Source organism: Salmonella sp. 32020114201800008SM, assembly GCF_017572025.1.
GTDB lineage: Bacteria > Pseudomonadota > Gammaproteobacteria > Enterobacterales > Enterobacteriaceae > Salmonella > Salmonella enterica.
Window position 1 is genome coordinate 1 of record NZ_JAGEQM010000011.1, and the last position, 89,717, is coordinate 89,717.

The window sequence follows — 89,717 nt, forward strand, 5'->3', positions numbered from 1 at the left end:
ATTAAGCAGTAAACTGATGTAAAAATCAGTGGTTGTAAAAGAATTCGGTGGAGCGGTAGTTCAGTTGGTTAGAATACCTGCCTGTCACGCAGGGGGTCGCGGGTTCGAGTCCCGTCCGTTCCGCCACCCTAATTAGGGGCGTAGTTCAATTGGTAGAGCACCGGTCTCCAAAACCGGGTGTTGGGAGTTCGAGTCTCTCCGCCCCTGCCAGAAATAATCCTTAGCATCTGCTAAGGATTTTTTTTTGCCTAAAATTACCTGATTATCTGATCAGGTAATCGTAAGTTCCCTTCTTTTTCTTTTCATCATTTTCATTGTTCATCCAGCACATCCGTTTTTAACAGATCGCAGATCAGCGAGTATTTATCGCTGTTTTGCAGCCAAATAGCGTATAGTGGCCGTGAAAGCGTTGCGCTGTCGGCAACGGTATGTAATCCGCCCTTTTCATTTGCCCAGTTTACAGGAAGCCAGCTACAGCCATTTAATGCGCTAAGCTGCTGTCGGGCGAGTTCGGCTGAGCTGGTTGTTAATACCGGCACTTCATCTGCTGCGATCAGCCCTGTTTCATGCTGTTGGAAGTCTGGTCCCCACTCCAGCCGCAGATAATTGAGTTCTGATTTCTTACGGGCAGGGCTGCTGCAATATAACGCCAAAGTGAAGTGCCCTAACAGCTGACTGCTGAACTCATCCATTTTGGGCGCTTCGGTAGTAATGAGGAGATCAAGCTGGCGTTCATGAAGTTGCTTCACAAGCGATTGCCGTTGAGCGATTCTGGCTTCGAACTGCAGGCCGCTTTGCGGCTCCTGTAGTTGGTACAGTCGCCCCAGCCAGGCGTTAAGCATACACTCCCATAAAGACGCGCTGGCGCCGATGGAAAACTCGTTATGGCGTGAGGTATGCGCCACCTCTTTACGTGCCGCCTGCCACGTATTCATCAGCGTTTCCGCATACGGTAAAAGTTTTTCGCCAGCCGTGGTTAAACGGATATTGTTTCTGTGCCGCGTAAAAAGGTTTACGCCCAGTTGATTCTCCAGTTGCCTGATACGAAAGCTCACCGCGGATTGCGTCAGGTAAAGTGCTTCTGCGGCCCGCCCGAAATGGCGTGTCCGGCTAACTTCCAGGAAAGTTTTTAACAATTCCGTATCCACTGTGCTCTCCACAAAATTATTTGTCGTTATGATTTAAATGTTTTGTTTTACACTCTGTCAAGCGTAACTAATACTCCGCGCCATAAATAGCTCAGACAAAGAATTAGGAGCGTGCAGGATGGCGGAAAGCTTTACGACGACTAATCGATATTTTGACAATAAACATTATCCACGTGGATTCTCTCGTCACGGTGATTTCACGATTAAAGAGGCACAACTGCTTGAGCGTCATGGTCATGCCTTTAATGATCTGGATCTTGGCAAGCGTGAGCCTGTGACTGAAGAAGAGAAGCTGTTTGTAGCGGTATGTCGCGGTGAACGCGAGCCGGTAACGGATGCAGAACGCGTCTGGTCCAAGTATATGACGCGTATCAAGCGTCCAAAACGCTTCCACACCTTGTCTGGCGGCAAGCCGCAAGTTGAAGGCGCAGAAGACTACACCGAAGCTGATGATTAATAAAAAGGGCGTAATGCCCTTTTTTTACGCCAACAGCTTTTGCAAATGAATTAACAACCTGTCTATCGCCCGATAGCTTACCGCCTCCTGCAAATGCTGACGCGAGATCTGGTCAGCCAGTTCTATGTCGGCAATGGTTCTGGCAACTTTTAGTAAACGCTGCCAGGCGCGAATGGATAATCCAAGATGCACCAGCGTGTCTTCAAGCCAGCGGGCGTCATCGTGATGCAAAACACAATATTTTTGGATTTCGCGACCCTCCAGACGCGCGTTTAACTTCTTCTGGCGTCGGTACTGCCGTTCATGGGCGGCGATGACCCGCTTTTTTACCGTAGCGCTGCTCTCACCCTTTGAGGCGTGTTGGCTAAGAATCCCGGGCGGTGGAAGCGGTATCTCAAGCGAAAGGTCAAAACGATCAAGAAACGGGCCTGACAACCGATTAAGGTAACGTAGTGTCTGTTCTGGCGTGCAGCGATTATGGTTTCCCTGATAATGTCCGGTCGGGCTGGGATTCATTGCGGCGATTAACTGGAACCTGGCAGGGTACGTTATTTTCGCTCTGGTACGGGATAAATGAATTTGACCGGATTCTATAGGTTCACGTAGCGCATCCAGTGTGCGTCGTTCAAATTCAGGCAATTCATCAAGGAACAAAATTCCGTTGTGCGCCAGCGATATCTCTCCCGGGGCGGGTATTGCGCCGCCGCCGACCATAGCAGTAAGTGAGGCGCTATGATGAGGTGAGCGAAAGGGGCGTTGCTGCCATCGTTTTTGTACCGTATCGGCATTAACCAGACTGAGGATCGCGGCGCTTTCCAACGCCTCCTCATTGCTTAATGGTGGAAGAATCCCGCTCAGTCGACTGGCCAGCATGGTTTTACCCGTACCCGGCGGGCCGATCAATAGCAGATTATGTCCCCCTGCCGCTGTAATCTCCAGGCCGCGTTTACCCTGCTCCTGACCGATCACATCGCGAAGATCGGCAGTTGCGGTAGGCGATGCCATATCCTGAGCTAAAGGTCTTTCCAGGGCGTGTTTCCCTTCCAGAAAGGCGCAGACGGTTTGTAGATGATCGGCGATAAAACATCCTTCTTTGCTGATAAGCCCAACCTCCGCCGCGTTCTCTGTTGCGACGATAATATTTCTGCCGGCCCTGATGGCTTCCGTTGCACTTGATATTGCGCCAGGAACGCCGCGTAATGCGCCTGTAAGCGCTAACTCACCCACCAGCTCATATGCCTCAAGATTCGACGCTGTAAGCTGCTCAGACGCGGCCAGAAGCGCAACAGCAATAGGCAGGTCATACCTTCCACCCTCTTTCGGTAGATCGGCTGGAGCAAGGTTAATGGTTATTTTTTTAGCCGGAAATTCATATCCGCTATTAATAATCGCACTACGTACCCGGTCACGCGCCTCTTTTACCGTGGTTTCCGGTAGGCCAACCATGGTTAATCCCGGTAATCCATTACTGATATGCACCTCTATAGTGATAGGCGGCGCATTGACGCCAAGTGCGGCGCGGGTATGAACAATCGCCAGTGACATAATCCCTCCTGTTACGTGGATTATGCGGAATAGAAGAGAAAATCGAATTACTGACTTTTTGTTTTTTAGCGACTGCTTCCTGAATTTTGGCGTCATTTTCAGGTAAGAAACATCAAACTGGAAGAACGCTCGCAGAAGCGAAAAGAAGGAAAACAGGGTGTAAAGCGCGCCAAAAGGGGGAGGAAAACGTGAAAATTTTTCAGTTGCTAATTTTTCTTATAAAAAACAAAGCCCTTTTAGGCATTCACCTGCATTATCTGAAACGTGGTTAAAAAAATATCTTGTGCTATTGGCAAAACCTATGGTAACTCTTTAGGTATTCCTTCGAACAAGATGCAAGAATAGACAAAAATGACAGCCCTTCTACGAGTGATTAGCCTGGTCGTGATTAGCGTGGTGGTGATTATTATCCCACCGTGCGGGGCTGCACTTGGACGAGGAAAGGCTTAGAAATCAAGCCTTAACGAACTAAGACCCCCGCACCGAAAGGTCCGGGGGTTTTTTTTGGCCTGAAAAACTTAAGCGAGGAGCAGAGCGTGAATAACAGCATAAAATTCTGTTTCTCAAGATTTACGACGGGGATGTAACTATGAACGGGGCACAGTGGGTGGTACATGCTTTGCGAGCGCAGGGGGTGAAAACCGTATTTGGTTATCCTGGCGGCGCAATTATGCCGGTTTACGACGCGTTGTATGACGGTGGTGTGGAGCATTTGTTGTGCCGACACGAGCAGGGTGCCGCAATGGCGGCAATCGGTTATGCCCGTTCTACCGGCAAAACCGGTGTTTGTATCGCCACTTCCGGCCCTGGCGCCACTAACCTGATCACTGGCCTGGCGGATGCGTTGTTAGATTCGGTCCCCGTCGTCGCGATCACGGGTCAGGTTTCCGCCCCGTTCATCGGCACCGATGCGTTCCAGGAGGTGGATGTGTTAGGGCTGTCGCTGGCCTGCACCAAACACAGCTTCCTGGTGCAGTCGCTGGCAGAGTTGCCGCGCATCATGGCGGAGGCTTTTGAAGTCGCCAACGCTGGCCGTCCCGGACCCGTTCTGGTGGATATCCCGAAAGATATCCAGTTGGCCAGCGGTGAGCTGGAACCCTGGTTTACTACCGTTGATAACGAAGCGACTTTCCCGCAGGCTGATGTGGAACAAGCGCGCCAGATGCTGGAACAGGCGAAAAAACCCATGCTGTACGTCGGCGGTGGAGTTGGTATGGCGAAGGCGGTTCCGGCGCTGCGTAAATTTATCGCGGTAACGCAAATGCCAGTTACCTGCACGCTGAAAGGGCTGGGCGCTGTTGAAGCTGATTATCCGTACTATCTGGGCATGCTAGGAATGCACGGTACTAAAGCGGCTAATTTCGCGGTGCAAGAGTGTGATTTATTGATCGCAGTGGGTGCGCGTTTTGATGACCGGGTGACCGGTAAGCTGAATACGTTTGCGCCGAATGCCAGCGTGATCCATATGGATATAGACCCGGCGGAAATGAACAAACTGCGTCAGGCACACGTCGCGTTGCAGGGCGATTTAAATTCGCTGTTGTCGGCATTACAGCAACCGCTGAAGATCGACGCATGGCGTCAGTCCTGTGCAGAGCTGCGCGCAGAACACGCCTGGCGCTATGATCATCCTGGCGAGACTATCTATGCGCCGTTGTTGTTGAAGCAATTGTCGGAACGCAAACCCGCAGACAGTGTGGTGACTACGGATGTGGGGCAGCATCAGATGTGGTCAGCCCAGCATATGACTTACACCCGCCCGGAAAATTTCATCACTTCCAGCGGTCTGGGGACGATGGGATTCGGCTTACCGGCGGCCGTTGGCGCGCAGGTAGCGCGACCGAATGATACCGTTATCTGTATCTCCGGTGACGGTTCCTTCATGATGAATGTTCAGGAGTTGGGCACCGTAAAACGCAAGCAGTTACCGTTGAAGATAGTCTTACTCGACAACCAGCGGTTAGGGATGGTTCGACAATGGCAGCAACTGTTTTTCCAGGAGCGATATAGCGAAACCACCCTGACCGATAACCCCGATTTCCTCATGCTGGCCAGCGCCTTCGGCATTCCAGGCCAGCACATTACTCGTAAAGACCAGGTTGAAGCGGCACTCGACACGATGTTGGCAAGCGAAGGGCCGTACCTGCTTCACGTCTCAATCGACGAACTTGAAAATGTCTGGCCGTTGGTGCCGCCTGGCGCCAGTAACTCTGAAATGCTGGAGAAATTATCATGATGCAACATCAGGTCAATGTATCGGCACGCTTTAATCCAGAAACCTTAGAACGTGTTTTACGCGTGGTGCGCCATCGTGGTTTTCAGGTGTGCTCCATGAATATGGAAGCCGCGACCGATGCGCAGAATATAAATATTGAATTGACCGTTGCCAGTCCCCGGTCGGTCGACTTACTGTTTAGTCAGTTAAGTAAACTGGTAGATGTTGCGCATGTCGCAATCTGCCAGAGCGCTGCCACATCACAACAAATCCGCGCCTGAGCGCAAAAGGAAGAAAAATGACGACGAAAAAAGCTGATTACATTTGGTTCAATGGCGAGATGGTGCGCTGGGAAGACGCGAAGGTTCACGTAATGTCTCACGCGCTGCACTACGGTACGTCGGTATTTGAAGGGATTCGGTGCTACGACTCTCACAAAGGCCCGGTAGTGTTTCGTCATCGTGAACATATGCAGCGCCTGCGCGACTCAGCAAAAATTTATCGTTTTCCGGTTTCCCAGAGTATTGATGAGCTGATGGAAGCCTGCCGCGAAGTGATCCGCAAAAACAACCTGACCAGCGCCTATATCCGTCCGTTGGTATTTGTCGGCGATGTCGGTATGGGCGTTAACCCGCCCCCGGGATACACCACTGACGTCATCATCGCCGCGTTCCCGTGGGGGGCATACCTGGGCGCCGAAGCGCTGGATCAGGGGATCGATGCGATGGTTTCTTCCTGGAATCGCGCTGCGCCGAACACCATTCCAACCGCTGCGAAAGCGGGCGGTAACTACCTCTCCTCACTGCTGGTGGGTAGCGAAGCGCGCCGCCACGGCTATCAGGAAGGCATCGCCCTGGATGTAAACGGCTATATCTCCGAAGGCGCAGGTGAAAACCTGTTTGAGGTAAAAGATGGCGTGCTGTTTACTCCGCCGTTTACCTCTTCCGCGCTGCCAGGCATTACTCGCGACGCGATTATCAAACTGGCGAAAGAGCTGGGTATTGAAGTGCGTGAGCAGGTGCTGTCCCGTGAATCGCTGTATCTGGCCGACGAAGTGTTTATGTCCGGAACCGCGGCAGAAATTACTCCGGTACGCAGCGTTGATGGTATCCAGGTAGGTGAAGGCCGTTGCGGCCCTGTTACCAAGCGTATTCAACAAGCCTTCTTTGGTCTCTTCACTGGAGAAACCGAGGATAAATGGGGCTGGTTGGATCCGGTAAATTCATAATAAATAAAATTAATATTTTCCCAAAATAATTTGCGTCACAGGAAGGCGGCAACGCAGCGAATCCCCAGAAGCTTACTGTAGTAAGTGACTGGGGTGAGTGAGGCAGCCAACGCACCTGTGGCGTGAAGTATGAAGGGAAAAGATGGGGAGTAAATAAAGCATGCCTAAGTACCGTTCCGCCACCACCACCCATGGTCGTAATATGGCGGGTGCCCGCGCGCTGTGGCGCGCCACCGGAATGACCGACAGTGATTTTGGCAAACCGATTATCGCCGTGGTGAACTCATTCACTCAGTTTGTGCCGGGTCACGTTCATCTGCGCGATCTCGGTAAGCTGGTCGCCGAACAGATTGAAGCTTCCGGCGGGGTGGCGAAAGAGTTCAACACTATTGCCGTGGATGACGGGATTGCCATGGGGCACGGGGGTATGCTCTATTCACTGCCGTCGCGCGAGCTGATCGCCGACTCCGTGGAGTACATGGTGAACGCTCACTGCGCTGACGCGATGGTGTGTATCTCCAACTGCGACAAAATCACCCCAGGGATGCTCATGGCCTCGCTGCGCCTGAATATTCCGGTGATCTTTGTCTCCGGCGGCCCGATGGAAGCCGGGAAAACCAAGCTTTCAGACAAAATTATCAAGCTGGATCTGGTTGATGCCATGATTCAGGGAGCGGACCCGAAAGTCTCTGACGATCAAAGTAACCAGGTTGAACGCTCCGCCTGTCCAACCTGCGGCTCCTGCTCCGGCATGTTTACCGCTAACTCCATGAATTGCCTGACCGAAGCACTGGGCCTGTCGCAGCCGGGCAACGGTTCGCTGCTGGCGACCCATGCTGACCGGAAGCAGTTGTTCCTCAATGCCGGTAAGCGGATTGTTGAACTGACTAAACGCTATTACGAGCAGGATGACGAAAGTGCACTGCCGCGTAACATCGCCAGCAAAGCCGCGTTTGAAAACGCCATGACGCTGGATATTGCGATGGGCGGTTCGACCAATACCGTTCTGCATCTGCTGGCGGCGGCGCAGGAAGCGGAAATCGACTTCACCATGAGTGATATCGACAAGCTGTCCCGCAAGGTGCCGCAGCTGTGTAAAGTGGCGCCAAGTACCCAGAAATACCATATGGAAGACGTTCACCGTGCCGGCGGTGTGCTGGGTATTTTAGGCGAGCTGGATCGCGCCGGGCTGCTGAACCGCAACGTGAAAAACGTATTAGGCCTGACGCTGCCGCAAACGCTGGAACAGTACGACATCACGGTTACGCAGGACGAAGCGGTTAAAAAAATGTTCCGTGCTGGCCCTGCCGGTATCCGTACTACCCAGGCGTTCTCTCAGGATTGTCGCTGGGATTCGCTGGATGACGACCGCGCAGCGGGTTGCATCCGCTCGCTGGAATATGCCTATAGCAAAGACGGCGGTCTGGCGGTGCTGTATGGCAACTTCGCCGAAAACGGCTGCATTGTGAAAACCGCAGGCGTGGATGACAGCATCCTTAAATTTACCGGCCCGGCTAAAGTGTATGAAAGCCAGGACGACGCGGTAGAGGCGATTCTCGGCGGCAAAGTAGTGGAAGGCGATGTAGTTGTGATCCGCTACGAAGGGCCGAAAGGCGGGCCGGGAATGCAGGAAATGCTCTATCCGACCAGTTTCCTGAAGTCGATGGGGCTGGGCAAAGCCTGCGCGCTCATCACCGATGGGCGTTTCTCCGGCGGTACTTCGGGTCTTTCCATCGGCCACGTCTCGCCGGAAGCGGCCAGCGGCGGCACTATTGCGCTGATTGAAGATGGCGACACTATTGCGATTGATATCCCGAACCGCAGCATTCAGTTGCAGTTGAGCGAGGCTGAAATCGCCGCACGCCGCGAGGCGCAGGAAGCTCGTGGCGACAAAGCCTGGACGCCTAAAAATCGTCAGCGTCAGGTTTCGTTTGCCCTGCGTGCCTACGCCAGCCTGGCGACCAGCGCCGATAAAGGCGCGGTGCGCGATAAATCGAAACTGGGAGGTTGATGATGGCGGAATCTCAACCACTGTCAGTCGCGCCGGAAGGGGCGGAGTATCTGCGCGCGGTGCTACGCGCGCCAGTATACGAAGCGGCGCAGGTGACGCCGCTGCAAAAAATGGAAAAGCTCTCGTCACGTCTGGATAACGTTATTCTCGTCAAACGCGAAGACCGGCAGCCGGTACATAGCTTTAAGCTGCGCGGCGCTTACGCGATGATGGCCGGATTGACCGAAGAACAAAAAGCCCACGGCGTGATTACCGCGTCGGCGGGCAATCATGCGCAGGGCGTGGCGTTCTCCTCCGCGCGGCTTGGCGTGAAGTCGCTGATCGTCATGCCAAAAGCAACGGCGGATATTAAAGTCGATGCGGTACGCGGTTTTGGCGGCGAAGTGCTGTTGCACGGCGCTAATTTTGATGAAGCGAAAGCGAAAGCTATTGAGCTGGCGCAGCAGCAGGGTTTTACCTGGGTGCCGCCGTTTGATCACCCAATGGTGATCGCCGGGCAGGGCACGCTGGCGCTGGAACTGCTTCAGCAGGATTCGCATCTCGATCGTGTCTTTGTGCCGGTTGGCGGCGGCGGCCTGGCGGCGGGCGTAGCGGTACTGATCAAACAATTGATGCCGCAAATCAAAGTGATTGCCGTCGAAGCGGAGGATTCCGCCTGCCTGAAAGCGGCGTTGGAAGCCGGTCATCCAGTGGATCTCCCGCGCGTTGGGTTATTTGCTGAAGGCGTGGCGGTAAAACGCATCGGCGACGAAACCTTCCGCCTGTGCCAGGAATATCTCGACGACATTATTACAGTCGATAGCGACGCTATCTGCGCGGCGATGAAAGATCTGTTTGAAGATGTGCGTGCGGTGGCGGAACCGTCCGGCGCGCTGGCGCTGGCGGGGATGAAAAAATATATCGCCCAGCACAATATTCGCGGCGAACGGCTGGCGCACGTCCTTTCCGGCGCCAACGTCAACTTCCACGGCTTGCGCTATGTGTCTGAACGCTGCGAGTTGGGGGAACAGCGCGAAGCGCTACTGGCGGTGACCATTCCGGAAGAAAAGGGGAGCTTCCTCAAATTCTGTCAGTTGCTTGGCGGGCGTATGGTCACCGAATTTAACTACCGTTTTGCCGACGCGAAAAATGCCTGTATTTTTGTCGGCGTACGCGTCAGTCAGGGGCTGGAGGAGCGAAAAGAGATTATCACCCAACTGTGCGACGGCGGTTATAGCGTAGTGGATCTCTCCGACGATGAAATGGCGAAGCTGCATGTGCGCTATATGGTCGGCGGGCGTCCATCCCATCCGCTACAGGAACGCCTCTACAGCTTTGAATTTCCGGAGTCGCCCGGCGCGTTGCTCAAATTCCTGCATACGCTTGGCACGCACTGGAATATTTCGCTATTCCATTACCGCAGCCACGGTACCGATTATGGCCGCGTGCTGGCGGCGTTCGAGTTAGGCGATCATGAGCCGGATTTCGAAACCCGGCTGCATGAGCTGGGCTATGAATGCCATGATGAGAGCAATAACCCGGCGTTCCGGTTCTTTCTGGCGGGTTAATTCAGCGTTTAGTTTTTCGGGCCCACAAAGTAAAGTGGGCCTGATATCCAGATATTATCTTCCCTCAGTTATTGGGCTTTTCTGCCAGCCCGGAGCATCCACTCATTTCATTTTGCGAGACGTTTTCCAGAAGGCGCCCAATCTGCTTGTGGTGAAACTCGGCTCACCATATCGTTAGCACCGCCATCACTTGCACCTGCTAAAAACAATGTATAAAATTTTATACACAAGGATGTTATGTTACTCACCCGAGCTCTCTCCAATGAAAAAGAAATTCGATGAGTGGGATCTTCTCTGGAGGATCTCCTGGCTTTTCCCATAACGGTACGTAAAGCAGTCGGTTATCAGCTTCACAAAATTCAGTATGGAATTGAACCCGATGACTGGAAACCGTTTTCAGAAATTGGGGCTGGGGTAAATGAAATTCGTATTCGTGACAACAATGGTATCTATCGCGTTATGTATGTCGCTAAGTTTGAAGAAGCACTCTACGTTTTGCATAGTTTCCAAAAACAGACGCAACAAACCAGTCAGCATGATAAAAACATCGCCAGAACGCGTTATAACCGGGTGGTGCAACAACGGAGAAACAGCTTGTGATTGCCAAAACTGATAGTGATATTCGCCATGTGACGCCATCTGGCGGTAATGTTTTTGCTGATTTGGGGTTTCATAAGCAGGACGCAGAAAAGTTTTACGCTGATTCCCTGAATGAAATCGAAAACACGTTAGCCATTAAACAACAGCTAATGGAAGAAATTACCCTCTGGATTACGCAAAACCAGATGAAGCAAGCCGAGGTTGCTACAGTTTTGCATATATCCCGACCGCGCGTTTCGGATGTCGTCAACAAGAAATGCAGCAAATTCACCATTGATGCTCTGGTGAATATGCTTAGCCGTATTGGGAAGCCTGTTCGGGTAATGGTAGGGCCGTAAAACTAATTCGGTAAAATCTTCCAGAACGCATCAATTAGCGGCTCATGCAGCCGCTTTTTTTGCGCGCAGACGCCGAGTTCAAACGGCGTTTTTTCATCGCTGCGTTCTAAAATCATCACCCGGTTGCGCACTGGCTCCGGGCTGTTTTCCAGCACCACTTCCGGCAGCAGCGCCACGCCGCAGCCCAGCGCCACCATTGAGACCATCGCTTCGTGACCGCCGACGGTGGCGTAAATCTGCGGATTGCTGATTTTATGCCGGCGGAACCATAGCTCAATGCGACGGCGTACCGGCCCCTGGTCGGCCATGATAAACGGCACCGTCGACCAGTCTGGCTTGTCGACCGAAACCTGATTACGCACCGGGCAGGGCAGCGCCGGGGCGATCAGCACCACCGCCAGATTTTCCAGCATCGAAAACGCCACTGCGCCGGGCAGCGTTTCTGGTTTGCCGGCGATTGCCAGATCGGCCTCGCCGGTGACTACTTTTTCCATCGCATCGGCGGCGTCGCCGGTGGTGAGCTTAATTTCCACCGAGGGATGCTCGGCGCGAAAACGGTCGAGGATTGGCGGCAGGTGGCTGTATGCCGCGGTCACTGAACAGAAGATATGGAGTTCGCCGGAAAGGGACGGCCCCTGCTGATCGAGGGTATGGCGCAACTGCTGATATTGCAAAAGCGTCTGTTGGGCAAACACTCGCAGCTCTTCACCCGCTTCGGTCAGCGTGACCGTGCGGTTATCGCGCACAAACAGCGGCTGGCCGAGATCTTCTTCCAGCCGCTGAATCTGCCGGGAAAGCGTGGAGGGGCTGACGTGCATCGCTCGCGCGCTGCGGCCAAAGTGGCGGCTTTCCGCCAGATGCAGGAAGGTTTTTAGATCGCGTAAATCCACAGACAGACCTCCGGTTTTTGACGTTGCATAAACCGCAACATAACGTTGTGAATATATCAATTTCCGCAATAAATTTCCTGTTGTAATGTGGGTTCATTCGCACAGATAGCAATCTGTAAACCGAACAATAAGCGCGACAACACAACATCACGGAGTACACCATCATGGCTAACTACTTTAATACACTGAATCTGCGCCAGCAGCTGGCACAGCTGGGTAAATGCCGCTTTATGGGCCGCGACGAATTCGCCGACGGCGCGAGCTACCTGCAGGGTAAAAAAGTGGTCATCGTCGGCTGCGGCGCTCAGGGTCTGAACCAGGGCCTGAACATGCGTGACTCCGGTCTGGACATTGCCTACGCCCTGCGTAAAGAAGCCATTACTGAGAAGCGTGCTTCCTGGCGTAAAGCGACCGAAAACGGCTTCAAAGTGGGTACCTACGAAGAGCTGATTCCGCAGGCTGACCTGGTGGTTAACCTGACGCCGGACAAACAGCACTCCGACGTGGTGCGCTCCGTACAGCCGCTGATGAAAGACGGCGCGGCGCTGGGCTACTCCCACGGCTTCAATATCGTGGAAGTGGGCGAGCAGATCCGTAAAGACATCACCGTGGTGATGGTGGCGCCGAAGTGTCCGGGCACCGAAGTGCGCGAAGAGTACAAACGTGGTTTCGGCGTGCCGACGCTGATCGCGGTACACCCGGAAAACGACCCGAAAGGCGAAGGTATGGCGATTGCTAAAGCCTGGGCGGCGGCCACCGGTGGTCACCGTGCGGGCGTACTGGAATCTTCTTTCGTGGCAGAAGTGAAATCTGACCTGATGGGCGAGCAGACCATCCTGTGCGGTATGCTGCAGGCCGGTTCTCTGCTGTGCTTCGACAAGCTGGTGGCAGAAGGCACCGACCCGGCATACGCCGAAAAACTGATTCAGTTTGGCTGGGAAACCATCACCGAAGCGCTGAAGCAGGGCGGCATCACCCTGATGATGGACCGTCTGTCTAACCCGGCGAAACTGCGTGCTTACGCGCTGTCCGAACAGCTGAAAGAGATCATGGCGCCGTTGTTCCAGAAACACATGGATGACATCATCTCCGGCGAATTCTCTTCCGGCATGATGGCTGACTGGGCCAACGACGATAAGAAACTGCTGACCTGGCGTGAAGAGACCGGTAAAACCGCGTTCGAAACCGCGCCGCAGTTTGAGGGTAAAATCGGCGAGCAGGAGTACTTCGATAAAGGCGTGCTGATGATTGCGATGGTGAAAGCGGGCGTTGAGCTGGCGTTCGAAACCATGGTCGATTCCGGCATCATCGAAGAATCCGCTTACTACGAATCACTGCACGAACTGCCGCTGATCGCCAACACCATCGCCCGTAAGCGTCTGTATGAAATGAACGTGGTTATCTCTGATACCGCAGAATACGGTAACTACCTGTTCTCTTACGCTTGCGTACCGCTGCTGAAACCGTTTATGGCGGAATTGCAACCGGGCGATCTGGGTAGTGCTATCCCGGAAGGCGCGGTAGACAACGCACAGCTTCGCGACGTGAACGACGCGATTCGTGGTCATGCGATTGAGCAGGTAGGTAAGAAACTGCGCGGCTATATGACGGATATGAAGCGTATTGCGGTAGCGGGTTGATATACCTTGTCGGGGGGCGCTAGCGCTTACCCGACCTACAAAATCAAGCAGACGATGTAGGCCGGGTAAGGCGTAGCCGCCACCCGGCTTTTTATTTGCGATACAATACCTTAATGATGTGATAACCGAACTGGGTGTGCAATGGGCCGGTTGGCTCCAGTACCGGGCAGGAAAAGACTACTTTATCGAATGCCGGAACCATCTGGCCCTGACGAAATTCGCCTAAATGACCGCCTTTTTTACCGGATGGGCAGATAGAATGCTTCTTCGCCAGCTTCTCAAAATCGCCGCCGTTTTTAATTTGCTCCAGAAGATCCAATGCCAGTTTCTCTTCTTTTACAAGGATATGCAGTGCTGCTGCCATTTTTGCCATTATTGTGTTCTCACGTCGCAAAGATTGGCCGTCACTTTATCACTCCTTAGGCCGTCAGACATATACTCTTCGCCATTACAGGACAGATGTCCCGCCTGATTTAATGAACCGGGAGATAAGCGGCATTTTTAGCAGGCGTATTTCGGATGTGCGGGACGGCGGTCCTGTCCTTTCTGACAAGGGGCGAGATACCATGAACATAATGAAAAACGCAGAATTTCCAGACGACTGGCTTTTAGGGCTACGCCAGGTCGTACGCGACCCAGTGCTCTATGAATTACTCAAATACTGCCCGTTGGAAATCATGCAGTACAGGGCGTTTATGCGATGTCGCTTGAGTATGTTCTGCTGACGGCGATCGCGCTAATGGGTTCTTTCATTTGGATCAAGAGCGCACAGCGTAATGGCTATACGCCGCTTGCCGCCAGAGCCTGCTGATTGACCTTTTCCTGGCTGCCTGAAAAGGCAGCCAGGTCTTCTCTGGGCCTCGCTTTCTGCTACAATCCCTCCCCCGTTCGAAGATTGAGCACTATTCCCATGCGTTTAAATCCCGGCCAACAACACGCTGTCGAATTCGTCACCGGACCCTGCCTGGTGCTGGCAGGAGCGGGTTCTGGTAAAACTCGCGTAATTACCAATAAAATCGCCCACCTGATCCGCGGATGCGGCTATCAGGCCCGGCATATTGCGGCGGTGACGTTTACCAACAAGGCAGCGCGCGAAATGAAAGAACGCGTCGGGCAGACGCTCGGCCGTAAGGAAGCGCGCGGTTTGATGATCTCCACCTTTCATACGCTAGGGCTGGATATTATTAAGCGCGAGTACGCTGCGCTGGGGATGAAATCGAACTTTTCATTGTTTGACGATACCGACCAGGTCGCCTTGCTCAAAGAGCTGACCGAAGGCCTGATCGAAGACGACAAGGTTCTGTTGCAACAGCTGATCTCCACGATCTCCAACTGGAAAAACGATCTCAAAACGCCTGCGCAGGCAGCGGCGGGGGCGAAAGGCGAACGCGATCGTATTTTTGCCCACTGCTACGGGCTTTACGACGCCCATATGAAGGCATGTAACGTTCTCGATTTTGATGATTTGATTTTGCTGCCGACGCTGCTGTTGCAACGCAATGACGAGGTGCGCGAGCGCTGGCAGAATAAAATTCGTTATCTGCTGGTGGATGAATATCAGGATACTAACACCAGCCAGTATGAGTTGGTTAAGCTGCTGGTCGGGCAACGCGCGCGCTTTACGGTCGTGGGCGATGACGATCAGTCTATCTACTCCTGGCGCGGGGCGCGTCCGCAAAACCTGGTGTTACTGAGCCAGGATTTTCCGGCGCTGCAGGTGATTAAGCTGGAGCAAAACTATCGTTCTTCGGGCCGCATCCTGAAAGCGGCAAATATTCTCATCGCCAACAATCCGCACGTCTTTGAAAAGCGCCTCTTTTCCGAGCTCGGTTACGGCGCGGAACTCAAAGTGTTAAGCGCAAACAATGAAGAGCATGAAGCTGAGCGCGTTATCGGCGAACTGATTGCCCATCACTTTGTGAACAAGACCCAGTACAAGGATTACGCCATTCTGTATCGCGGGAATCATCAGTCGCGGGTATTTGAAAAATTCCTCATGCAGAACCGCATTCCGTACAAAATTTCCGGCGGCACCTCATTTTTCTCCCGTCCGGAGATTAAAGACCTGCTGGCCTACCTGCGGGTGTTGACCAACCCGGATGATGACAGCGCTTTCCTGCGCATCGTGAATACGCCAAAACGCGAAATCGGTCCGGCTACTCTGCAAAAGCTGGGTGAATGGGCAATGACGCGTAATAAAAGCCTGTTTACCGCCAGCTTTGATATGGGGCTTAGCCAAAAGCTGACCGGACGTGGTTACGATTCATTGACGCGTTTTACCCACTGGCTGGGGGAAATCCAGCGTCTGGCCGAACGCGAGCCTGTCGCCGCCGTGCGCGATCTCATCCACGGTATTGACTATGAATCCTGGTTGTACGAAACCTCGCCGAGCCCCAAAGCGGCGGAAATGCGTATGAAAAACGTTAACCAGCTCTTTAGCTGGATGACTGAGATGCTGGAAGGCAACGAACTCGATGAGCCGATGACGCTGACCCAGGTGGTTACACGCTTTACGCTGCGCGATATGATGGAGCGCGGCGAGAGCGAAGAAGAGCTGGATCAGGTACAGTTGATGACGCTTCATGCATCGAAAGGACTGGAATTCCCGTATGTCTATATGGTGGGAATGGAAGAAGGATTTTTGCCGCATCAAAGCAGCATTGACGAAGATAATATTGAGGAAGAGCGTCGGCTGGCCTATGTCGGGATCACTCGCGCGCAAAAAGAGCTCACCTTTACATTATGTAAAGAGCGCCGTCAGTATGGGGAACTGGTGCGCCCGGAACCCAGCCGCTTCCTGTTAGAACTCCCGCAGGATGATTTAATCTGGGAGCAGGAGCGCAAAGTGGTAAGCGCTGAGGAGCGAATGCAAAAAGGGCAAAGTCACCTGGCTAATCTGAAAGCCATGATGGCGGCAAAGCGAGCGAAATCGTAGGCCGGATAAGCGAAGCGTCATCCGGCAATCAGACTACGGTTAGCGAACGTCCAGCGGCCAGTGTACATAGCTTTGCCACTGGCTTTCCTGATCAATCAACTCTTTACCCAGCGGGTGATGCGCCAGCCAGTCGCCAGGCAAGGTTAACGTCAGATTTTCATTTAGCGCCTGTAGCGTAATTTCTGGTACCAGATCGTCACGACGGCGACCGGCAAAAAGAATCGCCAGTCGCAGCAAACGGCATAGCTGTTCCGCAACACGGGGCGGTACCGCGTTTTGCTGATGAAGCGAAGAGAGATCGACCGGATTGGTCTGATTCAGTAAGAGGGTGGCGAGCAACTTTTTCTGCGCGGGCGTATAGCCAGGCAGATCCAAATGGCGTACTAAATAGGCGGCATGATAGGGCGCCTGTTTAAAATCAACGCTCAGACCGATCTCATGCAACTGGCAAGCGCTAAGCAACAGTTCACGACTGATAGGTTCAATATGCCAGGCATTTTCTACCTGTTTGAGGAAGTTATCTGCCAGCTTCGCCACACGATTTGCCTGATCGGTATCGACGATAAACCGACGCTGAATGTTTCGCAGCGTGCGGCTGCGGATATCCTGATCTACCGCCAGATGCAACATCCCATACACCAGCCCTTCGCGTAACGCGCCGCCTGCCAGCGTCATGCTCTGGATGTTCAGCTCGGTAAATATCGCGATTAGAATAGCCAGCCCGCTTGGGAAAACCAGCGCGCGCTCCAGCGTCAGGCCTTCGATTTCCAGCTCTTCCAGACGCCCGCACTGTATCGCGCGTTGTTTTAGCTGCTGCAGTTTGGCGAGCGTAATGCGCTCGTCCATCCCCTGCGCCATCATGATTTCCTGCAATGCCTGTACGGTGCCGGAGGCACCCACGCAGACCTTCCAGCCATGAAAACGCAGTTCATCGGCGACCGGACGCAGTACATCGCGCGCGGCCTTCTCCGCATCATCAAAGTTTTCTTGCGCCAGATTACGATCGCTAAAATAGCGTTCAAGCCACGTTACGCAGCCCATCGACAGGCTAAATAGCGACGTGGTTTGCGCGCCAGTGCCGGTAACCAGTTCAGTGCTGGCGCCGCCGATATCCACCACCAGTCGCTGATCTGCGCCGCCGGTGGTATGAGCGACCCCCTGATAAATCAGCCGCGCCTCTTCTTCGCCGCTGATAACCTGCACCGGACAACCAAGGATAGTCTGCGCTTTCGCGATAAATTCACCCGCATTGACGGCGAGACGCAATGTTGCGGTGGCAACCACGCGGATTTGCGGCTGCGGAATATCCTGCAAACGTTCAGCAAACAGGCGCAGACATTGCCAGCCGCGTTCCATCGCTTCGGCTGAAAGGTGGTTGTCGTTGTTCAGACCCGCGGCCAGACGCACCTTGCGTTTTATTCGGGTCAGCGTCTGGATGCTTCCCGCCGCCTCGCGCACGACCAGCATATGAAAACTATTGGAACCGAGATCAATGGCGGCATACAACGAGGTGGAATTCATACACTTCATCCTTCAACCTGTATCCGTGTTGGCTGCGTACACTCCCCTGAATCATTTACTAAAGTACGCTCATCGGGATTTGTTTTCTTGCCGCCTTGATACAGGCTAAATGATTTTGTGTATGGCATAACTTTTCTTAACCTGAACGACGACGATTACGCGGAGCGCCAGCGCGGCGCGGACCATTGCCAGGACGCGCACGCGTCAGGCGCAACGGCTTGGGCAGATCGTTCATGAGCGCTTCCGGATTGTATTTGCTGACCGGAATCGAGTGGCCGATATAGCTCTCAATGGCGGGCAGATTCAGCGCATACTCTTCGCAAGCCAGGCTGATAGAATGTCCGCTGGCGCCAGCGCGACCGGTACGACCGATACGGTGAACATAGTCTTCACAATCGTCTGGCAGATCGTAGTTAAAGACGTGCGTTACGGCGGGTATATGCAACCCGCGCGCCGCGACATCGGTCGCCACAAGAATATCCAGATCGCCGCGGGTGAACTCATCCAGAATCCGCAGGCGCTTTTTCTGCGCGACGTCGCCGGTCAGCAGACCAACACGATGGCCATCTGCCGCCAGATGTCCCCAGATATCTTCGCAACGATGCTTGGTGTTGGCGAAAATAATGGCGCGATCCGGCCACTCTTCTTCGATCAGCGTTTGCAGTAAACGCATTTTCTCTTCATTAGAGGGGTAGAAAAGCTCTTCTTTAATGCGGTGGCCGGTCTTTTGCTCCGGTTCCACTTCAACATATTCGGCGTTGTTCATCTGTTCAAACGCCAGCTCGCGAACCCGATAAGACAGGGTGGCGGAGAACAACATGTTCAGACGCTGCGCAGCCGGCGGCATACGACGGAACAGCCAGCGGATATCTTTAATAAAGCCCAAATCGTACATGCGATCGGCTTCATCGAGTACGACGACCTGAATGGCGCCGAGGTTAATGTGGTTTTGTTTGGCGTAGTCGATCAGTCGGCCCGTCGTACCAATAAGAATATCAACGCCGCTTTCCAGCACTTTAAGCTGCTTGTCGTAACCATCGCCGCCGTAAGCCAGGCCTAATTTTAAGCCTGTCGCTTGCGCCAACGGCTCCGCGTCTGCGTGAATTTGTACGGCTAATTCACGCGTCGGCGCCATGATCAGCGCGCGCGGCTGGTTCACCTTGCGATCGTCGATCGCGGGATGAGAAAGTAAATAATGAAACGTTGACGTCAGAAACGCCATCGTTTTCCCGGTACCGGTTTGCGCCTGCCCTGCAACGTCACGACCCGCCAGCGTTAGCGGAAGGGCCAGTGCCTGAATGGGCGTACAATTATAAAACCCTTTTTTTTCAAGGGCTTCAACCACCTGTGGGTGCAGGGCGAAGTCGGAAAACTTCTGTTCTGTTAAATGTGTTTTGCTCATAGTGTGGTAGAATATCAGCTTACTATTGCTTTACGAAAGCGTATCCGGTGAAATAAAGTCAACCTTTGTTGGCGAAGTTAACATCAGCACCTCGTTGGTTAATGCTACACCAACACGCCAGGCTTATTCCTGTGGAGTTATATATGAGCGATAAAATTATTCACCTGACTGACGACAGTTTTGACACGGATGTACTCAAAGCGGACGGGGCTATCCTCGTTGATTTCTGGGCAGAGTGGTGCGGGCCGTGTAAAATGATCGCTCCGATTCTGGATGAAATCGCTGACGAATATCAGGGCAAATTGACCGTTGCCAAACTGAACATTGACCAGAACCCAGGTACTGCGCCTAAATATGGCATCCGCGGTATTCCGACTCTGCTGCTGTTTAAAAACGGCGAAGTGGCGGCAACCAAAGTAGGCGCACTGTCTAAAGGTCAGTTGAAAGAGTTTCTCGACGCCAATCTGGCGTAATACCTTTTATACGTCGAATGACAAAGGTGCTGTATGGTCAGGCGTCTGTCATTCGACGAATGATTAAGGTATCAGGCAGTTTCGTGGCGTCTGTTGTCCTTACGTTATTCTTAAATTGTCAGGATCTCTGGACGCCCGGTCTGAGTCGTGCTAAGTTAGTATTGACTTCGAATTAAACATACCTTATTAAGTTTGAATCTGGTTTTATCCGTCACTTCCCGTTTTTTCTCGCACGAGAAGTGGAAAGATTCCTGGCTCTTCGCTCATTCCGTCTTGTCGTTTCAGTTCTGCGTACTTTCCTGTGACCAGACAGCGAACAGACATGAGTTGATAGCCGTAAACAGGCATGGATGACCCTGCCATACCATTCACAACATTAAGTTCGAGATTTACCCCAAGTTTAAGAACTCACACCATTATGAATCTTACCGAATTAAAGAATACGCCGGTTTCTGAGCTGATCACTCTCGGCGAAAGTATGGGGCTGGAAAACCTGGCCCGTATGCGCAAGCAGGACATTATTTTTGCCATCCTGAAGCAGCACGCAAAGAGTGGCGAAGATATCTTTGGCGACGGTGTGCTGGAGATATTGCAGGATGGATTTGGTTTCCTCCGTTCTGCAGACAGCTCCTACCTCGCCGGTCCTGATGATATCTACGTTTCCCCCAGCCAAATCCGCCGTTTCAACCTCCGCACTGGTGATACCATTTCTGGTAAGATTCGCCCGCCGAAAGAAGGTGAGCGCTATTTTGCGCTGTTGAAAGTTAACGAAGTTAACTACGACAAACCGGAAAACGCCCGTAACAAAATCCTCTTTGAGAACTTAACCCCGCTGCACGCAAACTCTCGTCTGCGTATGGAGCGTGGTAACGGTTCTACCGAAGACTTAACGGCGCGCGTTCTGGATCTGGCTTCGCCGATCGGTCGCGGCCAGCGCGGTCTGATTGTCGCGCCGCCGAAAGCGGGTAAAACCATGCTGCTGCAGAACATCGCGCAGAGCATCGCGTATAACCACCCGGACTGCGTGCTGATGGTGCTGCTGATTGACGAACGTCCGGAAGAAGTAACCGAGATGCAGCGTCTGGTGAAAGGCGAAGTGGTTGCTTCTACCTTTGACGAACCGGCATCCCGCCACGTTCAGGTTGCCGAAATGGTTATCGAGAAGGCGAAACGTCTGGTTGAACACAAGAAAGACGTTATCATCCTGCTCGACTCCATCACCCGTCTGGCGCGTGCCTACAACACCGTGGTGCCGGCTTCCGGTAAAGTATTGACCGGTGGTGTGGACGCTAACGCCCTGCATCGGCCGAAGCGTTTCTTCGGCGCGGCGCGTAACGTGGAAGAGGGCGGTAGCCTGACTATCATCGCGACGGCGCTAATCGATACCGGTTCCAAGATGGACGAAGTTATCTACGAAGAGTTTAAAGGCACCGGTAACATGGAGCTGCATCTCTCGCGTAAGATTGCTGAAAAACGTGTCTTCCCGGCTATCGACTACAACCGTTCCGGTACCCGTAAAGAAGAGCTGCTCACCACTCAGGAAGAGCTGCAGAAAATGTGGATCCTGCGTAAAATCATCCATCCGATGGGTGAAATTGACGCGATGGAATTCCTCATTAACAAACTGGCGATGACCAAAACTAATGACGACTTTTTCGAGATGATGAAGCGCTCATAACCTGGTCTTTACCTGAAAACGCCACGTTTTTACGTGGCGTTTTTGTTTTATATCTGTAATCTTAACGACACATTTACAAAATGATGATAAACCGGGTCAGGGCTTCGCCCTCTATTCGTTATCGGTATCGTGTGGTTGATATTTAAACAATTCTGCCTGATTCAGAGCAGGGTTTCCCTTCTGAATAAAGGTCTTCATGGTTATACTTCTGGTACTAATTTTATCTGAGAGCACGCATTGTGAATTTACTGACCGTGAGTACTGATCTCATCAGTATTTTTTTATTCACGACACTGTTCCTGTTTTTTGCGCGTAAGGTCGCAAAAAAAATCGGTTTAGTGGATAAACCCAACTTTCGTAAACGCCACCAGGGGCTGATACCGTTGGTTGGAGGGATTTCGGTTTACGCAGGGATTTGCTTCACATTCGGAATTGTTGACCACTATATTCCTCATGCGTCGCTTTATCTTTCTTGTGCGGGCGTACTGGTTCTTATCGGTGCGCTGGACGACCGTTTTGATATCAGCGTAAAGATCCGTGCGACCATACAGGCCGCGATCGGTATCATTATGATGGTATTCGGTAAGCTCTATCTTAGCAGCCTCGGCTATATCTTTGGCTCCTGGGAGATGGTGCTCGGTCCCTTCGGCTATTTCCTTACTCTGTTTGCCGTATGGGCGGCGATCAACGCTTTCAATATGGTGGACGGTATTGACGGCCTGTTGGGCGGGCTATCCAGCGTCTCATTCGCGGCGATGGGGCTGATTTTATGGTTTGACGGTCAAACCAGCCTGGCAATATGGTGCTTCGCCATGATTGCCGCGATTCTGCCTTACATTATGCTTAATCTCGGTATTTTGGGGCGGCGTTATAAAGTCTTTATGGGCGATGCCGGTAGTACTCTGATTGGTTTTACCGTTATCTGGATCTTACTGGAAACGACGCAGGGGAAAACTCACCCTATCAGTCCGGTTACCGCGCTATGGATTATCGCTATCCCGCTGATGGATATGGTGGCGATTATGTATCGCCGTCTGCGTAAAGGAATGAGTCCCTTTTCCCCTGATCGTCAGCACATTCACCATCTTATCATGCGCGCCGGATTTACCTCTCGTCAGGCGTTTGTACTGATTACGCTTGCCGCCGCCATTCTGGCGGGAGTCGGCGTAGCGGCAGAATATTCTCATTTTGTTCCTGAATGGGTTATGTTGGTGCTCTTTTTGCTAGCATTCTTCCTCTATGGCTACTGCATTAAGCGGGCCTGGAAGGTGGCGAGATTTATTAAGCGTGTGAAGCGTCGCCTGCGCAGGCACCGTAAGAACCGGCCAAACTTAACCAAGTAAATGAGGATACGATGACACAACCATTACCGGGGGCACGCGCGGTGAGCGCTGAAAATGAACTGGATATTCGCGGGTTGTTTCGTACTTTATGGGCTGGCAAATTCTGGATTATCGGCATTGGCCTGCTATTTGCCCTTATCGCGTTAGCCTATACCTTTTTTGCTCGTCAGGAGTGGAGTGCGACGGCGATCACCGATCGCCCAACCGTAAATATGTTGGGCGGTTATTACTCCCAGCAGCAGTTTCTGCGCAACCTGGATATTAAGACCGATCCCTCTTCTTCCGATAAGCCCTCGGTGATGGATGAAGCGTATAAAGAGTTCATCATGCAACTTGCCTCCTGGGATACGCGTCGCGATTTCTGGTTACAGACGGACTATTACAAGCAGCGAATGGTCGGGAATAGCAAAGCTGATGCGGCAATGCTTGATGAACTGATCAATAACATACAGTTTACGCCCGGCGATTTTACACGCGCCATCAACGACAATGTGAAGCTGATTGCTGAAACTGCGCCGGACGCCAATAATCTGCTGCGTCAGTATGTCGCATTCGCCAGCCAGCGGGCGGCGAGCCATCTGAATGATGAATTAAAAGGTGCCTGGGCTGCGCGTACCGTGCAGATGAAAGCCCAGGTCAAACGGCAGGAAGAGGTTGCGAAAGCGATCTATTCACGTCGTGTAAACAGTATTGAGCAGGCGCTCAAAATTGCGGAACAACATAATATTTCTCGTAGCGCGACGGATGTCCCGGCAGATGAATTACCGGACTCAGAGCTTTTTTTACTCGGTCGCCCTATGTTGCAGGCGCGTCTTGAAAATCTGCAAGCGGTTGGCCCTGCGTTCGATTTGGACTACTTTCAAAATCGGGCAATGTTGAATACGCTTAATGTGGGGCCGACCCTGGACCCTCGTTTTCAGACCTATCGTTATTTGCGTACGCCGGAAGAACCGGTAAAACGTGATAGCCCACGCCGAGCCTTCCTGATGATTATGTGGGGTATCGTTGGGGCGCTAATCGGTGCGGGCGTTGCCTTAACCCGTCGCCGCACGATTTAGCAACACCTCTGCAGTAGGGGGCTGGGCCCCTACTGTCTATTCGAAGAGAATCGATGTGAAAGTACTGACTGTATTTGGTACACGACCGGAGGCCATTAAGATGGCGCCTCTGGTCCATGCGCTGGAAAAAGATCCTCATTTCGAGGCCAAAGTATGCGTTACTGCGCAGCATCGGGAGATGCTTGATCAGGTATTAACTCTTTTTTCTATTGTGCCTGATTTCGATCTCAACATTATGCAGCCGGGACAGGGGTTGACGGAAATTACCTGCCGAATTCTGGAGGGATTAAAGCCGATCCTGGCAGATTTTAAACCTGATGTGGTGCTGGTTCATGGAGATACCACCACTACGATTGCTACCAGCCTGGCGGCTTTCTATCAACGAATTCCGGTAGGGCACGTAGAAGCCGGGTTGCGAACCGGCGATCTCTATTCCCCCTGGCCGGAAGAGGCAAACCGCACGCTGACCGGACATCTGGCGATGTACCACTTTGCGCCGACGGAAAACTCGCGGCAGAATCTGTTGCGGGAGAACATTCCGGATGAGCGCATTTTTGTCACTGGCAATACCGTTATCGACGCGCTGATCTGGGTACGCGATCGCGTTCTGACGAGCGATACATTACAGGCTGAACTGGCCGAGCAGTATCCTTTCCTCAACGCGAATAAGAAGATGATTTTGGTGACCGGTCATCGGCGTGAAAGCTTTGGTCAGGGCTTTGAGCATATCTGCCAGGCGCTGGCGGAAATCGCCGCCGCGAACCAGAATGTGCAAATTGTCTATCCGGTGCATCTCAATCCCAACGTCAGCGAACCTGTCAACCGTATCCTCGGCCATGTTGAAAACGTGGTACTGATTGAGCCGCAGGACTACTTACCTTTTGTCTGGCTGATGAATCACGCCTGGCTCATTCTGACCGATTCCGGCGGTATTCAGGAAGAAGCGCCGTCATTAGGTAAGCCGGTATTGGTCATGCGTGAAACCACAGAGCGTCCGGAAGCCATTACCGCTGGTACGGTAAGACTGATCGGCACGGACTCCCGGCGCATTGTGGCGGAAGTTATGCGTCTGCTGCACGACGAAAATGAATATCAAACCATGAGCCGCGCCCATAATCCTTATGGTGACGGGCAATCATGCGCGCGCATTTTACAGGCGTTAAAAAGTTATCGGGTATCGTTATGAGTTTTACGACCATTTCTGTTATTGGGCTGGGGTATATCGGATTACCGACTGCGGCCGCTTTTGCTTCCCGCCAGAAGCAGGTTATCGGCGTGGATATCAACCAACATGCGGTAGACACCATAAATCGCGGTGAAATTCACATCGTGGAGCCGGCGTTGGGCAATGTGGTGAAGATGGCGGTGGAAGGCGGCTTTCTGCGTGCGACGACGACACCTGTTGAGGCCGATGCGTACCTGATTGCCGTGCCGACGCCATTCAAAGGCGATCACGACCCTGATATGGCCTATGTGGAAGCCGCGGCGAAATCCATTGCGCCGGTATTAAAAAAAGGGGCACTGGTGATTCTGGAATCAACATCGCCGGTCGGCGCAACGGAGCAAATGGCTGGCTGGCTGGCCGGGATGCGCCCGGATCTGACCTTTCCCCAGCAGGCGGGCGAGCAGGCCGACGTGAATATCGCCTATTGTCCGGAGCGTGTGCTGCCGGGTCAGGTGATGGTGGAACTCATTAAAAATGACCGCGTGATTGGCGGTATGACGCCAGTATGTTCGGCTCGCGCCAGCGCGCTGTACAAAATTTTCCTTGAGGGCGAATGCGTTGTCACCAACTCGCGCACCGCAGAGATGTGCAAGCTGACGGAAAATAGCTTCCGTGATGTGAATATCGCCTTTGCGAATGAATTGTCGCTGATTTGCGCCGAACAGGGGATTAACGTCTGGGAATTGATCCGCCTGGCGAACCGCCATCCGCGCGTCAATATTTTGCAGCCGGGCCCAGGCGTTGGCGGGCACTGCATTGCGGTCGATCCGTGGTTTATTGTGGCGCAAAATCCGCAGCAGGCGAGACTGATTCGCACCGCGCGTGAAGTGAATGACGGCAAACCGCACTGGGTGGTCGATCAGGTAAAAGCCGCGGTCGCAGATTGCCTGGCGGCCACCGATAAACGCGCCAGCGAAGTGAAAATCGCCTGTTTTGGGCTGGCCTTTAAGCCGAATATCGACGATCTGCGCGAAAGCCCGGCGATGGGGATCGCGCAAAGTATCGCCCGCTGGCACAGCGGCGAAACCCTGGTCGTCGAACCGAATATCCGTCAGTTGCCGAAAAAATTGGACGGACTTTGCACGCTGGCGAAACTGGACGCGGCGCTGGCCGCCGCCGATGTGCTGGTGATGCTGGTCGATCACGACGAATTTAAAGCGATTCCCGGCGATGCGGTTCATCAACGTTATGTGGTTGATACCAAAGGGGTCTGGCGCTGATGAAACGCATTCTGGTGACCGGCGGCGCAGGCTTTATCGGATCTGCGGTGGTGCGGCATATCATCCATGAAACGGCAGACGCGGTGGTGGTGGTGGATAAACTCACCTATGCGGGCAACCTGATGTCTCTGGCGTCGGTGGCGCAAAGCGACCGTTTCGCCTTTGAGAAGGTGGATATCTGCGATCGGGCATCACTGGAGCGAGTTTTCCAGCAGTATCAGCCCGATAGCGTGATGCACCTGGCGGCGGAAAGCCATGTAGACCGTTCCATCGACGGCCCGGCGGCGTTTATTGAAACGAATATCGTTGGTACTTACACCTTGCTGGAAGCCGCTCGCGCTTACTGGTCCGCGCTTGGCGCGGATGCTAAAGCGGCGTTCCGCTTCCACCATATCTCCACCGATGAAGTGTATGGCGATCTGCATACTGCAGACGATTTCTTCACCGAAACCACGCCATATGCGCCAAGCAGTCCTTATTCCGCCTCCAAAGCCAGCAGCGACCATCTGGTACGCGCCTGGTTACGTACCTACGGTCTGCCTACGCTTGTCACCAACTGCTCTAATAACTACGGGCCCTACCATTTCCCGGAAAAACTGATCCCGCTGATGATTCTGAACGCGCTGGCGGGTAAACCATTGCCGGTCTATGGCAACGGTCAGCAAATTCGCGACTGGCTGTATGTAGAGGATCATGCCCGTGCGTTGTATCACGTGGTGACGAACGGTGCGGTGGGCGAAACGTATAATATCGGCGGTCATAACGAACGTAAAAATCTGGATGTGGTCAGGACGATCTGCGCTCTGTTGGAGGAACTGGCCCCGCAAAAACCGCAGGGTGTGGCGAATTATCACGATCTGATTACCTTCGTCGACGATCGACCCGGCCATGACTTACGCTATGCCATCGACGCGTCGAAAATCGCCCGCGAGCTGGGCTGGACGCCGCAGGAAACCTTCGAAAGCGGGATGCGAAAAACCGTTCAGTGGTATCTCGCCAATGAGGCCTGGTGGAAACCCGTGCAGGATGGCAGTTATCAGGGCGAACGCTTAGGACTGAAACGCTAAACGACAGGTTCTTACTCCTGGAGGAGAAACGAATGAAAGGCATCATTCTGGCGGGAGGTTCCGGTACCCGGTTGCATCCCATTACGCGCGGCGTATCAAAGCAGCTTCTGCCCGTCTACGACAAACCGATGATTTACTATCCGTTATCGGTGCTAATGCTGGCGGGCATTCGTGAGATCTTGATCATCACCACGCCGGAGGATAAACGCGACTTTCAGCGTTTGTTGGGCGACGGCGCAGCATTCGGTATCGATTTACATTATGCCGAGCAGCCCAGCCCGGATGGGCTGGCGCAGGCCTTTATCATTGGCGAAACGTTCCTCAACGGTGAACCCTCATGCCTGGTATTGGGCGACAATATCTTTTTTGGTCAGGGCTTTAGCCCCAAACTCCGTCAGGTCGCGGCGCGTACCGAAGGTGCCACAGTATTTGGCTATCAGGTCATGGACCCGGAACGCTTTGGCGTCGTGGAGTTTGACGATGATTTTCGCGCGCTCTCGTTGGAAGAAAAGCCGAAACAGCCTAAATCTAACTGGGCGGTCACCGGCCTCTATTTCTATGACAGCAAGGTCGTCGAGTATGCGAAGCGCGTGAAACCGTCCGGGCGTGGCGAGCTGGAGATCACTTCTATCAACCAGATGTATCTGGAGGAAGGTAAGCTGACCGTTGAACTGCTGGGCCGCGGCTTCGCCTGGCTGGATACGGGCACCCACGACAGTCTGATTGAGGCGAGCACTTTTGTGCAGACGGTGGAAAAGCGCCAGGGCTTCAAAATTGCCTGTCTGGAGGAGATTGCCTGGCGCAACGGCTGGTTGGATGATGATGGTTTGAAACGCGCCGCCAGTCAGCTTGAAAAAACCGGCTATGGCCAATATTTACTGGAGTTGCTCCGTGCCCGTCCGCGCCAGTATTGAACCGTTACTCTGGGAAAATACGTTTTTTGGCGTGAATAGCGGCATTGTGCGTATCGATGCCTCAGCGCCCGAATTAACGCCAGAAGCGCTGCAGGCGTGGCAACGCGTGCAGGTAAAAGTGCCGGCTGAAAACATCGCCTGGCTGTCGGCGTTGCAATCGCTGGGATTCTCTTTGGTTGAAGGCGAGGTGGATTTTGCGTTGCCGGTAAAAGGGCATCGCGACCAGCATGGCGCGGAAATTGCACACCTTACGGACATTCCTGCTTTGCGTCAGTTGGCCGGAGAGGCGTTTACGCAGAGTCGTTTTCGCGCGCCGTGGTATGCGCCCGACGCCAGCGCCCGTTTTTACGCCCAGTGGATTGAGAATGCGGTACGCGGCACGTTTGATCACCAATGCCTGGTGCTTCGCACGGAGACAGGCGCTATCCGCGGTTACGTCTCGCTGCGGGAATTGAATGATACCGACGCGCGCATTGGCCTGTTGGCCGGACGCGGCGCGGGAGCGGAACTTATGCAGGCGGCGATCTGTTGGGCGCAGAGTCGCGGCAAAGCAACATTGCGGGTGGCGACCCAGTTGGGCAACACCGCCGCGCTTAAACGTTACATACAAAGCGGTGCCAACATCGAAAGCACTGCGTACTGGTTATACAGGTGACAACATGATTCCTTTTAATGCGCCACCGGTGGTGGGAACCGAACTCGAATACATGCAGTCTGCAATGAGCAGCGGCAAACTGTGCGGCGACGGCGGCTTTACGCGTCGTTGCCAGCAGTGGCTGGAGCAACATTTCGGCAGCGCGAAGGTGTTGCTAACGCCTTCCTGTACCGCATCGCTGGAGATGGCGGCTCTGTTGTTGGATATTCAGCCCGGCGATGAAGTGATCATGCCGAGCTTTACGTTTGTCTCCACTGCTAACGCTTTTGTCCTGCGCGGCGCGAAAATTGTGTTTGTCGATATTCGTCCGGATACGATGAATATTGACGAAACGCTGATTGAGGCGGCGATTACTGATAAAACCCGCGCTATCGTGCCGGTACACTACGCTGGCGTCGCTTGTGAAATGGACGTCATCATGGCGCTGGCGGATAAGTATAATCTGTTCGTTGTCGAGGATGCCGCCCAGGGTGTGATGTCCACGTACAAAGGGCGCGCATTAGGGACGATCGGTCACATCGGCTGTTTTAGCTTCCATGAAACCAAAAATTACACCGCTGGCGGCGAAGGCGGCGCGACGCTGATCAACGATCGTACGCTAATTGAACGCGCGGAGATCATCCGCGAAAAAGGCACCAACCGTAGCCAGTTCTTCCGTGGTCAGGTGGACAAATACACCTGGCGGGATATCGGCTCCAGTTATTTGATGTCCGATCTGCAGGCTGCCTATCTGTGGGCGCAACTGGAGGCCGCCGATCGTATCAATCAACAGCGTCTGTCGCTGTGGCAGACTTACTACGATGCGTTAACGCCGCTGGCGCGCGCCGGGCGTATCGAGCTGCCTTCTATTCCGGAAAACTGCGGGCATAATGCCCACATGTTTTACATCAAACTGCGGGATATCGCCGATCGCAGCGCGCTGATTAATTTCCTGAAAGAGGCGGAAATCATGGCGGTATTCCATTACATTCCGCTGCATGATTGTCCGGCGGGCGATAAATTCGGCGAGTTTATCGGGGACGATGTCTACACCACAAAAGAGAGCGAACGTTTGTTGCGTCTGCCGCTGTTTTATAACCTTGCGCCCGTCGATCAACGAACGGTGATTACTACCTTGCTAAATTATTTCTCCTGATATGTCGCTTGCTAAAGCCTCCCTGTGGACGGCGGTCAGTACGCTGGTAAAAATTGGCGCCGGACTGCTGGTGGTGAAACTACTGGCCGTCTCTTTTGGTCCGGCGGGCGTCGGACAAGCGGGTAACTTCCGCCAGATGATTACCGTGCTGGGCGTATTGGCTGGCGCCGGGATATTTAACGGCGTTACCAAACTTGTCGCACAACATCATGATAACCCGGCGCAGTTACGTACCGTGGTGGGAACCTCCTCCGCGATGGTATTGGGGTTCTCTACGCTGCTGGCGCTGGTCTTCTTGCTGGCGGCGGCGCCGATTAGCCAGGGATTGTTCGGTCATACGGACTATCAAGGGCTGGTGCGTCTGGTTGCGCTGGTACAAATGGGGATCGCCTGGGCGAACCTGCTGCTGGCGCTAATGAAGGGCTTTCGAGACGCGTCGGGTAATGCCTTATCGTTAATTGTCGGCAGCTTTTTGGGCGTCGCCGCCTGGTATCTCTGCTACCGTGTTGGCGGCTATGAAGGCGCTCTGCTTGGCCTGGCGCTGGTGCCGGCGCTGGTAGTAGTACCTGCCGGTATAATACTGATTAAGCGCGGCACCGTCCCGCTACGCTATCTCAAGCCCTCCTGGAACAACGGTCTGGCAGGGCAGCTCAGTAAATTTACCCTGATGGCGCTGATTACCTCCGTTACGATGCCGGTCGCCTATGTGATGATGCGAAACCAACTGGCCGCGCACTATAGCTGGAGCGATGTCGGGATCTGGCAGGGCGTAAGCAGTATTTCTGACGCCTATCTGCAATTTATCACCGCCTCCTTCAGTGTTTACCTGTTACCCACGCTCTCACGCCTGACGGAAAAACAGGACATTACGCGTGAAGTGGTAAAAGCGCTGAAATTTGTTTTACCGGCGGTTGCGGCGGCGAGTTTTACCGTCTGGCTACTGCGCGATTTTGCTATCTGGCTGCTTTTTTCCGCCAAATTCACCGCGATGCGCGATCTGTTCGCCTGGCAGTTAGTGGGCGACGTGCTGAAAGTCGGCGCCTATGTTTTCGGTTATCTGGTGATTGCCAAAGCGTCGTTGCGATTTTACATTCTGGCTGAAATTAGCCAGTTCATTCTGTTAACGGCGTTCGCTCACTGGCTGATTCCCGCTCACGGCGCGCTGGGTGCGGCACAGGCTTATATGGCCACCTATATTGTCTATTTTTCACTTTGTTGCGGCGTATTTTTACTCTGGCGTAGGCGAGCATGACTGTACTGATTCACGTCCTGGGATCGGATATCCCTCACCATAACCACACCGTGCTGCGGTTTTTCAATGATACGCTGGCCGCCACAAGCGAGCACGCGCGCGAATTTATGGTTGCCGGCGAGGATAACGGCTTCACGGAAAGCTGTCCGGCGCTCTCGCTTCGTTTTTATGGCAGTAAGAAAGCGCTGGCGCAGGCGGTCATCGCCAAAGCGAAAGCAAATCGTCGACAAAGATTCTTCTTTCACGGTCAGTTCAACACCAGCCTGTGGCTGGCGCTGTTAAGCGGCGGTATTAAGCCAGCTCAGTTTTACTGGCATATCTGGGGCGCGGATCTCTACGAAGTGTCCCACGGGCTGAAATTCCGCCTTTTCTATCCGCTTCGTCGTATCGCGCAGGGGCGAGTAGGGTGCGTATTCGCGACGCGCGGCGATCTCAGCTATTTTGCGCGTCAGCATCCGGACGTACGCGGCGAGTTGCTCTATTTCCCGACGCGCATGGATCCTTCCCTGAATGCTATGGCAAAAGAGCGCCAACGTGCGGGGAAATTGACCATTTTGGTAGGGAACTCCGGCGATCGCAGTAACCAACATATTGCGGCGTTACGGGCGGTGTATCAGCAGTTTGGCGACACGGTAAACGTGGTGGTGCCGATGGGCTATCCGGCCAATAACCAGGACTATATTGATGAGGTTCGTCAGGCCGGTCTGGCGCTATTTAGCGCCGAAAATTTACAAATTCTTAGCGAAAAAATGGAATTTGATGCCTATCTTGCGCTGTTGCGCCAGTGCGACCTCGGTTATTTTATTTTTGCCCGCCAACAGGGGATCGGGACGTTATGTCTGCTAATTCAGGCCGATATCCCGTGCGTACTGAATCGCGACAATCCTTTCTGGCAGGATATGGCGGAACAGCATCTGCCCGTCCTGTTTACCACGGACGATCTTAATGAGCAGGTCGTGCGCGAGGCGCAGCGTCAGCTCGCATCGGTAGATAAAAGCGGCATCACCTTCTTTAGCCCCAACTACCTGCAACCGTGGCATAATGCGTTGAGAATCGCCGCAGGAGAAGCCGAATGAGTTTAATGCAATTCAGCGGGCTGCTGGTGGTCTGGCTGCTCTCTACGCTGTTTATCGCCACGCTGACCTGGTTTGAATTCCGCCGCGTGCGTTTTAACTTCAACGTTTTCTTTTCGTTGCTGTTTTTGTTGACCTTCTTTTTTGGTTTTCCGCTAACCAGCGTGCTGGTATTTCGTTTCGACGTTGGCGTCGCGCCGCCGGAAATCTTATTGCAGGCTCTATTATCCGCCGCCTGTTTCTACGGCGTGTATTACGTGACCTATAAAACGCGTTTACGCAAACGCGTTGTGGATGTACCACGCAAGCCGCTATTTACCATGAACCGGGTGGAAACCCACCTTACCTGGGTGATCCTGATGGGCATCGCGCTGGTGAGCGTGGCGATTTTCTTTATGCATAACGGCTTTTTGCTGTTCCGGCTGCACTCCTACAGCCAGATATTTTCCAGCGAAGTCTCCGGCGTGGCGTTAAAACGGTTCTTCTATTTCTTCATTCCGGCGATGCTGGTGGTCTATTTCCTGCGCCAGGACAGCAAAGCGTGGCTGTTTTTTCTGGTGAGCACCGTCGCGTTTGGCCTGTTGACCTACATGATTGTCGGCGGCACGCGCGCCAACATCATTATTGCGTTTGCTATCTTCCTGTTTATCGGCATTATTCGGGGCTGGATCAGCCTGTGGATGCTGGCAGCGGCGGGCGTGCTGGGGATTGTCGGTATGTTCTGGCTGGCGCTCAAACGCTACGGATTAAATGTGAGCGGCGATGAGGCGTTCTATACGTTTCTTTATCTGACGCGCGATACCTTTTCGCCGTGGGAGAATCTGGCGCTGCTGTTGCAAAATTACCACAATATCGATTTTCAGGGGCTGGCCCCTATCGTGCGTGATTTCTACGTCTTTATTCCCACCTGGTTATGGCCGGGACGACCCAGTATCGTGCTGAATTCTGCGAATTACTTCACCTGGGAAGTCCTGAACAACCATTCTGGCCTGGCGATATCGCCAACGCTTATCGGATCGCTGGTGGTTATGGGCGGGGCGCTGTTTATTCCGCTCGGCGCGATCGTCGTCGGGCTGATTATCAAATGGTTCGACTGGCTGTATGAACTGGGTAACCGGGAGCCCAATCGCTATAAGGCGGCGATTCTGCACAGTTTCTGCTTTGGCGCCATCTTTAATATGATTGTGCTGGCGCGAGAAGGGCTGGATTCGTTTGTTTCGCGCGTGGTTTTCTTCCTGGTGGTTTTTGGCGCCAGCCTGCTGGTCGCTAAGCTTCTGTTCTGGTTATTTGATAGCGCCGGACTGATTCATAAACGTACAACTTCGCTCCCTCAGGCACAGGTGGAAGGAAAACTATGACCAATAATGCCGCTGCGCCCCTTTACTCGCTGCGTGGATTACCTCTGATTGGCTGGCGCGACATGTCACATGCGCTGAATTATCTGTTTGCCGATGGTCAACTGAAGCAAGGCACGTTGGTGGCGATCAACGCCGAAAAGCTGCTGACGGCGGAAGATAATCCGGAAGTCCGCGCGTTGATAGCAGCGGCGGAATTTAAATATGCCGATGGCATCAGCGTGGTGCGTTCAATACGTAAAAAATTTCCGCAGGCGCAGGTTTCTCGTGTGGCTGGCGCTGACCTTTGGGAAGCGTTAATGGCGCGCGCGGGGAAAGAAGGCACACCGGTATTTCTTGTCGGCGGCAAGCCTGAGGTGCTGGCGCAGACAGAAGCAAAACTGCGGACGCAGTGGAACGTCAATATTGTGGGTAGCCAGGATGGTTACTTTACGCCGGAGCAGCGTCAGGCGCTATTTGCGCGTATCCATGTCAGCGGCGCGAAAATTGTCACCGTCGCGATGGGATCGCCAAAACAGGAATTACTCATGCGCGATTGTCGGGAAGTGCATCCCCATGCGTTATATATGGGGGTGGGCGGGACCTATGATGTGTTTACCGGTCACGTCAAACGCGCCCCAAAAATATGGCAGAACCTGGGGCTGGAGTGGTTGTATCGTCTGCTTTCGCAACCGAAGCGTATTACCCGCCAGATGCGTCTGCTGCGCTACCTTCGCTGGCACTATACTGGCGATCTCTAATTCTCCCTTCTGATGACTTGAGCAGCGGATTGTGCTTATGGCGCTGCTCATTTACAACATAATCGATGATTTCTTACACAATAAATGCATTTTTTTAATGCTCCATTTGCCATTTGTCCAAATTTAAGAAAATATTCGCAACAATCGATGTACCCATAACAATAACCGGTACTACCGGAACCGTTGCAAACACGACATGAGGATTTATGGCAGAGAAAAAACCGGAGCTACAGCGTGGGCTGGAAGCTCGTCATATTGAATTGATTGCCCTCGGGGGCACCATCGGCGTCGGACTCTTTATGGGCGCCGCCAGTACGCTGAAATGGGCGGGCCCGTCAGTGCTGCTGGCGTATATCATCGCCGGATTGTTCGTCTTTTTCATCATGCGCTCGATGGGGGAGATGCTCTTTCTGGAACCTGTTACCGGCTCCTTTGCCGTGTACGCCCACCGGTATATGAGTCCTTTTTTTGGCTATCTTACCGCCTGGTCATACTGGTTTATGTGGATGGCGGTCGGGATCTCGGAAATTACCGCCATTGGGGTCTACGTCCAGTTCTGGTTTCCGGAGATGGCGCAGTGGATACCGGCGCTGATTGCCGTCGGACTGGTCGCGTTGGCGAATCTGGCTGCGGTGCGCCTGTATGGTGAAATCGAGTTCTGGTTTGCGATGATCAAAGTCACCACGATTATTGTGATGATCATCATCGGTCTGGGGGTGATTTTCTTCGGCTTTGGTAACGGAGGCCAGGCGATTGGCTTTGGTAATCTGACCGAGCATGGCGGCTTTTTTGCCGGCGGCTGGAAAGGCTTTCTGACCGCATTATGTATCGTGGTGGCCTCTTATCAGGGGGTTGAGTTGATCGGTATTACCGCCGGTGAAGCGAAGAATCCGCAGGTGACGTTGCGTAGCGCGGTGGGTAAAGTGCTGTGGCGTATCCTGATTTTTTATGTTGGCGCGATTTTCGTGATCGTCACCATTTTCCCGTGGAATGAGATTGGCAGCAACGGCAGTCCCTTTGTGCTCACCTTCGCGAAAATCGGCATCACCGCCGCGGCAGGCATTATCAACTTTGTCGTGCTGACGGCGGCGCTCTCCGGCTGTAACAGCGGAATGTATAGCTGTGGGCGTATGCTTTACGCGCTGGCGAAAAACCGTCAACTGCCGGCGGCAGTCGCGAAAGTCTCTCGCCACGGCGTGCCGGTCGCGGGCGTGGCGCTCTCTATTTTGATTTTGCTGGTAGGTTCTTGCCTGAACTACATCATCCCCAATCCGCAGCGCGTCTTTGTTTACGTTTATAGCGCCAGCGTACTGCCGGGGATGGTGCCGTGGTTTGTCATTCTGATTAGCCAACTGCGCTTTCGTCGGGCGCATAAAGAAGCGATTGCGGATCATCCTTTTCGTTCCATTATGTTTCCGTGGGCGAACTATTTGACGATGGCGTTTCTGGTTTGCGTTTTAATCGGCATGTACTTTAATGAAGATACGCGCATGTCGCTGTTTGTCGGCGTCATCTTCCTGCTGGCCGTCACGCTGGTCTACAAAGTTTTCGGCCTGAATCGTCACGGAACCGCCCACAAGGTGGGGGAATAAGCGCCAAAATGCGCAAAGCATAACCAAACGCGCATTTTATTTAAAAAGGCACTGGACAGCGGGGTGTGAAGTCCGTATTATCCACCCCCGCAACGGCGCTAAGCGCCCGTAGCTCAGCTGGATAGAGCGCTGCCCTCCGGAGGCAGAGGTCTCAGGTTCGAATCCTGTCGGGCGTACCATTTATTTAGGTGCTTGAGCTGCGGTGGTTTAATACCGCGTAAAAAGTTTCAGTGGTGGCTATAGCTCAGTTGGTAGAGCCCTGGATTGTGATTCCAGTTGTCGTGGGTTCGAATCCCATTAGCCACCCCATTAATATAGAGTTGTGAAACGCGAAGGTGGCGGAATTGGTAGACGCGCTAGCTTCAGGTGTTAGTGTCCTTACGGACGTGGGGGTTCAAGTCCCCCCCCTCGCACCACGACTCAATGAATTGAACTAAAAATTCAAAAAAGCAGTATATCGGCGAGTAGCGCAGCTTGGTAGCGCAACTGGTTTGGGACCAGTGGGTCGGAGGTTCGAATCCTCTCTCGCCGACCAATTTTGAACCCCGCTTCGGCGGGGTTTTTTGTTTTCTGTTCCTTTTCAACCCCTTATCCCGCACGTGTTGCCATTATGATTTGTTGGCGATATCCCAGGCTTCATTTGTCGCTATTCGGTGACGAGTAATCTATTGATTTATAATCACTTTGTAAAAAGCATCCTGTTCTGTCTCCACCGGGCGACACGCTAAAACCTCGCCAGCGGCGGGGGGATGACAATCGCGTGAATTCTCTACGTTTTTTTAATGCCTGCGCCTGTTTTTTAGCGGTGCAAAGATGGCACGTTATGTGCAATAATGTACGGGTAGATGCTCATTCCATCTCTTATGTTCGCCTTCTGGCCTCATAAACTCAGGAATGATGCAGAGCCGTTTACGGTGCTTATCGTCCACTGACAGATGTCGCTTACGCCTCATCAAACACCCTGGACACAACGTTGAGTGAAGCACCCCTTTATGTTGTCATACAGACCTGTTTTGACGCCTGCCCCTTAACCGGGCAGGCGTTTTTTTATGCATCCCGAATGATTTTGTGTAGGCGGTAGGCCCGGTAAGCGAAGCGCCACCGGGCAAGAGGGAATTACTGCGGGGGATTGTTCTGTAATGTCAGCATCAAGCCATCGCGCCGCATGGCGGCGGCCTCTTCCGGTTGATGCAGTCGATCAAGCGCATCGGCAAGCCAGGCATAATCATACGCGTCCGGGCGTTGTTTTAGCGCGGCGCGGAAAGCCAGGGTTGCCTCCTGCCATTCACCGTGTTTCATTAGCGACTGGCCGAGCGTGCTCCATAACAGCGGGCGATCGCCTACCGTCTTGATTTGCTGGCGCAGCACTTTCTCCAGTTGTTCCGGATTATTGGTTCTGAGGCGAGGAATGGGCAGCACCAGCCGATCGTCATACTGGCGTTTCAGACCGTCGATGATAATCTGCTGCGCCATATCATGATCGTCACACTCGATTAGATGCTCGGCCATCGCGACCTGCAGCGCCACCTGATGGCGGGTTTTACGGCTTTGGTTTTTCCACCAGGTGCGTAATCCTTCGCTGCCCTGCTCGGCACGCGCCTGATCCATGAGTCCTATCCACGCCTGTTGTTCGAGCATGGCGCGATGCGCTTCATCGCCGACGTGCGCTTTCGCCATGGATGGGATGATATCCAGTAAAGAACTCCATGCGCTGGTGCGAATATAGGCCTGCTCCGCCAGACGCAGAACTTCCGGGTGACGCGGCGTGACCTCCAGCAGTTTGTCCACGCCGTGACGCGCTGCGTGATTTTCATTGCGCGCCAGCTGTAAGCGCACGCGCGTGATCTCGACCGGGATGGTGTCGTTCCCCGCCAGCTCTGCCGCACGTTCAAGGTGCTGATTAGCGCGCGCTTCATCGCCGCGCTGCTGCGCCGCTTCTGCCGCCAGCAGATAATTTACCACCGGTTGTTCAGCATGGTCGGCATTTTTTGACATCAGCTTTTCAACCTGCTGATAGTCGCCCTCCGCCAGCTTCAGCAGCGCCTGTTCGGTCTGCTTGCGAGCGCGACGGCGTTTACGACCGGCAAACCAACCGCGGGTGTGCGCGCCGGTACGAAACAGACGGCGTAGTAACCACTCAATGGCGAATAGCACCACCATAGCGACGATGAGAATGATCGCCAGGCCGGTGACGCTGGTTTCAATGTTGTAGGTATCGGTCTGGATTAACACATAGCCCTGGTGACCGGCTATCATCGGGCCGACCACGATACCCGCGAGCAACAACACAAAGAGCAATAATACTTTTAGCATCATTATTCTCCTTGCGGCGCGGCTGCCGGAGCGTCTGTCTGCGTGGCAGGCGCTGCCGTAGAGACTGTCGGTTGCGCCAGCAGATTACGCACGCGGGTTTGCATCAGTTTTTCAAGGATCGCCTGGCTTCCCAGGGTTTCCGGCAGATCCATCGTGATATTTTGCTGGCTTAATTTATCGACCTCCTCCAGGAAGGCTTTTGTCGCGGCGTCGTCAGTATCGTAATAAGCGCGAACCCAGGTCGAAACGTTATCCAGCGCCTGACGGTATGTTTCTTCCTGATGGCGTGGCACGGCCTGCGCGGCGACTAACAGGCGGGAGCGAATATTTTCGCGTAAATAGACGTCCTGGTTGGGCGCCAACAGCGGTACGGCGGTATCATCGCGGCGGCGAATGGTAATAAAGCTGTCCATAAAGTTCTGCCAGCTTTTTTGCAGGTTAACGCGCCATTCGCTTAGCGAGCTGGACAGCTCGCTGCTGTCTGAATCCATCGGCGAACCATCGGTATCGTTATCCGCCAGACGCAGGTTATCGATTTGGTTAGAGAGCTGATTGAGCTTGAGAATAATGCCGTCGTAGTCGATCTGCGCAACGGATGACAGGCTGGCGATATCGTCAGTAATCGCGCGTCGTGCGGTAATCAGGCTGGGGTCGTTCATGTCCGCCAGACTGGCGTCAGCGCTTTTGAGCAGCGCAGCGGCGGTAGTGACGTCCTGATCGCTCCATAGCTTGCGTCCGGCGAGTTTCACCAGGAAATCAGCCTGCGCCAGCAGCCAGGTTTTAGCATCGCTGCCGGAAATGGTGGCGACTTTTTGTTGTACTTCATCAAGCTGTTTCGCCAGCGCCGCCTGTTGGCGATTTGCGTCATCTAACTGCGCCGCTTGTTTTTTGATAATCCCTTCCAGCTCCGCTTTTTGGCTCTCCTGCGCCTTTTGCAAGGCGGTTAGTTGCGTCGCCAGCGCATCGCTGGTTTCCGTTTGCGCGGTTGCTTGCTGTTTCCCCCAGCCATAAAGCCCAATACCTGCCGCCAGGGCAATCGCAATCGCCACCGCGCTTAATACCAGCGCGGCGCCGTTCTTACTTTTTTTCTCGGTATTAACTGGCTGTGGCGTGGTTTCCACGCTCTCCCTGGTCTCATCAACCACGGCGGAGGATTTTTCTTGTTCCGTCATTATGGCATCCCATTATGAGAGTTATTGTAATGCGCGCAACAGCGCATCGTTGTCGGCGTTATCAGCGACCTTAATATCTTGCCAGCCCAGTTCCCGGGCGAGGTGCGCCAGACGCTCACTGACGACCAATAGCCGACAGCGTAGTAACCAGTGCTCACGATACCACTGGGGAGTCAGCGACCAGAGCCGTTGCAACATCTCGCCGCTGGTAACAACAAGCGTTGTTACGCCGCGAGTATGCCAGCGCATCGCTTCTTCCGCGCCATCGTAATGTTTCGCACATCGTTGATAACATTCACAAAAACTGACTTCGGCTCCGCGCGCTGTCAGGGTTTCGCCCAGCAGTTCGCGGCCGCCATTGCCACGCAAAATCAGCGCGCGTTTGCCCGCAATATTTTGTAATTCAGGTAATTGTAGCAAGGCTTCGCTGATTTCCCGATCCAATGGATAACGAATATCGAACCCGCTAACGGTATGAAGGGCGAGCGCCGTGGTGCGGCCAATCGCGAAATAGCGCGGCGCCACAGGCCAGTTTCGACCATCCCGCTGGAGCTGGGCGTGAGCAAAGGCGACGGCGTGCTGTGAAAGGGCAAAAACTAGATCGTTTTCCGTCAGTGTCGCCAGGCGGTCGGCCAGGGTGGGTAGCTCCCGACCGGCGACAAATTCAATCAGTGGAAAACTCCAGGCCACCTGCCCCAGTGCGCGCAGACGGCTCACTAACGCTTCCCCTGCGGGAGAGGGGCGGGTGATCAGAATACTCATGCGGGCGTCTCGCCGTTATAAACTTCCGTCAGAATCGCGCGCGCGCCGTTTTCCAGCAGTTCCTCTGCAAGCGAGATGCCCATTTGCTCCGCCTGCTCGGGAGAACCACGACGTTCGCCGCGCACCATCACCGAACCGTCCGGTGCGCCAACCAGCGCGCGTAACCAAATTTCACCGTTGATGATTTCTGCATAGCTGCCAATTGGCACCTGACACCCGCCTTCCAGGCGGGTGTTCATAGCGCGTTCCGCCGTTACGCGCAGCGCGGTTTGCGAGTGATTCAACGGTGCGAGCAGCGCCTGTGTTCGCGCGTCGTCAAGACGACACTCAATCCCGACGGCGCCCTGGCCTACGGCAGGAAGCGAAACGTCGGGCGGCAAGGCTGTGCGAATGCGCGACTCCAGACCTAAGCGTTTCAGACCGGCCACGGCCAGGATAATGGCGTCATAGTCGCCGTTGTCCAGCTTGCCGAGACGTGTGCCGACGTTGCCGCGCAACGAACGGATAATGAGGTCCGGACGGCGTTCCGCCAGTTGACACTGGCGACGCAAACTGGACGTCCCGACGATACTACCCGCGGGCAGATCGTCCAGACTGTGATATTTATTCGAGACAAACGCGTCGCGCGGATCTTCGCGCTCGCAAATGGTCACCAGACCGAGACCGTCCGGGAAGGCCACCGGAACGTCTTTCATAGAGTGCACGGCGATATCAGCGCGCTTTTCCAGCAGCGCGATTTCAAGCTCTTTAACAAACAGTCCCTTACCGCCCACTTTCGCCAGGGGAGTATCGAGAATCACGTCGCCGCGTGTGACCATCGGCACCAGTTCTACCGTCAGTCCCGGATGGGTTGCCATCAGTGCGTCTTTGACATAATGTGCCTGCCAAAGCGCAAGGGGACTTTGGCGTGTGGCAATTCTTAAAACATTGTCTAACATGCTTGTTACCGTCATTATCAATCATTGACCATCCTAACATCCTTATAGAGAGTATGTTAGTTTTCCGGTCACCGTGAGTGAGAGGATAAGGCGCAGTGTCGTCAATGACAGTGAATAATGACGAGAAACCGCCAGCCCGTATTTAAGAATTTACACGCAGCGAACGGTGCTACACTTGTATGTAGCGCATCTTTCTTTACGGTCAATGAGCAAGGTGTTAAATTGATCACGTTTTAGACCATTTTTTCGTCGGTATTAGATAAAAATATGCAGGCGAGAAAGGGTAACGGTTATTTTTGACATACGGTTTATCCCGAATGGCGACGGTCAAGTACTGACCTGCACCATGACGGGTAGCAACATCAGGCGATACGTCTTGTACCTCTATATTGAGACTCTGAAACAGAGACTGGATGCCATAAATCAACTGCGTGTGGATCGCGCGCTTGCTGCCATGGGACCCGCTTTTCAGCAGGTTTACAGTCTTCTGCCGACATTATTGCACTATCACCATCCACTGATGCCGGGTTACCTTGATGGTAACGTTCCCAGCGGTATTTGCTTCTACACGCCTGATGAAACCCAACGCCACTATCTGAACGAACTTGAGCTGTACCGCGGTATGACGCCGCAGGACCCGCCGAAGGGCGAGCTGCCGATTACCGGTGTTTACACCATGGGCAGCACCTCCTCGGTCGGGCAGAGCTGCTCGTCCGACCTGGATATCTGGGTGTGCCATCAGTCCTGGCTCGACGGTGAAGAGCGTCAGTTGCTGCAACGTAAGTGTAGCCTGCTGGAAAGCTGGGCCGCCTCGCTTGGCGTTGAGGTGAGCTTCTTCCTGATCGACGAGAACCGTTTCCGCCATAACGAAAGCGGCAGTCTGGGCGGGGAAGACTGTGGTTCTACGCAGCATATCCTGTTGCTTGATGAGTTTTATCGTACCGCTGTGCGCCTGGCCGGGAAGCGTATCCTGTGGAGCATGGTGCCGTGCGACGAAGAAGAGCATTACGACGACTATGTCATGACGCTCTACGCGCAGGGCGTATTAACGCCAAACGAATGGCTGGATCTGGGGGGCTTAAGCTCGCTCTCCGCCGAAGAGTACTTTGGCGCCAGCCTGTGGCAGCTATACAAGAGCATTGACTCGCCGTACAAAGCGGTGCTGAAAACGCTGCTGTTGGAAGCCTATTCATGGGAATACCCCAACCCACGTCTGCTGGCGAAAGATATTAAACAACGTCTGCATGACGGTGAAATCGTATCGTTTGGACTCGATCCCTACTGCATGATGCTGGAACGGGTCACTGAATACCTGACGGCGATTGAAGATCCGACGCGGCTGGATTTAGTCCGCCGCTGCTTTTACCTGAAAGTGTGCGAGAAATTAAGTCGCGAGCGTGCCTGCGTAGGCTGGCGTCGGGAAGTATTAAGCCAGTTAGTCAGCGAGTGGGGATGGGACGACGCGCGTCTGACCATGCTCGATAATCGCGCAAACTGGAAAATCGATCAGGTGCGGGAAGCTCACAACGAATTGCTCGACGCCATGATGCAGAGCTATCGTAATCTGATTCGCTTTGCGCGGCGCAACAACCTCAGCGTGAGTGCCAGCCCGCAGGATATCGGCGTACTGACGCGTAAGCTGTACGCGGCTTTTGAAGCGTTGCCGGGTAAAGTCACGCTGGTGAACCCGCAGATATCGCCGGATCTGTCCGAGCCGAATTTAACCTTTATCCATGTGCCGCCGGGACGCGCCAACCGTTCAGGCTGGTATCTCTACAACCGCGCGCCGAACATGGATTCCATCATCAGCCATCAGCCGCTGGAATATAACCGTTATCTTAATAAGCTGGTCGCGTGGGCGTGGTTCAACGGCCTGCTGACGTCGCGAACGCATCTGTTTATTAAGGGCAACGGTATTGTCGACCTGCCTAAGTTACAGGAGATGGTCGCCGATGTTTCGCACCATTTCCCGCTGCGCTTGCCTGCTCCGACGCCGAAAGCGCTCTACAGCCCCTGTGAAATTCGCCATCTGGCGATTATCGTTAACCTCGAATATGACCCGACGGCGGCGTTTCGCAATAAAGTGGTCCATTTTGACTTCCGTAAGCTGGATGTTTTCAGCTTTGGCGAAGAGCAAAACTGTCTGATAGGCAGTATCGACTTGTTATATCGCAACTCGTGGAACGAAGTGCGTACTCTGCACTTTAACGGCGAGCAGGCGATGATCGAAGCGCTGAAAACGATTCTGGGGAAAATGCACCAGGATGCCGCGCCGCCGGATAGCGTGGAGGTGTTCTGTTACAGTCAGCATCTTCGCGGTCTGATTCGCACCCGCGTGCAGCAACTGGTCTCCGAATGTATCGAGCTACGTCTTTCCAGCACCCGTCAGGAGACCGGTCGCTTCAAGGCGCTGCGGGTTTCCGGGCAGACGTGGGGACTATTCTTCGAACGCTTGAATGTCTCGGTGCAGAAGCTGGAGAACGCTATCGAATTCTACGGCGCGATTTCGCATAACAAGCTGCACGGGCTGTCGGTACAGGTGGAAACCAACCAGGTGAAATTGCCGTCAGTGGTGGATGGCTTCGCCAGCGAAGGGATCATCCAGTTCTTCTTTGAAGAAACGGGCGATGAGAAAGGCTTTAATATTTATATTCTGGATGAAAGTAACCGGGCGGAAGTGTATCACCACTGCGAAGGTAGCAAGGAAGAACTGGTGCGCGACGTCAGTCGCTTCTATTCGTCATCGCACGATCGCTTCACGTATGGCTCCAGTTTTATCAACTTTAACCTGCCGCAGTTCTACCAGATAGTGAAAACCGATGGCCGCGCGCAGGTGATCCCATTCCGTACGCAGCCTATCAACACCGTGCCGCCAGCAAACCAGGATCATGACGCGCCGCTATTGCAGCAGTATTTTTCCTGAGGATTTTCGCCCGGTGGCGGCTACGCCTTACCGGGCCTACAGTAAGCCGGATAAGCAAAGCGCATCCGGCAAATAAATCAACGAAAACTCACCTTTTCACCCGCCTGCTGCGTCGCCGCCTGCTCCAGCAGATCCCAGAAGGTTTCGCCGCTGCGATCGCAAATCCACTCGTCGCCTTTCAGATCGAAATGATAGCCGCCCTGTTTGGTCGCCAGCCACACCTGGTGCAACGGCTCCTGACGGTTAATAATGATCTTACTGCCGTTCTCAAAGCTGAGGGTCAGCACGCCGCCGTTGATTTCGCAGTCGATATCGCTGTCGCCATCCCAGTCGTCCAGACGTTCTTCGATGGCTAACCACAGAGTGTCGGCAAGGCGATGAAATTCACTGTCGTTCATTGTTTTATCCCGCTATTGAGTGATATCGCCAGTATAAGGGGAAGCGTCAGCTTCTGGAACCGATACGAATTACCGTTGTGAGCGGTAAAGGATAAAACTCAGCGGTAGGTAAATGACGATAAATAGCGCACCGGTGATAAGTATGACGGACGCGTTAACCGGGAAATGGTTCAGAGCCGACAGCATTGCCACCATCAGTGCGACGCAGCCGCCGCAGAGGAGAAAATGCAACAGGATTAAGGGGGCGCGCGGCTTTGCTTTGATATCCAAAAGAGCGCTAAGCAGACCGAGTACCGCGCTTATCGTCAGAACCCCGGCAGCTTCAACACCGTTTATCGTGCCGTGCATAACGCTTTCAACAATGACGTAAATGCATGAACCGATCCCCACGCCCCGAAGGGCGTTTTTCAGATGTTTATTCAAACGCGCAAAACGGTTTAGCGGCGTCATTTTTGGCATTCCTGCGCCTGCGTTATGATGATGATATCTTTATTATTGGTGTACATGACGTTCCTATTCAGAGTATGCGTCTTATCCGGGCAGGGGGATGCTGTTCGGTAAAGCTGGCTGCCAATCCACGTATAAACTAGCGGTTGTCATACGCAAAACGCTCGGTGACTTTTAGCGGCCCATTGATGCTAAAGACATGAATACCCTGACCTTGCTGGCTATCACGCATAAAATAGCCATGCTCTTTTCCGGCGTTAATTTCCCGGTTCAGGAAGGGGGTTGCGCTATCCAGTTCCAGCCCTGAGTTGCCGGGTTAATCAATGAATTGGGTAATCGACGCAGGCGTTTGAAATTCACCTCCGGCAACGAAAGATTGTTCTCCTCTTCTGGCTGGAGATAAACCACGCCGCTGCCTTGCCGTTGATAAACATTGTGCGGAGATTCACTCAGCCGGCATCCCCAGGCGGGAGGCAGCAGAAGTGAAAGCGAAAAAAGGCAAAACAAATTACGATATTGCATAAGGTCATCCGGACGTGGTACGTAAACCTAAAGTGATTAGCAAAGCATGTTCCCTGATGTAAATGCGCAATAATCATGGCAACGCGCCGCTTTTCAGATTTTATAAAGAGCCCCTAAACGCTTGCTTTTACGCCTTCTCCTGCGATGATAGAAAATAGAAAGCATGAACTTACAGGCAATCCATAATGAAAAACGTGTTTAAGACACTCGCTGTACTTCTGACTCTGTTCAGCCTGACGGGCTGCGGTTTGAAAGGGCCGCTTTATTTCCCGCCAGCCGATAAAAATGCGCCGCCGCCGACGAAAAAAGTCGATTCGCAAACGCAGTCCACGATGCCCGATAAGAACGATCGCGCAACGGGAGATGGCCCGTCCCAGGTCAATTACTGAGGATAGTTTTCTGTCCCCGCGTGAACGGAGTGAATGATGCAATTCTCTAAAATGCATGGCCTTGGCAACGATTTTATGGTCGTCGACGCGGTAACGCAGAATGTCTTTTTTTCGCCGGAACTGATTCGTCGGCTATCCGACAGACACTTGGGCGTAGGGTTCGATCAGCTGCTGGTGGTTGAGCCGCCCTATGATCCTGAGTTGGACTTTCATTACCGCATCTTCAACGCCGACGGCAGTGAAGTCTCGCAGTGCGGCAATGGCGCGCGCTGTTTCGCGCGATTTGTTCGCCTGAAAGGGCTAACCAATAAACGCGACATTCGGGTCAGTACCGCGAATGGCCGGATGGTACTGAGCGTCACGGAAGATGAACTGGTACGCGTCAATATGGGCGAGCCAAACTTTGAACCCGCGCAGGTGCCTTTTCGCGCCAACAAAGCGGAAAAGACGTATATTATGCGAGCGGCGGAACAGACCATATTGTGCGGCGTGGTTTCAATGGGTAATCCGCACTGTGTCATTCAGGTTGATAACGTCGACACGGCGGCCGTTGAAACACTGGGGCCGGTTCTGGAAAGCCATGAGCGTTTTCCGGAACGCGCCAACATTGGTTTTATGCAGGTTGTAAGACGTGAGCATATCCGGCTGCGAGTCTATGAACGCGGCGCAGGGGAGACCCGCGCGTGCGGCAGCGGCGCGTGCGCTGCCGTTGCCGTGGGGATTCAGCAGGGGCTGCTGGCTGAAGAAGTACGCGTGGAATTACCGGGCGGTCGGCTGGATATCGCCTGGAAAGGTCCGGGTCATCCGTTATACATGACTGGTCCGGCGGCACATATCTACGACGGATTTATCCATTTATGAAGCAACCAGAGGAAGAACTACAGGAAACGCTCACGGAACTGGACGATCGAGCGGTCGTCGATTACCTGCGCCACCACCCTGAGTTTTTTATCCGTAACGCCCACGCCGTTGAAGCGATGCGTGTTCCACATCCCGTGCGGGGAACGGTTTCGCTCGTTGAGTGGCATATGGCCCGCGCGCGTAATCACATCAATGTGCTTGAAGAAAATATGACGCTGCTGATGGAACAGGCTCATGCCAATGAAAGCCTGTTTTATCGCTTGCTGCATCTGCAAAGCCGTCTGGTCGCCGCGGATAGTCTGGATGAGATGCTGGTGCGGTTTCACCGCTGGGCGCGCGATTTGGGGCTTGCCGGCGCGACGCTGCGTTTGTTCCCGGATCGGTGGCGTCTTGGCGCGCCATCGCGCTATACACATCTGGCTTTAAACCGTCAGGCCTTTGAGCCGCTGCGTATTCAACGGCTGGGACAGTCGCAGCATTATCTTGGCCCGCTAAACGGCCCGGAACTGCTGGTGGTCTTGCCGGAGGCGAAGGCTGTAGGCTCGGTAGCTATGTCGATGATGGGCAGCGATGGCGACCTCGGGGTGATTCTCTTCAGCAGCCGTGACCCGCACCACTATCAGCCGGGGCAGGGGACGCAGCTTTTACAGGAGATCGCGCTGATGCTGCCGGAACTGCTGGAACGCTGGATTAAACGCGTATGACGGATGTCGCGCTTTCTCTGGATGTCTCGCGGTTCCTGCGCTATTTAGGCGTGGAGCGCCAGCTTAGCCCCATTACCCTGCAGAACTACCAGCGTCAGCTTGATGCCATTATCGCTTTAGCCGGAGAAACCGGGCTGAAAAGCTGGCAACAATGTGACGCTGCGATTGTGCGCAGTTTTGCGGTGCGCAGTCGGCGTAAAGGGCTTGGCCCTGCCAGTCTGGCGCTACGTCTCTCGGCATTGCGAAGCTTTTTTGACTGGTTAGTCAGTCAGGGCGAATTGAAAGCTAACCCGGCGAAGGGCGTCTCCGCACCGAAAGCGCCGCGTCATCTGCCGAAAAATATTGATGTCGACGACGTTAACCGCCTGCTGGACATCGATCTTAACGATCCGCTCGCCGTACGTGATCGGGCGATGCTGGAGGTCATGTACGGCGCGGGGCTGCGTTTATCCGAACTGGTTGGCCTGGATATAAAGCACCTCGATCTTGATACCGGCGAAGTGTGGGTAATGGGTAAAGGCAGCAAAGAGCGACGCCTGCCGATTGGCCGTAACGCGGTGACGTGGATTGAGCACTGGCTGGATCTGCGCGGCCTGTTCGCCAGCGATGAAGAGGCGTTATTCCTGTCGAAGCTCGGCAAGCGTATCTCCGTGCGCAATGTCCAAAAACGGTTCGCCGAATGGGGCATAAAGCAGGGGCTAAACAGCCACGTGCATCCACATAAGCTGCGCCATTCGTTCGCGACCCATATGCTGGAATCGAGCGGCGATCTGCGCGGCGTGCAAGAGCTGCTGGGTCATGCCAACCTTTCCACCACCCAAATTTATACTCATCTTGATTTTCAACATCTTGCTTCAGTGTACGACGCGGCGCATCCGCGCGCTAAACGGGGGAAATAATGCGTTTTTACCGGCCTTTGGGGCGTATTGCCGCGCTCACCTTTGACCTGGATGATACCCTTTATGATAACCGTCCGGTGATTTTGCGTACTGAGCAGGAAGCGCTCGCTTTTATGCAAAATTATCACCCGTCGCTACGTTCGTTTCAAAACGTCGATTTACAGCGGATACGGCAGGCGGTGCGTGAAGCGGAGCCGGAAATCTATCATGACGTTACCCGCTGGCGCCATCGTGCGATAGAGCAGGCCATGCGGGATGCGGGATTATCGGCGCAGGAGGCCATTGCCGGCGCGAATGCGGCGATGATGCATTTTGCCAAATGGCGCAGCCAGATTGAGGTTCCGCAGGCTACCCATGAGACGTTACAGCAGCTTGCGAAAAAATGGCCGCTGGTGGCGATCACTAACGGCAACGCCCAGCCGGAACTGTTTGGCCTCGGCGATTACTTTAAGTTTGTACTGCGCGCCGGCCCGGATGGACGTTCCAAGCCGTTTAGCGACATGTATTTCCTGGCGGCGGAAAAACTGCATGTGCCGATCGGCGAGATCCTGCATGTCGGCGACGATCTGACTACCGATGTGGCTGGCGCTATTCGCTGTGGGATGCAGGCCTGCTGGATTAAACCTGAAAATGCCGACCTGATGCGGACGCAGGACAGCCGTTTACTGCCGCATATCGAAATTTCGCGGTTGGCATCTCTCACCTCGCTGATATAATCACCAGTAGTTCTGTATAAATTCCCAGTTATTCTGGCGGATGGCGCTATGCTTATCCGCCCTACGATAAGTAGCCCCGGTAAGCGAAGCGCCACCGGGCGTTTTTAGTTTTCATGTTTTTACGCGGCGGTGCCAATGGACGTTTCTTACCTGCTCGACAGCCTTAATGATAAACAGCGCGAAGCGGTGGCCGCGCCACGTAGCAACATGCTGGTGCTGGCGGGCGCGGGAAGCGGGAAAACCCGCGTGCTGGTGCACCGTATCGCCTGGTTACTGAGCGTAGAAAACAACTCGCCATACTCCATCATGGCGGTGACCTTTACCAACAAAGCGGCGGCGGAAATGCGCCATCGTATTGGCCAGTTGATGGGGACCAGCCAGGGCGGAATGTGGGTAGGGACGTTCCACGGTCTGGCGCACCGCCTGCTGCGCGCGCATCATATGGACGCTAATTTGCCGCAGGATTTCCAGATTCTCGACAGCGAAGATCAGATGCGTTTGCTTAAACGCCTGATTAAGGCGATGAATCTTGATGAGAAGCAGTGGCCGCCGCGTCAGGCGATGTGGTACATCAATAGCCAGAAAGACGAAGGGCTACGCCCGCACCATATCCAAAGCTATGGCAATCCGGTGGAACAGACCTGGCAGAAGGTGTATCAGGCCTATCAGGAAGCGTGCGATCGCGCTGGTCTGGTGGATTTTGCCGAGCTACTGCTGCGCGCTCATGAACTATGGCTGAACAAGCCGCACATCCTGCAACACTATCGCGAGCGGTTTACTAACATCCTGGTGGACGAATTCCAGGATACCAACAACATTCAGTACGCCTGGGTTCGTCTGCTGGCGGGCGACACCGGCAAGGTGATGATCGTTGGCGACGATGACCAGTCGATCTACGGCTGGCGCGGGGCCCAGGTAGAGAACATCCAGCGCTTCCTCAATGATTTCCCCGGCGCGCAGACCATTCGTCTGGAGCAGAATTACCGCTCGACCAGCAACATCCTTAGCGCGGCGAACGCTCTGATTGAGAATAACAATGGGCGTTTGGGTAAAAAGCTGTGGACTGACGGCGTTGATGGCGAACCGATATCGCTGTACTGCGCTTTCAACGAGCTGGATGAAGCGCGCTTTGTGGTTAATCGTATCAAAACCTGGCAGGACAACGGCGGCGCGCTTGCGCAATGCGCCATCCTTTATCGCAGCAACGCCCAGTCGCGCGTGCTGGAAGAAGCGTTATTACAGGCCAGTATGCCGTACCGCATTTACGGCGGTATGCGCTTCTTCGAACGCCAGGAGATCAAAGATGCGCTCTCTTATCTGCGTTTGATTGCCAATCGCAACGATGATGCCGCCTTTGAACGCGTGGTGAATACCCCGACGCGCGGCATCGGCGACCGCACGCTGGACGTGGTGCGCCAGACCTCGCGCGATCGCCAGCTAACATTGTGGCAGGCGTGCCGTGAGTTGTTACAGGAAAAAGCCCTGGCCGGGCGTGCGGCCAGCGCGCTGCAACGCTTTATGGAACTGATCGACGCCCTGGCGCAGGAAACCGCCGACATGCCGCTGCATGTGCAGACTGACCGGGTGATCAAAGATTCCGGCCTGCGCACCATGTATGAGCAAGAAAAAGGTGAGAAAGGCCAGACGCGCATCGAAAACTTAGAGGAACTGGTGACGGCGACGCGCCAGTTCAGCTACAACGAAGAAGACGAAGATTTAATGCCACTGCAGGCGTTTTTGTCTCATGCGGCGCTGGAAGCCGGGGAAGGTCAGGCCGATAGCTGGCAGGATGCGGTACAGCTGATGACCCTGCACTCGGCTAAAGGTCTGGAGTTCCCGCAGGTGTTTATCGTCGGGATGGAAGAGGGGATGTTCCCCAGCCAGATGTCGCTGGATGAGGGCGGGCGTTTGGAAGAGGAGCGTCGTCTGGCCTACGTCGGCGTTACCCGTGCCATGCAGAAACTGACGCTAACCTATGCCGAAACTCGCCGTCTGTATGGTAAAGAGGTTTATCATCGCCCGTCGCGTTTCATCGGCGAGTTGCCGGAGGAGTGCGTGGAAGAGGTCCGTCTGCGCGCCACCGTCAGTCGTCCGGTGAGCCATCAACGAATGGGAACGCCGCTGGCGGAAAACGACACAGGCTACAAACTCGGCCAACGCGTGCGCCATGCGAAGTTCGGCGAGGGAACTATTGTCAACCTGGAGGGCAGCGGCGAGCATAGCCGGTTGCAGGTGGCTTTTCAGGGGCAAGGGATCAAATGGCTGGTTGCCGCGTATGCGAAGCTGGAAACGGTTTGACCGGCTCTCATATTGCCGGATGGCGCGTCTTATCCGGCCTACGCGCTGGCTAACATTTTGATTTGTAGGCCGGATAAGGCGAAGCCGCCATCCGGCGATATATTGATGTTAATATTCTGAAATCATAGATAAATACTCTCACTCTGCTAACCTTTCTGCATAAGGGGAAATTATTGCTTTTTCGCGTTTCGTTGCGTGTTGACGGCAAATTTTTGCTGGCGTAACATGCGCCCACGATTACGCTAAGAGGACATTCGCCTTGGACACACCCAGTAGATACTGGCTCATTATCCTGTCATCCAGGATCAACTCCTAAGGCTATCCCTTTTTGCTGATAGCCTTAGCGGTTGTCAGCGACCTTTCATTTTTTCCCGTCGCGTTGAGTCAGGCTGTTTAATGGTCTGAAACCCAATTTGTTTCTGTGTGCCCATCTGAACTGTCCGATATTTTTACGCATTGGGAGTCCCGGTCATGCTGAGCGCATTTCAACTGGAAAAAAACCGACTGACCCGGCTGGAAGTCGAGGAGTCACAAAGCCTGATTGATGCCGTATGGGTCGATTTGGTCGAACCGGACGACGACGAGCGATTGCGCGTACAATCTGAGCTGGGCCAGAGTCTGGCGACGCGTCCTGAACTGGAAGATATCGAAGCATCCGCGCGCTTCTTTGAAGACGAAGACGGACTGCATATCCACTCCTTCTTCTTCTTCGAAGATGCGGAAGATCATGCCGGTAACTCTACGGTGGCATTCACTATTCGCGATGGCCGTCTGTTTACGCTGCGTGAACGCGAACTGCCCGCCTTCCGTTTGTATCGTATGCGCGCCCGCAGCCAGGCGATGGTCGATGGTAATGCTTACGAACTACTGCTCGATCTGTTCGAAACCAAAATTGAACAGTTGGCGGATGAAATCGAAAACATCTACAGCGATCTGGAAAAACTGAGCCGCGTCATTATGGAAGGGCATCAGGGCGATGAATACGACGAAGCGCTCTCCACGCTGGCGGAACTGGAAGATATCGGCTGGAAGGTACGCCTGTGTCTGATGGATACCCAGCGCGCGCTGAACTTCCTGGTGCGCAAGGCGCGCTTACCGGGCGGACAGCTGGAGCAGGCGCGTGAGATCCTGCGCGATATCGAATCTCTGCTACCGCACAATGAATCGCTGTTCCAGAAGGTGAACTTCCTGATGCAGGCGGCGATGGGGTTCATCAACATCGAGCAGAACCGTATTATCAAAATCTTCTCGGTGGTTTCCGTGGTGTTCCTGCCGCCGACGCTGGTCGCTTCCAGCTATGGGATGAACTTCGAGTTTATGCCGGAACTTAAGTGGAGCTTTGGTTATCCAGGCGCGATTATCTTTATGATTCTGGCGGGGCTTGCGCCGTATCTGTACTTTAAGCGTAAGAACTGGCTGTAAAATATACGGACTGGCGATTTAACCGCCAGTCCGTTGGAAGTTCTTCATCATGAGGAAAGTTCTTGTTTTGAAGAAGCGATGAAAGATAGCAGTAGTGTTGTGAGTATTACCCAGGCAATATTGAGTTGTATACCAATGTTATCGCAATCAGCCCCATTGAGTGCGACACTGACTGTACAGAAGACATTTACACCTATAGACAATGCGATGAAATAAAGTGCCCTGCAACCTGAATCTCTGATTCTCTTCGCACCAATATTAATATGGATATAGGTATTGGCAATAATAAATATTAAATTAAGATATTGGTTTTTAGGCATTATAGTAAATAATATTATCCACGATGATAATGTATAAATAACAAACTTTGCTCGCTTCAATGTATCCCTTGGGGAAGGGTGAAAAATATCTTTAATAATCCTAATCATATTATTTTTTCCATATTGATAACCAACTTCAGATCTCACATGTAAATATATTACACTGAATTTTCTAATGACAGCAATGGTAATTAATGTCATGATAATTACGCTGTACAGCAATCGATAATAATTAAATATATTATCTGGTAATTAACAATTTCAATGAATGGATTTCATAAAATGCAAAAGAAAAATTTCTGGCAAATTTATTTTGGTAAAGACCCTTTTTCTAAAGCCGAATTCATTAAAGCCTGGATTGGATGGTGGGTGATTGCTATTGTCCTGCTCGGTGTACTGTCGATTTGTACTTCATTAAATTTGAGGGGGATTGGAATAGCGTTGGGATTCGGCTTTTGCCAGATCCATGCCCGCTATTTAACGTTTGTTGGTTGGAATAAGTTTATTGGTGTGTTGGGCGTGTTTCCAGTAACAAATATTATATTATTTATTGTATTGCTATTTACTAAGAAGAAATAACATAAAATGGCAGCCAGATAATAGCTGCCATTTTATTATTTAATGCTTACGCCGTTGCGTATAAATCGCATCCATTACGAAAATCGCTAGCGCGACCCAGATAAACGCAAATGTCACCATCTTATCCGCGCCCGGCACTTCGCCATAAAACGTCACCGCCAGTAAAAACATCAGCGTTGGGCCGATATACTGGAAAAAGCCCAGTGTAGAGAGACGCAGACGCGTAGCCGCTCCGGTAAAGCACAGCAGCGGAATCGTAGTGACCACACCCGCCGCCATTAACAGCAAGTTCAACGATAGTGCGTTTTGCCCCATATGGCTGGTAGGGCTATCGGCGATGCCAAACAGATAAATCGCGGCGACCGGCAACAGCCATAGCGTTTCAACCAGCATACCCGTCTGCGCTTCAACGGCGATCTTCTTACGCACCAGGCCGTAAAACGCAAAACTAAACGCCAGCCCCAGCGCGATAATCGGCAGTGAACCAAACGTCCAGAGTTGCACCAGCACGCCGCACACCGCCAGAATCACCGCCAGCCACTGCATTCGACGGAAGCGTTCGCCAAGAAAAATCATCCCCAGCAAGATGTTAACCAGTGGATTAATGAAATAACCCAGGCTGGCCTCCAGCATATGGTGATTATTTACCGCCCAAATGAATAATAGCCAGTTACCGCCGACCAGTACGGCGGACAGGGCCAGCAGGAAAATCTTCTTTGGCGTTTTCAGTAAGCGCTTCACCTGTCGCCACTGCCGGCTGACGCTAAGCAGCGCCACCATAAAGAAAAATGACCAAATCACGCGGTGCGTCAGGATCTCATCTGCGGGAACGTAATAGATCAGCTTGAAATACGCGGGGGCGATCCCCCAAATAAAATAGGCGGCAAGAGCGAGTAATACGCCCTGCCGTGTTTGTTTTGCGTCCATCCGGAAAACTCGTATCTGAAGTGTAACAACAGTTTACCTGCTTTTATCCCACCATATAAGTAGCGGTGGCGCTGGCGATGTACAGCTGATCTTCATTGTGTAATTCCACGCGGGCGACGGCCACTTTATTCCCTGCGCGCAGCAGGCTACTGGTGGCCGTAAAGCGGTTGCCTCTGCCCGGACGCAGGTAATCGACGCGCAGGTCAATCGTTCCCATCCGCGATAGGCGCTGGCGTAGTTCATCTTCGCTGATGGTTTCGTGGCGAGTTAGCGTGCTGCCGACGCATACCAGTCCGGCGGCGACATCCAGCGCAGAGGCGATCACGCCGCCGTGTAAAATGCTTTGCGCCCAGTTGCCGACCATCATCGGCTGGTTGTTGAAGGCCAGTTGGGCGAACGCTTTTTCATAGCGTTCCAGCTCCAGCCCTAACGCCCGATTAAACGGCATGTGGTAGACAAACATTTCACCCACTAATTTCAGAGCTTGTTCAGCGGTAAGTACAGCGGACATAGATTCCTGACACCTCATTGGTTAATGAAATGTTGATATTATGCTTCTTAATTGTTGTTTTCTACTTTAAGAAGGGATAACTAACGGCTATGTGTGTAAATATGTAAAAATGGTTGGCAGAGAATGATTCAAGCTGAAAATACTTCGTCAGGAGAACGTCAAGAATGCGGGCGATTTTGAGAGGGTTGTTGCCAGCCACGCTACTGCCATTAGCGGCATATGCACAAGAAGCTACGATAAAAGAGGTTCATGATGCGCCTGCAGTACGGGGAAGTATCATCGCTAACATGCTACAGGAGCATGATAACCCTTTTACGCTTTACCCTTATGACACGAACTACTTGATCTACACGAACACCAGCGATCTGAACAAAGAGGCCATAAGTACCTACAACTGGTCTGAAAACGCACGTAAAGATGAAGTGAAATTTCAGTTGAGCCTGGCGTTTCCGCTGTGGCGCGGAATACTGGGGCCGAACTCGGTACTGGGCGCTTCCTATACGCAGAAATCCTGGTGGCAGCTTTCCAACAGTAAAGAGTCTTCACCGTTTCGCGAAACCAACTACGAACCGCAGCTTTTTCTTGGTTTTGCTACCGATTATCGCTTTGCCGGCTGGACGCTGCGCGACGTAGAGATGGGCTACAACCATGACTCTAACGGACGTTCGGACCCCACCTCGCGTAGCTGGAACCGTCTGTATACCCGTCTGATGGCCGAAAACGGTAACTGGCTGGTAGAGGTCAAACCGTGGTACGTGATTGGTAGTACCGACGATAATCCGGACATCACCAAATATATGGGTTATTACCAGCTTAAAATCGGTTATCACCTGGGCGAGGCGGTATTAAGCGCCAAAGGCCAGTACAACTGGAATACAGGCTACGGCGGCGCGGAAGTTGGATTAAGCTATCCGGTCACGAAACATGTCCGGCTTTATACCCAGGTGTACAGCGGCTATGGCGAATCGTTGATCGACTATAATTTTAATCAGACACGTGTCGGCGTCGGCGTGATGCTTAACGATATCTTCTGATCGGATTGTGTTTTAAACATTGCAGTTTCTCTCGCAGGCGCTGAAAATAGCGCCTGTTTTGATTTATGGTGAACGGGGTTAATGTGGCGCAGGCGGAAGTGTTGAATCTGGAATCAGGGGCCAAACAGGTTTTGCAGGAAACCTTTGGCTACCAACAGTTTCGCCCGGGCCAGGAAGCGATTATTGATACTGCGCTCTCCGGTCGCGACTGTCTGGTCGTCATGCCCACCGGCGGCGGCAAATCTCTGTGCTATCAAATCCCCGCGTTGTTGCTGGACGGATTGACCGTCGTCGTTTCGCCCCTGATCTCGTTGATGAAAGACCAGGTCGATCAGCTACTGGCGAACGGGGTGGCGGCGGCGTGCCTGAACTCCACTCAAAGCCGCGAGCAGCAGCTTGAGGTGATGGCGGGGTGCCGTACCGGACAGATTCGTCTGCTGTATATTGCGCCGGAACGCCTGATGCTGGACAACTTTCTTGATCATCTGGCGCACTGGAATCCGGTATTGCTGGCGGTGGATGAAGCGCACTGTATCTCGCAGTGGGGACATGATTTCCGTCCGGAATATGCGGCTCTCGGTCAGCTTCGCCAGCGTTTTCCCGCTTTGCCGTTTATGGCATTGACCGCCACCGCCGACGACACCACGCGCCAGGATATTATTCGTCTGCTTGGGCTTAACGATCCGTTAATCCAGATCAGTAGCTTTGACCGACCGAATATCCGCTACATGCTGATGGAGAAGTTTAAGCCGCTCGACCAGCTAATGCGCTATGTTCAGGAGCAACGCGGCAAATCGGGTATCATCTACTGTAACAGCCGGGCGAAAGTGGAAGATACCGCTGCGCGCTTGCAAAGTCGCGGCATTAGCGCGGCGGCCTATCATGCGGGGCTGGAAAACGCTATTCGCGCCGATGTGCAGGAAAAATTTCAGCGCGACGATCTGCAAATCGTGGTGGCGACCGTCGCTTTTGGAATGGGCATAAACAAACCTAACGTACGTTTCGTCGTGCATTTCGATATCCCGCGTAATATTGAATCCTACTATCAGGAAACGGGCCGCGCCGGGCGCGACGGACTGCCTGCGGAAGCCATGCTATTTTACGATCCGGCTGATATGGCCTGGCTACGCCGTTGTCTGGAAGAGAAACCAGCCGGACAGCTTCAGGATATTGAACGGCATAAACTGAATGCGATGGGCGCTTTTGCCGAAGCGCAAACCTGCCGTCGCCTGGTATTGCTTAATTACTTTGGCGAAGGCCGACAAGAACCGTGCGGCAACTGCGATATCTGTCTCGATCCGCCCAAACAATATGATGGCTTAAACGATGCCCAGATTGCGCTTTCTACCATTGGTCGGGTTAACCAGCGTTTTGGCATGGGCTACGTTGTCGAGGTGATCCGCGGCGCGAATAACCAACGCATCCGCGATTTCGGTCATGACAAACTCAAGGTTTATGGCATGGGACGCGAAAAGAGCCATGAGCACTGGGTGAGCGTGATTCGCCAGCTCATTCATCTGGGGCTGGTAATGCAAAATATTGCGCAGCACTCCGCATTACAGTTGACGGATGCCGCGCGTCCGGTACTCCGTGGGGACGTTCCGCTAAAGCTTGCGGTGCCGCGCATCGTCGCCCTCAAACCCCGCGTGATGCAGAAATCGTTCGGCGGTAATTACGATCGCAAATTGTTCGCTAAGTTGCGCAAGCTGCGTAAAGCTATCGCTGATGAAGAGAATATCCCGCCGTATGTGGTCTTTAACGACGCCACGTTGATAGAGATGGCGGAACAGATGCCAGTTTCCGCCAGCGAGATGTTAAGCGTTAACGGGGTTGGGATGCGCAAACTGGAGCGTTTCGGGAAAGAATTCATGGCGCTCATCCGCGCGCATGTCGATGGTGATGACGAAGAGTAGTCAGCCCGGCAAAAAAGTGCCAGGATGGTGACTCACTGAACTATTTCCCCGCGAGCCATTTTTATGATGATGCTATTTTTCACCGTGGCAATGGTGCACATCGTTGCGCTAATGAGCCCCGGCCCCGACTTTTTCTTCGTGTCTCAAACTGCTGTCAGCCGTTCGCGTAAAGAAGCGATGATGGGCGTACTGGGCATTACTTGCGGCGTGATGGTATGGGCGGGCGTGGCGCTGCTTGGCCTGCATCTCATCATCGAAAAAATGGCCTGGCTGCATACGATCATTATGGTAGGCGGCGGCCTGTACCTGTGCTGGATGGGCTATCAGATGCTGCGCGGCGCGCTGAAAAAACAGGATGCGGCGGCGTCTTCTCCGCACATTGAACTGGCGCAGAGCGGGCGCAGCTTTCTCAAAGGGCTGTTGACCAATCTGTCGAATCCGAAAGCGATTATCTATTTTGGTTCCGTTTTTTCACTGTTTGTCGGCGATAACGTCGGCGCTGCGGCGCGCTGGGGTATTTTCGCGTTAATCACCCTGGAAACGATGGCCTGGTTTACCGTAGTCGCCAGCCTGTTCGCGCTGCCGAAAATGCGCCGCGGCTATCAGCGTCTGGCGAAATGGATTGATGGCTTTGCCGGCGCGCTGTTTGCGGGCTTTGGTATTCACCTGATTATTTCGCGTTAATTTACCTCCGGGCCGGATAAACATCATCCGGCACGACTATCACGCGTGTCTTGCCGACGCCAGGAGCGCGCCTACCAGCATAAACAACGAACCAAACGCTTTATTCAGCGCCTTCATCTGCTTTGGTCCTTTAATCCAGGCGGCAATGCGCTGCGCCAGTGTGGCGTAACCGGTCATCACAATCATATCCACCACAATCGTGGTGACGCCGAGAATGAGGTACTGCGCCAGTTGCGGTTGCTGCGGCATGATGAATTGCGGAAACAGGGCGGCAAGAAAGACAATGCTTTTGGGATTGGTTAGATTGACAAAGACCGCGCGTTTGAACAGCCGACCCCGCGATTGCGTCTGGGCGAGAGTATGCAGATCGATAGCGCCTGCGGCGCGCCACTGCTGAATACCCAGCCAGATAAGATAAGCCGCGCCAGCCCATTTCAGGATTTCAAAAGCGATGAGCGAGCGCGAAAAGAGCGTACCCAGTCCGACGCCCACCAGTACGATATGTATCCCCAGCCCGGTCTGGAGCCCGGCGATAGAAGCCGCTGCGCCCCGATATCCATGGTTGATAGACGTCGTCATGGTATTGATGGCGCCTGAACCCGGAGAAAGACTCAACAGAGTTGAGGTCAGTAGATAGGCGAACCACCATTCAAAGGTCATGCGAAACTCCCTGGTTGTCTGTTTTTGTGCCACAATACGCTACTGCCGCTGTGTTGTGTCAGGCACGACGCAAAAAACGATTTTACCTGGTAAACGAGGCCGAAAACCCGATGTTTCAGCAGCAAAATGACTGGGAAACAAGAGAAAATGCGTTTGCCGCTTTTGCTATGGGGCCGCTGACCGATTTCTGGCGTCAGCGGGAAGAGGCGGAGTTTATCGGCGTGGGTAACATTCCGGTGCGCTTTGTCCGTTTTCGGAATGATTCTAACGATCGGACGATCGTCATTTGTCCTGGCCGCATTGAGAGTTATGTAAAATACGCTGAACTGGCGTATGACCTTTTTCATCTCGGTTTTGATATCTTCATCATCGACCACCGTGGTCAAGGGCGCTCCGGGCGGATGTTATCGGACCCGCATCGGGGTCACGTTGATCATTTTAACGATTATGTTGAGGACTTAGCGGCGTTCTGGCAGCAGGAAATTGAGCCGGGGCCGTGGCGTAAGCGTTATATCCTGGCGCACTCAATGGGGGGCGCGATAGCCACCCTGTTCCTGCAACGCCATCGTGTGCGGTGCGACGCTATTGCGCTCACCGCGCCGATGTTTGGTATTGTGATACGCTTGCCTTCCTTTATGGTGCGCCATATTCTCGACTGGGCCGAGGGGCACCAGCGTATCCGTGAAGATTACGCTATTGGTACCGGTCAGTGGCGGGCGTTGCCGTTTGGGATGAATGCGCTGACCCACAGCCGCCAGCGTTATCAGCGCAACTTACGATTTTATGCCGACGAGCCGCAGCTGCGCGTTGGCGGCCCCACCTGGCATTGGGTACGCGAAGGCATTCTGGCGGGTGAGCAGGTACTGGCTGGGGCGAGCGATGACACGACGCCTACGCTACTGATTCAGGCGGAAGAAGAGCGGGTAGTGGATAACCGCACCCACGATCGTTTTTGTGAAATTCGCGCCGCGGCGGGATACCCTTGTGAAGGGGGAAAACCGCTGGTTATCAAAGGCGCGTACCATGAGATCCTTTTTGAAAAGGACGCCATGCGCTCAGTCGCGCTTAACGCCATTGTTGAATTTTTCAACAAGCCTAATTTATCCAGCGGAAATCGCTTTGCTTAGAGGTTAAATTTTATTATGTATCAGGTTGTTGCGTCTGATTTAGATGGCACGCTGCTCTCCCCCGACCATACGTTGTCCCCTTATGCCAAAGAGACTCTGAAGCTGTTGACCGCACGCGGCATCCATTTTGTCTTTGCCACTGGTCGTCATCATGTCGATGTAGGGCAAATCCGCGATAATCTTGAAATCAAGTCTTACATGATCACCTCCAACGGCGCGCGAGTGCACGATACCGACGGGAATTTGGTTTTTACGCATAATCTGGACAGCGACATTGCCAGCGACCTGTTCGGCGTGGTGAATGCGAACCCGGACATCGTGACTAACGTTTATCGCGACGACGAATGGTTTATGAATCGTCATCGCCCCGATGAAATGCGTTTTTTCAAAGAGGCGGTATTTAACTACTCGTTGTTTGAGCCTGCGCTGCTGGAGCCGGAGGGCGTCAGCAAAGTGTTTTTCACCAGCGACACTCATGAAAAGTTGTTGCCGCTGGAGCAGGCGATTAACGCGCGCTGGGGCGATCGGGTAAACGTGAGCTTCTCTACGCTAACCTGTCTGGAAGTGATGGCGGGCGGAGTGTCGAAAGGTCATGCGCTGGAAGCGGTCGCTCAGGCGATGGGGTACAGTCTGAAAGAGTGTATCGCCTTTGGCGACGGAATGAACGACGCTGAAATGCTCACGATGGCGGGCAAAGGCTGCATCATGGGCAATGCGCACCAGCGTCTGAAAGACCTGTATCCCGAACTTGAGGTGATCGGCATCAACGCGGATAACGCCGTGCCGCATTACCTGCGCGATCTTTTCTTACGCTGATGTGATTGTTTGTTAGTTGACCAGTTGTCAACTTCACTCTCCGCTACAATGGGTGTTCCCTGTTCTAAGAGACATCCATTGTGGCGCTACTCATCATTACCACTATCCTGTGGGCTTTCTCCTTTAGTCTATTTGGCGAGTATCTTGCCGGGCATGTCGATAGCTATTTCGCGGTGCTGATACGCGTTGGGCTGGCGGCGCTCGTTTTTCTGCCGTTTTTGCGTACTCGCGGGCACAACCTAAAAACCATCAGCCTGTATATGCTGGTGGGGGCGATGCAGCTTGGCATCATGTATATGTTGAGCTTCCATGCTTACCTCTATCTGACCGTATCCGAACTGCTGCTGTTTACCGTTCTGACGCCGCTCTATATCACGCTGATTTACGATGTGATGAGTCAGCGTCGTTTGCGCTGGGGCTATGCATTTAGCGCGTTGCTGGCGGTGATTGGCGCCGGGATTATTCGCTACGATCGCGTGACCGACCATTTTTGGGTAGGTTTGCTCCTGGTGCAGCTTTCTAATATCAGTTTCGCTATCGGAATGGTGGGGTATAAACGTCTGATGGAGACCCGTCCCATGCCGCAGCACAACGCCTTTGCGTGGTTCTATCTGGGGGCGTTTTTGGTGGCGGCGGTGGCGTGGTCGCTGTTGGGGAACGCGCAAAAGCTGCCGGAAACCACGCTGCAATGGAGCATTCTGGTGTTTCTCGGCGTGGTGGCGTCAGGCATTGGCTACTTTATGTGGAACTATGGCGCTACCCAGGTAGACGCCGGGACGCTGGGTATCATGAATAACATGCATGTTCCCGCAGGACTGCTGGTTAATCTTGCCATCTGGCATCAGCAGCCCCACTGGCCAAGCTTTATTACAGGCGCGGCTGTGATCCTGGCTTCGCTGTGGGTGCATCGAAAATGGGTCGCTCCGCGCTCCGCACAAACGGCAGATGATCGCAGGCGTGATCCCGCGTCGAGCGAATAAACGCCTCGGTCACCGCCTGACGCTGGTCGCCGTCGCGCACGGCGGCATACAGGCGGCTCCACAGACCATCGCCCAGGGTTTTGGTCACCACCAGACCCTGGCGCTCAACGCTTTCCACCACCCAGTGCGGCAGGGCGGCAATACCCATTCTGGCCGCCACCATCTGAATCAGCAGTAGCGTATTATCCACGCTTTTCAGCAGCGGACTGATACCCGCCGGTTGCAGGAAATGTCGCCAGACATCCAGTCGGCTGCGCTGCACCGGGTAAATCAACAGCGTTTCGCTGGCTAAATCTTCCGGCGTAATCTGCGTTTTGCTGGCCAGCGGATGGTCGGGCGCCAGCACCAGTCGGACTTCAAAATCAAACATCGGCGAATAATGCAGCCCGCTGCGCGGCAAAATATCCGACGTCATCACCAAATCCAGCTCGCCTTGTTGCAAGGCCGGTTGCGGATCAAAAGTGACGCCGGATGTGAAATCCATTTCTACCTGCGGCCAGCTTGCACGGAAGTTTTCCAGCGCCGGGGTCAGCCACTGAATACAGCTATGACATTCAATAGCGATGCGCAGACGAGTTTGCTGCGGTTCGTTGCACGCTTGCAGCGCACGGCTGATTTGCGGCAGCACCTGGTTTGCCAGTTGCAGCAGAACTTCCCCCTGCGGCGTAAAGCGCAGCGGCTGGCTTTTACGCACGAACAGGCGGAAGCCAAGGCGTTGTTCCAGATCGCTGAACTGATGAGACAGAGCGGATTGGGTCTGGTGCAGCACCGCCGCCGCGGCAGCCAGCGATCCACTATTCCGCAATGCCTGGAGTGTTTTCAGATGTTTAATTTCGATCATGAAAGTCCTTCACTTCGCCATGAACAAATTGCGCTTGAGGAATATACAGTACCTTTACATTATGGATGTGTAAACATCCAGACGTCTAAAACTCGTCATATTTCGACTTGCAGATGCGTTGGCTTCCTTGCTTACCCCAGTCACTTACTTCAGTAAGCTCCTGTGGATGCGCTGTGTCGCCGCCTTCCTGCAAGCCGAACTATTTAGAGTTTTACTTTCAGATTCAATAAAATAAGAGAGGAAGTAAAATGACAATATTGACTCATACCCTCGGTTTTCCTCGCGTTGGCCTGCGTCGCGAGTTGAAAAAAGCGCAAGAGAGCTATTGGGCGGGGAACTCAACGCGTGAAGCGTTACTGGCGGTGGGCCGCGAACTGCGCGCGCGTCACTGGGAGCAGCAGAAACAAGCGGGTATTGACCTGTTACCGGTAGGCGACTTTGCCTGGTACGACCATGTTCTGACCACCAGCCTGCTGTTAGGCAATGTGCCGGCTCGTCATCAGAACAACGACGGTTCCGTGGACATCGACACTCTGTTCCGCATTGGCCGCGGTCGCGCGCCAACCGGCGAACCGGCGGCGGCAGCGGAAATGACCAAATGGTTTAATACTAACTATCACTACATAGTACCGGAGTTCAGCAAAGGCCAGCAGTTCAGACTCACCTGGACACAGTTGCTGGAGGAAGTGGACGAAGCGCTGGCGCTGGGGCATAAGATCAAACCCGTACTGCTGGGGCCTGTCACGTATCTGTGGCTGGGTAAAGTGAAAGGCGAGCCGTTTGACCGCCTGACGTTGCTGAAAGACATTTTGCCGGTGTATCAGCACGTACTGGCTGAACTGGCAAAACGTGGTATTGAGTGGGTCCAAATTGATGAGCCAGCGCTGGTGCTGGAACTGCCGCAGGCGTGGCTGGATGCCTTCAAACCGGCTTACGACGCGCTCGCCGGCCAGGTGAAGCTGTTGCTGACGACCTATTTTGAAGGCGTGACGCCAAACCTGGACACTATTATCGCGCTACCGGTACAGGGGCTACATGTTGACCTCATTCATGGCAAAGATGATGTAGCGGAACTGCATCAACGTCTGCCGGTCGACTGGCTGCTCTCCGCAGGCTTGATTAACGGGCGTAATGTCTGGCGCGCCGATTTGACCGAAAAATACGCGCAGATTAACGCCCTTGTGGGCAAACGCGCGCTGTGGGTAGCATCCTCCTGCTCTTTACTGCACAGCCCGATCGATCTCAGCGTCGAAACGCGTCTGGATACGGAAGTAAAAAGCTGGTTTGCCTTTGCGCTGCAAAAATGCGGTGAACTGGCGTTGCTGCGCGATGCGCTGAACAGCGGCGAAACGGCGGCGCTTGAGGAATGGAGCGCACCGATTCAGGCTCGTCGTCACTCCCGTCGCGTACATAATGCCGCGGTAGAAAAACGCCTGGCGGCGATCACCGCGCAGGACAGCCAGCGTGAGAATCCGTATGAGGTGCGCGCTGAAGCGCAACGTGCCCGCTTTAAACTTCCCGCCTGGCCGACGACGACTATCGGTTCGTTTCCGCAAACCACGGAGATTCGCGGTCTGCGTCTGGACTTCAAAAAGGGCAATCTCGACGCGAATAACTACCGCACTGGCATCGCCGAACATATCAAACAGGCTATCATCGAGCAGGAGCGTTTAGGGCTGGATGTGCTGGTACATGGCGAAGCCGAGCGAAACGACATGGTGGAATACTTCGGCGAGCATCTGGACGGCTTCGTCTTTACCCAGAATGGTTGGGTGCAAAGCTATGGCTCCCGCTGTGTGAAACCGCCGGTAGTGATTGGCGATATCAGCCGTCCGGCACCGATTACCGTGGAGTGGGCGAAATATGCCCAGTCGCTGACCGACAAGCCGGTAAAAGGGATGTTGACCGGCCCGGTGACTATTCTTTGCTGGTCATTCCCCCGCGAAGACGTGACCCGTGAAACGATTGCGAAACAGATTGCGCTGGCGCTGCGTGATGAAGTCGCGGATCTGGAGGCGGCGGGGATCGGGATTATTCAGATCGACGAACCGGCGCTGCGTGAAGGTTTACCATTGCGTCGCAGCGACTGGGACGCCTATCTGGAATGGGGTGTGGAAGCCTTCCGCATCAACGCGGCGGTGGCGAAGGATGAAACTCAGATCCACACCCACATGTGTTACTGCGAGTTCAACGACATTATGGATTCGATCGCCGCGCTGGACGCGGATGTGATCACCATTGAGACCTCCCGCTCGGATATGGAGTTGCTGGAGTCGTTCGAAGCGTTCGACTACCCGAACGAAATCGGGCCGGGCGTGTACGATATTCACTCGCCGAACGTGCCGAGCGTCGAGTGGATTGAAGCCCTGCTGAAGAAGGCGGCACAACGTATTCCGGCACAACGCCTGTGGGTGAATCCGGACTGCGGTCTGAAAACTCGCGGTTGGCCAGAAACCCGCGCGGCGTTAGCGAACATGGTCAAAGCGGCGCACAATCTGCGTCAGGCGAAATAACCCATCCTGGCCGCTGCGTTTATCCGGCAGCAATGCGGCGCTACCCTTTGACGGGTAGCGCCCGTGTCTGACCTGATTAACAGCGCCTCTTTCTTCTCATTTCCCTTTTTCTTATTTTCCGCGCTGTCCTTTTCAGGATCTGGCTATTTGGCGATCTTGATAATAAAAAGGTTCTCCGTATGAATGACAACCAGGCGGATAGCGTCCCTGGAAGCAGCTATTGCCTCGCAGATCGTTTTTCCTGTCATGATCGCCCAGCGCTCTCATAGCACAAAACGAGGTTTTCCATTCTGTTATGTTCCCTGGCGACGATAAACGTCGCATTGTCTCATGGCGCTGGTGAACCTTATTTTTTAACGGAGATGTCTGACATGGCGGTAGTAGGTTGTCACGTAATGGCCAAACCCGGCGGCGCGATCTGCAATATTGATTGCACATATTGCTTCTATCTTGAAAAAGAGGCGCTGTACCCGGAACGCAATAAAAACTGGCGGATGTCGGACGAGACGCTGGAACAATTTATACGCCAGCATATTGCCGCGCAGAGTGGCGACCGCATTGACTTTGCCTGGCAGGGCGGCGAACCGACCATGATGGGGCTACCGTTTTTCCGCCGGGTTGTCGCATTATGTGAAAAGTACGGCGATGGGCGAAAAATCACTCATGCGTTGCAGACGAACGGCATCCTGGTGAATGACGAGTGGGCGCGCTTTTTCGCTGAACAGCATTTTCTCATCGGTCTCTCTATCGACGGCCCGGCGTCGTTACACAACCACTATCGGCTTAATCGCGCTGGAAAAGGAACTCATGAACAGGTCGTCGCAGCAATGGCGCGGCTTAAAGCGCACCATGTCGACTTTAATACCTTAACCGTCGTGGGAAAACATAACGTCGGTCATGCAGCAGACGTCTACGAATTTCTTCTGGCGGCGGGATCGCGTTTTATTCAGTTTATCCCGCTGGTAGAGCGAATGAGCACCGATAACTCATCGGTACTTAATCTGGTGATGCCCGGCGAAAGCGCGGCGACGCTGGCGCCATGGACGGTACCGTCGTGGCAATATGGCGAATTTCTCAACCAGATCTTTGATATCTGGGTTCGTCGCGACGTAGACCGCGTCTATGTGCAGATGTTTGACGTGGCGTTAGCCGCCTGGACGGCGCAGCAGCCGGTACTGTGTGTACATTCCGAGACTTGTGGACATGCCTTCGCGTTGGAGTCGAACGGCGATCTCTACAACTGCGACCACTTTGTCTACCCGGAGCATCTGCTGGGAAATATCCACCAGCACAGCATCAAAACCTTAAATAATAGCGAGCGGGCTATTGCGTTTGGCGAGGCCAAGCGGGAGACCCTGACCGCCGATTGTCGTCGCTGTGACTACCGCTTTGCGTGTCATGGCGGCTGTCCGAAGCATCGCTTTGCCGTCTCGCCGTCCGGTCATCCTGCGCATAATTACTTGTGTGCGGGCTATAAGCATTTTTTCCAGCACGTTACGCCGTATATGAATGTCTGGCGGGAGCTGCTGGCGCAAGGCTATCCGATGGCATCGATCATGCGCTGGCTGGCGCAGGACGCGCGTAAAGACACAGGAGCCGTCAGTCGTAACCATCTCTGTCCCTGCGGCAGCGGCAAAAAATATAAAAAATGCTGTGGTAAAGCATAGCTAACGTGGCGATGACGCTTTGTTGAGCCTACACCGACTCCGGTCTCGTAGGCCCAACAAACATCGTAATGCGCTGTGGTTAGCCTTTTTTCCCGCCGTACTGCGCGAACCATTCCAGCATTCTTTGCCAGCCGTCTTTCGCCGAGGCTTCGTGGTAGCCCGGACGATAATCGGCATTAAACGCGTGCCCTGCATCGGGATAGACCACGATTTCCGCCTTCGCATTAGCGGCGCGTAGCGCCTGACGCATGGTTTCCACGCTCTCCTGTGGAATACTGGTATCCTGTCCGCCGTATAAACCCAGTACCGGCGCGTTAAGATCGGTGGCGATATCAACGGGATGCTTCGGCGAATTGAGTGACGTGTCGCCCACCAGCTTGCCGTACCATGCTACCGCCGCTTTTAACTGTGGGTTGTGCGCGGCGTATAGCCAGGTAATTCGGCCTCCCCAACAAAAACCGGTGATCATCAGCCGATGCGCATCCCCGCCGTTGCGCGAAGCCCAACTGGCGACGTGATCCAGGTCGGCAAGGACTTGCGAATCGGGTACTTTAGCCACCAGCCCGCTCAATAATGTGGGTATATCGGCGAAATCATTGGGGTCGCCTTCGCGGAAATAGAGCTCCGGCGCGATAGCGAGATAGCCTTCCAGCGCCAGTCGGCGGCAAATATCGCGAATGTGTTCATGTACGCCAAAAATTTCCTGTACCACAATGACCACAGGCAGCGCGCCGTCGCTCGCTTTTGGTCTGGCGTAATAGGCTGGCATATCGTCGCCCTGAGAGGGGATCGACGTTATCCCCGCGCTAATGGCCCCATCAGGCGTATGAATCATCGTAGGGGCAAGTGGGGAAGCTGCAGGTGCAAAGCCGGATGGATGTGTCGTTGTCATGGTATTCTCCGTACCCTTAAAAAATAGCGCAATCTTAACTATAGACAGTGTGTAACAAACCACATTGCCTTAAAGCGGCTATCTTTTGTGCAATGCCTGGCGATATTGATTATTTATTGTGATGCACATCACTTTTTAATGGTAAACGAGTGCAATTGTTTTACGTCATAGTGATGGCTGTCACGAAAATATCTTTATGCCTTAGGTAAAGTGTCTCTTTGCTTCTTCTGACAAACCCGATTCACAGAGGAGTTTTATATGTCCAAGTCTGATGTTTTTCATCTCGGCCTCACCAAAAACGATTTACAAGGGGCCCAGCTCGCCATCGTCCCTGGCGATCCTGAGCGTGTGGAAAAGATCGCCGCGCTGATGGATAAGCCGGTTAAGCTGGCATCTCACCGCGAATTCACCTCCTGGCGCGCTGAGCTGGATGGTAAAGCAGTTATCGTTTGCTCTACCGGTATCGGCGGCCCGTCTACCTCTATTGCCGTGGAAGAACTGGCGCAACTGGGTATTCGTACCTTCTTGCGTATCGGCACCACGGGGGCTATTCAGCCGCACATTAACGTCGGCGACGTTCTGGTAACGACCGCATCCGTACGTCTGGATGGGGCAAGCCTGCATTTTGCGCCGATGGAATTCCCGGCGGTTGCCGACTTTGCCTGCACCACCGCGCTGGTTGAAGCCGCGAAATCGATTGGCGCCACGACTCACGTTGGCGTAACCGCCTCTTCCGACACTTTCTATCCGGGTCAGGAACGTTACGACACCTATTCTGGCCGCGTTGTTCGTCGCTTCAAAGGCTCTATGGAAGAGTGGCAGGCGATGGGCGTGATGAACTACGAAATGGAATCCGCTACGCTGTTAACCATGTGCGCAAGCCAGGGTTTACGCGCAGGTATGGTGGCGGGCGTTATCGTTAACCGTACCCAACAAGAGATTCCGAATGCGGAAACGATGAAACAAACTGAAAGCCACGCGGTGAAAATCGTCGTGGAAGCGGCCCGTCGTCTGCTGTAATTCTCCTCTCTTTTGCAAAGGCCGACGCGTTCGGCCTTTTCTTTTTGCGTGGCGCCTCGCAGGAAATCCCTTTTAAACTGGACGTTTATACAGCACAATTCTATTTTGTGCAGGACAGTGTGGTTCCAGGAGAGGTGTTGTGGATATTACTCTTATGATAAGCGCCGTCGTGGCGCTGGCGGCTGGGGCGGTGATTGGCTGGCTGGCGACGAAAGCGCACGCCGATCAAATCCGCGCCGATCTTATCGAAGAACGGCGTGAGCTGGATATCGAACTTAGCGCGGCCCGGCAGCAATTAGCGCAAGAAGCGCACTGGCGCAGTGAATGCGAGTTACTTAATAACGAACTGCGTAGCCTGCACAGTATTAATACCTCTCTGGAAGCCGATCTGCGTGAAGTCACGACCCGTCTGGAAGCGACTCAGCAACACGCGGAAGACAAAATCCGTCAGATGATCAACAGCGAACAGCGTTTAAGCGAGCAGTTTGAAAATCTGGCGAACCGTATCTTTGAACACAGTAATCGTCGCGTAGACGAACAAAACCGACAAAGCCTGAATAGCCTGCTGACGCCGCTGCGTGAGCAACTGGACGGTTTTCGCCGCCAGGTTCAGGAGAGTTTTGGCAAAGAAGCGCAGGAGCGGCATACGCTGGCGCACGAAATTCGTAATTTGCAGCAGCTTAACGCGCAAATGGCGCAGGAAGCGATCAACCTGACGCGCGCCCTGAAAGGGGACAATAAGGCGCAAGGAAACTGGGGCGAAGTTGTGCTGGCGCGGGTGCTGGAGGCATCCGGACTGCGTGAAGGCTACGAATACGAAACCCAGGTCAGTATTGAGAACGATGCGCGCTCGCGGATGCAGCCGGATGTCATCGTCCGCTTGCCGCAGGGCAAAGATGTGGTCATCGACGCTAAAATGACGTTAGTCGCCTACGAGCGTTACTTTAACGCTGAAGATGACTATACGCGCGAGGCCGCTTTACAAGAGCACATCGCCTCGGTGCGCAATCATATTCGCTTACTGGGGCGTAAAGACTACCAGCAGCTTCCCGGCCTCCGCTCGCTGGACTATGTTCTGATGTTTATCCCCGTAGAACCCGCTTTCCTGCTGGCGTTAGATAAACAGCCCGAACTGATAACCGAGGCGCTGAAAAATAACATTATGCTGGTAAGCCCCACGACGCTGCTGGTGGCGTTACGGACAATCGCCAACCTGTGGCGCTATGAACACCAGAGCCGCAATGCGCAGCACATCGCAGACAGAGCCAGTAAGCTCTACGATAAAATGCGGTTGTTCGTTGATGATATGTCAGCGATCGGTCAGAGTCTGGATAAAGCGCAGGATAACTACCGCCAGGCGATGAAAAAACTTGCGTCGGGGCGTGGCAACGTTTTGGCGCAGGCGGAGGCCTTCCGGGGGCTAGGCGTGGAAATCAAACGCGAGATTAATCCGGATTTAGCGGAACAGGCCGTTACGCAAGATGAAGAATATCGTTTACGATCGATCCCTGAAGGGCGGCAGGATGAACATTATCCCAATGATGAACGGGTGAAGCAGCAGTTAAGTTAACCCATACGGAGTAGTTTAGTCCTGGCGCAGAGTAGGGCAAATTGGCCCAATCTGTTACACTTCTTGAACATTTTTATCGATAAGCAGGCACTGAGATGGTGGAAGATTCACAAGAAACGACGCACTTTGGCTTTCAGACCGTCGCTAAAGAGCAGAAAGCTGACATGGTGGCCCACGTTTTTCATTCTGTGGCGTCAAAGTACGATGTGATGAATGACTTAATGTCATTTGGCATTCATCGTTTGTGGAAGCGCTTCACCATTGATTGCAGTGGCGTGCGTCGTGGACAAACCGTTCTCGATTTAGCGGGCGGGACGGGCGATCTTACCGCGAAATTTTCACGTATGGTCGGGGAAACTGGCAAAGTTATCCTGGCGGATATTAATGATTCCATGCTCAAAATGGGGCGTGAGAAGCTGCGCAATATCGGCGTGATCGGCAACGTAGAGTATGTGCAGGCGAATGCCGAAGCTCTGCCTTTCCCTGATAATACGTTTGATTGCATTACCATTTCGTTTGGTTTGCGCAATGTAACGGAAAAAGAAAAAGCGCTGCGGTCAATGTTCCGTGTGTTGAAACCCGGCGGACGTTTACTGGTGCTTGAATTTTCCAAGCCTATCATTGAGCCGCTGAGTAAAGCGTATGACGCCTATTCTTTCCATATTTTACCGCGTATTGGCTCGATGGTCGCGAACGATGCGGATAGCTATCGGTATCTCGCGGAATCCATCCGTATGCATCCCGATCAGGATACCTTAAAAGCCATGATGCAGGACGCCGGATTTGAGAGCGTAGATTATTACAATCTGACGGCGGGCGTTGTGGCATTGCACCGTGGTTATAAATTCTAGGAGGGTGGAATGCCTTTTAAACCCTTAGTGACCGCAGGAATTGAAGGTCTCCTCAATACGTTTCTGTATCGTTCGCCAGCGCTGAAATCAGCCAGAACGCGCTTACAGGGAAAAGTACTGTGTGTGAAACTAAAGGGATTTTCGACGCCATTAGTCCTGGTATTCAGCGAACGCCAGGTTGATGTGCTGGGGGCATGGGAAGGCGAAGCGGACTGTACGGTAATCACTCAAGCTAGCGTTTTGCCAAAACTACGCGATCGTCAGCAGCTGGCCGCGCTTATTCGCAGCGGCGAACTGGAAGTGCAGGGCGATATTCAGGTCGTGCAAAATTTTGTGGCGCTCGCCGATCTCGCCGAATTCGATCCTGCGGAGCTGTTGGCGCCATACACGGGTGATATTGCGGCGGAAAGTATCGGTAAGGCCGTGCGTGGCGGGGCTAAATTCCTGCGCCACGGGTTTCAACGCCAGCAGCGTTATGCCGCTGAAGCGATCACTGAAGAGTGGCGTATGGCGCCTGGCCCGCTGGAAGTCGCATGGTTTGCCGAAGAAACCGCGGCTGTTGAGCGCGCCGTAGATGCTCTGACCACACGGCTGGAAAAACTGGAGGCCAAATGACGCCAGGTGAAGTACGGCGCCTATATTTCATCATCCGCACGTTTTTAAGCTACGGCCTTGATGAACTCATCCCCCGAATGCGTCTTACACTGCCACTCCGATTATGGCGCTATTCGCTGTTCTGGATGCCAAACCGGCATAAAGATAAATTGCTGGGTGAACGATTAAGACTGGCGTTGCAAGAGCTGGGACCGGTCTGGATCAAATTTGGTCAGATGCTCTCCACACGCCGTGACCTGTTCCCGCCGCAAATCGCCGATCAGCTCGCTTTGCTCCAGGATAAAGTCGCGCCATTCGATGGTCGGCTGGCGAAAGCCCAGATTGAAGAGGCGATGGGGGGGCTACCTGTCGAAGCCTGGTTTGACGACTTTGATATCCAGCCTTTAGCGTCGGCGTCAATCGCCCAGGTACATACCGCGCGATTGAAATCAAACGGTAAAGAAGTGGTTATTAAGGTCATTCGCCCGGATATTTTGCCGGTAATTCAGGCAGACCTGAAACTGATTTATCGCCTTGCTCGCTGGGTACCACGCCTGTTGCCGGATGGGCGTCGTCTGCGCCCGACGGAAGTGGTGCGTGAGTATGAGAAAACGCTGATCGATGAGCTGAATCTGCTGCGGGAATCGGCCAACGCGATTCAGTTACGCCGCAATTTTGAAAATAGTCCCATGCTGTATATCCCGGAGGTGTACTCCGATTACTGTAGCCAGAACATGATGGTGATGGAGCGGATATACGGCATTCCGGTTTCGGATGTGGCGGCGCTGGAAAAGAACGGCACCAACATGAAACTGCTGGCGGAACGCGGGGTTAAAGTTTTCTTCACCCAGGTTTTCCGCGACAGCTTTTTCCATGCGGACATGCATCCGGGAAATATTTTTGTCAGCCATGAACACCCTGAAAACCCGCAATATATCGGCATTGACTGCGGTATCGTCGGGTCGCTAAACAAAGAAGATAAGCGCTATCTGGCTGAAAACTTTATCGCGTTCTTTAATCGCGATTACCGAAAGGTGGCGGAGCTGCATGTCGATTCAGGCTGGGTTCCGCCAGATACCAACGTTGAAGATTTTGAGTTTGCCATCCGCACCGTCTGTGAACCTATCTTTGAAAAGCCGCTCGCGGAAATCTCGTTTGGTCATGTGTTGTTAAACCTTTTCAATACAGCGCGTCGATTTAACATGGAAGTCCAGCCGCAACTGGTGTTGTTGCAGAAAACATTATTGTATGTTGAAGGGGTTGGGCGGCAACTTTATCCTCAGCTTGATTTGTGGAAAACGGCGAAGCCGTTTCTTGAGTCCTGGATCAAAGATCAGGTGGGTATTCCGGCTCTCACGCGGGCTCTTAAAGAAAAAGCGCCGTTCTGGGTCGAAAAAATGCCAGAAATACCTGAACTGGTGTACGACAGTTTGCGCCAGGGCAAATATTTACAGCACAGTGTTGATAAGATTGCGCGCGAGTTACAGGTAAACCATGTGCGCCAAAGTCAGTCTCGTTATTTATTGGGAATTGGCGCAACGCTGTTACTGAGCGGGTCATTCTTACTCGTCAACCGCCCTGAATGGGGATTGATGCCTGGCTGGCTCATGGTCGGCGGCGTAGTTGTCTGGCTGGTTGGCTGGCGTAAAACTCGTTGAGATTTTTTATCGCTCAACGCCGGTTGTGTCACGCAGGTACATATTATCACTCGAGGCAATACTCAGGCCGCAAGTCAAGGTCGTCCCGGTCGTATGTAAAAGTATGTGAATAGGGCGGGCGAAAGCGGCTAACAAAGAGGCAGCGCGAAGGATAATGTGTATAATGCGGCCCTATTAATTCATCATCTATCACAGAGGAACATGTATGGGTGGTATCAGTATTTGGCAGTTGTTGATTGTTGCCGTCATCGTCGTACTGCTGTTCGGCACCAAAAAACTCGGTTCCATCGGTTCCGATCTTGGCGCGTCTATCAAAGGCTTTAAAAAGGCCATGAGCGATGATGATGCCAAACAGGATAAAACCAGTCAGGACGCTGATTTTACCGCTAAATCTATCGCGGATAAGCAAGGCGAAGCGAAAAAGGAAGACGCTAAAAGCCAAGATAAAGAGCAGGTATAATCCGTGTTTGATATCGGTTTTAGCGAACTGCTGTTAGTGTTCGTTATCGGCCTCATTGTGTTGGGGCCGCAACGATTGCCAGTAGCGGTAAAAACGGTAGCGGGCTGGATTCGCGCGTTGCGATCCCTTGCGACAACGGTTCAGAATGAACTGACTCAGGAACTGAAACTTCAGGAGTTCCAGGACAGTCTGAAAAAAGTCGAAAAGGCGAGCCTGGAAAATCTGACTCCCGAACTGAAAGCATCTATGGATGAACTGCGTCAGGCGGCGGAGTCGATGAAACGCACCTACAGCGCTAACGATCCCGAACAAGCGAGCGATGAAGCGCATACCATCCATAATCCGGTGGTAAAAGGGAACGAAACGCAGCATGAGGGCGTCACCCCTGCCGCCGCTGAAACACAGGCGAGCGCGCCGGAACAAAAGCCGGAGCCCGTTAAAGCTAACGTGCCTGAGTCGACGGAAACCGCTTCCGTAGCCACGATAGACGCCGAGAAGAAATCCGCTGCGCCTGTTGTCGAATCTTCCCCCTCGTCGAGTGATAAACCGTAAACATGGCTGTAGAAGATACTCAACCGCTTATCACGCATCTGATCGAGTTGCGTAAGCGCCTGCTAAACTGCATCGTCGCAGTGCTTCTGATTTTTCTGGCGTTAATTTATTTCGCCAATGATATTTATCATTTAGTCGCCGCACCGCTGATTAAACAGATGCCGCAAGGGGCGACAATGATTGCGACGGATGTGGCGTCGCCGTTTTTTACGCCTATCAAACTCACCTTCATGGTGTCTTTGATCTTATCCGCGCCTGTCATTTTGTACCAGGTTTGGGCCTTTATCGCCCCGGCGCTGTATAAGCATGAGCGTCGTCTGGTCGTACCGCTGCTGGTATCCAGCTCGCTGCTTTTCTACATTGGTATGGCCTTCGCCTATTTTGTCGTATTCCCTTTGGCCTTTGGTTTCCTGACGCATACGGCGCCGGAAGGGGTACAGGTTTCGACAGATATCGCCAGCTATCTTAGCTTTGTTATGGCGCTTTTTATGGCCTTTGGCGTAGCCTTTGAAGTGCCGGTGGCGATTGTGTTGCTGTGCTGGATGGGCATCACCACGCCAGAAGATTTGCGTAAAAAACGGCCTTATATCCTGGTCGGGGCATTCATTGTGGGAATGCTGCTTACGCCGCCAGATGTTTTCTCGCAAACGTTGCTGGCGATACCGATGTACTGCCTGTTTGAAATTGGCGTTTTCTGCTCACGCTTTTATGTCGGTAAGCGACGGACGCGCGACGAAGATAACGAGGCCGAAACCGAAAAGGCCGAGCACACTGAAGACTAAACACAACCGCCCGCCAGGGCGGTTGTCATATGGGGGCAAGCATGTTTGATATTGGCGTTAATTTAACCAGTAGCCAGTTTGCAAAAGATCGTGATGATGTGGTCGCCCGTGCGTTTACGGCGGGAGTAAAAGGTATGCTACTGACCGGAACGAACATCCATGAAAGTCAGCAGGCGTTAAAACTGGCGCGGCGCTACCCCCATTGTTGGTCGACGGCTGGCGTCCATCCCCATGACAGCAGTCAGTGGTCATCCGCGTCTGAAGACGCCATTATTGCGCTGGCGAACCAGCCGGAAGTCGTCGCTATTGGTGAGTGCGGGCTGGATTTCAATCGCAATTTTTCCACGCCGCAGGAGCAGGAGCGTGCCTTTCAGGCGCAGCTACAAATTGCCGCCGAATTGCAGATGCCAATCTTTATGCACTGCCGGGACGCGCATGAGCGATTTCTGGCATTGCTTGATCCCTGGCTGGATAGTCTTCCTGGTGCAATACTGCACTGCTTTACCGGTTCACGCCAGCAAATGCAGGCCTGTGTGGATAGAGGGCTCTATATCGGTATTACCGGGTGGGTTTGCGACGAACGACGCGGGCTTGAGCTACGTGAACTCTTACCGTTTATTCCAGCGGAAAAGCTACTGATAGAAACCGACGCGCCGTATCTGTTGCCCCGCGATCTTACGCCGAAACCAACGTCACGACGCAACGAGCCCGCGTATCTGCCTCACATCCTGGAGCGCATAGCGCTATGGCGTGGTGAAGATCCGCAATGGTTAGCGGCGATGACAGATGCCAACGCCAGAACCTTATTTGAGGTCGTATTCTGAACGATAGCTAAATCTTGCGAAAACCGGTGTTTTTTACGCTCTGCTTCACTTCTTTATTGAGTAAATTAAGCAGTAACATCGAACGCGTTTCGCCATCCGGTTCGGTAAAAATCGCTTTCAGCCCTTCAAATGCGCCTTCCGTGATGATGACGCTATCGCCGGGATAGGGGGTTTCAGGATCGACAACGCCTTCGGGCTTGTAGATAGAAAGCTGATGAATAACGCTGGAAGGCACGATCGCAGGATGCGCGCCAAAGCGCACAAAATGGCTGACGCCGCGCGTGGCGTTGATTGTAGTGGTATGTATCACTTCCGGATCAAATTCAACGAACAGATAATTAGGAAAGAGCGGTTCGCTGACGGAGGTACGTTTTCCGCGTACCATTTTTTCCAGGGTGATCATCGGTGTCAGGCAACTTACCGCTTGTCTTTCGAGGTGTTCCTGAGCACGCTGAAGTTGCCCGCGTTTGCAGTACAGTAAATACCAGGATTGCATAATGACTCTTATCCGCTTGTTCGGGGCGCAAGCATAGCAAAAGCCATGCGCGAAGTTAATTATACACTTCATCCTTTAAGCCGTATCTGGATTAGCGTTGGTTGCCAGAGTTCACGCTAATTTAACAAAAATACAGCATCCCGATGATGAACGCCGTATAATGATGCGCTTACCAAGAGGCTACAATGGACGCCATGAAATATCACGATTTACGCGACTTCCTGATGCTACTTGAGCAGCAGGGGGAACTAAAACGCATCACGCTACCTGTGGATCCTCATCTGGAAATCACGGAAATCGCTGACCGCACGCTGCGTGCGGGTGGACCGGCGTTGCTGTTTGAAAATCCTAAAGGTTACGCCATGCCGGTGCTGTGCAACCTTTTTGGCACGCCAAAACGCGTGGCGATGGGCATGGGGCAGGATGATGTTTCCGCCTTACGGGAAGTGGGTAAATTATTAGCGTTTCTGAAAGAACCTGAGCCGCCGAAAGGCTTTCGCGATCTGTTTGACAAGCTGCCGCAGTTTAAGCAAGTGCTGAATATGCCGACGAAACGGTTACGCGGCGCGCCTTGCCAGCAGAAAATCGCGTCTGGCGATGATGTCGATTTAACGCGTCTTCCTGTCATGACCTGTTGGCCGGACGACGCCGCGCCGCTGATTACCTGGGGACTGACGGTAACGCGTGGCCCGCACAAAGAACGGCAAAACCTGGGCATTTATCGTCAGCAGTTGATAGGTAAAAATAAGCTTATTATGCGCTGGCTGTCTCACCGCGGCGGCGCGCTGGATTTTCAGGAGTGGTTAGCCGCGCGTCCGGGTGAACGTTTCCCGGTCTCCGTCGCATTGGGCGCCGATCCGGCGACGATACTTGGCGCCGTGACTCCTGTTCCCGATACTCTGTCGGAGTATGCCTTTGCGGGCCTGCTGCGCGGCACGAAAACTGAAGTGGTTAAATGCCTTTCTAACGATCTGGAAGTGCCTGCCAGCGCCGAGATTATCCTTGAAGGTTACATTGAGCCGGGAGAGATGGCGCCGGAAGGACCGTATGGCGATCATACGGGCTATTATAATGAAGTGGATAGCTTTCCGGTCTTTACCGTCACGCATATTACGCAGCGTGAGGATGCCATCTATCACTCCACCTATACCGGGCGTCCGCCCGATGAGCCTGCGGTATTAGGGGTGGCGCTCAATGAAGTCTTCGTGCCTATTCTGCAAAAACAGTTTCCGGAAATCGTCGACTTTTATCTGCCGCCGGAAGGGTGTTCTTACCGCCTGGCGGTAGTGACGATGAAAAAGCAGTACGCTGGTCATGCGAAACGCGTCATGATGGGCGTCTGGTCGTTTTTGCGCCAGTTTATGTATACGAAGTTTGTTATCGTTTGCGATGATGACGTTAACGCACGCGACTGGAATGATGTGATCTGGGCGATTACCACCCGTATGGACCCTGCGCGGGATACGGTGCTGGTTGAAAATACGCCGATTGACTACCTGGATTTTGCCTCGCCGGTCTCCGGGCTGGGTTCAAAAATGGGGCTGGATGCCACAAACAAATGGCCGGGCGAAACCCAACGCGAGTGGGGTCGTCCTATTGTTAAAGATCCTGAAGTTACCGCGCGTATTGATGCGATTTGGGATGAGCTGGCTATCTTTAAATAACTGAAAGCGGACATCGACATTTCAGGCTGCGGCGACTCGGCTTGAAAAATGTCGGTATTGACCCGACACCCGACAGAGGGAGCGCATGACAACCTTAAGCTGTAAAGTGACCTCGGTAGAAGCTATCACCGATACCGTATATCGGGTTCGTTTAGTGCCGGACGCGGCGTTTACATTCCGCGCTGGTCAGTATTTGATGGTCGTAATGGACGAGCGTGACAAACGCCCGTTTTCGATGGCCTCAACGCCGGACGAGAAAGGGTTTATTGAATTACACATTGGCGCTTCCGAGCTCAATCTGTATGCGATGGCGGTCATGGATCGAATTCTGAAAGACCGGGAAATCGTCGTCGATATTCCGCATGGCGACGCCTGGCTACGTGACGATGAAGAGCGTCCGTTGATTCTGATCGCGGGCGGTACGGGCTTTTCTTATGTGCGCTCCATCCTGTTGACGGCGTTAGCGCGCAACCCGGCCCGCGATGTTACCATTTACTGGGGTGGTCGCGAAGAAAAGCACCTCTATGATCTCTCTGAGCTGGAAGCACTCTCTGTTAACCATCCGAATTTGCGTATTGAACCTGTTGTCGAGCAGCCGGAAGAAGGCTGGCGTGGACGTACAGGAACGGTACTTACGGCGGTATTGCAAGATTATGGTACGCTGGCGGGGCACGATATTTATATTGCCGGACGTTTTGAGATGGCGAAAATCGCCCGCGATCTGTTCTGTCATGAGCGTAACGCGCGGGAAGATCGTCTGTTTGGCGATGCGTTCGCATTTATTTAACTATTTTATGGGACGCAGTAGCGTCCCTTTTTACGTTAGCCTACCTAAAAGTCCTCTTAAATATTAATTAATCGTCAACTATAAAACGTTATGATATTGAATATCTACAGGATTTGTATTGCGTGTAATAAATTAAGTAATATTATGTCCTGAGGCTATCAATAAAAATAGTTAATTATATATGCTTCATTTATTTTTATAAAAGAAACATAAAATGGAAAGTTAGTTATTTATTTATAAGATGGAGAGTGTTATGAAATTTAAATATGCTTTAACTTCTCTCGCATTATCTGTTGCAATTTTGTCATCAGTACCTTCTACTGCTTTCGCCATCGGCGGCGCCAGCGGCGCTAAAGTGGACTATCAGGTCCAGGGAAAAATTGGCGAAGTTGTTATGAACCCCTATGATATCGCGCCGTTAACCGCCGTTATTCGTAATGGCGGTTACCAGTTACGTGACGTGCATGTGCGGATTGTCCCCAAAGAAAATGGCCAGGAGATCGCGTATAAAGTTAATAATAAATACCTTTTAACGTATGGCGGTATTCCCGTCTTTGGTCTTTACCCGGATTATGTCAATACCGTTGAGGTTGAATATACAAGAATCCAGGGTAGTAAAACCGAAAATATAAAAGAAAGCTATAAAATGTATGCACCGCCTGCCTATATTGAATCAGCGGGCACAAAAGAAGAACAATCAGCACTCTTTACTATCGATGTTAAAAAGGTTTCCCCAGAATTTAAAGATCGCTTGTATCTTTTGAATAATACGAAAGATAAGTCTGGGAATGGAACGCGTACTGTCTGGAACAACCCTACTGGGGGTGCATTAGAATGGAACTTCACTACAGCTAACGCTATTATCGACACCTCCGGTGATATTCGTTGGTTTATGAATCCAAGTTCAATTTATGATTTAAAGTCAATTTATCGTGCTGGCGTTATGATGGGCTTTAAACAAAACCAAGATGGCGCACTATCGTGGGGCTACGGTCAGCGTTATGTGAAATACGATATCATGGGGCGTGAAATCTTTAACCGCCGTCTGCCGGATAATTATAACGATTTTTCACACTCAATGGATAACGCGGCCAACGGTCACTACTTCCTGCGTGTAGCCAGCTCTAACTATAAACGCCCTGATGGGAAAAATGTTCGTACCGTGCGTGATGTGATTGCCGAAGTTGATCAGAACGGCGTGGTAGTGGATGAATGGCGTCTGTTTGATATCCTCGATCCTTATCGTGATGTGATAATGAAAACCCTCGATCAGGGCGCTGTGTGCCTGAATATCGACGCCAGCCAGTCCGGCCATACGTTGAGCGAAGAAGATCTGGCGGCGCTGGACTCCTCCGACAAATTCGGGGATATCGTGGGTAGTGGGGCTGGCCGCAACTGGGCGCATGTCAACAGCGTCGACTATGACAGTGAAGATGATTCCATCATCATCAGCTCCCGCCACCAGAGTGCGATTATCAAAATCGGCCGCGATAAGAAAGTGAAGTGGATACTGGGTACGCCTGCTGGCTGGAAAGCGCCATTTAATGCCGCAATTCTGACGCCAGTGGATAGCAAAGGCCAAAAAATTGCTTGCCAGGACAGTGGCTGCGAGGGTGACTTCGACTGGACATGGACGCAACATACGGCCTTTAAAATTGATAGTAAGAGTAAAGGCGATATCTTATACCTTTCCGCTTTCGACAATGGCGATGGCCGCGGCTTAGAACAGCCTGCTATGCAGAGTATGAAATACAGCCGCTCCGTGATTTACAAAATCGACCAGAAAAACAAGACAGTCCAACAGATCTGGCAATACGGTAAAGAGCGCGGGAACGAGTGGTTTAGCCCGGTAACCTCTATCACCGAGTACCAGACTGACAAGAATTCTGTGTTCGTGTATTCCGCAACAGCAGGTGGTGCGTTTGATTTGTCGGTAGGCGCATTTACCAGCTTACCTAATCCGTATCTGGAAGAGTTCAAATGGGGAGAAAAAGAGCCTGCGGTCGAAATGCAAATACATGGTGCGCGTGGATATCAGGCTATGCCATTTAGCCTGACCAAAGCGCTTACTGAGTAGAGCAGGCCATACGGTGAAAAAACCCGCCTCTGACGGGCGGGAAAAACGGCAACTAAACTGTTTCCCGTCATAATTCGCGCAGCCTCTTTGTTGGCTGCCTTTGCTCACCCCGGGCACATAGTTATCTATGTGCCCGGGGATTCGCTCAGTTGCCGCTGCGCTGCAATGCGAGTTATTTAGGGGATATTATCTTTGATTAAACCCGCTCAAACACCGTGGCGATGCCCTGACCCAGACCAATACACATCGTCGCCAGACCAAACTGCGCGTCTTTGCGCTCCATCAGGTTGATAAGCGTGGTGCTGATACGTGCTCCGGAGCAGCCGAGCGGATGACCAAGCGCGATCGCACCGCCGTTGAGGTTGATCTTCTCGTCTATCTGCTCCATCAATCCCAGATCCTTAATGCATGGCAGGATCTGTGCGGCAAACGCTTCGTTCATCTCAAACACATCGATATCGCTGGCTGACAGTCCCGCTTTTTTCAACGCCAGTTTTGACGCCGGAACCGGCCCGTAACCCATAATTGACGGATCACAACCCACCACTGCCATTGAGCGAATACGGGCGCGAGGCTGCAGACCCAGCTCACGGGCACGACTTTCGCTCATTACCAGCATGGCGGCTGCGCCATCGGAAAGCGCGGATGAGGTGCCCGCCGTGACCGTGCCACTAACCGGATCAAATGCCGGACGCAGCGTTGATAGCGCTTCGACCGTGGTTTCCGGGCGGATCACTTCATCGTAGTTAAACTGCTTCAACACGCCGTCTGCATCATGACCGCCAGTCGGGATAATCTCCGTTTTGAATGCGCCAGACTGGGTGGCGGCCCAGGCGCGAGCGTGAGAACGCGCGGCGAACTGGTCCTGCATTTCCCGGCTAATGCCGTGCAGGCGGGAGAGCATTTCCGCCGTTAGCCCCATCATCCCTGCCGCTTTGGCGACGTTGCGACTCAGACCCGGGTGAAAATCCACGCCGTGGCTCATCGGCACGTGCCCCATATGCTCCACGCCGCCAACCAGACAAACCTGCGCATCGCCGGTCATGATCATTCGCGCTGCATCGTGTAACGCCTGCATCGAGGAACCACACAGACGGTTGACGGTGACCGCCGGTACCGAATGGGGAATTTCTGCCAGCAGCGCGGCGTTACGGGCAATGTTGAAGCCTTGCTCCAGCGTTTGTTGTACGCAGCCCCAGTAAATATCATCGAGGGTCGCCGCTGTAAGCGACGGATTACGCGCCAGCAGGCTACGCATTAAGTGGGCGGAGAGATCTTCTGCCCGCACGTTGCGAAACGCGCCGCCCTTCGAACGGCCCATCGGGGTGCGAATAGCATCGACAATGACAACCTGTTCCATTGTGACTCCTTAAGCCGTTTTCAGAGAACCAACCGGACGGGCTGGTTCAACCGGGGGATAATACGGTTCGTTATGGCGCGCTTTATTACGCAGCCCTTCCGGCACCTCATACAGCGGGCCGAGGTGTTGATACTGCTGCGCCATATCAAGATATTTCGCGCTGCCCTGTGTATCCAGCCAGCGGAATGCGCCGCCGTGGAACGGAGGGAAGCCCAGGCCGTAGACCAGCGCCATATCGGCTTCCGCCGGGCTTGCGATAATGCCTTCTTCCAGACAGCGAACCACTTCGTTAATCATCGGGATCATCATACGGGCGATTATCTCGTCGTCGCTGAAGTCGCGTTTCGGCTGGCTGACGCTTGCCAGCAGGTCATCCACCGCGGCATCTTCTTCTTTCTTCGGCTTACCCTTGCTGTCTTCTTTATAGCGCCAGAAGCCCAGACCGTTTTTTTGCCCAAAACGGCTGGCGTCAAACAATGCGTCGATCGCGTCGCGATACTCTTTCTGCATCCGTTGCGGGAAGCCTGCCGCCATTACCGCCTGCGCGTGGTGGGCGGTATCAATACCCACCACGTCGAGCAGATAGGCCGGGCCCATCGGCCAGCCGAACTGTTTTTCCATCACTTTATCGACTTTGCGGAAATCCGCGCCGTCGCGCAGCAGTTGACTGAAACCGGCGAAATAGGGGAACAGCACGCGGTTAACAAAGAAGCCGGGGCAGTCGTTGACTACAATCGGCGTCTTGCCCATTTTGCTGGCCCAGGCGACGACTTTGGCGATGGTTTCGTCTGAACTCTTCTCGCCGCGAATGATTTCAACCAGCGGCATCCGGTGTACCGGGTTGAAGAAGTGCATTCCGCAAAAGTTTTCCGGACGTTCCAGGGCGCTTGCCAGTTCGCCAATTGGGATGGTGGAGGTATTTGAGGCCAGCACGGTTTCCGGGCGCACTTTCTGCTCGGTTTCCGCCAGTACCGCTTTTTTCACTTTCGGATTTTCGACTACCGCTTCGACAACAACATCTACGCGATCGAAACCGGCATAATCGAGAGTCGGGTGGATGGTCGAAATGACGCTCGCCAGCTTCAGACCGTCGATCTTGCCGCGCTCCAGCTGTTTGTTCAGCAGCTTGGCCGCTTCGGTCATGCCGAGGTTCAACGATTTATCGTTGATATCTTTCATGATGACCGGTACGCCTTTCCAGGCCGACTGGTAAGCGATACCGCCGCCCATAATGCCCGCGCCCAGTACGGCTGCCTGTTTCGGCGTCTCAATATCTTTGGTCAGCTTTTTGGCTTTACCTTTTACATATTGATCGTTGAGGAAGATACCGACCAGCGCACGAGCCTCATTGGTATGCGCCAGCGGAACAAAGCTTTTATTTTCCAGATTCAACGCTTCTTCACGACCAAAACGCGCGGCGGCTTCAATGGTTTTCACTGCGGTCATCGGCGCCGGATAATGTTTACCCGCCGTTTGTGCGACCATGCCTTTAGCGATGGTAAAGCTCATCGCCGCTTCAATCTTACTGAGTTTCAACGGTTCCAGTTTCGGCTGGCGTTTAGCTCTCCAGTCGAGATCGCCGGTAATGGCCTGGCGTAACACCGCTATCGCGCCTTCAATTAGCTTCTCTTGTTTGACCACGCCGTCCACAAGGCCGATTTTCAGCGCGTGCTCAGCACCGACATCTTTACCTGCCGCGATAATCTCCAGCGCGCTGTCTGCGCCCAGCATACGCGGCAGACGAACGGAGCCGCCGAAACCCGGCATGATGCCCAGTTTAGTTTCCGGCAGACCGATACGGAGGTCTGGCGTCGCCAGACGGTAATCGGTGGCCAGCACGCATTCGCACCCGCCGCCCAGCGCATAGCCGTTTACGGCGGCAAGGGTCGGTACGGGTAAATCTTCCAGACGGTTAAAGACGCTATTAGCGAAATGCAGCCATTGGCTTAACTGCTCTTCGGGGACGAGGAACAGTGAAAGAAATTCGGTGATGTCCGCGCCGACAATAAAGGCCGCTTTATTAGAGCGCAGCAGCAGCCCTTTTAAATCGTGTTGCTTTTCCAGCACCTCAAGCGCCTGGCCGAGGCTGGCGACGGTTGCGGTGTCGAGTTTATTGACCGAGCCTGGAGCATCGAACACCAGTTCGGCGATGCCATCTTCCAGCCAGTCGAGGTACAGGGTGTCGCCTTTATAAAGCATGTCAGTCTCCTGAATCCACAAGGTGATCTGGTCGTACCAGATGAAGCGAAGTGTGTATTTTGTGTTAATAAAATGCAAATAAATGATTAAAGAAATGCCGATGTGATCACGCTCGGCAGAGATCACGCTCTCGTGGGGCGATGTGCTAAGATGCGGGAACTTGAGGTCAAAAAAACAGAAGGGTAAAAAATGGAATCACTGGCCGCGCTCTATAAAAATCATATTGTTACCTTACAAGAACGGACGCGCGATGTTCTGGCGCGCTTTAAGCTGGATGCGTTACTTATTCATTCCGGCGAGCTTTTCAACGTCTTTCTCGACGATCACCCTTATCCGTTTAAGGTCAATCCACAGTTTAAAGCGTGGGTGCCGGTAACTCAGGTTCCAAATTGCTGGCTGCTGGTCGATGGCGTCAACAAACCCAAATTGTGGTTTTATCTGCCGGTCGATTACTGGCATAACGTTGAACCGCTGCCAACATCCTTCTGGACGGAAGAAGTCGAGGTCGTCGCCTTGCCGAAAGCGGATGGCATCGGCAGCCAGCTGCCTGCCGCGCGTGGCAATATCGGCTATATCGGCCCGGTTCCTGAGCGCGCGCTACAATTGGATATCGCCGCCAGCAACATCAACCCGAAAGGTGTTATCGACTATCTGCATTACTACCGCGCCTATAAAACGGATTATGAACTGGCCTGTATGCGCGAAGCGCAGAAAATGGCGGTGAGCGGTCATCGGGCGGCGGAAGAGGCCTTCCGTTCCGGCATGAGCGAGTTTGACATCAACCTGGCGTACCTGACCGCCACGGGACATCGCGATACCGATGTTCCATACAGCAACATTGTGGCGCTGAACGAACATGCCGCCGTGCTGCATTACACGAAACTGGATCATCAGGCACCGTCTGAAATGCGCAGTTTCCTGCTGGATGCGGGCGCGGAATACAACGGCTACGCGGCGGATCTGACGCGAACCTGGTCGGCGAAAAGCGATAACGACTACGCCCACCTGGTGAAAGATGTTAACGACGAACAGTTGGCGCTGATCGCTACCATGAAGGCGGGCGTCAGCTATGTGGATTATCATATTCAGTTCCATCAGCGCATCGCGAAGCTGCTGCGTAAACATCAAATCATTACCGACATGAGTGAAGAGGCGATGGTGGAAAATGATCTCACCGGGCCGTTTATGCCGCACGGTATTGGTCATCCGTTGGGTCTGCAGGTACACGATGTGGCCGGGTTTATGCAGGATGATTCCGGTACGCATCTCGCTGCACCGTCCAAATACCCGTATCTGCGCTGCACGCGTGTGTTACAGCCGCGAATGGTGTTGACCATCGAACCGGGGATTTACTTCATCGAATCGCTGTTAGCGCCGTGGCGCGAAGGGCCGTTCAGCAAGCACTTCAACTGGCAGAAAATTGAAGCGCTCAAGCCTTTCGGCGGTATTCGCATTGAAGATAACGTGGTCATCCACGAAAACGGCGTGGAAAACATGACGCGGGATTTAAAACTGGCGTAATGGACAGTTGGTTAATCCCTGCAGCGCCGGTCACCGTTGTTGAAGAGATCAAAAAAAGCCGCTTTATTACGCTATTGGCGCATACCGATGGCGTAGAGGCGGCGAAAGCGTTTGTTGAGTCAGTCAGAGCTGAGCACCCTGATGCGCGCCACCATTGTGTGGCGTGGGTGGCGGGGGCGCCGGACGACTCACAGCAACTGGGCTTTTCAGACGACGGCGAACCGGCGGGAACGGCAGGCAAGCCGATGCTTGCGCAATTGATGGGCAGCGGCGTCGGAGAAATTACTGCCGTCGTCGTGCGCTACTATGGTGGTATTCTGCTGGGTACGGGCGGGCTGGTAAAAGCCTATGGCGGCGGTGTGAATCAGGCATTACGTCAGCTTGCCACACAACGCAAGACGCCATTAACCGAATATACTTTGCAGTGTGAGTACGGTCAGTTGGCCGGAATCGAAGCATTATTAGGACAGTTTGCCGGGAAGATCGTTTCCAGCGATTATCAGGCGTCTGTTCGGCTCAGGGTGGCGCTTCCTTTTGCTCATGTGAATGTATTTTCCACAAAACTGGCGGATTTTAGCCGTGGTTCATTGCAATTGTTAGCGATTGAAGAATAATCCCCACCTCATTTTTAAGAATAAAGGAAGCGGCAGAGATGCATTTTCGCGCCATTACCCGAATCGTTGGACTACTGGTTATCTTATTTTCGGGGACAATGATTCTCCCGGGACTGGTAGCGCTAATATATCGTGATGGCGCAGGAAGAGCGTTCACGCAGACCTTTTTTGTCGCGCTGGCGATCGGTTCCATACTGTGGTGGCCGAACCGTAGGGAAAAGGGCGAGCTGAAATCCCGCGAAGGATTTCTTATCGTGGTGCTGTTCTGGACCGTGCTGGGCAGCGTGGGTGCGCTGCCGTTTATTTTCTCGGAAAGCCCAAACCTCACCATTACCGATGCTTTTTTTGAATCGTTCTCCGGGTTAACCACCACGGGCGCCACTACTCTGGTGGGGCTGGATTCATTACCGCACGCCATTCTCTTTTATCGTCAGATGCTGCAATGGTTTGGCGGTATGGGGATCATTGTGCTGGCGGTGGCGATTCTCCCTATCCTCGGCGTCGGGGGGATGCAGCTCTATCGGGCAGAAATGCCGGGGCCGCTCAAAGATAACAAAATGCGCCCGCGTATTGCCGAGACGGCGAAAACGCTGTGGCTTATCTATGTCTTGCTAACGGTAGCCTGCGCGCTGGCGCTATGGTTTGCAGGGATGCCCGCGTTTGACGCTATCGGACACAGCTTCTCCACTATCGCTATCGGCGGCTTTTCAACGCATGACGCCAGCGTAGGCTATTTTGATAGTCCCACTATTAATACCATCATCGCTATTTTCCTGCTGATCTCCGGTTGTAACTATGGCCTGCATTTCTCTTTATTAAGCGGGCGTAGCCTGAAAGTATACTGGCGCGATCCGGAATTCCGCATGTTCATCGGCGTACAGTTGACGCTGGTGGTGATCTGCACGCTGGTACTGTGGTTCCATAATATCTACGACTCGGCGCTGACAACGCTAAATCAGGCGTTCTTCCAGGTTGTGTCGATGGCGACAACGGCAGGGTTTACCACGGACAGCATTGCGCGCTGGCCGCTGTTTTTGCCCGTCTTGCTGCTATGTTCCGCGTTTATTGGCGGTTGCGCCGGGTCAACGGGCGGGGGGTTAAAGGTCATCCGTATTCTGTTGTTGTTTAAACAGGGGAACCGCGAACTCAAACGTCTGGTGCATCCGAATGCCGTTTACAGTATTAAGCTGGGGAACCGGGCGCTGCCAGAGCGTATTCTGGAAGCCGTCTGGGGATTCTTTTCTGCCTACGCGCTGGTATTTATCGTCAGTATGCTGGCCATTATCGCTACAGGCGTAGATGATTTCTCGGCTTTCGCCTCGGTAGTGGCTACGCTTAATAACCTGGGACCGGGGCTGGGGGTGGTTGCTGATAACTTCGCCAGTATGAATCCGGTTGCGAAATGGATACTCATCGCCAACATGCTATTTGGTCGTCTGGAAGTATTCACTTTGCTGGTACTTTTTACCCCGACTTTCTGGCGTGAATAATGGAGTAACACGTGAAAACATTGATTCTTTTCTCTACCCGGGACGGACAAACGCGCGAAATTGCCTCTTATCTGGCTTCTGAACTCAAAGAGATGGGGATCTGGGCCGATGTCGTTAATCTGCATCGCGCAGAAGAGCCGGACTGGGATAGCTATGATCGCGTAGTGATTGGCGCGTCTATTCGTTATGGTCATTACCACAGCGCCTTTCAGGAGTTTGTTAAGAAATATGCCACGCGGTTGAACGGAATGCCGAGCGCCTTTTATTCCGTTAACCTGGTGGCGCGTAAAGCTGAAAAACGGACGCCGCAGACTAACAGCTACGCGCGTAAGTTTTTAATGAGCTCTCCGTGGCGACCTGACTACTGTGCCGTCATTGCAGGCGCGCTTCGCTATCCCCGCTATCGCTGGTATGACCGTCTGATGATCAAGCTTATTATGAAGATGTCGGGCGGCGAAACGGATACCAGTAAAGAAGTGGTGTACACCGACTGGGAGCAGGTTGCGCACTTTGCCCGTGAAATAGCCCATTTAACCAACAAATCGTCGGCAAAATAAACGCAAAGAATAAAAAGTGCGCACTCAGAAAATTATTTTAAATTTCCTCTTGTCAGGCAGAAATAACTCCCTATAATGCGCCACCACTGACACGGAACAACGGCACACAGGCCGCCGGGTCAGCGGGGTTCAGACCAGAACCTCACGGAGAAAAGC

General features: G+C 53.3%; 84 protein-coding genes, 6 tRNA genes and 3 pseudogenes. 70 read left to right on the top strand and 23 right to left on the bottom strand.

Annotated elements, in window-relative coordinates; translation table 11 throughout:
• The first annotated feature begins 49 nt into the window (after positions 1-49).
• Positions 50-126: transfer RNA gene (locus J4613_RS20970), tRNA-Asp, on the top strand.
• A gap of 8 nt (positions 127-134) precedes the next feature.
• Positions 135-210, top strand: a tRNA-Trp gene (locus tag J4613_RS20975).
• A gap of 101 nt (positions 211-311) precedes the next feature.
• On the opposite strand, the gene hdfR is transcribed toward J4613_RS20975, so the two are convergent.
• Positions 312-1,160, bottom strand: a complete 849-nt coding sequence (hdfR, locus tag J4613_RS20980) for an HTH-type transcriptional regulator HdfR (protein ID WP_001541181.1) — start codon at positions 1,158-1,160, stop codon at positions 312-314.
• 106 nt (positions 1,161-1,266) lie between these two features.
• Between hdfR and maoP the strand changes: the two genes are divergently transcribed.
• Positions 1,267-1,605: a macrodomain Ori organization protein MaoP gene (maoP, locus tag J4613_RS20985; RefSeq protein WP_000840996.1), complete on the top strand. Its 339-nt coding sequence runs from the start codon at positions 1,267-1,269 to the stop codon at positions 1,603-1,605.
• A 24-nt stretch (positions 1,606-1,629) separates the two neighbouring features.
• On the opposite strand, the gene J4613_RS20990 is transcribed toward maoP, so the two are convergent.
• Positions 1,630-3,150, bottom strand: coding sequence for a YifB family Mg chelatase-like AAA ATPase (locus J4613_RS20990; RefSeq protein ID WP_000050215.1), 1,521 nt, complete (start codon positions 3,148-3,150; stop codon positions 1,630-1,632).
• A gap of 351 nt (positions 3,151-3,501) precedes the next feature.
• Here J4613_RS20990 and ilvL point away from each other — a divergent pair, with 351 nt between their 5' ends.
• From ilvL to J4613_RS21035, 9 genes are all read left to right on the top strand, one after another.
• Positions 3,502-3,600: an ilv operon leader peptide gene (gene ilvL / locus J4613_RS20995; protein ID WP_001311244.1), complete on the top strand. Its 99-nt coding sequence runs from the start codon at positions 3,502-3,504 to the stop codon at positions 3,598-3,600.
• Between the two features lie 86 nt (positions 3,601-3,686).
• Positions 3,687-3,737, top strand: a complete 51-nt coding sequence (ilvX, locus tag J4613_RS21000; protein ID WP_192930503.1) for a peptide IlvX — start codon at positions 3,687-3,689, stop codon at positions 3,735-3,737.
• A 2-nt stretch (positions 3,738-3,739) separates the two neighbouring features.
• Positions 3,740-5,386, top strand: a complete 1,647-nt coding sequence (ilvG, locus tag J4613_RS21005) for an acetolactate synthase 2 catalytic subunit (protein WP_001012561.1) — start codon at positions 3,740-3,742, stop codon at positions 5,384-5,386.
• Complete coding sequence (ilvM, locus tag J4613_RS21010; protein ID WP_000983260.1) at positions 5,383-5,646, top strand: acetolactate synthase 2 small subunit; 264 nt, start codon at positions 5,383-5,385, stop codon at positions 5,644-5,646. The genes ilvG and ilvM overlap by 4 nt, the downstream gene beginning before the upstream one ends.
• Positions 5,647-5,663: 17 nt before the next feature.
• The gene (gene ilvE / locus J4613_RS21015) at positions 5,664-6,593 is read left to right on the top strand and encodes a branched-chain-amino-acid transaminase (protein ID WP_000208532.1); all 930 of its coding nucleotides are present in this window, start codon (positions 5,664-5,666) and stop codon (positions 6,591-6,593) included.
• A gap of 160 nt (positions 6,594-6,753) precedes the next feature.
• A complete protein-coding gene (ilvD, locus tag J4613_RS21020) occupies positions 6,754-8,604 on the top strand; it encodes a dihydroxy-acid dehydratase (protein ID WP_001127429.1) in 1,851 nt (616 codons plus the stop codon).
• A 2-nt stretch (positions 8,605-8,606) separates the two neighbouring features.
• Entirely contained in the window at positions 8,607-10,151 is a 1,545-nt protein-coding gene (gene ilvA, locus J4613_RS21025) for a threonine ammonia-lyase, biosynthetic (protein WP_033903558.1), read from the top strand.
• 282 nt (positions 10,152-10,433) lie between these two features.
• On the top strand, positions 10,434-10,751 hold the full coding sequence (locus J4613_RS21030; protein ID WP_000535852.1) for a type II toxin-antitoxin system RelE/ParE family toxin: 318 nt from the start codon (positions 10,434-10,436) through the stop codon (positions 10,749-10,751).
• Entirely contained in the window at positions 10,748-11,089 is a 342-nt protein-coding gene (locus J4613_RS21035; RefSeq protein WP_000560824.1) for a helix-turn-helix domain-containing protein, read from the top strand. Before J4613_RS21030 ends, J4613_RS21035 begins: the two co-directional genes overlap by 4 nt.
• Positions 11,090-11,091: 2 nt before the next feature.
• Here J4613_RS21035 and ilvY read toward each other — a convergent pair whose 3' ends face one another.
• Positions 11,092-11,979, bottom strand: a complete 888-nt coding sequence (gene ilvY, locus J4613_RS21040) for an HTH-type transcriptional activator IlvY (protein WP_000365798.1) — start codon at positions 11,977-11,979, stop codon at positions 11,092-11,094.
• A 164-nt stretch (positions 11,980-12,143) separates the two neighbouring features.
• Here ilvY and ilvC point away from each other — a divergent pair, with 164 nt between their 5' ends.
• Positions 12,144-13,619 carry a ketol-acid reductoisomerase gene (gene ilvC / locus J4613_RS21045; protein WP_111742535.1) on the top strand — a complete coding sequence of 492 codons (1,476 nt, stop codon included), beginning with the start codon at positions 12,144-12,146 and terminating at the stop codon, positions 13,617-13,619.
• Between the two features lie 91 nt (positions 13,620-13,710).
• Here the strand turns inward: ilvC and ppiC are convergent, their stop codons facing one another.
• Complete coding sequence (ppiC, locus tag J4613_RS21050) at positions 13,711-13,992, bottom strand: peptidylprolyl isomerase PpiC (RefSeq protein ID WP_001096806.1); 282 nt, start codon at positions 13,990-13,992, stop codon at positions 13,711-13,713.
• 193 nt (positions 13,993-14,185) lie between these two features.
• Here ppiC and J4613_RS22900 point away from each other — a divergent pair.
• The 3 genes and pseudogenes from J4613_RS22900 to rep form a co-directional block, all read left to right on the top strand.
• Positions 14,186-14,302: pseudogene (locus tag J4613_RS22900) on the top strand (Crp/Fnr family transcriptional regulator); the annotation flags it as partial.
• A pseudogene (locus J4613_RS21055) lies at positions 14,278-14,430 on the top strand (nicotinamide riboside transporter PnuC); the annotation flags it as partial. The pseudogenes J4613_RS22900 and J4613_RS21055, both read left to right, overlap by 25 nt.
• 99 nt (positions 14,431-14,529) lie before the next feature.
• Positions 14,530-16,554 carry a DNA helicase Rep gene (gene rep / locus J4613_RS21060; RefSeq protein ID WP_001238835.1) on the top strand — a complete coding sequence of 675 codons (2,025 nt, stop codon included), beginning with the start codon at positions 14,530-14,532 and terminating at the stop codon, positions 16,552-16,554.
• 39 nt (positions 16,555-16,593) lie between these two features.
• On the opposite strand, the gene gppA is transcribed toward rep, so the two are convergent.
• Both gppA and rhlB read right to left on the bottom strand, forming a co-directional pair.
• On the bottom strand, positions 16,594-18,075 hold the full coding sequence (gene gppA / locus J4613_RS21065) for a guanosine-5'-triphosphate,3'-diphosphate diphosphatase (protein ID WP_001089447.1): 1,482 nt from the start codon (positions 18,073-18,075) through the stop codon (positions 16,594-16,596).
• 136 nt (positions 18,076-18,211) lie between these two features.
• Positions 18,212-19,477 (bottom strand): ATP-dependent RNA helicase RhlB, encoded by a 1,266-nt coding sequence (rhlB, locus tag J4613_RS21070; RefSeq protein ID WP_000047524.1) that lies wholly within the window; start codon positions 19,475-19,477, stop codon positions 18,212-18,214.
• Between the two features lie 143 nt (positions 19,478-19,620).
• Between rhlB and trxA the strand changes: the two genes are divergently transcribed.
• From trxA to J4613_RS21170, 20 genes are all read left to right on the top strand, one after another.
• A complete protein-coding gene (gene trxA, locus J4613_RS21075; RefSeq protein ID WP_001280776.1) occupies positions 19,621-19,950 on the top strand; it encodes a thioredoxin TrxA in 330 nt (109 codons plus the stop codon).
• 247 nt (positions 19,951-20,197) lie between these two features.
• Complete coding sequence (locus J4613_RS21080; RefSeq protein ID WP_134820045.1) at positions 20,198-20,281, top strand: rho operon leader peptide; 84 nt, start codon at positions 20,198-20,200, stop codon at positions 20,279-20,281.
• Positions 20,282-20,368: 87 nt separating this feature from the next.
• A complete protein-coding gene (gene rho, locus J4613_RS21085; RefSeq protein ID WP_001054532.1) occupies positions 20,369-21,628 on the top strand; it encodes a transcription termination factor Rho in 1,260 nt (419 codons plus the stop codon).
• Positions 21,629-21,867: 239 nt separating this feature from the next.
• Positions 21,868-22,971: a UDP-N-acetylglucosamine--undecaprenyl-phosphate N-acetylglucosaminephosphotransferase gene (wecA, locus tag J4613_RS21090; protein ID WP_001050948.1), complete on the top strand. Its 1,104-nt coding sequence runs from the start codon at positions 21,868-21,870 to the stop codon at positions 22,969-22,971.
• Positions 22,972-22,982: 11 nt separating this feature from the next.
• Complete coding sequence (wzzE, locus tag J4613_RS21095; protein ID WP_000193417.1) at positions 22,983-24,029, top strand: ECA polysaccharide chain length modulation protein; 1,047 nt, start codon at positions 22,983-22,985, stop codon at positions 24,027-24,029.
• Between the two features lie 55 nt (positions 24,030-24,084).
• On the top strand, positions 24,085-25,215 hold the full coding sequence (gene wecB, locus J4613_RS21100; protein WP_000866676.1) for a UDP-N-acetylglucosamine 2-epimerase (non-hydrolyzing): 1,131 nt from the start codon (positions 24,085-24,087) through the stop codon (positions 25,213-25,215).
• Positions 25,212-26,474 carry a UDP-N-acetyl-D-mannosamine dehydrogenase gene (gene wecC / locus J4613_RS21105; RefSeq protein WP_000011236.1) on the top strand — a complete coding sequence of 421 codons (1,263 nt, stop codon included), beginning with the start codon at positions 25,212-25,214 and terminating at the stop codon, positions 26,472-26,474. The genes wecB and wecC overlap by 4 nt, the downstream gene beginning before the upstream one ends.
• Positions 26,474-27,541 carry a dTDP-glucose 4,6-dehydratase gene (rffG, locus tag J4613_RS21110; protein ID WP_000822147.1) on the top strand — a complete coding sequence of 356 codons (1,068 nt, stop codon included), beginning with the start codon at positions 26,474-26,476 and terminating at the stop codon, positions 27,539-27,541. The genes wecC and rffG overlap by 1 nt, the downstream gene beginning before the upstream one ends.
• Before the next feature lie 32 nt (positions 27,542-27,573).
• Entirely contained in the window at positions 27,574-28,455 is an 882-nt protein-coding gene (gene rfbA / locus J4613_RS21115) for a glucose-1-phosphate thymidylyltransferase RfbA (protein ID WP_000676077.1), read from the top strand.
• Positions 28,433-29,110, top strand: a complete 678-nt coding sequence (gene rffC / locus J4613_RS21120; protein ID WP_001145156.1) for a dTDP-4-amino-4,6-dideoxy-D-galactose acyltransferase — start codon at positions 28,433-28,435, stop codon at positions 29,108-29,110. The genes rfbA and rffC overlap by 23 nt, the downstream gene beginning before the upstream one ends.
• 4 nt (positions 29,111-29,114) lie before the next feature.
• Complete coding sequence (gene rffA / locus J4613_RS21125) at positions 29,115-30,245, top strand: dTDP-4-amino-4,6-dideoxygalactose transaminase (protein ID WP_000612080.1); 1,131 nt, start codon at positions 29,115-29,117, stop codon at positions 30,243-30,245.
• A gap of 1 nt (position 30,246) precedes the next feature.
• Positions 30,247-31,497 carry a lipid III flippase WzxE gene (gene wzxE, locus J4613_RS21130; protein WP_023219573.1) on the top strand — a complete coding sequence of 417 codons (1,251 nt, stop codon included), beginning with the start codon at positions 30,247-30,249 and terminating at the stop codon, positions 31,495-31,497.
• Positions 31,494-32,573, top strand: a complete 1,080-nt coding sequence (locus tag J4613_RS21135) for a TDP-N-acetylfucosamine:lipid II N-acetylfucosaminyltransferase (RefSeq protein WP_079986971.1) — start codon at positions 31,494-31,496, stop codon at positions 32,571-32,573. Before wzxE ends, J4613_RS21135 begins: the two co-directional genes overlap by 4 nt.
• Positions 32,570-33,928, top strand: coding sequence for an ECA oligosaccharide polymerase (wzyE, locus tag J4613_RS21140; RefSeq protein ID WP_000055605.1), 1,359 nt, complete (start codon positions 32,570-32,572; stop codon positions 33,926-33,928). The genes J4613_RS21135 and wzyE overlap by 4 nt, the downstream gene beginning before the upstream one ends.
• On the top strand, positions 33,925-34,665 hold the full coding sequence (gene wecG / locus J4613_RS21145; protein WP_000183623.1) for a lipopolysaccharide N-acetylmannosaminouronosyltransferase: 741 nt from the start codon (positions 33,925-33,927) through the stop codon (positions 34,663-34,665). The genes wzyE and wecG overlap by 4 nt, the downstream gene beginning before the upstream one ends.
• A 206-nt stretch (positions 34,666-34,871) precedes the next feature.
• Positions 34,872-36,257, top strand: coding sequence for an amino acid permease (locus tag J4613_RS21150; RefSeq protein WP_000818378.1), 1,386 nt, complete (start codon positions 34,872-34,874; stop codon positions 36,255-36,257).
• Between the two features lie 102 nt (positions 36,258-36,359).
• A tRNA-Arg gene (locus J4613_RS21155) sits at positions 36,360-36,436 on the top strand.
• 54 nt (positions 36,437-36,490) lie between these two features.
• Positions 36,491-36,566: transfer RNA gene (locus J4613_RS21160), tRNA-His, on the top strand.
• Positions 36,567-36,586: 20 nt separating this feature from the next.
• Positions 36,587-36,673 (top strand) — tRNA-Leu (locus J4613_RS21165).
• A gap of 42 nt (positions 36,674-36,715) precedes the next feature.
• Positions 36,716-36,792: transfer RNA gene (locus tag J4613_RS21170), tRNA-Pro, on the top strand.
• A 581-nt stretch (positions 36,793-37,373) separates the two neighbouring features.
• Here the strand turns inward: J4613_RS21170 and hemY are convergent.
• Genes hemY through hemC form a run of 4 tightly spaced genes read right to left on the bottom strand, consistent with a single transcriptional unit; the run spans position 37,374 to position 41,442 of the window.
• On the bottom strand, positions 37,374-38,570 hold the full coding sequence (gene hemY / locus J4613_RS21175) for a protoheme IX biogenesis protein HemY (RefSeq protein WP_023602562.1): 1,197 nt from the start codon (positions 38,568-38,570) through the stop codon (positions 37,374-37,376).
• Between the two features lie 2 nt (positions 38,571-38,572).
• The gene (gene hemX, locus J4613_RS21180; RefSeq protein ID WP_000138962.1) at positions 38,573-39,742 is read right to left on the bottom strand and encodes a uroporphyrinogen-III C-methyltransferase; all 1,170 of its coding nucleotides are present in this window, start codon (positions 39,740-39,742) and stop codon (positions 38,573-38,575) included.
• A 21-nt stretch (positions 39,743-39,763) separates the two neighbouring features.
• Positions 39,764-40,504 (bottom strand): uroporphyrinogen-III synthase, encoded by a 741-nt coding sequence (gene hemD / locus J4613_RS21185; protein WP_000025498.1) that lies wholly within the window; start codon positions 40,502-40,504, stop codon positions 39,764-39,766.
• Positions 40,501-41,442 carry a hydroxymethylbilane synthase gene (gene hemC, locus J4613_RS21190; protein WP_001521319.1) on the bottom strand — a complete coding sequence of 314 codons (942 nt, stop codon included), beginning with the start codon at positions 41,440-41,442 and terminating at the stop codon, positions 40,501-40,503. Before hemC ends, hemD begins: the two co-directional genes overlap by 4 nt.
• Positions 41,443-41,818: 376 nt before the next feature.
• Here hemC and cyaA point away from each other — a divergent pair, with 376 nt between their 5' ends.
• A complete protein-coding gene (gene cyaA / locus J4613_RS21195; RefSeq protein WP_000281718.1) occupies positions 41,819-44,365 on the top strand; it encodes a class I adenylate cyclase in 2,547 nt (848 codons plus the stop codon).
• A 77-nt stretch (positions 44,366-44,442) separates the two neighbouring features.
• On the opposite strand, the gene cyaY is transcribed toward cyaA, so the two are convergent.
• The 4 genes and pseudogenes from cyaY to J4613_RS21210 all read right to left on the bottom strand — a co-directional run bounded on the left by cyaY (position 44,443) and on the right by J4613_RS21210 (position 45,732).
• Positions 44,443-44,763 (bottom strand): iron donor protein CyaY, encoded by a 321-nt coding sequence (gene cyaY / locus J4613_RS21200; protein WP_000999960.1) that lies wholly within the window; start codon positions 44,761-44,763, stop codon positions 44,443-44,445.
• Positions 44,764-44,832: 69 nt separating this feature from the next.
• The gene (locus J4613_RS21205) at positions 44,833-45,222 is read right to left on the bottom strand and encodes a DUF3021 family protein (protein ID WP_001125564.1); all 390 of its coding nucleotides are present in this window, start codon (positions 45,220-45,222) and stop codon (positions 44,833-44,835) included.
• A pseudogene (locus J4613_RS22790) lies at positions 45,210-45,571 on the bottom strand (hypothetical protein); the annotation flags it as partial. The pseudogene J4613_RS22790 and the gene J4613_RS21205, both read right to left, overlap by 13 nt.
• The gene (locus J4613_RS21210; RefSeq protein WP_001621231.1) at positions 45,481-45,732 is read right to left on the bottom strand and encodes a hypothetical protein; all 252 of its coding nucleotides are present in this window, start codon (positions 45,730-45,732) and stop codon (positions 45,481-45,483) included. The gene J4613_RS21210 and the pseudogene J4613_RS22790, both read right to left, overlap by 91 nt.
• 185 nt (positions 45,733-45,917) lie before the next feature.
• Here J4613_RS21210 and J4613_RS21215 point away from each other — a divergent pair, with 185 nt between their 5' ends.
• From J4613_RS21215 to corA, 8 genes are all read left to right on the top strand, one after another.
• Entirely contained in the window at positions 45,918-46,121 is a 204-nt protein-coding gene (locus J4613_RS21215) for a lipoprotein (RefSeq protein ID WP_000799903.1), read from the top strand.
• A 36-nt stretch (positions 46,122-46,157) separates the two neighbouring features.
• Positions 46,158-46,982, top strand: a complete 825-nt coding sequence (gene dapF, locus J4613_RS21220; RefSeq protein ID WP_001160671.1) for a diaminopimelate epimerase — start codon at positions 46,158-46,160, stop codon at positions 46,980-46,982.
• Positions 46,979-47,686, top strand: a complete 708-nt coding sequence (locus J4613_RS21225) for a DUF484 domain-containing protein (RefSeq protein WP_000812763.1) — start codon at positions 46,979-46,981, stop codon at positions 47,684-47,686. Before dapF ends, J4613_RS21225 begins: the two co-directional genes overlap by 4 nt.
• A complete protein-coding gene (gene xerC / locus J4613_RS21230) occupies positions 47,683-48,585 on the top strand; it encodes a tyrosine recombinase XerC (protein WP_000132869.1) in 903 nt (300 codons plus the stop codon). Before J4613_RS21225 ends, xerC begins: the two co-directional genes overlap by 4 nt.
• The gene (gene yigB, locus J4613_RS21235; RefSeq protein WP_001213560.1) at positions 48,585-49,301 is read left to right on the top strand and encodes a 5-amino-6-(5-phospho-D-ribitylamino)uracil phosphatase YigB; all 717 of its coding nucleotides are present in this window, start codon (positions 48,585-48,587) and stop codon (positions 49,299-49,301) included. Before xerC ends, yigB begins: the two co-directional genes overlap by 1 nt.
• 135 nt (positions 49,302-49,436) lie before the next feature.
• Entirely contained in the window at positions 49,437-51,599 is a 2,163-nt protein-coding gene (gene uvrD / locus J4613_RS21240; protein ID WP_000383439.1) for a DNA helicase II, read from the top strand.
• A 259-nt stretch (positions 51,600-51,858) separates the two neighbouring features.
• Positions 51,859-51,915, top strand: coding sequence for a YsgD/CorL family protein (gene ysgD / locus J4613_RS22795; RefSeq protein WP_212723238.1), 57 nt, complete (start codon positions 51,859-51,861; stop codon positions 51,913-51,915).
• A gap of 155 nt (positions 51,916-52,070) precedes the next feature.
• Positions 52,071-53,021: a magnesium/cobalt transporter CorA gene (gene corA / locus J4613_RS21245; RefSeq protein ID WP_000947139.1), complete on the top strand. Its 951-nt coding sequence runs from the start codon at positions 52,071-52,073 to the stop codon at positions 53,019-53,021.
• A gap of 47 nt (positions 53,022-53,068) precedes the next feature.
• On the opposite strand, the gene J4613_RS21250 is transcribed toward corA, so the two are convergent.
• Positions 53,069-53,449, bottom strand: a complete 381-nt coding sequence (locus tag J4613_RS21250) for a hypothetical protein (RefSeq protein ID WP_000619297.1) — start codon at positions 53,447-53,449, stop codon at positions 53,069-53,071.
• Positions 53,450-53,623: 174 nt separating this feature from the next.
• Here J4613_RS21250 and J4613_RS21255 point away from each other — a divergent pair, with 174 nt between their 5' ends.
• Complete coding sequence (locus J4613_RS21255) at positions 53,624-53,920, top strand: hypothetical protein (RefSeq protein WP_001170054.1); 297 nt, start codon at positions 53,624-53,626, stop codon at positions 53,918-53,920.
• Positions 53,921-53,959: 39 nt separating this feature from the next.
• Here J4613_RS21255 and rarD read toward each other — a convergent pair whose 3' ends face one another.
• Together rarD and yigI are read right to left on the bottom strand one after the other, a co-directional pair.
• Positions 53,960-54,847 carry an EamA family transporter RarD gene (rarD, locus tag J4613_RS21260; protein WP_000339081.1) on the bottom strand — a complete coding sequence of 296 codons (888 nt, stop codon included), beginning with the start codon at positions 54,845-54,847 and terminating at the stop codon, positions 53,960-53,962.
• Between the two features lie 43 nt (positions 54,848-54,890).
• The gene (gene yigI / locus J4613_RS21265; RefSeq protein WP_001277136.1) at positions 54,891-55,358 is read right to left on the bottom strand and encodes an acyl-CoA thioesterase YigI; all 468 of its coding nucleotides are present in this window, start codon (positions 55,356-55,358) and stop codon (positions 54,891-54,893) included.
• Between the two features lie 164 nt (positions 55,359-55,522).
• Here yigI and pldA point away from each other — a divergent pair, with 164 nt between their 5' ends.
• From pldA to rhtC, 3 genes are all read left to right on the top strand, one after another.
• Positions 55,523-56,392, top strand: coding sequence for a phospholipase A (gene pldA / locus J4613_RS21270; RefSeq protein WP_001201692.1), 870 nt, complete (start codon positions 55,523-55,525; stop codon positions 56,390-56,392).
• Between the two features lie 83 nt (positions 56,393-56,475).
• The gene (gene recQ, locus J4613_RS21275) at positions 56,476-58,305 is read left to right on the top strand and encodes an ATP-dependent DNA helicase RecQ (RefSeq protein WP_001533487.1); all 1,830 of its coding nucleotides are present in this window, start codon (positions 56,476-56,478) and stop codon (positions 58,303-58,305) included.
• Between the two features lie 63 nt (positions 58,306-58,368).
• Positions 58,369-58,989, top strand: a complete 621-nt coding sequence (gene rhtC / locus J4613_RS21280; RefSeq protein ID WP_000980081.1) for a threonine export protein RhtC — start codon at positions 58,369-58,371, stop codon at positions 58,987-58,989.
• A 39-nt stretch (positions 58,990-59,028) separates the two neighbouring features.
• Here rhtC and rhtB read toward each other — a convergent pair whose 3' ends face one another.
• On the bottom strand, positions 59,029-59,649 hold the full coding sequence (gene rhtB, locus J4613_RS21285; RefSeq protein WP_000142521.1) for a homoserine/homoserine lactone efflux protein: 621 nt from the start codon (positions 59,647-59,649) through the stop codon (positions 59,029-59,031).
• A 110-nt stretch (positions 59,650-59,759) separates the two neighbouring features.
• On the opposite strand from rhtB, the gene pldB reads away from it, so the two are divergent.
• The 3 genes from pldB to J4613_RS21300 all read left to right on the top strand — a co-directional run bounded on the left by pldB (position 59,760) and on the right by J4613_RS21300 (position 62,572).
• Positions 59,760-60,776, top strand: a complete 1,017-nt coding sequence (gene pldB, locus J4613_RS21290; RefSeq protein ID WP_000487685.1) for a lysophospholipase L2 — start codon at positions 59,760-59,762, stop codon at positions 60,774-60,776.
• Positions 60,777-60,791: 15 nt separating this feature from the next.
• Positions 60,792-61,592, top strand: a complete 801-nt coding sequence (yigL, locus tag J4613_RS21295; RefSeq protein ID WP_000285338.1) for a sugar/pyridoxal phosphate phosphatase YigL — start codon at positions 60,792-60,794, stop codon at positions 61,590-61,592.
• 80 nt (positions 61,593-61,672) lie between these two features.
• A complete protein-coding gene (locus tag J4613_RS21300) occupies positions 61,673-62,572 on the top strand; it encodes a carboxylate/amino acid/amine transporter (protein ID WP_001196257.1) in 900 nt (299 codons plus the stop codon).
• Here J4613_RS21300 and metR read toward each other — a convergent pair.
• Positions 62,460-63,413 (bottom strand): HTH-type transcriptional regulator MetR, encoded by a 954-nt coding sequence (gene metR / locus J4613_RS21305; protein WP_000569786.1) that lies wholly within the window; start codon positions 63,411-63,413, stop codon positions 62,460-62,462. The genes J4613_RS21300 and metR overlap by 113 nt on opposite strands.
• A 248-nt stretch (positions 63,414-63,661) precedes the next feature.
• Between metR and metE the strand changes: the two genes are divergently transcribed.
• Complete coding sequence (gene metE, locus J4613_RS21310; protein WP_000154181.1) at positions 63,662-65,926, top strand: 5-methyltetrahydropteroyltriglutamate--homocysteine S-methyltransferase; 2,265 nt, start codon at positions 63,662-63,664, stop codon at positions 65,924-65,926.
• A gap of 323 nt (positions 65,927-66,249) precedes the next feature.
• Complete coding sequence (locus J4613_RS21315) at positions 66,250-67,593, top strand: anaerobic sulfatase maturase (protein WP_111742532.1); 1,344 nt, start codon at positions 66,250-66,252, stop codon at positions 67,591-67,593.
• Between the two features lie 79 nt (positions 67,594-67,672).
• Here the strand turns inward: J4613_RS21315 and J4613_RS21320 are convergent, their stop codons facing one another.
• Positions 67,673-68,485, bottom strand: a complete 813-nt coding sequence (locus tag J4613_RS21320) for a dienelactone hydrolase family protein (RefSeq protein WP_000213959.1) — start codon at positions 68,483-68,485, stop codon at positions 67,673-67,675.
• A 258-nt stretch (positions 68,486-68,743) separates the two neighbouring features.
• Here J4613_RS21320 and udp point away from each other — a divergent pair, with 258 nt between their 5' ends.
• The 9 genes from udp (at position 68,744) to tatD (ending at position 76,796) form a co-directional block, all read left to right on the top strand.
• Positions 68,744-69,505 (top strand): uridine phosphorylase, encoded by a 762-nt coding sequence (gene udp, locus J4613_RS21325; RefSeq protein ID WP_000045169.1) that lies wholly within the window; start codon positions 68,744-68,746, stop codon positions 69,503-69,505.
• A 139-nt stretch (positions 69,506-69,644) separates the two neighbouring features.
• Positions 69,645-71,075 (top strand): DNA recombination protein RmuC, encoded by a 1,431-nt coding sequence (gene rmuC / locus J4613_RS21330; RefSeq protein ID WP_000355562.1) that lies wholly within the window; start codon positions 69,645-69,647, stop codon positions 71,073-71,075.
• 95 nt (positions 71,076-71,170) lie between these two features.
• Positions 71,171-71,926, top strand: a complete 756-nt coding sequence (gene ubiE, locus J4613_RS21335) for a bifunctional demethylmenaquinone methyltransferase/2-methoxy-6-polyprenyl-1,4-benzoquinol methylase UbiE (RefSeq protein ID WP_000229009.1) — start codon at positions 71,171-71,173, stop codon at positions 71,924-71,926.
• Between the two features lie 9 nt (positions 71,927-71,935).
• Positions 71,936-72,541, top strand: a complete 606-nt coding sequence (gene ubiJ / locus J4613_RS21340) for a ubiquinone biosynthesis protein UbiJ (protein WP_001116088.1) — start codon at positions 71,936-71,938, stop codon at positions 72,539-72,541.
• Entirely contained in the window at positions 72,538-74,178 is a 1,641-nt protein-coding gene (gene ubiB / locus J4613_RS21345; protein WP_000187559.1) for a ubiquinone biosynthesis regulatory protein kinase UbiB, read from the top strand. Before ubiJ ends, ubiB begins: the two co-directional genes overlap by 4 nt.
• A 205-nt stretch (positions 74,179-74,383) precedes the next feature.
• Positions 74,384-74,638 (top strand): Sec-independent protein translocase subunit TatA, encoded by a 255-nt coding sequence (gene tatA, locus J4613_RS21350; RefSeq protein ID WP_000508972.1) that lies wholly within the window; start codon positions 74,384-74,386, stop codon positions 74,636-74,638.
• Positions 74,639-74,641: 3 nt separating this feature from the next.
• Positions 74,642-75,190 (top strand): Sec-independent protein translocase protein TatB, encoded by a 549-nt coding sequence (gene tatB / locus J4613_RS21355; RefSeq protein WP_000459612.1) that lies wholly within the window; start codon positions 74,642-74,644, stop codon positions 75,188-75,190.
• Positions 75,191-75,192: 2 nt separating this feature from the next.
• Positions 75,193-75,972, top strand: a complete 780-nt coding sequence (gene tatC, locus J4613_RS21360) for a Sec-independent protein translocase subunit TatC (protein ID WP_000257554.1) — start codon at positions 75,193-75,195, stop codon at positions 75,970-75,972.
• A gap of 41 nt (positions 75,973-76,013) precedes the next feature.
• On the top strand, positions 76,014-76,796 hold the full coding sequence (gene tatD / locus J4613_RS21365) for a 3'-5' ssDNA/RNA exonuclease TatD (protein ID WP_000459653.1): 783 nt from the start codon (positions 76,014-76,016) through the stop codon (positions 76,794-76,796).
• Positions 76,797-76,803: 7 nt separating this feature from the next.
• Here tatD and rfaH read toward each other — a convergent pair whose 3' ends face one another.
• On the bottom strand, positions 76,804-77,292 hold the full coding sequence (gene rfaH / locus J4613_RS21370) for a transcription/translation regulatory transformer protein RfaH (protein ID WP_001192410.1): 489 nt from the start codon (positions 77,290-77,292) through the stop codon (positions 76,804-76,806).
• 185 nt (positions 77,293-77,477) lie between these two features.
• Between rfaH and ubiD the strand changes: the two genes are divergently transcribed.
• From ubiD to J4613_RS21385, 3 genes are all read left to right on the top strand, one after another.
• On the top strand, positions 77,478-78,956 hold the full coding sequence (gene ubiD / locus J4613_RS21375; protein ID WP_017466101.1) for a 4-hydroxy-3-polyprenylbenzoate decarboxylase: 1,479 nt from the start codon (positions 77,478-77,480) through the stop codon (positions 78,954-78,956).
• An 85-nt stretch (positions 78,957-79,041) separates the two neighbouring features.
• Positions 79,042-79,743, top strand: a complete 702-nt coding sequence (gene fre, locus J4613_RS21380; RefSeq protein ID WP_000209837.1) for an NAD(P)H-flavin reductase — start codon at positions 79,042-79,044, stop codon at positions 79,741-79,743.
• A gap of 253 nt (positions 79,744-79,996) precedes the next feature.
• On the top strand, positions 79,997-81,820 hold the full coding sequence (locus J4613_RS21385; protein WP_000669887.1) for an aryl-sulfate sulfotransferase: 1,824 nt from the start codon (positions 79,997-79,999) through the stop codon (positions 81,818-81,820).
• Between the two features lie 196 nt (positions 81,821-82,016).
• Here the strand turns inward: J4613_RS21385 and fadA are convergent, their stop codons facing one another.
• A complete protein-coding gene (gene fadA / locus J4613_RS21390; RefSeq protein ID WP_111742531.1) occupies positions 82,017-83,180 on the bottom strand; it encodes an acetyl-CoA C-acyltransferase FadA in 1,164 nt (387 codons plus the stop codon).
• 9 nt (positions 83,181-83,189) lie between these two features.
• A complete protein-coding gene (gene fadB, locus J4613_RS21395) occupies positions 83,190-85,379 on the bottom strand; it encodes a fatty acid oxidation complex subunit alpha FadB (RefSeq protein WP_017466173.1) in 2,190 nt (729 codons plus the stop codon).
• 189 nt (positions 85,380-85,568) lie between these two features.
• On the opposite strand from fadB, the gene pepQ reads away from it, so the two are divergent.
• From pepQ to hemG, 4 genes are read left to right on the top strand one after another with little or no spacing between them, the layout of a single operon-like run.
• Positions 85,569-86,900, top strand: coding sequence for a Xaa-Pro dipeptidase (gene pepQ, locus J4613_RS21400; protein WP_000444529.1), 1,332 nt, complete (start codon positions 85,569-85,571; stop codon positions 86,898-86,900).
• Positions 86,900-87,514, top strand: a complete 615-nt coding sequence (locus J4613_RS21405; RefSeq protein ID WP_064034474.1) for an IMPACT family protein — start codon at positions 86,900-86,902, stop codon at positions 87,512-87,514. The genes pepQ and J4613_RS21405 overlap by 1 nt, the downstream gene beginning before the upstream one ends.
• Before the next feature lie 38 nt (positions 87,515-87,552).
• Positions 87,553-89,004 (top strand): Trk system potassium transporter TrkH, encoded by a 1,452-nt coding sequence (gene trkH / locus J4613_RS21410; RefSeq protein WP_000545688.1) that lies wholly within the window; start codon positions 87,553-87,555, stop codon positions 89,002-89,004.
• Positions 89,005-89,015: 11 nt separating this feature from the next.
• Positions 89,016-89,561 carry a menaquinone-dependent protoporphyrinogen IX dehydrogenase gene (gene hemG / locus J4613_RS21415; protein WP_000853982.1) on the top strand — a complete coding sequence of 182 codons (546 nt, stop codon included), beginning with the start codon at positions 89,016-89,018 and terminating at the stop codon, positions 89,559-89,561.
• Positions 89,562-89,717: the final 156 nt, after the last annotated feature.

Excerpts from the sequence above, each read along its gene's own strand:
- maoP (WP_000840996.1), top strand. The coding sequence starts at position 1,267 with ATGGCGGAAAGCTTTACGACGACTAATCGATATTTTGACAATAAACAT.
- J4613_RS20990 (WP_000050215.1), bottom strand. The coding sequence starts at position 3,150 with ATGTCACTGGCGATTGTTCATACCCGCGCCGCACTTGGCGTCAATGCG.
- ilvL (WP_001311244.1), top strand. The coding sequence starts at position 3,502 with ATGACAGCCCTTCTACGAGTGATTAGCCTGGTCGTGATTAGCGTGGTG.
- ilvG (WP_001012561.1), top strand. The coding sequence starts at position 3,740 with ATGAACGGGGCACAGTGGGTGGTACATGCTTTGCGAGCGCAGGGGGTG.
- ilvM (WP_000983260.1), top strand. The coding sequence starts at position 5,383 with ATGATGCAACATCAGGTCAATGTATCGGCACGCTTTAATCCAGAAACC.
- ilvE (WP_000208532.1), top strand. The coding sequence starts at position 5,664 with ATGACGACGAAAAAAGCTGATTACATTTGGTTCAATGGCGAGATGGTG.
- ilvD (WP_001127429.1), top strand. The coding sequence starts at position 6,754 with ATGCCTAAGTACCGTTCCGCCACCACCACCCATGGTCGTAATATGGCG.
- ilvA (WP_033903558.1), top strand. The coding sequence starts at position 8,607 with ATGGCGGAATCTCAACCACTGTCAGTCGCGCCGGAAGGGGCGGAGTAT.
- ilvC (WP_111742535.1), top strand. The coding sequence starts at position 12,144 with ATGGCTAACTACTTTAATACACTGAATCTGCGCCAGCAGCTGGCACAG.
- ppiC (WP_001096806.1), bottom strand. The coding sequence starts at position 13,992 with ATGGCAAAAATGGCAGCAGCACTGCATATCCTTGTAAAAGAAGAGAAA.
- rep (WP_001238835.1), top strand. The coding sequence starts at position 14,530 with ATGCGTTTAAATCCCGGCCAACAACACGCTGTCGAATTCGTCACCGGA.
- gppA (WP_001089447.1), bottom strand. The coding sequence starts at position 18,075 with ATGAATTCCACCTCGTTGTATGCCGCCATTGATCTCGGTTCCAATAGT.
- rhlB (WP_000047524.1), bottom strand. The coding sequence starts at position 19,477 with ATGAGCAAAACACATTTAACAGAACAGAAGTTTTCCGACTTCGCCCTG.
- trxA (WP_001280776.1), top strand. The coding sequence starts at position 19,621 with ATGAGCGATAAAATTATTCACCTGACTGACGACAGTTTTGACACGGAT.
- rho (WP_001054532.1), top strand. The coding sequence starts at position 20,369 with ATGAATCTTACCGAATTAAAGAATACGCCGGTTTCTGAGCTGATCACT.
- wzzE (WP_000193417.1), top strand. The coding sequence starts at position 22,983 with ATGACACAACCATTACCGGGGGCACGCGCGGTGAGCGCTGAAAATGAA.
- wecC (WP_000011236.1), top strand. The coding sequence starts at position 25,212 with ATGAGTTTTACGACCATTTCTGTTATTGGGCTGGGGTATATCGGATTA.
- rffG (WP_000822147.1), top strand. The coding sequence starts at position 26,474 with ATGAAACGCATTCTGGTGACCGGCGGCGCAGGCTTTATCGGATCTGCG.
- rfbA (WP_000676077.1), top strand. The coding sequence starts at position 27,574 with ATGAAAGGCATCATTCTGGCGGGAGGTTCCGGTACCCGGTTGCATCCC.
- rffA (WP_000612080.1), top strand. The coding sequence starts at position 29,115 with ATGATTCCTTTTAATGCGCCACCGGTGGTGGGAACCGAACTCGAATAC.
- wzxE (WP_023219573.1), top strand. The coding sequence starts at position 30,247 with ATGTCGCTTGCTAAAGCCTCCCTGTGGACGGCGGTCAGTACGCTGGTA.
- J4613_RS21135 (WP_079986971.1), top strand. The coding sequence starts at position 31,494 with ATGACTGTACTGATTCACGTCCTGGGATCGGATATCCCTCACCATAAC.
- wzyE (WP_000055605.1), top strand. The coding sequence starts at position 32,570 with ATGAGTTTAATGCAATTCAGCGGGCTGCTGGTGGTCTGGCTGCTCTCT.
- wecG (WP_000183623.1), top strand. The coding sequence starts at position 33,925 with ATGACCAATAATGCCGCTGCGCCCCTTTACTCGCTGCGTGGATTACCT.
- J4613_RS21150 (WP_000818378.1), top strand. The coding sequence starts at position 34,872 with ATGGCAGAGAAAAAACCGGAGCTACAGCGTGGGCTGGAAGCTCGTCAT.
- hemY (WP_023602562.1), bottom strand. The coding sequence starts at position 38,570 with ATGCTAAAAGTATTATTGCTCTTTGTGTTGTTGCTCGCGGGTATCGTG.
- hemX (WP_000138962.1), bottom strand. The coding sequence starts at position 39,742 with ATGACGGAACAAGAAAAATCCTCCGCCGTGGTTGATGAGACCAGGGAG.
- hemD (WP_000025498.1), bottom strand. The coding sequence starts at position 40,504 with ATGAGTATTCTGATCACCCGCCCCTCTCCCGCAGGGGAAGCGTTAGTG.
- hemC (WP_001521319.1), bottom strand. The coding sequence starts at position 41,442 with ATGTTAGACAATGTTTTAAGAATTGCCACACGCCAAAGTCCCCTTGCG.
- cyaY (WP_000999960.1), bottom strand. The coding sequence starts at position 44,763 with ATGAACGACAGTGAATTTCATCGCCTTGCCGACACTCTGTGGTTAGCC.
- J4613_RS21205 (WP_001125564.1), bottom strand. The coding sequence starts at position 45,222 with ATGCCAAAAATGACGCCGCTAAACCGTTTTGCGCGTTTGAATAAACAT.
- J4613_RS21210 (WP_001621231.1), bottom strand. The coding sequence starts at position 45,732 with ATGCAATATCGTAATTTGTTTTGCCTTTTTTCGCTTTCACTTCTGCTG.
- J4613_RS21215 (WP_000799903.1), top strand. The coding sequence starts at position 45,918 with ATGAAAAACGTGTTTAAGACACTCGCTGTACTTCTGACTCTGTTCAGC.
- dapF (WP_001160671.1), top strand. The coding sequence starts at position 46,158 with ATGCAATTCTCTAAAATGCATGGCCTTGGCAACGATTTTATGGTCGTC.
- J4613_RS21225 (WP_000812763.1), top strand. The coding sequence starts at position 46,979 with ATGAAGCAACCAGAGGAAGAACTACAGGAAACGCTCACGGAACTGGAC.
- xerC (WP_000132869.1), top strand. The coding sequence starts at position 47,683 with ATGACGGATGTCGCGCTTTCTCTGGATGTCTCGCGGTTCCTGCGCTAT.
- yigB (WP_001213560.1), top strand. The coding sequence starts at position 48,585 with ATGCGTTTTTACCGGCCTTTGGGGCGTATTGCCGCGCTCACCTTTGAC.
- uvrD (WP_000383439.1), top strand. The coding sequence starts at position 49,437 with ATGGACGTTTCTTACCTGCTCGACAGCCTTAATGATAAACAGCGCGAA.
- corA (WP_000947139.1), top strand. The coding sequence starts at position 52,071 with ATGCTGAGCGCATTTCAACTGGAAAAAAACCGACTGACCCGGCTGGAA.
- J4613_RS21250 (WP_000619297.1), bottom strand. The coding sequence starts at position 53,449 with ATGATTAGGATTATTAAAGATATTTTTCACCCTTCCCCAAGGGATACA.
- J4613_RS21255 (WP_001170054.1), top strand. The coding sequence starts at position 53,624 with ATGCAAAAGAAAAATTTCTGGCAAATTTATTTTGGTAAAGACCCTTTT.
- rarD (WP_000339081.1), bottom strand. The coding sequence starts at position 54,847 with ATGGACGCAAAACAAACACGGCAGGGCGTATTACTCGCTCTTGCCGCC.
- yigI (WP_001277136.1), bottom strand. The coding sequence starts at position 55,358 with ATGTCCGCTGTACTTACCGCTGAACAAGCTCTGAAATTAGTGGGTGAA.
- pldA (WP_001201692.1), top strand. The coding sequence starts at position 55,523 with ATGCGGGCGATTTTGAGAGGGTTGTTGCCAGCCACGCTACTGCCATTA.
- rhtC (WP_000980081.1), top strand. The coding sequence starts at position 58,369 with ATGATGATGCTATTTTTCACCGTGGCAATGGTGCACATCGTTGCGCTA.
- rhtB (WP_000142521.1), bottom strand. The coding sequence starts at position 59,649 with ATGACCTTTGAATGGTGGTTCGCCTATCTACTGACCTCAACTCTGTTG.
- pldB (WP_000487685.1), top strand. The coding sequence starts at position 59,760 with ATGTTTCAGCAGCAAAATGACTGGGAAACAAGAGAAAATGCGTTTGCC.
- yigL (WP_000285338.1), top strand. The coding sequence starts at position 60,792 with ATGTATCAGGTTGTTGCGTCTGATTTAGATGGCACGCTGCTCTCCCCC.
- metR (WP_000569786.1), bottom strand. The coding sequence starts at position 63,413 with ATGATCGAAATTAAACATCTGAAAACACTCCAGGCATTGCGGAATAGT.
- metE (WP_000154181.1), top strand. The coding sequence starts at position 63,662 with ATGACAATATTGACTCATACCCTCGGTTTTCCTCGCGTTGGCCTGCGT.
- J4613_RS21320 (WP_000213959.1), bottom strand. The coding sequence starts at position 68,485 with ATGACAACGACACATCCATCCGGCTTTGCACCTGCAGCTTCCCCACTT.
- udp (WP_000045169.1), top strand. The coding sequence starts at position 68,744 with ATGTCCAAGTCTGATGTTTTTCATCTCGGCCTCACCAAAAACGATTTA.
- ubiE (WP_000229009.1), top strand. The coding sequence starts at position 71,171 with ATGGTGGAAGATTCACAAGAAACGACGCACTTTGGCTTTCAGACCGTC.
- ubiJ (WP_001116088.1), top strand. The coding sequence starts at position 71,936 with ATGCCTTTTAAACCCTTAGTGACCGCAGGAATTGAAGGTCTCCTCAAT.
- ubiB (WP_000187559.1), top strand. The coding sequence starts at position 72,538 with ATGACGCCAGGTGAAGTACGGCGCCTATATTTCATCATCCGCACGTTT.
- tatA (WP_000508972.1), top strand. The coding sequence starts at position 74,384 with ATGGGTGGTATCAGTATTTGGCAGTTGTTGATTGTTGCCGTCATCGTC.
- tatC (WP_000257554.1), top strand. The coding sequence starts at position 75,193 with ATGGCTGTAGAAGATACTCAACCGCTTATCACGCATCTGATCGAGTTG.
- tatD (WP_000459653.1), top strand. The coding sequence starts at position 76,014 with ATGTTTGATATTGGCGTTAATTTAACCAGTAGCCAGTTTGCAAAAGAT.
- rfaH (WP_001192410.1), bottom strand. The coding sequence starts at position 77,292 with ATGCAATCCTGGTATTTACTGTACTGCAAACGCGGGCAACTTCAGCGT.
- ubiD (WP_017466101.1), top strand. The coding sequence starts at position 77,478 with ATGGACGCCATGAAATATCACGATTTACGCGACTTCCTGATGCTACTT.
- fre (WP_000209837.1), top strand. The coding sequence starts at position 79,042 with ATGACAACCTTAAGCTGTAAAGTGACCTCGGTAGAAGCTATCACCGAT.
- J4613_RS21385 (WP_000669887.1), top strand. The coding sequence starts at position 79,997 with ATGAAATTTAAATATGCTTTAACTTCTCTCGCATTATCTGTTGCAATT.
- fadA (WP_111742531.1), bottom strand. The coding sequence starts at position 83,180 with ATGGAACAGGTTGTCATTGTCGATGCTATTCGCACCCCGATGGGCCGT.
- fadB (WP_017466173.1), bottom strand. The coding sequence starts at position 85,379 with ATGCTTTATAAAGGCGACACCCTGTACCTCGACTGGCTGGAAGATGGC.
- pepQ (WP_000444529.1), top strand. The coding sequence starts at position 85,569 with ATGGAATCACTGGCCGCGCTCTATAAAAATCATATTGTTACCTTACAA.
- J4613_RS21405 (WP_064034474.1), top strand. The coding sequence starts at position 86,900 with ATGGACAGTTGGTTAATCCCTGCAGCGCCGGTCACCGTTGTTGAAGAG.
- trkH (WP_000545688.1), top strand. The coding sequence starts at position 87,553 with ATGCATTTTCGCGCCATTACCCGAATCGTTGGACTACTGGTTATCTTA.